The sequence below is a fragment of the Pseudomonas sp. 3-2 genome, from assembly GCF_019710535.1.
GTDB lineage: Bacteria > Pseudomonadota > Gammaproteobacteria > Pseudomonadales > Pseudomonadaceae > Aquipseudomonas > Aquipseudomonas pharyngis.
On record NZ_CP081200.1, the window covers coordinates 584725 to 700067 of the forward strand.

The window sequence follows — 115343 nt, forward strand, 5'->3', positions numbered from 1 at the left end:
ATTGTCCAACGGCGAGCGTTACAAGGCTGTCGAGACGTCTACCGGTCTGAAGTTCAAGGAAATGAAACTGCAAACGGCAAAGGTGTCAGTCACTGGAGCAGGGCGCTATGAAGTTCGATACAAGGATGGTCGGCGTGAGCTGCTAAAAGTCCTGGCTGGCACTCAAGTCGCTGTAGCGGAAAAAATAATCGCCGCGAACGGTGTAAGCATTTCGTTGAAGCACGAGTTGTTCAACCAGTACCCCAGGTTGAGCGAGGTCCGTGACGACAAACGATGCCTGTTGAGAATCACACGCAATGCTGGACAAGTCACATTGACCCGGCATCCCGATACCTCATCCAGTTCCGCCTACAAGTTGATTTTGAAGAACGCTCGGGTAACGGCGATCGAGCTTCCGGTCGGTAAAGGTTGGGAGCTGGAATATGAAGTTATCGATGAGGCCTGCTATTTGCACCGCGTCGTCAATCCATTGCGCGGCATCGAAATCATTCGCTACAAGCGCCACGGTCATAGCTTCGTGAATGGCGTGGAACAGACACTGCCGTTTGTTATCGCTCACGACACCTACCCTGGGCGCGATCAACCCAGACTCTGCAAAAGCTACACGTACTCCGATCACAACTTCCTTGGGCAGGGCCTCCTCCCGGCCAAGGATAATGATCTGGATCCGCTCTATCTGGCGCCCGGCAATTATGTCTACACCTCGGACGAGCAGTTGTTAGTAAACGGCAAAGTACATACTCGGATTAAACGCACTTACAACAAGTTTCATCTGTTGGTGGCTGAGGTTACAACCTGTGGCGACGCCCAGGTCACTATCGCCACGGAGTATCACTGTTCCGTCACCAGACCTTTCAATGAGCAGTTGGCTCAGTTCCGCATGCCGAAAATCCAAACGGTGACTCACCTCGATCGGCGCACCCAGCGGCAACGCGTTGAAACCACCGTCACCGAGTTCGATCACGAAGGCAACTTGCTCAAGTATGTTGAGCCAAGTGGCGTGATGACTTCGACGGAATTTTATCCGGTAAGCGGTGGAGATAATTGCCCGGAGGATCCGCTGGGTTTCTCCAGGTTCCCGAAAAAGAGGACGGTCAGCGCTGCCGCGGAGGGTGGCGCCTCGACAGTCACGTACTACGACCATGCCTTGCATCCCGCACTGGAAGGCGCGGAGTTGGCCTTCGTATTACCGGTTGGGGAGCGTTTTTTTGAAGTTGTGGATGGTGTTGAAGTCTTGCGTTCGAAAACTGAACGCAGTTATCTGAACTCGCCAAAGGACCCACTTAGGCACGGGGCCACAAAAGAGCAAAGTATCACCCTGAATGATAAAAAAACCTCGACCGAATTTTCCTATGAACTTGAGGGTGACAGGTTGCGGGTCAAGTCCAGCACACGCGGATTTGACGGCGCGGTGCAGACCCGTGAGAAAGTGCTCTCGACGTTGACCGGATTACAGACGTCTGAAGTCGGTGTCGATGGCGAGCACATCGAACATGAATACGACGCAATCGGCCGAGTCGTGTGCAAAACGGTTGCTTCCGGCACCCCTTATATGGCTGCTACCCGGTGGGTTTATCTTGCTGCCAGCAAGCAGCAGCCGGCCACCATGGTGACCACGGATCCTGTCGGAGGCGAGCAAAAAGTCTCCTGTGACGGTATGCAGCGGGTGATCACCGTTCAGGAAAAGGACTGTGACCATCCCGACAAGGATGGGCTTATCCCGACTCGCACGCTTTATTCTGCCCTGCACGATTCGGTCGGTCACAAGGTGCAAGTGACGCTGACCGACTGGCGTGATGGCAAGCCTTATCCGGTCAGCACCTGCTACGAATTCGATTCCTGGGGCCAGGTCAACAAGACGCTGCATGCTGATGGGCGTGTCGAACACAGCGAGATCGATCCGGTCCTTCGCCAGCAAACCAATTGGCTCCAGGGGATGGGCAAAACAATCACCCACGTCAATGACTTCGGTAAACCGCTCACCATCGAGAGCTTCAATCTGAAGAACAGGAGTCTTGGCAAAACCGTTTACACCTATGACGGGTTCGGGCGCACAACCAGCGAGACAGATCCTGTCGGCAATACCACTCGATATGAGTACGACGTTTTTGACCGGATAATTCGCACTGTCCTGCCAGACGCCAGTGTGGTGGTGGCCGATTACGCCGAACATAGCGATGAAGGGCTACCGATCAGCATCAAGGTCGGTGACAAAGTGCTGGGACAGAAAACTTATGATGGCCTGGATCGTTTGATACAAAGTACCGTCGGCGGACGAAAGTCCGAGGCGGGTTATGAAGCGGGCTTTACTCAGCCACAGTGGCACAAGAGTGCTGATGGCAAAAAAACCGAATTCACATATTTGCGCGATTTGGGCGGTTTGCTGACTGAGCGCAAGGCAGGGGAACTGGTCACGACCATGACTTATGACCCCAGTGGCAATCCCTTGACCTGTAACGAAAATGGCAAGGAGCGCAGTTTTAACTATTACCCCTCCGGACGCCTCAAGTCAGAAACAACGACCTTCGGCGCGATCACGAAAGCAACTTCCAGTACCTGGTCCCTGCAGGGGCGACCCATCGCCCATGTCGATGTACTCGGAGCCGAAAGCACATCCGAATACGATCAGTATGGCCGCCTGCTATCGACCTCGCAGGGCACGCTGAAAACCGAATTCCATTACGACACCCAGACGGGAATGCTGGACTGGACGAAAGCCGAAGAAACGTCGATCAAGCGGCAGTTGATCACCCGGTTTGCCTATGACGATATCGGTCGTGAAATCCGCCGTACATTCGAGATCAAGGGGCAGCCCGACCAGACGCTGGAATCGACTTATACGCTTGCCGGCAAACTGGCGCAGAAAGTGTCCAGGCGTGGCACGCAAATTTTGCGTGATGAACAATTTACCTACGATGTGCGCGGGCGTCTGATCCAGTACGACTGTGCCGGCACCCAAAAGCCTCGCGATCCGTATGGCAAGGAAATTCTCCAGCAGACGTTCACCTTCGATGCGCTGGATAACATTCTTACCGTACAGACCAAGTTCCCACTGGGCGTGAACCTGACCACCTTCAGTTATGACAATCCCGATCCTGTACAACTCAGCGCAGTCAAGCATTCTCATGCCGACTATCCGCCCGCAGTGACGCTGGAATACGACGCCAATGGCAGGATGATCAAGGACGACCAGGCGCGAACTCTGGCCTACGACGCATTCGGACGTCTTGAGCAGTTGTCCAGCGCAGGGGGATCAGTCATTCGCGGCTATCATTACGACGGTTTCGACGATCTGGTTGAACTGTCGCAACCCGATAAGGCAACTGCGCAGCGTTACTACCGCGCAGGCCGGGTCGCCAATGAGGTGAGTGGTGAAAACTCATCCAGTATCGTGCGTCACGGTGGAGCGCTTGTGGGGCAACTGCAGCTCGGTTTGAACGCCGGTACGCAGCTGTTCGGCACCGATCAGCAGCAAAGTGTGCTGGCAACGCTGGGCAAGGAACAGCTCACCGATTGCGCCTACAGCCCTTACGGGCGTCGTCCAGCCGAAGGTGGTTTGTTCAGTCTGGCGGGGTTCAACGGCGAGCAGCTGGATCCCGTTACCGGGCTGTATCTTCTGGGTAACGGTTACAGAGCCTATAGTCCGACACTGATGCGTTTTCTTGCCCCGGACAGCATGAGTCCGTTCGGCGCGGGCGGATTGAATGCCTACAGTTATTGCCTGGGCGATCCTGTCAATCGTGTCGACCCTACCGGGCATATATCCTGGCAATCGATCCTGGGCATCGGGCTCGGCGTTCTCGGAGTTGTTGCCAGCGTGCTGACGATGGGCGCGGCAACGCCATTGGCAGCGGCGGCATTGGGGCTGGCCGTTGCCTCAGGCTTGGCGGGTATTGCCAGTGAGGTGACCAATGAGGTGGCACCGGGTTCTCAAGCAGGTGAGATACTGGGCTGGATCAGTTTCGGTCTTGGGCTGGCTTCGCTCGGTGCAGGTCTGGCGGCTGGTGCAAGAGCTGCTTTGAATGCTGGCAATAAGTTGGTTTCAGCCTATAGCCAAGGACTCAGTAGCAAGGGGGCAGGCAACGCCGCGCAATATTTGAAGGCGGGTGGAAAAGGCGCCAAGGCAGCAGCCAAAAAAGCCAAGGCGCCCTCGGAGGAAGTGGCGGTTCAACCCTGGCAATTGCAGAAAGCCAAGAAAAGCTATATCTCCACTGATGCCAGGGAGGAAATGGCTGAAAGGTTCTACCAAAACGTGGAAAGCAATATGTCCGCCAGCCAGGCAGCCGCGGAGTCCGGGATGCTGTACGAGGAATTCGGACCCATCGGCAGTGGAAGAAAAGTGTCGCATGTTTTTTTTGCGAGTACGAAAGGACGTGGGGAGCGTATTTACTTTATAGAGGACAGTAAGCAGAGAGTTTGCAAAGTCTTGCAGGCGGGCGGCCATTTGTCCGACGGGCAGACCAACACGATGATGAAAACCGCTAAAACCATTGATACAACGCGCAGGTAAAACTTGGCTCATCCTTATGGGTCTGAAGGTCGGGAGTGCCGTTCCAGCGCCCACTCCACATGCTCCCGAACCAACGCTGACGGATAATCCCGTCGTGCCTTCAATGCTTCCAGCACCGGAATCGTTGAAGGCGCATTGCCCAGCCCCACCGCCAGATTCCTTAACCAGCGCTCATACCCGGCACGCCGCAAAGGCGATCCTTCAGTGCTGCTCAAAAACTTCTCTTCATCCCACAAAAACAGTTCTGCCAGTTCGGCATTGTCGAGGTTGTGCCGTGGCTTGAAATCGCTTTCGCCAGAGGGTTTGGCGAAGCGGTTCCACGGGCAGCAGATCTGGCAGTCGTCGCAGCCGAACACGCGGTTGCCGATCAGCGGGCGCAGGTCTTCGGGAATGGCAGTTTTCAACTCAATGGTCAGGTAGGAAATGCAACGTCGCGCGTCCAGCACGTAGGGGCCTACGAAAGCGTTGGTCGGGCAGATGTCGAGGCATGCGGTGCAGCGGCCGCAATGTTCGGTGCTGTGCGGTTCATCCACCGGCAACGGCAGATCGACGAACAGTTCGCTGAGAAAGAAATAACTGCCGGCCTTGCGATTGAGCACCAGAGTGTTCTTGCCGATCCAGCCCAGCCCCGCCTGCTCGGCGATGGCTTTTTCCAGCACCGGGGCGCTGTCGACGAAGGCTCGGAAACCGAACGGACCGATTTCGGATTGAATCCTGTCCGCCAGTTGTTGAACGCGCTTACGGATCAATTTGTGATAATCGCGGCCCAAGGCATAACGCGAAATGTAGGCTTTTTCCGGTTTGCCCAGCAATTGCGCCATTTGTGTGTCGCCCGGCAGGTAGTCCATGCGCAGCGACACCACGCGCAAGGTGCCCGGCACCAGCTCCTCAGGGTGCGAGCGTTTGCTGCCATGGGCGCCCATGTAATCCATTTCGCCGTGATAGCCGGCCTCGAGCCAGCGCTGCAGGTGCTGCTCATGCTCGGCCAGATCCAGACCGCTGATGCCCACTTGCTGGAAGCCCAGCTCGCGGCCCCAGTCCTTGATGGATCGGGCGAGGGCGGGAAGATCTGTGGTGATGGCGGACATGAGGCGAGAGAAACCGGAGCTGAGGTGCGTATAATTCTGCCAGACATCGGAGCCCGAAGACGCATGCCGCACACGAAAGATGAAATACCCGACGCGCTGTACCGCGCCACGCAGGTGCGGGCACTCGATGCGCGGCTGATCGCTGCCGGCACTCCGGGCTTCGAATTGATGCAGCGTGCGGCCCATGCCACATGGCGCGCGCTGGTTCGACATTGGCCATCTGCTAACGAATTGACGGTGCTGGCAGGGCACGGCAACAACGCGGGTGACGGCTACCTGGTGGCAGCGCTGGCGCGTCGGGCCGGTTGGCAGGTTCGGGTAGTGGCCGTGGGTGATCCGCAGCGATTGCAGGGTGATGCGGCCGTAGCGCATGCCGACGCCGTGGCCGAAGGCGTGGTGATAGCCCCCTGGTATCCTTCCTGCGAGTTGCGCGGAATCGTCGTTGACGGGTTGCTCGGCACCGGTCTGAGCGGTGAGGTGCGTGAGCCTTATGCCTCTGCGATTGCGGCGATCAATGCCAGCGGACTGCCAGTGGTGGCGGTCGATATCCCTTCCGGGTTGTACGCCGACACCGGTCATGCGTTAGGTCATGCGGTGCGCGCTGACCTCACCGTGACCTTCATCGGCCTGAAGCTCGGGCTGTTTACGGGCGCAGCGGCGGATCACGTCGGGGAACTGCTGTTTAACGATCTGCAGGCCTCTGCCGAAACCTTCAGTGACATTCCTGTCGCCGCTCGCCGACTGAACGTGACTAACCTTCCGCGTCTGGCTGCACGTGCGCCAGCTGCGCACAAGGGGCGTTTCGGTCATGTGTTGCTGATCGGCGGCGATCACGGTTTTGGCGGGGCGATCCTGTTGAGCACCGAAAGCGCGCTGCGCAGTGGCGCCGGGATGGTATCGCTGGCGACTCGCCCGGAACATGTACCATCGGCATTGAGCCGGGTGCCGGAAGCCATGGCGTTGGGCGCCTCTTCGGCCAATCAATTGATGGGGCTGCTGGAAAAGGTGTCGGTGCTGGTCGTCGGGCCGGGGCTGGGGCAGGCCGCTTGGGGGCGGGCACTGTTGTCGGCCGCCGCCAATGCAGCGCTGCCGCAGGTGTGGGACGCGGATGCGCTGAACCTGCTGGCCTCAGGTTTTGTCCGTTTGCCCAAGGATTGCGTGATCACGCCGCATCCGGGGGAAGCAGCGCGTTTATTGGGGATCAGTACCGCCGAAGTGCAGGCTGATCGTCCGGCGGCGGCGCTGGAATTGAGCAAAAAATACACAGCGGTGGTGGTGCTCAAGGGGGCGGGCACTTTGATTGCTCATCCCGATGGTCGTCTGGCGCTGTGTCATCAAGGCCATCCGGCGATGGCCACTGCCGGGCTCGGCGATGTGCTGGCGGGCCTGATCGGCGCGTTGCTGGCCCAGGGCATGGACGGTTTTGACGCCGCGAGTCTGGCAGTCTGGCTGCACGCCAACGCCGGTCTGCACCAAGGTAAATTCGGCCGTGGGCTGGCGGCCAGTGATCTGATTCCAGCCATTCGTCAGTTGTTGGAGGAGCATGCACCGTGTCTGAAGTAACCCTGTACCTGGCCGATGAACAGGCCATGAGCGACTTTGGCGCACGCATCGCCCGTATCACCCAGGGCCATGGCCTGATCTTTCTCGAAGGCAACCTCGGGATGGGCAAAACCACGCTGTCGCGGGGCATCATTCGCGGTCTGGGGCATGTGGGAGCGGTGAAAAGTCCGACCTTCACGCTGGTCGAGCCCTACGAGATCGGTGACGTTCGCGCTTTTCACTTCGACCTGTATCGTCTGGTCGATCCGGAGGAACTGGAGTTTCTCGGCATCCGCGACTATTTCGAAGACGACGCCCTGTGCCTGATCGAATGGCCCGATAAAGGTGCAGGCTTTTTGCCAAAGCCTGACCTGACCATTACCATTAGCCCGCAAGACAGCGGACGTTCGCTGACCATTTTATCCCAGGGCTCGCGCGGCGAGGCCTGGTGTGCCGCTTTGGCATTGGAAACCAATTGAATGATGGGGTTAGGTATGCGCTTTCGCGCGTTGGTGGCTGCCGTTGGACTGATGTTGATGGCAGTAACCGTCAACGCTGTGGCCGAGACGAAGGTCAACAGCGTGCGCCTGTGGCGGGCGCCGGACAACACGCGACTGGTGTTCGACCTGACAGGCCCGGTGCAACACAGCGTCTTCACGCTGACTGCGCCGGATCGCCTGGTGATCGATATCAACGGCGCCACCCTCGGCGCGCCGCTCAATGTGCAGACCGCCAATACGCCGATCACTGCGATGCGTTCGGCCCAGCGCACGCCGACCGACCTGCGGGTGGTCATCGACCTGAAAAAAGCGGTCACTCCGAAAAGCTTCTCGCTGGCGCCGAACGCCCAGTATGGCAACCGTCTGGTGGTCGATCTGTTCGACAACCCGGCAGACGCGGCACCACCGCCTGCGTCGACGCCGTCGGTCGCTACCGTACCGGCGGTGCCTGTCACGCCGGCTGAACCTGCGATCAAACTGCCACCGGCCCCGGCCGGCAAGCGCGACATCATCGTGGTCATCGATGCCGGTCACGGCGGTGAAGACCCGGGCGCATCGGGATCTCGCGGCCAGCGCGAAAAAGACGTGGTACTGCAGATCGCCCGCGAGTTGCAGCGTCAGGTCAACGGCATGAAAGGCTTCCGCGCCGAACTGACCCGTACCGGCGACTACTTCATCCCGCTGCGCGGCCGTACCGAGATTGCCCGCAAGAAGGGCGCCGATCTGTTTGTCTCGATCCACGCCGACGCCGCGCCTTCTGCGGCCGCGTTTGGTGCGTCGGTGTTCGCCCTGTCCGATCGTGGCGCCACCTCGGAAACCGCCCGTTGGCTGGCCGACAGCGAAAACCGTTCCGACCTGATCGGCGGTGCCGGCAACGTCAGCCTCGACGACAAGGACCGCATGCTGGCCGGCGTTCTGCTCGACCTGTCGATGACCGCCTCGCTGACCTCCAGCCTCAACGTGGGCCAGAAGGTTCTGACCAATATTGGCCGGGTCACCCCGCTGCACAAGCAGCGCGTGGAACAGGCCGGGTTCATGGTGCTGAAATCGCCGGACATCCCGTCGATCCTGGTGGAAACCGGCTTCATCTCCAACGCCAACGAAGCGAACAAACTCTCGGCAGCGAGCCACCAGCAGGCGCTGGCGCGTTCGATCAGCAGCGGCGTGCGTCAGTTCTTCCAGCAGAATCCGCCACCGGGCACTTACATCGCCTGGCTGCGTGATTCGGGCAAGATCGCTCAGGGGCCGCGTGATCACCGGGTAGGTCCGGGTGAGACCGTGGCGATGATTGCCGTGCGTTATCAGATTTCGCCGGCCACACTGCGTAGCGCCAATAATCTGAAAAGCGATGATCTGAAAGTCGGTCAGCACCTGACCATTCCCGGCACCGAACTGGCGTCCAAAGAATGAATCAGGTCCTGAACACTGCCCGCATTGAACTGCTCAGCCCGCGGCTGGCGAACCAGATCGCCGCCGGTGAGGTGGTCGAACGCCCGGCCTCGGTGATCAAGGAGCTGCTGGAAAACAGCCTCGACTCCGGCGCCAAGCGTATCGACGTCGATGTCGAGCAGGGCGGCGTCAAGCTGCTGCGAGTGCGCGACGACGGCAGCGGTATTTCCGCCGATGACCTGCCGCTGGCCCTGGCCCGTCACGCCACCAGCAAGATCCGTAACCTGGAAGACCTTGAACAGGTGATGAGCCTGGGTTTCCGGGGCGAGGCTTTGGCTTCGATCAGCTCCGTGGCGCGTCTGACCCTGACCTCGCGCACCCGCGACGCCGATCAGGCCTGGCAGGTCGAGACCGAAGGCCGCGACATGGCGCCCCGCGTGCAGCCGGCGGCGCACCCGGTCGGCACTTCGGTGGAAGTCCGTGACCTGTTCTTCAACACCCCGGCGCGACGCAAATTCCTCAAGACTGAAAAAACCGAATTCGATCACCTGCAGGAAGTGATCAAGCGTCTGGCACTGGCGCGTTTCGACGTGGCTTTCCATTTGCGCCACAACGGCAAGACCATCCTCAGCCTGCACGAAGCCCACGATGATGCGGCCCGCGCCCGGCGTGTGGCGGCGATCTGCGGTTCAGGCTTCCTTGAGCAGGCGCTGCCGATCGAGATCGAACGCAATGGCCTGCATTTGTGGGGCTGGGTCGGTCTGCCGACCTTCAACCGCAGTCAGGCGGACTTGCAGTATTTCTTCGTCAACGGCCGTGCGGTGCGCGACAAACTGGTGGCCCACGCGGTGCGCCAGGCTTATCGCGATGTGCTGTTCAACGGCCGGCATCCGACGTTCGCACTGTTTTTCGAGGTCGATCCGGCAGCGGTCGACGTCAACGTGCACCCGACCAAACACGAAGTGCGCTTCCGTGACGGGCGCATGGTGCATGACTTCCTGTATGGCACCTTGCACCGTGCCCTCGGCGATGTGCGGCCGGAAGATCAGCTTGCCGGTTCGGTCACCACCGCGATCGTCCGGCCGACCGGCCTTGAAGCTGGTGAATTCGGGCCGCAGGGCGAAATGCGTCTGGCGGCCAATGCGTTGCTGGAGCAACCGCAGGCGCAACCGGCGTTCAATACCTCGTCGGGCGCCAGCGCTGGCGGCGCTTATCAGTATCAATACACGCCACGTCCGCAATCGACCGTGCCGGTAGCCGAGGCCCAGGCCGCGTACCGCGAGTTTTTTGCGCCGCTGCCCGAGGCCAATGCCAATGCATTGCCAGCCGGTCAGGAAGACATTCCGCCGCTTGGCTACGCGCTGGCTCAGCTCAAGGGCATTTATATTCTGTCCGAGAACGCCCAAGGCCTGGTTTTGGTGGACATGCACGCCGCTCACGAGCGGATCATGTATGAGCGCCTGAAGATCGCCATGGCCAGCGAAGGCCTGAGCGGCCAGCCGCTGCTGGTGCCGGAATCGCTGGCGGTCAGTCAGCGCGAGGCCGATTGCGCCGAAGAACATGCGGCATGGTTCCAGCGCCTCGGTTTTGAATTGCAGCGCCTTGGCCCCGAAACCCTGGCCATCCGGCAGATTCCGGCCCTGCTCAAACAGGCCGAAGCCAACCGACTGGTGGGCGATGTGCTGTCGGACTTGATGGAATACGGCACCAGCGACCGGATTCAGGCGCATCTGAACGAACTGCTCGGCACCATGGCCTGCCACGGCGCGATCCGCGCCAACCGCCGCCTGGCCTTGCCGGAAATGAACGGCCTGCTGCGCGACATGGAAAATACCGAGCGCAGCGGTCAGTGCAACCATGGCCGACCGACCTGGACCCAACTGGGCCTGGACGATCTGGACAAACTGTTCCTGCGCGGTCGTTGATGAGCCAGCTTCCTCCAGCGATTTTCCTGATGGGCCCGACCGCTGCGGGTAAGACCGATCTGGCCATCGAGCTGACCAAGGTGCTGCCGTGCGAGCTGATCAGTGTCGATTCGGCGCTGGTTTATCGCGGCATGGACATCGGCACCGCCAAGCCTTCCAAAGAACTGCTGGCCGAATTCCCTCATCGACTGATCGACATTCTCGATCCGGCCGAAGCTTATTCGGCAGCGGATTTCCGTCGCGATGCGCTGGAGGCCATGGCCGAGATCACCGCACGTGGAAAAATTCCGCTGCTGGTGGGCGGCACGATGCTCTATTACAAGGCTTTGATCGAAGGTCTGGCGGACATGCCGGCGGCCGATCCCGAGGTTCGCGCGCAGATCGAAGAAGAGGCCGCGCGCCTTGGCTGGCAGGCCCTGCACGATCAACTGGCGGTCATCGATCCGGAGTCGGCGGCACGCATCCATCCGAACGATCCACAACGACTGAGTCGTGCGCTGGAAGTTTACCGGGTCAGCGGTCAGAGCATGACTGCGCTGCGCCTGCAACAATCTGCGCAAAGTGCTGAAGCGTCCGCATCGGGACTGCAACAATTGCCCTATACTGTCGCGAACCTGGCGATTGCTCCAACTAATCGGCAGGTATTGCACGAGCGCATTAAACAAAGATTCACAAATATGCTGGAACAGGGATTCATCGACGAGGTCGTAGCCCTGCGTAATAGAAGTGACCTGCATGCCGGGTTGCCGTCTATACGTGCGGTAGGCTACCGCCAGGTCTGGGACTACCTGGATGGCAAGCTGACGTCGGCCGAGATGCAGGAACGGGGCATCATCGCCACGCGCCAATTGGCCAAACGCCAGTTCACCTGGCTGCGCAGCTGGAAAGATTTACACTGGCTCGACAGTCTGGATTGCGACAATCTGCCACGCGCCTTGAAATACCTTGGGACGATCTCCATATTGAGCTGAGTCCTTGCAATTGCCGTCTATCCTTGGGGGTGTGGCGGCAAAAGCCATCTGTTTACCTATTTTTTATATTGAATCCTTAAAGGAGTGCGGCACATGTCAAAAGGGCATTCGCTACAAGACCCTTACTTGAATACTTTACGTAAAGAGAAAGTGGGGGTTTCCATCTACCTGGTGAACGGGATCAAACTGCAAGGCACGATCGAGTCGTTCGACCAGTTCGTTATCCTGCTGAAGAACACCGTCAGCCAGATGGTTTACAAACACGCTATCTCTACAGTCGTGCCGGTTCGTCCAATTCGTCTGCCAAGCGCAACCGAATCCGAAGCAGGTGACGCTGAGCCAGGTAACGCCTGATAGGAGTCTCCTTTGTTCTTTGAGCGCCACGGTGGTGGTGAACGAGTCATCCTCGTTCACTTGGATGGACAGGACCCTGAGGCGCGCGAAGATCCGCAGGAGTTTCAGGAACTGGCAAATTCGGCTGGCGCCGAGACCGTTGCGTTTTTTAACGTGCCGCGTCATCGGCCAACCGCCAAATACCTGATTGGCAGCGGCAAGGTCGAGGAACTGCGCGACCTGGTCCACGCCGAAGAAGCTGATCTGGTGATCTTCAATCACGTCCTCACGCCCAGTCAGGAACGTAACCTCGAACGTGTTTTCGAGTGTCGCGTGATCGACCGTACCGGTCTGATTCTCGATATTTTCGCCCAACGCGCCCGTACCCATGAGGGCAAGCTCCAGGTCGAACTGGCCCAGCTTGACCACATGAGCACCCGGCTGGTTCGCGGCTGGACTCACCTTGAGCGTCAGGGTGGCGGTATCGGCATGCGCGGCCCGGGTGAAACCCAGCTCGAAACCGACCGGCGACTGCTGCGGGTTCGCCTGCGTCAGATCAAGGGCCGGCTGGAGAAAGTGCGCAGCCAGCGCGAACAGTCGCGTCGCGGCCGCTCGCGTGCGGATATCCCTACCGTATCTCTGGTGGGATACACCAACGCCGGTAAATCCACGCTGTTCAATAACGTGACCAAGTCCGACGTGTACGCTGCTGACCAGCTGTTCGCCACGCTCGATCCGACCCTGCGCCGTCTGGATCTGGACGACCTGGGGCCGATTGTCCTGGCCGACACCGTGGGCTTCATCCGCCACTTGCCGCACAAACTGGTCGAGGCATTTCGGTCTACGCTCGAAGAGTCGAGCAACTCCGACCTGCTGTTGCACGTGATCGATGCGGCCGAACCGGATCGCATGTTGCAGATCGAGCAGGTGATGGTGGTGCTGGGCGAGATCGGTGCCCAGGACTTGCCGATCCTCGAGGTCTATAACAAACTCGATTTGCTTGAAGGCGTTGAGCCACAAATCCAGCGCGATGAAAACGGCAAGCCCCAGCGGGTCTGGCTGTCGGCGCGTGATGGCACCGGTCTGGAATTGCTCGAGCAGGCGATTGCCGAGTTGTTGGGCAGTGACCTGTTCGTGGGAACCCTGCGCCTGCCTCAGCGGTTCGCGCGTCTGCGTGCACAGTTCTTCGAGTTGGGCGCGGTACAGAAAGAAGAACACGACGAAGAAGGGGTCAGCTTGCTGGCCGTTCGATTGCCACGCTCGGAGCTCAATCGACTGGTCAGTCGTGAAGGCGTTGTGCCGACGGAGTTCATCGAGCAACACACTTTGCAATAAAAGCCTGGCAAAGCGGTTGTGCCGCAACGGCAGGCATTCTGTAGCATTGGTCGGCGCGCCGTGGGTGCGTCTTTGCTTTATCAGATGGAGAGCGCTATGGCTTGGAATGAGCCGGGTGGCAACTCGAACAATCAGGATCCTTGGGGTGGCAAGCGTCGCAACAACGGCGACCGCAAGGGGCCGCCGGATCTCGACGAGGCCTTCCGAAAGCTGCAGGAAAGCCTGAACGGGTTGTTCGGTGGTGGAAAAAAACGCGGTGATGACGGTGGTGGCTCGGGCAAGAGCGGCGGCTTCGGCGGCCTGCTCGGCATCGGCCTTGTCGTGCTGGCGGCCGTCTGGCTGTACAGCGCGGTGTACGTCGTGGACGAGCAGGAGCAGGCCGTGGTGCTGCGCTTCGGCAAGTACTACGAGACTGTCGGTCCCGGCCTGAACATCTACTTCCCGCCGATCGACAAGAAGTACATGGAGAACGTCACGCGTGAGCGTGCCTACACCAAGCAGGGCCAGATGCTGACCGAAGACGAGAACATCGTCGAAGTGCCGCTGACCGTGCAGTACAAGATCAGCAACCTGCAGGACTTCGTGCTGAACGTCGACCAGCCGGAAATCAGCCTGCAACATGCGACCGACAGTGCGCTGCGCCATGTGGTGGGTTCCACCGCGATGGACCAGGTGCTGACCGAAGGTCGTGAGCTGATGGCCAGCGAGATCAAGGAGCGTCTGCAACGTTTCCTCGATACCTATCGCACCGGTATCACCGTCACCCAGGTCAACGTACAGAGCGCAGCGGCACCGCGTGAAGTGCAGGAAGCCTTCGATGACGTGATCCGCGCCCGTGAAGACGAGCAGCGTTCGCGCAACCAGGCTGAAACCTACGCCAACGGCGTGGTGCCGGAAGCCCGTGGTCAGGCCCAGCGCATCCTTGAAGATGCCAACGGTTACCGTGACGAAACGGTCTCGCGCGCCAAGGGTGAGGCGGATCGCTTCACCAAGCTGGTCGCCGAGTATCGCAAGGCGCCCGAGGTCACTCGCCAGCGTCTGTACCTGGACACCATGCAGGAAGTCTTCAGCAGCACCAGCAAGGTTCTCGTGACCGGCAACAAGAACGGCCAGAGCAACCTGCTTTACCTGCCGCTGGACAAAATGATTCAGAACAGTTCGGGCAGCAATGCACCGGTCACCGGTTCGGCTGCCGCCAGCAACAACACGGACGTCACGCCGCATGTCACTGACGTGCCGCAGTCGCGTACAAGGGAGACCCGCTGATGAGCAATAAATCGCTGATCGCCCTGATCGTTGGCGTTGTCGTGGTACTGGTTGGCTGGAACTGTTTCTACATCGTGGCTCAGACCGAGCGTGCGGTGTTGCTGCAGTTCGGTCGCGTGGTTCAGGCTGATGTTCAGCCAGGTCTGCATGTGAAAGTGCCTTACGTTAACCAGGTGCGTAAATTCGACGCACGTCTGATGACGCTGGATGCACCGACACAGCGCTTCCTGACGCTGGAAAAGAAAGCCGTGATGGTCGATGCCTATGCCAAGTGGCGCGTGAAAGATGCCGAGCGCTTCTACACTGCAACCTCCGGCCTCAAGCAGATTGCCGACGAGCGTCTGTCCCGTCGACTGGAATCGGGTCTGCGTGACCAGTTCGGTAAGCGCACCCTGCACGAAGTCGTGTCCGGTGAGCGTGATGCGCTGATGGCTGACATCACCGCATCGCTGAACAAGATGGCGGAAAAGGAGCTGGGTATCGAAGTGGTCGATGTCCGGGTCAAGGCCATCGATCTGCCGAAAGAAGTGAACCGCAGTGTGTTCGAACGTATGAGCACCGAGCGTGAGCGTGAAGCTCGCGAGCACCGCGCCAAGGGTAACGAGCTGGCCGAAGGCATCCGTGCCGACGCCGATCGTCAACGCCGTGTGCTGCTGGCTGAAGCCTATCGTGAATCCGAAGAGATTCGCGGTGACGGTGATGCCCAGGCCGCTGCGATCTACTCCAAGGCCTACGGCCAGGATCAGGAGTTCTACGGTTTCTACCGTAGCCTGCGTGCCTACCGTGAAAGCTTCGCGAACAAATCCGACGTCCTGGTCCTCGACCCAAGCAGTGACTTCTTCCGTTATCTGGAAAAGTCCAAGCCTTGATACGACGTTGACCTGAATCATTCCGCCCGGCGGCTAATACCTCGGGCGGGGTGATCCTTTGGGAAAACGTGTGTATGATGCGGCAGCCGGGAAATTCCCGGCTTTTTTGCGTCTGCACGTTTGATTGCTGTTTTTGTTGCAGAAGATCGGGTTGAATGGCCCGACAGTTTTTCGAGGAAAGTGATGGGCGAAGCCGGTAACAGGCCTTTCGCCGCGTCGTTCATGCGCGTGCGTTTTGAACGGGCCGGTCATTTTCTGCTTCACTCAAGGCTCGCCCTCGGGCTGGCCGCCCGGATCTAAGGGGAATGGCGTAATGGCAACGGTAGACCGCTGGCTGCTGCCAGATGGCATCGAAGAAGTACTGCCACCGGAAGCGGCGCGCATTGAAGTCGCGCGTCGTCAGGTGTTGGATCTGTTCCAGAGCTGGGGTTACGAGTTTGTCGTGACTCCCCATATCGAGTACCTGGAATCCCTGCTGACCGGCGCGGGCCAGGACCTGGATCTGCGTACCTTCAAGGTCATCGACCCGCAATCGGGCCGGCAGATGGGTTTCCGTGCCGACATCACGCCGCAAGTGGCGCGCATCGATGCGCACACCCTGCGTCGCGAAGGCCCGAGCCGCCTGTGCTACGCCGGCAGCGTGCTGCATGCCCAGCCGCGTGCCTTGTCGTCCTCGCGCAGCCCGATCCAACTGGGCGCCGAGTTGTACGGCGATGCCAGCCCGAGCAGCGACGTTGAAGTCATCAGCCTGATGCTGGCCATGCTGCAACTGGCCGATGTGCCGGACGTGCACATGGACCTCGGGCATGTCGGCATCTACCGCGGTCTGGCCCAGGCGGCCGGTCTGTCGGGTGAAGTCGAGCAGCAGTTGTTCGATGCATTGCAACGCAAGGCCATCGACGAGGTCATTACCCTGACCGAAGGCCTGCCGGCCGATCTGTCCGGCATGTTGCGCGCGCTGGTCGACCTGTGCGGCGGCCGTGAAGTGCTGAGCGCTGCCCGCGAGCGTCTGGCCAATGCGCCGGCGCCGGTACTGGCGGCGCTGGAAGATTTGCTGGCGATCGCCGAGCGTCTGTCGGTGCGCTTCCCGGAGCTGCCGCTGTACTTCGATCTGGGCGAACTGCGCGGTTATCACTACCACACCGGTGTGGTGTTTGCGGTATTCGTGCCGGGTGTTGGCCAGTCCATCGCCCAGGGCGGTCGTTACGACGACATCGGCGCCGACTTCGGTCGCGCCCGTCCGGCCACCGGCTTCTCCACCGATTTGAAAACCCTGGTGACCCTGGGGCGTGCTGAGATCGAGCTACCGTCTGGCGGTATCTGGATGCCTGACAGTACGGATGCGGCACTCTGGCAGCAGGTTTGCCAGTTGCGCAGTGAGGGTCAGCGTGTCGTTCAGGCATTGCCTGGACAACCTTTGGCCGCCGCCCGTGATGCGGACTGCGACCGGCAATTGATCCAGCAGAACGGGCTTTGGCAAGTATCGCCACTGGCTTCTTGAGTTTTCCTGCCGGCTGACGCCGGCACCAAGTTTGCGCGAATGAGGACAAGTGTTATGGGTAAGAATGTCGTAGTCCTGGGCACCCAATGGGGTGATGAGGGCAAAGGCAAGATCGTTGATCTGCTGACCGAACATGCTGCCGCCGTAGTGCGCTACCAGGGTGGCCACAACGCCGGTCACACTCTGGTGATCGACGGTGAAAAAACCGTCTTGCACCTGATCCCTTCGGGCGTGCTGCGCGAAGGCGTGCAGTGCCTGATCGGCAACGGCGTGGTGGTTGCACCTGACGCCCTGCTGCGCGAGATCACCAAGCTGGAAGAGAAAGGCGTACCGGTGCGCGAGCGCCTGCGCATCAGCCCTTCCTGCCCGCTGATCCTGTCCTTCCACGTGGCGCTGGACCAGGCCCGTGAAAAGGCCCGCGGCGAGCTGAAGATCGGTACGACCGGTCGCGGCATCGGCCCGGCTTACGAAGACAAGGTTGCACGTCGCGGTTTGCGTGTTGGCGATCTGCTCAACATGCCGCGCTTTGAAGACAAGCTGCGTGAGCTGGTGGACTACCACAACTTCATGCTGGTCGGTTACTACAAAGAGCCTGCCATCGAGTACGAAAAGACTCTGGCCGAGTGCAAGGAATACGCCGAGCTGCTCAAGCCGCTGATGCTGGACGTGACTGCCGAGCTGCACGACCTGCGTCGCGCCGGCAAAGACATCATGTTCGAAGGCGCCCAGGGTTCGTTGCTCGACATCGACCACGGCACCTACCCGTACGTGACCAGCTCCAACACCACCGCGGGTGGCGTGGCGACCGGTTCGGGCGTTGGCCCGATGTTCCTGGACTACATCCTGGGCATCACCAAGGCTTACACCACTCGCGTAGGTTCGGGCCCATTCCCGACTGAGCTGTTCGACGAAGTCGGTGCGCACCTGGCCAAGCAAGGTCACGAGTTCGGCGCTACCACCGGCCGTGCCCGTCGTTGCGGCTGGTTCGACGCCGTTATCCTGCGTCGTGCTATTGATGTGAACAGCATCTCGGGCATCTGCCTGACCAAGCTGGACGTACTCGACGGCCTGGAAACCATCAACATCTGCACCGGTTACAAAGACGCGCAAGGCAATGCCGTTGCTCCGACTGACGCTGACAGCTACGTGGGCCTGCAGCCTGTGTACGAAGAAGTGCCAGGCTGGAGCGAATCGACCGTGGGCGCCAAGACCCTGGAAGAGCTGCCGGCTAACGCTCGTGCCTACATCAAACGCGTTGAAGAGTTGATCGGCGCGCCGATCGACATTATTTCGACGGGTCCGGACCGCAACGAAACCATCGTTCTGCGTCATCCGTTCGCTTGATAAGTCGTTGATGTAAAAACACAAAGGCCCCTTCATCGGGGCCTTTGTCGTTTATGCCTGTTGGACGGCATGACCTTTGCTGTGATTCTGTCTACAAGAGTGCCATCAAATTAATGGCGTCAGACGTAGAGGGATTCAAAGTGTCAGCCGTTCTCTCACTGTTACAAAGCCGTCTGTTGCGGCCCGTGTTCGTTACCCTTGGTATCGCTCTTTTGGTGCAAGTGCTGGTGGCCGTCGCCCTGACGCGGAGCACCGTCACCGCGCTGGAAGCCGATCTCGGCACTCGCCTGGGCGCCGACAGCCAGAAGTTGTCCGGTGAGCTGGAGCAGGCCGGGCGCGAAGTCACGTCGAGTCTCGACAACCTCTCCTCAAGTACCCGTCAGCGTCTCACCGCCGGTCTTTCCTCGCGTCTGAAGGAAGAGCAGGCGCAGCTGCGTGCGACGTTGGAAAAAGACCTGAAGGATTCGGCCAATGACATGGCCCAACTGCTGGCCTCCGTGGCGCCCCGTGCCATGTGGGACAGCGACGTGCCGACCCTGTCCGAATTCGCCCGCCGGGCCCAGCGTAATCCCAACGTGCTGTTCGTGGTGTATGACGACGCCACCGGCCAGCATCTGACCCGCTACCTTAATCGCGAAAACCCGATCAACAAGGCCCTTTTGGAGAAGGGCCAGGGCGAGCGGGCGCTGGACAAGGTGTTGGATGCGGCGAAGAACGATCCGTCGGTCTACTACCTCGAAGCCTCGATCAACCCCAATGGCGTGGAAATCGGCAAGGTGCTGATGGGTGTCTCGACCGCCTCGGTTGAAACCGATCTGGCGGCGCTCGATCAACGCTTCACGGCGTTGATTGCCAGCAGCGATCAACTGGTCGGTGACAGCCTCAAGGGCGCCGCTGCCGACAGCGCCACCGCCATGCAGGCTCGCCTGCAATCGGCGCAGTCCACAGCTGCCGAGATGAAAGCCAACACCACCAGTACCGTGCAGGATGCTGCTGCAACGCTGCGCTGGCGTATCGGCATGGGCCTGGCGCTGGTGGGGGCCGGGGTGCTGTTGCTGCTGGCGGTGGTGCTCGGTTATCGGGTCGTCAATCGCCTGAAAATGCTCAACGCCGCCATGGATGACCTGGCCGCAGGCGAGGGTGATCTGACCAAACGTGTGCAGATCAACAGCAAGGACGAAATCGGCGACATGGCCTCGGCGGTCAACCGCTTTGTGGACAAGTTGCAGCCGATCGTGCGCGAGGCCGGGGATGTGGCTCAGCGCACCGGTGTGGAAATCGGCGCCATGACCCTGCGCAACGCCGGGGCCGACGCAGCGGCCGGGATGCAGCGTGATGAAGTGGCCGAAAGCCTGCGAGCGCTGTCGCAAATGGCCGATGAGGCTCAGTCGGAAAGCCATGCGATGCAGGCGGCGTTGAAGCAGGTGGTGGATATTCGTCAGGCCACCGACGAGAACACTCGCACCTCGGCCAGGGTCGGCAGCTTGATCGAGGCGCTGGCGGGGCAGGTCGATACCGGGGCGAAAGTCATTGAGCGGCTGGCACAGCAGAGCGAGCAGATTGAAGTGGTGCTGACCGTGATTCACGGCATCGCCGAGCAAACCAACCTGCTGGCGCTCAACGCGGCCATCGAAGCGGCCCGTGCCGGCGAGACCGGTCGCGGGTTTGCAGTGGTGGCGGATGAAGTCCGGGCGCTGGCGAGCAAGACCCAAAGCTCCACCGGCGACATTCAGGCGCACATCGTGGCCCTGCAGCAGGGCGCCCGTGAGGCGGTCGAGGCGATTGGTCAGGCTGGGCGTCAAGCGAGCGAAGGTTTGCTGGTGCTGCGTGACAGCGCGCGACTGCAGCAGTCGGTGCAGGCGTCGGTCGAGCAGGTGCATGCGGCGATTGGCCTGGCGACTCAGGCAGCGGCGCATCAGGCGCAGGGCGCGCAGGCTGTGCGTGGGCGGGTCGAAACGATTCATGCCCAGGCCGAAAAAGCTGCACAGGCGGTGGTCGAGACCACGGCCAGCGGCAAGGTGCTGGATGGTCTGGCGGCGCAGCTCAAGGCCAGTCTGGGGCAGTTCCGGGCCTGATAGTGCGAGCAAAAAAAATCGCAGCTTCGGCTGCGATTTTTTTATCGGCTCAAATACATCCGGGTTGTCAGCAGGTAGACGGGCAATCCCGACACCACAATCAACAACGCCGCATAAGGCGCTGCGGCTGCGAACTCGACATTTGCGGTATGCGCCCAGACTTCAGTCGCCAATGTGTTGAGCCCGGTCGGACTCAGCAGCAATGTAGCCGTCAGTTCTTTCATGGCATCCAGAAACACCAGCGCAAAGGCTGCGCCCAGTGCCGGGAAGATGATCGGTAAAGTCACCCGACAGAACGCCGTGAACGAGGAGGCGCCGAGGGTGCGGGCGGCTTCTTCGAGTTGCGGCGCGGCCTTGTTCAACGCCGTGCGGATCGGCGCCTGAGCCAGCGGCAGAAACAGCAGTGCATACGCAATCAGCAATAACGCGGAGGTCTGGTACAGCGCCGGCACGTAATGCAGGGCGAAATACACCAGCGTCAACGCGATTACCAATCCCGGCAGGGCGTGCAGCAGATAGGGCAGGCGTTCGGCCCAGATCGCCAGTTGGCCTTTGTAGCGCACCACCAGCAATCCGACCGGCACTGCCAGCACCAGACACAATCCAGCGCCACCCAGCGATAGCGCCAATGAAGACAGCAAGGCTTCAGTGATCGCCGCAACCGGGAATGCCGCTGACGATCCCACGGCGAGCCAGTAGGCCAGCATGCCCAGCGGAATCCCGCTGCCGACAATCGCCAGCATCAGGCAATACAGCTGACCGGCGATCGCCCAAGGTCCCAGTCGCACTTGTTCAGCCCGACGCGCCGCACCTTGGCCGGTACGTACATGTCGTCCCTTGCCGCGCACCCGCAACTCCAGCCACAACAGCATCAGGCACAGCGCCAGCAATACCGCCGACAGCATCGCCGCGTTGGCATTGCTGAATTCCAGTTCGAATTGCTGATAGATCGCGGTGGTGAAAGTTTGCAGGCCGATGATCGACAGTGCGCCGAATTCCACCAGCATGTGCAGCGCAATCAGCAGCGAACCGGCCAGCAAGGAAGGCCAGAGCAGGGGCAGGGTGACGCGGAAAAACACGCCCCAGCGATTCTGTCCCAAGGTGCGAGCCGACTCTTCAAGGGATGGATCAAGATTGCGCAGCGTGGCGGCCACCGGCAGAAAGATCAGCGGATATTTCGACAGGCTCATTACCAGAATGGCCCCGCCGAGTCCTTCGAACTGCGCGCTGAGCGAAACCCAGGTGAAGCTGCTGACAAACGCCGGCACCGCGAACGGCAGGCAAAGAATCACGCCCCACAGCCGTCGGCCCGGCAGATTGCTGCGCTCCAGCAGCCACGCCAGCGACAGGCCGATCACGCCGCAAGTCACGGTCACGCCAACCATCAGCGCCAGCGTGTTGCGCAGCAGGCCGAACACATACGGGCGCCACAGCAAGTGCAGCGCCTCGGACCAGCCCGCCTGCCAGGCTTTGATCCCGACGTAGGCCAGCGGCAACAGGCTCATGATCACCAGCAGCAAAACCGGCAGCACCAGCCAGATCGACGGCCGTTTGCGCCGTGGTACGTAACCCCCGCGTGTAGCGGGGGCGGATAACGATGCGGTCATCAGTTCAGGCCAACTTCGCGTTCCAGCTCCAGCGCCTCTTCGGCATTACCCAGATCGGCCGGCGTGACATCCGGCGCTTCCAGTTCGCTGAACGGCTTGAGGCCGCGATCCGACTCCATGCCTTTGTGCAGCGGGTATTCGGCGGTGGTCTGGGTGATCACGCGCTGGCCTTCTTCGCTGGCCATGTAGGCGAGAAATTGCTGGGCTTCTTTTGGGTGTTTGCTGGATTTCAGCACGGCTGCGCTGGACACGGTGATCAGGCCACCCACATCGCCGCCGGTGAAGTAATGCAGTTTGGAATCAAGCTTGCCTTTCTCCCGCTGCAGGGCGAACCAGTAGTAGTTGTTCACCAGCACGGTGGCGACTTCGCCGTTTTCCACCGCCTTGAGGGCGACCATGTTATTGCTGTAGGTCTTGCCGAAGGCGCGCAGGCCGGTCAGCCATTCTTCGGCGGCTTCGCGACCGTGCTTTTTGATGATGGCCACGGCCTGTTCCTGGAACGCGCCGCTGGTCGGGACGAAGCCGACCTTGCCTTGCCACTGCGGATCGGCGAAGTCCAGCACCGATTTGGGCAGATCTTTTTCGTCGATCAGTTTCGGGTTGAAGGCCACCACGCGAACCCGGGCGGTGACGCCGATCCAGGTGCCGTTGCCGGCGACGTATTTTTTCGGCAGAACGGCCAGGGTCGCATCGTCAGCCTTGGCCAGCAGGCCTTGCTCGCCGAGGTTGTTCAGCGGCGGGGATTCTTCGGTGTAGATGACGTCGGCAGGTGAGCGGTCGCCTTCTTCGATGATCTGGCTGGCGAGCTGGTTGCTGCTACCCTTGCGCACATTGACGTGAATGCCGGTCTTGGCTTCGAAAGCTTTGGCGATCGCGTCGCCGACTTCCTTGTGTTGACCGTTGTAGAGCGTCAGGGAAACCGTGTCGGCAGCCTGGGCGAGGGGAGTGGCGAGGGCCAGGCCGAGCAGGGTGAAGGTCAAGCCGCGGCGTAGGGTATTTCGAAACATCATTCGCAGGGTTCCTCACTGTCGCATTGCAAAAACTTGCAACAATGATAAACGATATTGTTTCTCAAGTGCGCCTTGCAGGGGAGGGGTGGGTCTGATAGGCGTTGGGATTCAGGTTTTCCAAACCCCGGAAACGCAAAAACCCGCTTTCGCGGGTTTTTGTGAGATTCAAGATCGTGACCTTGAATTTGAATTGGTGCCCAGAAGAAGACTCGAACTTCCACGACCGTAAGGTCACCAGCACCTGAAGCTGGCGTGTCTACCAATTTCACCATCTGGGCTTCATCTTCAGCGTCGCCGCTGTTGATGTGGCGCACTATACGGAGCGCCTTTTGATCTGTAAACCCCTGATTTGATTTTAATAAATCAATTTCAGAAAAAGCGGGGCGCAGAATGCAAAAAACCCGCTTTCGCGGGTTTTTGTGTGAGTCTTGAAACTGATCTAGTCTCAAACTCGAAATTGGTGCCCAGGAGAAGACTCGAACTTCCACGACCGTAAGGTCACCAGCACCTGAAGCTGGCGTGTCTACCAATTTCACCACCTGGGCATCTCGTCAACGTGTGTACGTCGTCGATGGCGCGCACTATACGGAGCGACTTTTTAACTGTAAACCCCTGCCGGCAAAAAAAATGATTTTTTTTACCAGCGGTGTTCAAAACGGCTTTCGAACGTCGATAGAGGGCTTTAGAAAGGCCTTTATAGTCTGAAATTTCCCGTTTGATGGCGCCTATGCCAAACTAACCCGCATATAGACAAGGTGAAAACTCTCTAATGGCCGATTGGCAGTCCCTCGATCCCGAGGCCGCTCGTGAAGCGGAAAAATATGAAAACCCTATTCCCAGCCGCGAACTGATTCTTCAGCACCTTGCTGATCGAGGTTCGCCTGCTGCCCGCGAGCAACTGGTCGAAGAGTTTGGTCTGACCACAGAAGACCAGATCGAAGCCCTGCGCCGCCGCCTGCGCGCCATGGAGCGCGACGCTCAACTGATCTATACCCGCCGTGGCACGTATGCGCCGGTGGACAAGCTCGACTTGATCCTCGGTCGCATCAGCGGTCATCGCGACGGCTTCGGCTTCCTGGTGCCGGATGATGGCTCCGACGACCTGTTCATGAGCCCGGCGCAAATGCGTCTGGTGTTCGACGGCGACCGTGCCCTGGCCCGTGTCTCCGGCCTGGACCGTCGCGGTCGTCGCGAAGGCGTGATCGTCGAAGTGGTGTCCCGTGCCCACGAAAGCATCGTCGGCCGCTACTTCGAAGAAGGCGGTATCGGCTTCGTCGTCGCGGACAACCCGAAGATCCAGCAGGAAGTGCTGGTGACGCCGGGCCGTAACGCCAACGCCCAGATCGGTCAGTTCGTCGAGGTGAAAATCACTCACTGGCCGACGCCGCGCTTCCAGCCGCAAGGTGATGTGATCGAAGTGGTCGGCAACTACATGGCGCCGGGCATGGAAATCGATGTCGCCCTGCGCACCTACGACATTCCGCACGTCTGGCCTGAAGCCGTTCTGAAGGAAGCCGGCAAGCTCAAGCCGGAAGTCGAAGAAAAAGACAAAGAGAAGCGCGTCGACCTGCGCCATCTGCCGTTCGTCACCATCGACGGCGAAGATGCCCGCGACTTCGACGACGCGGTCTACTGCGAAGCCAAGCCGGGCAAACTGCGCCTGTTCTCCGGCGGCTGGAAGTTGTACGTGGCGATTGCCGACGTTTCCAGCTATGTGAAGATCGGTTCGGCTCTGGACAACGAAGCCCAGGTGCGCGGCAACTCGGTGTACTTCCCCGAGCGCGTGGTGCCGATGCTCCCGGAGCAGTTGTCCAACGGCCTGTGCTCGCTGAATCCGCATGTCGACCGTCTGGCCATGGTTTGCGAGATGACCATCTCCAAGTCCGGCGAAATGACCGACTACTGCTTCTATGAAGCAGTGATCCATTCCCACGCCCGTCTGACCTATAACAAGGTCAGCGCGATGCTGGAAACGCCGAAAGCGACAGAAGGGCGCAAGCTGCGCGGTGAATACACCGACGTCTTGCCGCACCTCAAGCAACTCTACGCGCTGTACAAGGTATTGCTGGCTGCCCGTCATGTACGTGGCGCGATCGATTTCGAAACGCAGGAAACCCGGATCATCTTCGGTTCCGAGCGCAAGATTGCCGAAATCCGTCCGACCACCCGTAACGACGCGCACAAGCTGATCGAGGAATGCATGCTGGCGGCCAACGTGGCCACCGCCGAATTCCTGAAGAAGCACGAGATCCCTGCGCTGTACCGTGTCCACGACGGCCCGCCTCCGGAGCGTCTGGAAAAACTGCGCGCGTTCTTGGGTGAACTCGGTCTGTCCCTGCACAAAGGCAAGGATGGCCCGTCGCCGAAGGACTATCAGGCCCTGTTGGCCAGCATCAAGGACCGTCCGGATTTCCACCTGATCCAGACCGTGATGCTGCGCTCCCTGAGCCAGGCGGTGTACAGCGCCCAGAACGAAGGCCACTTCGGCCTGAATTACGAAGCCTATACCCACTTCACCTCGCCGATCCGTCGTTACCCGGACCTGCTCACGCACCGGGCGATCCGCAGCGTGATCCATTCGAAACAGGACACCCCGCACGTTCGCCGTGCCGGTGCGATGACCATTCCGAAGGCGCGCATCTATCCGTACGACGAAGCAGCGCTGGAGCAACTCGGCGAGCAGTGCTCGATGAGCGAGCGCCGTGCCGACGAAGCGACCCGCGACGTGGTGAACTGGCTCAAGTGCGAGTTCATGAAAGACCGCGTGGGCGAATCGTTCCCGGGCGTGATCACTGCCGTGACCGGTTTCGGGCTGTTCGTCGAACTGACCGATATTTACGTCGAAGGTCTGGTGCACGTTACGGCGTTGCCGGGTGACTACTACCACTTCGACCCTGTGCACCACCGCCTGGCGGGTGAGCGCACCGGTCGCAGCTTCCGTCTTGGCGATACCGTTGAAGTGCGCGTCATGCGCGTCGATCTCGACGAGCGCAAGATCGACTTCGAGATGGCTGAAAAAACCATCAGCGCGCCGATCGGCCGCAAGAAGCGTGGCGCCGAGACGACCACTCCTGCAGCCAAGGTTGTGGAAGAAAAGGCTCCGGCAAAAACCGCCAGCCGTCGTCCGGCCAAGGAGAAGGCTGTCGAGGCCTATCGTCCGAGCGATGCCGTGGCGAAAAACGCCGAGCTGCGCAAAAGCCGTGAATTGAAGAAGGCCTTGCTGGCCGATGCCAAAAACGGTGGTAAAGCGGCGTCCGGGGGAAAGGCCGGACGGTCGGCGCCTGACAAGGCTTCCGGCGGCAAGCCAGCCAAACCGAGCAAACACCGTAAAGGCCCGCCGAAAGCGGGTTCCGCTCCAGCCAAAAGTGGCGGGGCGCGTAAACCGAAGGCGAAGTCATGAGTCAGTTGGAAAAAATCTACGGCGTTCACGCGGTAGAAGCGTTGCTGCGTCACCACCCTAAACGCGTCAAGCAGATCTGGCTGGCCGAGAGTCGCAACGATCCGCGCGTGCAAACGCTGATCGAGTTGGCCAACGAAAACCGGGTCCAGATCGGTCAGGCCGAGCGCCGCGAAATGGACGCCTGGGTTGAAGGCGTGCACCAGGGCGTGGTGGCGGACGTCAGTCCGAGCCAGGTCTGGGGCGAGGCGATGCTCGACGAGCTGCTCGATCGCACCGAAGGCGCGCCGCTGTTGCTGGTGCTCGACGGCGTGACCGACCCGCACAACCTCGGCGCCTGCCTGCGTTCGGCGGACGCTGCCGGTGCGCTGGCGGTCATCGTGCCGAAAGACAAGTCGGCCACCCTGACGCCTGTCGTACGTAAAGTGGCTTGCGGCGCGGCGGAAGTGATCCCGCTGGTAGCTGTCACCAACCTTGCGCGCACCCTGGAAAAACTCCAGCAGCGTGGGTTATGGATTGTTGGTACGGCGGGTGAGGCCGAAGTCAGCATCTATGACCAGGACCTGACCGGCCCAACCATCCTGATCATGGGTGCCGAAGGCAAAGGCATGCGCCGCCTGACCCGCGAGCATTGCGATTACCTGGTGCACTTGCCGATGGCCGGTAGCGTCAGCAGTCTCAATGTCTCGGTTGCGACCGGCGTGTGCCTGTTCGAAGCCCAGCGTCAGCGCGGTGCCAAGGCCAAGGCGGCTGCCAAAAAGGCTTAAGCCTCACGGCGTCATAAATGTGGGAGCGAGCCTGCTCGCGAAGCGGAGTTACATTCAGCATCATTGTTGGATGTTAAGCCGCCATCGCGAGCAGGCTCGCTCCCACAGTGTTTTCTGGTGTGGCAGAAAGTGTGACTGTTCAAATAATCACCAATTGCCTTGCACCTCTTCAGTCCCTTCTCTACAATTGCGCCCCTTGCTGTGGCGGCAGGCATGCATGTGCCCCGCGCCAGCAAGTCCATAAGTGTCATTCACTCCTTGTCTGACCGTTTTTGAGCGGCAGGCTACAACCCGTAAGGAGCATTCATGCGTCATTACGAAATCATCTTTCTGGTCCACCCTGACCAGAGCGAGCAAGTCGGCGGCATGGTTGAGCGTTACACCAAGCTGATCGAAGAAGACGGCGGCAAAATCCACCGTCTGGAAGACTGGGGCCGTCGTCAACTGGCCTACGCAATCAACAATGTTCACAAGGCTCACTACGTGATGCTGAACGTTGAGTGCACTGGCAAGGCCCTGGCCGAGCTGGAAGACAACTTCCGCTACAACGATGCTGTGATCCGTAACCTGGTCATCCGTCGCGACGAAGCCGTTACCGGCCAGTCCGAGATGCTCAAGGCTGAAGAAAACCGCAGTGAGCGCCGTGAGCGTCGCGAACGTCCTGAGCACGATGGCAGCGCCGATGGCGATGACAGCGATAGCGACAGCGACAACAGCGATAACGCTGACGAGTAATCCACGGACCTTTTAAGGAGCCTATCAAATGGCACGTTTCTTCCGTCGTCGTAAATTTTGCCGCTTCACCGCTGAAGACGTGAAGGAGATCGACTACAAAGATCTCAACACTCTGAAAGCCTACGTATCCGAGACCGGCAAAATCGTTCCAAGCCGCATCACCGGTACCAAAGCTCGTTATCAGCGTCAGCTGGCCACCGCTATCAAGCGCGCCCGCTTCCTGGCCCTGCTGGCCTACACCGACAGCCACGGCCGCTGAGACCGGGCAGTCGACAAGTAGCAAAGGATTGAATGCATGCGTGCCTTAGCTGAGTTCATCATGCGCGGCCGTATGCAGGCCACTCTCGTAGTGGCCGGGTGTGCAACATTGCCGTTGTTGTATTGGTTGGGTGCTGCCGCCGGGAGCCTTGTGCTTCTGCGGCGCGGATTGGCCGACGCCCTGGGCGTCGTGTCGCTGGGACTGCTGCCAGCATTGATCTGGTGGTTGTATGCCGATGACCCACGGGCACTTCTGGTGCTGCTGGGGTCTTCGGGGCTTGCGCTGGTATTGCGCGCAAGCGAGTCCTGGGTCCGTACGCTGCTGGTCAGCGTAGCAATGGGGCTGGTGTTTTCAGTGGTGCTCGGGGCGGTGTTCGCGCCCCAGATCGAGATGCTGGCGCAGGCCTTGGTAAAGGTCATGCCCGCGCTTCTCGGCGATGCCTACCAACAATTGTCGGTAGACGAGCAGGCGCGTTTCGCGTCGCTGATCGCACCGGTCCTGACCGGCCTGATTGCGGCCTTGTTGCAGATCGTCAGCGTGCTGAGCCTGATTGTCGGGCGTTATTGGCAGGCGTTGTTATACAACCCGGGTGGTTTTGGTCGCGAGTTTCGCGCCATCCGGATCCCGCTGGGACCGGCGATGTTGCTGCTGGCGTTGATGCTTCTGGGCCCGAATCTCGGTGCACAGATGGCCATGTTGACGCCGTTGTGCAGTGTGCCGCTGGTGTTCGCCGGGCTGGCCCTGATTCACGGGCTGGTGGCGCAAAGGCGACTGGCCGGTTTCTGGCTGGTGGGGTTGTACGTGACGCTGTTGCTGTTCATGCAGCTGATCTATCCGTTGCTCGTGGTTCTGGCCATTGTCGACAGCCTGATTGATTTTCGCGGTCGGGTGTCGAAAGACACCGATAACGCGAACGGTGAAGGTTAAAAGTTAAGAGGATTTCCACATGCAACTGATCCTTCTGGAAAAAATCGCCAACCTGGGCAACCTGGGCGACAAAGTAAACGTTAAGGCCGGTTACGGCCGTAACTACCTGCTGCCTTTCGGCAAAGCCACCGCTGCGACCGCTGCCAACCTGGCTGCGTTCGAAGAGCGTCGCGCTGAGCTGGAAAAAGCCGCCGCAGACCGTAAGGCATCGGCTGAAAGCCGTGCTGCCCAACTGGCCGAGCTGGAAGTGACCATCACTGCCACCGCTGGCGACGAAGGCAAGCTGTTCGGTTCGATCGGTACTCACGACATCGCTGACGCACTGACCGCCTCCGGCGTTGAAGTGGCGAAAAGCGAAGTTCGTCTGCCGAACGGCACCATCCGCAACGTGGGTGAATTCGACGTGGCTGTGCACCTGCACGCCGAAGTTGAAGCCACCGTGCGCGTTGTCGTGGTAGCAGCTTAAGCAACACCCTGATCGACTGGCGGCCTGTCCGTCAGACGGTTAACATCGGGCACGATCCTGTTTACAGGTCGTGCCCTTTGTCTTTCTGCACTCCCTGCTTTTCCTGATTAAAAAGTGGCCATGAACGAAATCTCCGCTCCCGAGCAATACGATCTGCAAACCGCTGCGCTGAAGGTGCCGCCGCATTCCATCGAGGCCGAACAGGCCGTGCTCGGTGGTCTGATGCTGGACAACAACGCCTGGGAACGCGTGCTCGATCAAGTCTCCGACGGCGATTTCTACCGACATGACCACCGTCTGATTTTCCGTGCGATCGCCAAACTGGCCGATCAGAACTTGCCGATCGACGTCGTGACCCTTGCCGAGCAACTGGACAAGGAAGGACAGACCTCGCAAGTCGGCGGCCTCGGTTACCTGGGCGAACTGGCGAAAAACACGCCGTCCGTCGCCAACATCAAGGCCTATGCGCAGATCGTCCGCCAGCGTGCGACGTTGCGTCAGTTGATCGGTATCAGCACGGAAATTGCCGACAGCGCCTTCAACCCTGAAGGTCGCACCGCCGAGGAAATCCTCGACGAAGCCGAGCGGCAGATCTTCGCGATTGCCGAAGCCCGGCCGAAAACCGGCGGCCCGGTGGGGGTGAATGACCTGTTGACCAAGGCCATCGACCGCATCGATACCCTGTTCAACACCGCCGACTCGATCACCGGCCTGTCCACCGGCTACACCGACCTCGACGAGAAAACCAGCGGACTGCAACCGGCCGACTTGATCATCGTCGCCGGCCGTCCTTCGATGGGTAAGACGACTTTCGCGATGAACCTGGTGGAAAACGCCGTGTTGCGCAGCGACAAGGTCGTGCTGGTGTACTCCCTCGAGATGCCAGGCGAATCGCTGATCATGCGTATGCTGTCGTCCCTCGGTCGTATCGACCAGACCAAGGTGCGTTCCGGCCAACTGGAAGACGACGACTGGCCGCGCCTGACCTCGGCGGTCAACCTGCTCAACGACCGCAAGCTGTTCATCGATGACACCGCCGGCATCAGCCCGTCGGAGATGCGTGCCCGAACCCGGCGTCTGGTGCGCGAGCACGGCGACATCGGCCTGATCATGATCGACTACCTGCAGCTGATGCAGATCCCGGGTTCCAGCGGCGACAACCGGACCAACGAGATTTCCGAGATCTCCCGATCCCTGAAAGCCCTGGCCAAGGAATTCAACTGCCCGGTAGTCGCCCTGTCGCAGCTCAACCGTTCCCTGGAACAGCGTCCCAACAAGCGTCCGGTGAACTCCGACTTGCGGGAATCCGGAGCGATCGAGCAGGACGCCGACGTGATCATGTTCGTGTACCGGGACGAGGTGTATCACCCGGAAACCGAACACAAGGGCATCGCCGAAATCATCATCGGCAAGCAGCGGAACGGCCCGATCGGCTTCATCCGCCTGGCCTTCATCGGCAAGTACACGCGTTTCGAAAACCTCGCGCCGGGCAGTTACAACTTCGACGACGACGAGTAACGCAACTGATCACGCCAGATGATCAAACAGTTTCTGGGCAACCCTTGGGCTGATGAGTTCTCGCCAGATCCGTTGGTGGGGCCGCCCAGCCTGTTCTTCGCGCTGTTGAAACGAGCTGCCGAGCAGGCGCTGCTCCAGCGTTTTCAGATGTGCACCCTTGACGGTGTAATCCAGCGCAGCGCGGTCTTGCCTGTCGTAATGAAAGTGGGCCTCCCACAATGGTGTGTTGTCCGAGCGGTCCATGATCGAATAGACGTCGAGAAATGACCTGTCTTTGCCCTTGCCAAGTTGCTTGCGCGCCACCGTTTTGACCACCTTGAGCTGGGCGTGATCGAGCAGGAAGCTCAGGCGCGGGACGTCCAGCACATCCTTGTTTTTATACATCCGTATCAGAATGTCCTGGCCTTCGGCGTCCATTGAGTCGCCGGCAGCTTTCAGACGCCCGATCAAACCTGTGGTTTCAGCGTCTACTGCCATTTGATCGAGGGTCTCGAGGCGTTTCGCCAGATCTGTGAGTCGATCCACCTCGGCCCCCAGGTATTCGACAATGGTGGTCGGGTTGTCCCTTCGGTTTTCCATCATCCTTGCCTGGGCAAGATGCGCCTCCACGTTGCCAAGGCGTGCTGTGGCTTCGTTCATCAGCTGAGGTTTGGGAACCGGTGCCGGGGCGGGGCGCACTGGCCGCCATTCACCCTCTCTCTTCTCGTACCGTTGAGGTGGATCGTTCGGTTTGAAGATGTCGGGAACATTGAGCGTGACACTGCCGTCCGCAGCGGTGTCCTGAACGCCCACCAGTACCCGGTAGGTGCCATGTTGACGGGTTCGGAACAACTTTCGCGGCGCTGCGATTTCGGCGGCTCCTGAAGGTTGCGCCGGGAGGAAGTCGAAGTCGATATCATGATCGTCGCCAGGCAGTTCGTTGTTGCTGCCAACCCGATCATAGATTTCATTCAGCCGGGTTTCGATTTTCGATTCGAAGGTATCCATCAGTGACAGTGCCTGATTGACGTACTCTGCCCTTGTAGGGGGTGTCGAAGTGATCAATGCCAACAATCCGGCCCTGTCGCTTTTGATGCTCTCGATCGCCAGTTGCAGCGCGAGAGGTTCGGGATATCCGGAAACTTCGTTCAGGTCATGTTTGAGCAAGTGCATCGACATGGCAGTGCGCATGCCATGATTTGACGGGTTTTGTGGATCGTCGGAAATCAGGCGCAGGAAAATGTTGTATTTACTGGTGTTGATCTGGTCAACAGTGGGGATTCCGCGATTCATGTCATCCAGCTCCCCTTGGGCGCTACGATCAGCTTTTAGAATCTGATCCATCACAGCCTGGCGATCGTCCATGATCTTCAGCTTTTTGTTGAGATGGACAAGGTTGCGCTTCAGCGACTCGACGGTAATCACATCCAGGGTTGGCAGAACCCTGCGATCCATGACCGCAATCAATTTGTTGAGGTAGTCGATTCTGTTGATCTGCTGAGCATGAAGCTCGGTTTTGTAGAGCCCGCCAGCCTTGAGCAGTAGCAACCAGTCCTTGTTATCGATCAGTGATTTGACGTAATCGGCCTGCATTCTTGTGTGTTTGATCACATGCACTTCGAGTTCGATCAGCGCGGCTTTCTCGGCGTCACTTCCCTCAGGCAGGTGTTCGGAGCTGGCCCAGAGTTCGCCATAGCGCCTGTTGGATGCGGCCAGGGCATCGAAGGCGTTCCTGATGGGTTCATGCCGTTGAAGCAGATAGGCTTTGCTGTCCTGAGCTTGCGCGTTGCGACGCATGCCACCCTTTAGTCCGTCGAGACTGAAACCCCAAAAACCGTCGGCGGTGCGGGCAATGGCCAGCGTTTCACCGCCCCGACTGGCGCGGTAGATGTTTTCGCTGTCAGTGGCGACAGGATCTTTCGGCTTGACCACCCGCCAGACCTTGTGTGCGGGAGAGGATGCATCGACGTCCTGCATTACTTGATAGGCCTGGCTGTCGATGATCACGTAGCGCTTACCTTCGAAGCTGTGCAGACCGTCACTGTCCGGCGCGACACCGACGAAATTCAGAGGCGTCCTGAACGCTTCCAGTCGACTGGAGGTCAACGCAATGGGTTCAGCCTCGAAATCATCCACCGGATGCCATCGCTTGTTTTGGGGATCCTGAACGAGAACAGGGCCCGAGGGATTCAATTCATTGCTCAGCCTTGCCCGGTAAAGTCGGCTGTCAGGGTCCAGGCCAACCTGCAGGACGCTGCCATCGTACGCATCGACGAACAGTCGCCCCTTGAAGTTTCTGAAGCCTTGCGCATCGGCCTCTGGCAGTTGCGACCAGAAACGGATGCGATAGGTATCAAACGAAGGACGTACCGGTGTTGCCCTCGGGGAGGAATGGATTTCGTCGAAGGTCACGGCTGGTGCGGGAGAGATCGTGTCCGGGTCTGCAAATGCCGGAGTCCTGTCCGGTGCAGGTTGAGAAGGGGGGCGGCGTACGACCGGGGGAATCAGAGGCGAAGCGGGGGTCTGTGGTGAACGGTTGGTCGCTGAAGTCGAAGGTGGATTGTGAACTTCGACGGTGGTGACGCCTCTGGAGGGTGGTTTTACAGGCATGTGTATTCATCCTTGAATAAGTCGTGAACCCATTTGTTGAACAAAGTGCTTGGCCGTGGACGAGGCTGAGAGAAACCGACCACAGTCGTCGGAATTGGTCAAAATTTGTGCTATATTCCGCGCCCGCGAATTCAATGAAAGCCAACACCGGTTATCGACATGCAAGCAGCCAAGCCGTTATTTGACTATCCAAAATATTGGGCCGAATGTTTCGGGCCAGCGCCGTTCCTGCCGATGAGCAGGGAGGAGATGGATCAGCTTGGCTGGGATTCCTGCGACATCATCATTGTCACGGGTGATGCCTACGTCGATCACCCGTCCTTCGGCATGGCGATCATCGGCCGGCTGCTGGAGTCCCAAGGCTTCCGCGTCGGGATCATTGCGCAGCCTAACTGGCAGTCCAAAGACGACTTCATGAAGCTCGGCGAGCCGAACCTGTTCTTCGGCGTCGCGGCCGGCAACATGGACTCGATGATCAACCGCTACACTGCCGACAAGAAAATCCGTTCCGACGATGCCTACACCCCGGGCGGAATGGCCGGCAAGCGTCCGGATCGCGCGAGCCTGGTCTACAGCCAGCGCTGCAAGGAAGCCTACAAGCACGTGCCGATCGTGCTCGGCGGTATCGAAGCCTCCCTGCGCCGCATCGCCCACTACGACTACTGGCAGGATCGCGTGCGCAACTCGATCCTGATCGATGCCAGCGCCGACATCCTGCTGTACGGCAACGCCGAGCGGGCGATTGTCGAAGTCGCCCAGCGTCTGTCCTACGGTCACAAGATCGAAGACATCACCGATGTGCGCGGCACCGCGTTCATCCGTCGCGACACTCCCGCGGGCTGGTACGAAGTCGACTCCACGCGCATCGACCGTCCGGGCAAGATCGACAAGATCATCAACCCGTATGTGAACACCCAGGACACTCAGGCTTGCGCGATCGAGCAGGAGAAGGGCCCGGTTGAAGACCCGGAAGAAGCCAAGGTCGTGCAGATCCTGGCCAGCCCGAAAATGACCCGCGACAAGACCGTGATCCGCCTGCCGTCGATGGAAAAGGTGCGTAACGACCCGGTTCTGTACGCCCACGCCAACCGCGTGCTGCACCTGGAAACCAACCCGGGCAACGCCCGTGCGCTGGTGCAGAAGCATGGCGAGATCGACGTCTGGTTCAACCCGCCGCCGATTCCGATGACCACTGAAGAAATGGACTACGTGTTCGGCATGCCTTACGCACGTGTTCCGCATCCTGCGTACGGCAAGGAAAAAATCCCGGCCTACGACATGATCCGCTTCTCGGTGAACATCATGCGTGGCTGCTTTGGCGGCTGCACCTTCTGCTCGATCACCGAGCACGAAGGCCGGATCATCCAGAACCGTTCCGAAGAGTCGATCATTCGCGAAATCGAAGAGATCCGCGACAAGGTGCCGGGCTTCACCGGCGTCATTTCCGACCTCGGCGGCCCGACCGCGAACATGTACCGCATTGCCTGCAAGAGCCCGGAAATCGAATCCGCGTGCCGCAAGCCGTCCTGCGTGTTCCCGGGCATCTGCCCGAACCTGAACACCGACCACTCGTCGCTGATTCAGCTGTACCGCAGCGCCCGTGCGTTGCCGGGTGTGAAGAAGATCCTGATCGCCTCCGGCCTGCGTTACGACCTCGCGGTCGAGTCGCCGGAATACGTCAAGGAGCTGGTGACCCACCACGTCGGCGGTTACCTGAAGATCGCCCCGGAACACACCGAGGAAGGTCCGCTCAACCAGATGATGAAACCGGGGATCGGCACCTACGATCGCTTCAAGCGCATGTTCGAGAAGTACACCAAGGAGGCGGGGAAAGAGCAGTACCTGATCCCGTACTTCATCGCCGCGCACCCGGGCACCACCGACGAAGACATGATGAACCTGGCCCTGTGGCTCAAGGGCAACGGCTTCCGCGCCGACCAGGTGCAGGCGTTCTATCCGTCGCCGATGGCTACCGCCACCGCGATGTACCACTCGGGCAAGAACCCGCTGCGCAAGGTCACCTACAAGAGCGACGGCGTGACCATCGTCAAGAGCGAAGAGCAGCGTCGTCTGCACAAGGCGTTCCTGCGTTATCACGACCCGAAAGGCTGGCCGATGCTGCGTGAAGCGCTGACCCGCATGGGCCGTGCCGACCTGATCGGGCCGGGCAAGAACCAGTTGATCCCGCTGCACCAGCCGGCCACCGACAGCTATCAGAGTGCCCGTCGCAAAAACTCGACGCCGGCCGGCAGCCACAAGGTCGCGAAAGAGAAGACCACCAAGATCCTCACGCAGCACACCGGTCTGCCTCCGCGCGCCAGTGACGGCGGCAATCCTTGGGACAAGCGTGAACAGGCCAAGGCCGCGGCATTCGCCCGCAACCAGCAGGCCGCCAAGGAGCGCAAGGAAGCGGCGAAAGGCAAAGGCCCGAAACCGGCACGCAAGCCGGTCGTACCGCGCTGAAACGCACTTGAGCTGAACAGAACGCCAACCTTCGGGTTGGCGTTTCGCGTTGTGCCTCGCAACATTTGCGTGCAACTGTGCCAAACCATTTCACCGCATCGCCCGATTTTGGTGCTGTACTGCCCTAAGCATTCCGGGAAAGCGCCCAAGCCTCTGCATGGCATAAGTCTTGCGCGCTTTCGAATACGCTTGGGCTCGCAGGAGGCACGCCGTGTCGATTCATGTCGCATTGCATCACGTCACGCATTACCGCTACGACCGCGCTGTCGAACTCGGCCCGCAGATCGTGCGTCTGCGCCCGGCTGCCCACAGCCGTACGCGGATTCTGTCCTATTCACTGAAAGTCTCGCCCGAGCAGCACTTCATCAACTGGCAGCAGGATCCTCAGGGCAACTACCTCGCCCGGCTGGTGTTCCCCGAGAAAACCGCCGAACTGCGGATCGAGGTCGATCTGCTGGCCGAGATGGCGGTGTTCAACCCGTTCGACTTTTTCCTCGAACCCTACGCCGAGAAAATCCCCTTCGCCTACGCCGCCGATGAGCGCAAGGAACTGGCGCCGTACCTCGAAACCCTGCCGCTGACGCCGACATTCAAGGCCTATCTGGACGCCATCGACCGCACGCCGTTGCCGGCCGTGGATTTCCTGGTGGCGCTCAACCAGCGTCTGAGCGAAGACATCAATTACCTGATTCGCATGGAACCGGGTGTGCAGACTCCGGAGCACACCCTCGAACATGCCTCCGGTTCCTGCCGTGATTCGGCGTGGTTGCTGGTGCAACTGCTGCGCAACCTCGGGCTGGCGGCGCGTTTCGTCTCCGGCTACCTGATTCAATTGACCGCCGACGTGAAAAGCCTCGACGGCCCGTCCGGCACCGAAGTGGACTTTACTGACCTGCACGCGTGGTGCGAGGTGTATCTCCCCGGCGCCGGCTGGATCGGCCTCGACGCCACCTCCGGACTGTTCGCCGGGGAAGGGCACATCCCGTTGGCCTGCAGTCCCGATCCGTCCTCGGCGGCGCCGATCAGTGGTCTGGTGGAGCCTTGCGAGTGCGAGTTCAGCCACGAAATGTCCGTAGAGCGGATCTGGGAAGCACCCCGGGTCACCAAGCCCTACACCGATGAGCAATGGCTGGCGATCCAGGCGCTGGGCCGGCAGATCGATGCCGATCTGCTGGAAGGCGATGTGCGCCTGACCATGGGCGGCGAACCCACCTTCGTATCGATCGACGACCCCGATGGCGCCGAATGGAACACTGCGGCGCTGGGCCCGGACAAGCGCCGGCTCTCCGCCGAACTGTTCCAGCGCATGCGCAAACATTACGCGCCCAAGGGGCTGGTGCATTTCGGTCAGGGCAAGTGGTATCCAGGCGAGCAACTGCCGCGCTGGTCACTGAATTGTTACTGGCGCCGCGACGGTGTGCCGATCTGGCACAACAACGCACTGATCGCCGATGAGCAGCAGGATTACGGCGCTACGGGTGAGCTGGCCGGGCGCTTTCTGGCGAGTGTCGCCGAGCGCCTGAAACTGCCGACACGCTTCGTGTTCCCGGCCTACGAAGACAACTTCTATTACCTCTGGCGCGAGGGCGCCTTGCCGAGCAACGTCAGCGCCGAAGACTCGCGTCTGGAGGAGCCGCTGGAACGTGCGCGACTGCGCAAGGTGTTCAGTCAGGGGCTGGACAAGATCATCGGCCAAGTGTTGCCGCTGGCGCGCACCGCCAAGGGCGATCAGTGGCAGAGCGGGCGCTGGTATCTGCGCGATGAGCATTGCCGGCTTGTGCCGGGGGATTCACCGCTCGGCTATCGCCTGCCGCTGGGCTCGCAGCCCTGGGTGAAGGCAGCGGAGTATCCGTTCATTCATCCGAACGACCCGAACCAGGATTTCCCCGAGCTGCCCGAAACATCGCAGCTCAACGACCACCGTGAGCCGGCTCCGGCAGACGAGCGTGTACCGAAGATCGATGAGTCCGCCGACTGGCTGACCCGCACCGCCTTGTGCGCCGAGGCCCGGGAAGGCCGGTTGTACCTGTTCATGCCGCCGCTGGAGCGGGTCGAGGATTATCTGGAACTGGTCGCGGCCATCGAAGCCACCGCCGAAGAGCTGCATTGTCCGGTGTTGCTGGAAGGCTACGAGCCGCCGAGCGATCCGCGCCTGAGCAATTTCCGCATCACCCCGGATCCCGGCGTGATTGAGGTCAACGTGCAGCCGTCCGCGACGTGGGACGAGTTGGTCGAACGCACCGAGTTTCTGTACGAAGAAGCGCGCCAGACCCGACTGTCCACCGAGAAATTCATGGTCGACGGGCGGCACACCGGCACCGGCGGTGGTAACCATTTCGTGCTCGGCGGCGCGACACCGGGCGACTCACCGTTTCTGCGTCGTCCGGACCTGCTGCGTAGCCTGATCAGTTACTGGCATAACCATCCTTCACTGTCGTACCTGTTTTCCGGTCTGTTCATCGGCCCGACCTCTCAGGCGCCGCGGGTCGACGAAGCGCGCAACGACGCGCTGTATGAACTGGAAATCGCTTTCGCACAAATGCCGGCGCCGGGAGAGGAATGCCCGCCGTGGCTGGTCGATCGCCTGTTGCGCAATTTGCTGATCGACGTCACCGGCAACACCCACCGCGCCGAGTTCTGCATCGACAAGCTGTATTCACCGGACGGCGCCACCGGGCGCCTCGGCTTGCTGGAGTTGCGTGGTTTCGAAATGCCACCCCATGCGCGCATGAGCCTGGCGCAGCAGCTGTTGTTGCGAGCGCTGGTGGCGCGGTTCTGGCGCGAGCCCTATGCGCCGCCGAAACTGGCGCGCTGGGGTACGGAGCTGCACGACCGCTTCATGTTGCCGCACTTCATCGAACAGGACTTCGCCGACGTCATCGTCGAACTCAACAATGCCGGTTACCCCCTGCGTGCGGAATGGTTTGCGGCGCATCTTGAGTTCCGTTTCCCCAAGGTCGGCGATTACGCCGTCAACGGTATCGAGCTGGAATTGCGCCAGGCTCTCGAACCCTGGCACGTGCTGGGCGAGGAGGGCGCGGCGGGCGGCACGGTGCGCTACGTCGATTCATCGCTGGAGCGTTTGCAGGTCAAGCTTACGGGGCTGCCGCCGCAGCGCTATCTGCTGACCTGCAATGGCATCCCGGTGCCGCTGCAACCGACCGGACGGGTTGGCGAGTTTGTCGCCGGCGTACGTTTTCGCGCGTGGCAACCGGCCAACTGTCTGCAACCGACGATCCCGGTGCATGCGCCGCTGGTGTTCGACTTGCTCGATACCTGGATGCAGCGTTCGCTGGGCGGCTGTCAGTACCACGTCGCCCATCCGGGCGGGCGCAATTACGAGACGCTGCCGGTCAACGCCAACGAAGCGGAGAGCCGGCGCATGGCGCGGTTCTTCCGCATCGGACACACGCCGGGGAAACTTCCTGTACCGAACCTGGCTATCTCCGACGAACTGCCGATGACTCTCGATTTACGACGTTTTTGATTCGTACACGACGCCCGGATTTTTCGTATATCCGGGCGTCATGTGCCTGCGTTAGTCTGACTGTTCCCTGCCGGCTGCCGAGCTTTCCATGCCTGACCTGCTTGACCGCTACCCGCTGACTGCGGGCACCTATCACGAACTGCTCGACGACAGCGGGGCGGTGCGCCCGCACTGGCGGCGACTGGTCGACCATTTGCAGCGCAGCACCACGGCGCACCTGGTGCAGCGTCAGGCATTGCTGACCCGGCAGATTCAGGAAAACGGCGTGACCTACAACGTCTATGCGGATCCGAAAGGCGCGGATCGTCCGTGGGAGCTGGATCTGCTGCCCCACGTGATCGCTGCTGACGAGTGGCAGCAACTGTCCGCCGGAATCGCCCAGCGCTCGCGGCTGCTCAATGCGGTGCTGGCGGATCTGTACGGCCCGCAGCGGCTGATCAGCGAAGGGCTGCTGCCGGCGGAGCTGGTGTTCGGCCACAACAACTTCCTCTGGCCCTGTCAGGGCATTGCGCCGCCGGACGGGGCCTTTCTGCACCTGTATGCCGTGGATCTGGCGCGCACGCCGGACGGACGCTGGTGGGTGACGGCGGATCGTACCCAGGCGCCATCCGGCGCCGGTTATGCGCTGGAAAACCGCACCATCGTGTCCCGCGCCTTCCCCGAGTTGTATCGGGATCTGAAAGTGCAGCATCTGGCCGGATTCTTCCGCACCCTGCAGGAAACCCTCGCCCGTCAGGCTCCCTGCGACGATGACGCGCCGCTGGTGGTGTTGCTGACACCGGGGCGCTTCAACGAGAGCTATTTCGAACATCTTTATCTTGCCCGCCAGCTCGGTTATCCGCTGGTGGAGGGCGGTGACCTGACGGTGCGTGATGCCACGGTCTACCTGAAAACCCTCAGTGGCCTGCGCCGGGTGCACGCGATCCTGCGCCGGCTCGACGATGACTTCTGCGATCCGCTGGAATTGCGCACCGATTCCGCGCTGGGCGTTCCCGGATTGCTGGACGCGGTGCGTCAGGGCCGGGTGCTGGTGGCCAATGCACTGGGCAGTGGCGTACTGGAGTCGCCGGGGCTGCTCGGTTTTCTGCCGAAGATCAATCAGTACCTGTTCGGCGAAGACCTGATCCTGCCTTCCATCGCCACGTGGTGGTGCGGCGAAGCGCCGGTGTTGGCCCAGGCCCTGGAGAAACTGCCGGAGCTGTTGATCAAACCGGCGTTCCCGTCGCAAAGCTTCCCTCCGGTTTTTGGCCGGGATCTGAGCGAAAAACAGCGTGAAAGTCTCGCCGCGCGCATGCAGGCCCGCCCTTATGCCTATGTCGCGCAAGAACTCGCGCAGCTGTCCCAGGCGCCGATCTGGCAGCCCGAGGACGGGCAACTGCAACCCCGGGCGATCGGCATGCGCATGTACGCGGTGGCCAGTCACGACGGTTATCGGGTGTTGCCCGGTGGCCTGACCCGGGTCGCGGCCGAAGCCGATGCCGAAGTGGTGTCGATGCAGCGCGGTGGTGCGAGCAAGGACACCTGGGTGCTGGGGGATCGGCCGCCAAGCGGGGAACAGTGGAAAGCCCAGCGCAACATCGGCGTGCCTGATCTGGTGCGCCGTGATCCGTACCTGCCGTCGCGGGTGGTGGAAAACCTGTTCTGGTTCGGCCGTTACTGCGAGCGCTGCGACGACAGCGCGCGGCTGCTGCGGATCATGCTCGCGCGCTACGTCGACGGCGATGACCCGCAAGCCTTGCAGGCCGCTGTGGATCTGGGCGAGCGACTGATGCTGCTGCCGGACGAAGGTGAACTGCCGGAACGCTTGCTTGCGGCGCTGCTCGGCGAGGACTGGTCGTTCAGCCTGCGCTCCAACCTGCAGCGCTTGCAGTGGGCGGCATCGCAAGTGCGCGGCAAGTTGTCCCGGGAAAACTGGCAGGCGCTGGTGGAGCTGCAACGCGAGGCTTCGGAGCTGGACACCGACGAACCGGATTTCGGCGAGCTGCTGGATTTTCTCAACCGGTTGGTGATGTCGCTCGCGGCGCTGTCCGGGTTTGCCCTCGACGACATGACCCGTGACGAAGGCTGGCGTTTCCTGATGATCGGCCGGCGGATCGAGCGCCTGCAATTTCTCAGCAGCAGCCTCGCGGGCTTCCTGCGCGGCGCGGGCGCGTTCGATCAGGCCGGGCTTGAGTGGTTGCTGGAGCTGGGCAACAGCAGCATCACTTACCGCTCGCGTTATCTGGCGGTGGCGCAGTTGATTCCGGTGCTCGACCTGTTGCTGCTGGACGAGCAGAACCCCCATGCAGTGCTGTTCCAGTTGAAACTGGTGACCCGCACCCTGAAGCGTCTGAATGATGATTTTGGTGTGCCGAGGGAGGCTGGGTTGCCGCCGCTGGTCGAGCGTCTGGCGCGCTTCGACCTGAGCTGTCTGGAAAATCCCCTGTTCGGCGAATCCAGCGTGCGCGCGGCCCTCGATGGTCTGGCGGATCTGTTGCAGGAGATCGCCGACGCCAGCAGTCAGGTGTCGGACCGTCTGGCCCTGCGCCATTTCGCCCATGTCGATGATGTCAGCCAGCGCACGGTGTCCGTCTGATGAGCGCCCATTACCAGATCTTTCACGACACCTGCTATCGCTACGACAGCCCGGTGTCCCTGGCCCAGCAACTGGCGCATCTGTGGCCGCGCGAGTGCGACTGGCAGCGCTGCACCGAGCAGCAATTGCTGATCAGCCCGGAGCCGACCACCCGCCGTGACGAGCAGGATGTGTTCGGCAATCCGCTGACCCGCCTGGCCTTCGAACGGCCCCACGATGAATTGCAGGTCAACGCACGGCTGACGGTCGAAGTGCTGGCGCGCCCCGTGGTGGATTTCCAGCAGTCGCCGGCCTGGGAACTGACCCGCAACGCGCTGACCTACAGCAGCCAGCCGCTGTCCGCTTCGTTGCTGGAAGTCTGTCGCTATCGATTTCAGTCGCCCTACGTGCATCTCAAACGCAGCTTCGTCGAGTTTTCGGAGAGCTGTTTCCCGGCCGGCAGACCGTTGATGCTGGGTGTGCAGGCCCTGATGCAGAAGATCTTCAGCGAATTCACCTTCGATGCCGAAGCGACGCAAGTCGCCACTCCACTGGTGGAGGTGCTGGAGCGGCGGCGCGGGGTCTGTCAGGACTTCGCGCACCTGATGCTCGCCTGTGTGCGATCACGCGGGCTGGCGGCGCGTTACGTCAGCGGCTACCTGCTGACCCAGCCGCCGCCGGGGCAGCCACGGTTGATCGGCGCCGATGCGTCCCATGCCTGGGTCTCGGTGTTTTGCCCGGTGCTGGGCTGGGTGGATTTTGATCCGACAAACAATGTGCAGCCGGCACTGGAGCACATCACCCTGGCTTGGGGCCGGGATTTCTCCGATGTGTCGCCGTTGCGCGGGGTGATTCTGGGCGGTGGCAATCACGACCCGGAAGTCCGCGTCACCGTGTTGCCACTGGAGGAGTGAAGATCAAATGTGGGAGCGGGCTTGCTCGCGAAAGCAATTTTTCAGTCACATCCATAGTGAATGTCACGACGCTTTCGCGAGCATGCCCGCTCCCACAGGGATTGTGTTCAAGGTTTCAGCAACTTGCTCAGGCGTCGGGCGCCGGGTCTTTCGGTGTCTCAACATCATCATCTTCAGTCGCCACTTCCCCGTCAGGGTTCAGTGCCGCTTCTTCAGCCATCTGTTTCTTGCGCTGAAGCTTTTCCTCTTTCTTCTGTTCCTTGGCCAGGTCACGTTGACGTTTGGCGAAGGAGTAATTGGGTTTGGCCATGGGCGATCCTCTGGGGTCGAAGGTGAGGTTGAGCGGCGCGTATTCTGCCCTGTATCGGTGCCCGGCGGTTAATCGGGTTTCTGGTCGACCCACTTGGGCGTGACGGTGGGCTTCCAGTGGTCGAGAGCCTCGAGCAGCGTTTGCGGCGATTCACTCACTTGCAGCATGTCACGGTGCGGCGCACGAACGAAGCCTTCGCCGACGATGTGATCGAGAAATGCAGTGAGTTTGCTGTAGAAACCGTTCACTTCCAGCAGGCCCAGCGGCTTGTCGTGGTAGCCGAGCTGGCCCCAGGTCCAGACTTCGAACAACTCTTCCAGGGTGCCGAGGCCACCGGGCAGGGCGATGAACGCATCGCTGAGTTCGGCCATTCGCGCCTTGCGGGCGTGCATGCCGTCGACCACTTCCAGGCGCGTCAGGCTCTTGTGACCGATTTCCTTGTCCATCAGGCTCTGCGGGATGATGCCGATCACTTCGCCGCCGGCCGCCAGTGCGGCGTCGGCGACAATCCCCATCAGGCCGACGGCGCCACCGCCGTAGACCAGCGTCAGCTTACGCTCGGCGAGAGCTGTGCCGAGGGCGATGGCGGCTTCGGTGTACGCCGGAGTGGTGCCGGCGTTGGCACCGCAAAATACACAAACGGATGTGAGAGACATGCCTTCCTCCTGGGTCAATCGGTCACAGGGTAATGGCTGGCACGCCTTGATCCAAGGGCTAGACTTCGCGTTTCGGGGTTTCATAGGTGCCGCTGGCGCCACAGGCGTAAGCAGCGAGCAGACTGCACAACAGGCTGTTGAAGGACATGACGGATGCTCCAGATGAGTGTCGAGCCCTGAAGATACGGCCCGGCCAAACGTCTGGCTGTTAGATTGTTTCGATGAGTGTCATAGCCTGAAAGTTGTATACAATTTTTGACTCAAGTCATAGGAACTTGCGAAGATTTCAGGCAGTCTTCCAACCATTCGTGTTTTGTTAACCCTGCCTTGGAGATTCACCATGTTTTCCAAAGTTGTTGCGGTATCCCTGCTGACGCTGGCCAGCAGCCAATTGATGGCTGCCGAGTGCAAAACCACCGTTGACTCCACCGACCAGATGTCCTTCAACACCAAGGCCATCGAAATCGACAAGAGCTGCAAGACCTTCACCGTCGAGCTGACCCACTCCGGCAGCCTGCCGAAGAACGTCATGGGCCATAACCTGGTGATCAGCAAAGAAGCCGACATGCAGCCGATCGCCACCGACGGCCTGGCCGCCGGCATCGACAAGAACTACCTGAAGGACGGTGACGAGCGCGTCATCGCTCACACCAAGATCATCGGCGCCAAGGAAACCGACTCGGTGACCTTCGACGTGTCCAAGCTCAAGGCTGACGAGAAGTACGGCTTCTTCTGCTCGTTCCCGGGCCACATCTCGATGATGAAAGGCACCGTGACCCTGAAGTAAGCAACACACGGTCAAAAAAAGCGTCCCGAAGGACGCTTTTTTTATGCCCTGGATTCATGGCGCAAACGGCATCACGCGTTTGTGATGAGTCTTTTTGTAGGTGTTGACGATGATGTCGAACGCTTCCTGACGCACCGGCTCGCCGTGCAGGAAAGCGTCGATTTCGGCGTAGGTCACGCCGTGGGAGGCTTCATCCGGCTTGCCCGGCGACAGGTCTTCCAGATCCGCCGTCGGCACTTTTTCCACCAGCGATTCCGGTGCGCCAAAGCTGCGGGCGATGGCCCGGACCTGGTTTTTCACCAGACCGCTGAGCGGGGCCAGGTCGCAGGCGCCGTCACCGAACTTGGTGAAGAAACCCATCACCGCTTCCGCCGCGTGGTCGGTACCGATCACCAGGCCATGGGCCGCGCCGGCGATGGTGTACTGGGCGACCATGCGCATCCGCGCCTTGGTGTTGCCGAGCACGAAATCCACCGACACCGCGTGCTTGCCTTCGAAGGCAGCGACTTCGCTGGCCAGGGACTTCACTGCCGGGCCGATGTTGACGGTGTGGCGCTCGTCCGGGGCGATGAAGTCCACCGAAGCCTGGGCGTCGTGTTCGTCGAACTGCACGTCGTACGGCAGGCGCACGGCGATGAACTTGTAGGCCTCGTCGCCGGTGCGCTCGCGCAGTTCACGCATGGCGCGCTGGGCCAGCAGGCCTGCGGTCAGCGAATCCACCCCGCCGCTGATGCCCAGCACCAGGGTCTTGAGTCCGGAATTGGTCAGGCAATCCTGGATGAAGGTGATGCGGCGGGCGACTTCCGCTTCGAGGGCCTGGTAATCGGCGAACGGCGGCTGAACGTTGAGCTGTTCAGCAATCTCACGCTGTACGGCTTGCATGAATTCACTCCTTGCTGGAAAGGCTGGAAACGGCAGGAACCTGGAAAACGTGTCGCAAGTAGGCGACGAAATTCGGGTCTTTGCAGTGTGTCTTGCCCGGCTCGTCGGAGATCTTCGCCACCGGTTGGCCGTTGCAGGCGGTCATTTTAAGCACGATGCTCATCGGTTCGACACCCGGAATGTCACAGGTCAGGTTGGTGCCGATGCCGAAGCTGACGTTGATCCGGCCGCGCAGGGCCCGGAAGATCTCCAGCGACTTGGGCAGGGTCAGGCTGTCGGAGAACACCAACGTCTTGCTCATCGGGTCGATGCCGAGCTTGTGATAGTGGGCGATGCATTTTTCGCCCCACAGCACCGGGTCCCCGGAGTCGTGGCGCAGACCGTCGAACAGCTTGGCGAAGAACAGATCGAAATCGCCGAGGAAGGCATCGGTAGTGATGCAGTCCGTGAGGGCGATTCCCAGCAAACCGCGATATTCCCGGACCCAGCAATCGAGGGCGGCGATCTGGCTGTCGATCAATCGCGGGCCGAGTTGCTGGTGGGCCATGATCCACTCGTGGGCCATGGTGCCCAACGGTTTCATGTCCAGTTCGCGGGACAGGTGCACGTTGCTGGTGCCGACAAAACGCCCGGGAAAATCGTGCTTGAGCACGTTCACCACTTCTTCCTGCACGCGGTAGGAAAATCTGCGACGTGTGCCGAAATCGGCGACCTGCAACTGCGACAGTTCTTCGGCCGAAGCATTGGCGGTCAGCCAGTCGAACTTGCGGTAGAGCTGTTCGCGGGCCTGTTCCAGCACCGTTTCACGGTAGCGATAGCGGTTGCGCACTTCGCTGACGATCGCCAGCAGCGGCACTTCAAACAGAATCACGTGCAGCCACGGCCCGCGCAGACGGATGAACAACTCGCCGTTCTCGATGCCGGTGTGCAGGTAGCGCAGGTTGAAACGGAACAGACCGAGGAACCGCAGGAAATCCGGCTTGAGGAACGAGATGCGCTCGAGAAAACTCAACTGATCGGCGCTCAGGCTCAACTCGGCCAGACGCTCGACCTGGAAGCGGATCTCCGCCAGATAAGGGCGCAGATCCTCACTGTTACGGCAACGGAACTCCCATTCGACTTCGACGTTGGGGTAGTTGTGCAGCACCGCCTGCATCATCGTCAGTTTGTAGAAGTCGGTGTCGAGCAGGTTCTGCACGATGCGATCGGCAAACACACTCTCGCTCATAAAGGGGTCTCCAGGCGGACCGCGCGTTGGCGCGGTATCAATCAATGGCGCTAGTGGCGCATATCCGGGGTGGGGATTGCCAGCGATTTTTTGACCGCCACAGGGACTGAATACAACTTCAAACCGGACTGTCGATCTGCTCCAGCATCCACTTCACGAAATCCCGCACCTTGGGCACTTCTGCCGCGTGTTCCGGGTAGGCCAGGTAATAGGCGTCGGTGCTGGGCATCGCATGCTGCCAGGGAATGACCAGTTTGCCGTCGGCCAATTCCTCTTCCACCAGAAACCTCGGCAGCAGGGCGACGCCGCAGCCGACCTGGGCGGCGCGGATGCACATATAAAAGGTTTCGAAGCGCGGGCCGTGGTAGCTGTGTTCGGTCTGGTAACCCTGGCTGTCGAACCAGTCGTGCCACGCTTGCGGGCGCGAAGCATTCTGCAGCAGGACCAGATCGGTGAGTTGCGTTGGATCAGTCAACGGAGTGTCCGGCAGGCTGCTCGGCGCGCAGACGGGCACAAGCTCTTCGCCGAACAGCTTCAGGCACTCGGTGCCGGGGCGCGAACCCTGGCCGAAATAGAACGCCAGGTCGCTGCGCCCTTGCAGCAGATCATCCGCTTCTTGCTCGTTGCACAGGTCCAGATGAATAGACGGATGACGCAGGCGCCAGCCCTTGAGGCGTGGCACCAGCCAGCGAGCGCCGAAGGTCGAGGGCGTAGAGACGCGCAGGACTTCGGTTTCGCCGCCGTAGGAACGCAGGTAATGGGTCGACATCTCGACCTGGGTCAGGATTTTTCTGACTTCCACCAGGTACAGATCGCCGGCCGGGGTCATCTGCAAACGGCGGCGTACGCGACGGAACAACAAGTGCTGCAGCAATTCCTCGAGCTGCGCCACCTGCTTGCTGACAGCGCTCTGGGTCAGGTTCAGTTCCTCGGCGGCCCGGGTGAAACTCAGGTGCCGGGTCACAGCCTCGAAGCACTGCAACGCGGTGATCGACGGCAAGTGGCGTTTGTTCAGCATGGGCGATCCTTTTCTTGTCTTTCTGCGCAGCATGAATAAACGGAATGATATCTCGCGTAAAGGTCGTTTGTTGCACAGCCTTCCTGACGCTACAACTAAAGGTCTGCCCGGTCGTGAAAACGCGTCCGCACACATTCAGTTTTTTGCTTGAGGAGTGACCCATGGTTGCCGCATTGCTTGATCGTCTAGGTGTGAACCCGGCCCTGTACCAGAACGGCAAAGTGCCGGTGCATTCGCCCATCGACGGCAGCCGCATCGGCGCCGTGAACTGGGAAGGCCCGGCCGAAGTCGAGCAGCACATCAGTCGCGCAGATCATGCGTTCGAACATTGGCGCAAGGTGCCGGCCCCGCGTCGTGGCGAACTGGTGCGTCAGTTCGGCGAAGTGCTGCGGGAATACAAGACCGAGCTCGGCGAACTGGTGTCCTGGGAAGCGGGCAAGATCACCCAGGAAGGCCTTGGTGAAGTGCAGGAGATGATCGACATCTGTGACTTCGCCGTCGGCCTGTCCCGCCAGTTGTACGGCTTGACCATCGCCTCCGAGCGTCCGGGCCACCACATGCGTGAAACCTGGCACCCGCTGGGCGTGGTCGGCGTGATCAGTGCGTTCAACTTCCCGGTCGCGGTGTGGGCGTGGAATACCACGCTGGCGCTGGTCTGCGGCAACCCGGTGGTGTGGAAACCATCGGAGAAAACCCCGCTGACCGCGCTGGCCTGTCAGGCGCTGTTCGAGCGCGTACTGAAGAACTTCAGCGATGCCCCGGCGCACCTGAGCCAGGTGATCATCGGCGGCCGCGATGCCGGCGAAGCGCTGGTGGATGACCCGCGTGTTGCGCTGATCAGCGCTACCGGCAGCACCCGCATGGGCCGCGAAGTGGCGCCGAAAGTCGCCGCGCGTTTCGCCCGCAGCATTCTCGAACTGGGCGGCAACAACGCGATGATCCTCGGCCCGAGCGCCGATCTGGACATGGCCGTGCGCGCCATTCTGTTCAGCGCCGTCGGCACCGCCGGTCAGCGTTGCACCACGTTGCGGCGCCTGATCGCCCATGAATCGGTGAAAGAAGAAATTGTCACCCGCCTCAAAGCCGCGTACTCCAAAGTCCGCATCGGCCACCCGCTGGAAGGCAACCTGATCGGCCCGCTGATCGACAAGCACAGCTTCGAAAACATGCAGGACGCGCTGGAGCAGGCGTTGAGCGAGGGCGGTCGGGTGTTCGGCGGCAAGCGCCAGCTCGAAGATCAATTCCCGAATGCCTACTACGTGTCGCCGGCCATCGTTGAAATGCCGGAGCAGAGCGACGTGGTGTGCAGCGAGACCTTCGCGCCGATCCTGTACGTGGTCGGTTACACCGATTTCGAAGAGGCGCTGCGCCTGAACAATGCCGTGCCGCAAGGGTTGTCGTCGTGCATCTTCACCACCGATGTGCGCGAGGCCGAGAAATTCATGTCGGCGGTCGGCAGCGACTGTGGCATCGCCAACGTCAACATCGGCCCGAGCGGCGCGGAAATCGGCGGCGCGTTTGGTGGCGAGAAAGAGACGGGCGGTGGTCGTGAGTCGGGCTCGGATGCATGGCGCGCGTACATGCGCCGGCAGACCAATACCGTGAACTACTCGCTGGAGTTGCCGCTGGCGCAGGGCATTACGTTCGATTGACAGAGTAATCGATGCGACGAAGAAACCTGTGGGAGCGGGCTTGCCCGCGATAGCAATCTTTCAGCCAACTAACCCCTGACTGGACTGACGCAATCGCGGGCAAGCCCGCTCCCACAGGGTATGCAGTGTTTGTTAGGTTTCTGTTGGAGTCTGGCAATGCCGTTACGCGAAGAATGTCTGTGGGAAAAACTCACGCCGCAACGACCGGATAACACGGCGCTCAGGGGCGAGGTCAAAGTCGATGTCTGCGTGATCGGCGCCGGGTTCACCGGACTGTCGGCGGCGCTGCATCTGTTGGAAAAGGGCAAGAGCGTCTGTGTGCTCGAAGCCCATCGCGCGGGGCATGGCGGCTCCGGGCGCAACGTCGGGCTGGTCAACGCCGGGATGTGGATTCCGCCGGACGAGATCGAGGCCGGGTTCGGCGAGGCGGTCGGCAGTCAGCTCAACCGCATGCTCGGTGCGGCGCCGGCGCTGGTGTTCAGCCTTGTGGATAAATACAACATCGATTGCCAGTTGCGCCGCGAGGGCACCCTGCACATGGCGCACAACGCCAAAGGGGAAGCGGATCTGCGCAGTCGCGAGGAACAGTGGAAGCGCCGCGGTGCGCCGGTCGAACTGCTGACCGGCAAGGCCTGTGAACAGGCGACCGGCACGCAGAAGATTGCCGCCGCGTTGCTAGACCGGCGCGCCGGTACGCTCAATCCGATGGCCTACGTTACCGGCCTGGCCAACGCTGTCATCAGCCTTGGCGGGCAGATGTTCGATCACTCCCCGGTCGCGCGTCTTGAACGGCAAGGGCAGAAATGGTCGGTGCAGACCGAGCAGGGTTCGGTGCTGGCCGAACAAGTGGTGATCGCCTCCAACGCCTACACCGAAGGCGACTGGACCGAACTCAAGCGCAATTTCTTCCCCGGTTACTACTATCAGGTCGCTTCGGTGCCGCTCACCGAAGACGCCGCCCAGGAAATCCTGCCGGGCGGGCAGGGCTCGTGGGATACCCGTCAGGTGCTGAGCAGCATCCGCCGCGACAAGGACGGGCGTTTGTTGCTGGGCAGCCTCGGCAACGGCAATCAGAAACCGACATGGTTCCTCAAGGCCTGGGCCGACCGGGTGCAGCAGCATTACTTCCCCAATCTGAAACCCGTGGAGTGGGAATGCACCTGGACCGGGCGCATCGCGTTCACCCCTGATCATTTGATGCGCCTGTTCGAACCGGCGCCGGGACTGGTGGCCGTCACCGGTTACAACGGCCGGGGCGTGACTACCGGCACCGTGGTCGGCAAGGCCTTCGCCGATTACCTGTGTAACGGAAATCCTCAGGCATTGCCGATTCCCTTCGCCCCGATGCAGCCGCTGGCGGGAGTTGGCTTGCGCAGTTGTCTGTACGAGGCCGGGTTCTCGCTGTATCACGCGGGCCAGTGCCTGCGGATCGTCATCTGAGTGTTGAAATATGTTGCCGGAAGCGGCGCTTTTCGATGTAGCGACTAGCCTGTAATGGTGCGGGTTGTAGCAGTCCCGCACCAGCAGTGTGCAGTTCGGTGACGCGGGCTGTTACAGGCTGGTTGCACGTCGTTTGGCGCCGCGGTTGCAATGATGGCGCGTGCGGGTTGCGCCTGAAAAAATAAATGGTTTCACCTTCCGCGGTTTAGACGGTTGCACGCCCAATGAAAATGGGAACGAAACAGTCGAAATAACAAGAAAGCAGCGACTTTTTGAAGAATAAAAAACCGATGGCACGGCCCTTGCTCTGAGCATTCAAGTGAAGTCGCAGTGCCAACTAAAAAAAACCTTGGAGCACCACCTCATGTCCCAGACGTTTTACAAGAAAGGCTTTCTGGCCCTCGCAGTGGCTACTGCGCTGGGTGTTTCTGCGTTTGCACAAGCTGATGTGAAAATCGGTGTGGCGGGTCCGATGACGGGCGCCAACGCGGCATTTGGCGAGCAATACATGAAAGGGGCACAAGCGGCGGCCGACGCGGTCAACGCGGCGGGCGGCGTCAACGGGGAGAAGATCGTCCTGGTCAAGGGCGATGACGCTTGCGAGCCGAAACAGGCGGTGACGGTCGCCAAGGACCTCACCAACCAGAAAGTCGCCGGTGTGGTCGGTCACTTCTGCTCGTCCTCCACCATTCCTGCGTCCGAGATCTACGACGAAGCCGGGATCATCGCCATCACGCCGGGTTCCACCAACCCGCAAGTGACCGAGCGCGGCCTGAGCGCCATGTTCCGTATGTGCGGCCGTGACGACCAGCAAGGCATCGTCGCCGGCGATTACATCGTCGACGTGCTCAAGGGCAAGAAAGTCGTCGTGCTGCACGACAAGGACACCTACGGTCAAGGCCTGGCCGACGCGACCAAGGCTCAGCTGGAAAAACGCGGCGTGAAGCCAGTGCTGTACGAAGGCCTGACCCGTGGCGAAAAAGATTTCAGCACCATCGTCACCAAGATCCGTGGCGCCGGTGCCGATGTCGTCTACTTCGGCGGCCTGCACCCGGAAGCCGGCCCGCTGGTTCGCCAACTGCGTGAACAAGGCCTGAAAGACGTCAAGTTCATGTCCGACGACGGCATCGTGACCGACGAACTGGTGACCACCGCCGGTGGCCCGCAGTTCGTCGACGGCGTGCTGATGACCTTCGGTGCCGACCCACGCCTGCTGCCAGACAGCAAGACCGTGGTAGATGCATTCCGCAAGGCTGGCACCGAGCCTGAAGGCTACACCCTGTACGCCTATGCATCGGTTCAGACCCTGGCCGCCGCCTTCAACGGCGCCAAGTCGAACAAGGGCGAGGAGGCCGCTGCCTGGCTGAAGAAAAACCCGGTCAAGACCGTCATGGGCGAGAAGACCTGGGATTCCAAAGGCGACCTTAAGGTCTCCGACTACGTGGTCTACCAGTGGGACAAGGACGGCAAATATCACCAGCTGGAAAAACAGAAATAACGGCACCTGATCAACCGGGCGCCACATTCCCTGTGGGAGCGGGCTTGCCCGCGATGACGGCCTGACAGTCGACAACTTTGTTGAATGTTCTAACGCTATCGCTGGCAAGCCAGCTCCCACAAGGGGGCTGCGGTTTCCTGTCTGACATTGCTCCGACGTAAATCTGTATTTTTCCTAGAAGAACCGCGCGCCTCAGGGTGTGCAGGTTCTCACTGCGTGAGATTGCGTTATGGATGGTATTTTCCTGCAGCAACTGGTCAACGGCCTGACCCTCGGGTCGGTCTATGGCCTGATCGCCATCGGCTACACAATGGTCTACGGCATCATCGGCATGATCAACTTCGCCCACGGCGAGGTTTACATGATTTCTGCTTACCTGGCGGCAATCAGTCTGGCTCTGCTGGCTTACTTCGGTATTGAATCCTTCCCGCTGCTGATGCTCGGCACCCTGGTATTCACCATCGTGATCACGGCGGTGTATGGCTGGGTCATCGAGCGAGTCGCTTACAAACCCCTGCGCAACTCCACCCGACTGGCACCGTTGATCAGCGCCATCGGCATCTCCCTGATCCTGCAGAACTACGCACAGATCGCCCAAGGCGCCAAACAACAGGGCGTTCCCACCCTGCTGACCGGTGCATGGCGAGTCGAAGTCGGTACCGGCTTCGTGCAGCTGACCTACACCAAAGTCTTCATCCTGGTGGCCGCATTCGTCGGCATGGGACTGCTGACCTATGTCATCAAGTACACCAAGCTCGGGCGCATGTGCCGTGCGACCCAGCAGGACCGCAAAATGGCTTCGATCCTCGGCATCAACACCGACCGAGTGATTTCCTACGTGTTCATCATCGGTGCGGCCATGGCGGCGTTGGCCGGCGTGCTGATCACCATGAACTACGGCACCTTCGACTTCTATGCCGGCTTCATCATCGGCATCAAGGCATTTACCGCGGCAGTACTGGGCGGGATCGGTTCGCTGCCTGGCGCCATGCTCGGCGGGATCATCCTCGGGATCTCCGAGTCGCTGTTCTCGGGCCTGGTCAACTCCGACTACAAAGACGTGTTCAGCTTCTCGCTGCTCGTACTTGTTCTGGTCTTCCGGCCTCAGGGCCTGCTGGGCCGTCCTCTTGTGTCGAAGGTGTAAGCGATGTCTTCAACCACTGCAAAATCCATTGATGTCAAAAAAAGCCTGGTTGAGGCGATTCTCGCCGGTCTGATCGCCCTGATCGTGTTCGGGCCGATCGTCGGCGTCGTACTCGACGGCTACAGCTTCAACCTCGAACCGACCCGCGTGGCGTGGATCATTGCCATCGTCATGGCCGGCCGGTTTGCCCTCAGTCTGTTCCTGCAAACCCCGAAGGGCCTGCGCATTCTCGACGGATTCGAGAGCACCGGTTCCGGCGTACATGTGCTGGCCCCGGACTACAAATCGCGCCTGCGCTGGATCATCCCGCTGATGATCGCCATCGCCGTGGCGTTGCCGTTCTTCTCCAACTCCTACCTGCTGGGCGTGGTCATCCTCGGTTTGATCTACGTGCTGCTGGGGCTGGGACTGAACATCGTGGTAGGCCTGGCCGGCCTGCTCGACCTGGGTTACGTGGCGTTCTACGCCATCGGCGCCTATGGTCTGGCGCTCGGGTATCAGTACCTCGGCCTGGGCTTCTGGACCGTGCTGCCACTGGCGGCGATCACCGCTGGCCTTGCCGGTTGCATCCTCGGTTTCCCGGTACTGCGCCTGCACGGCGACTACCTGGCGATCGTGACCCTGGGCTTCGGTGAAATCATCCGTCTGGTGCTCAACAACTGGCTGTCCCTGACCGGCGGCCCGAACGGCATGCCGGCGCCACTGCCGACCTTCTTCGGTCTGGAATTCGGCAAGCGGGCGAAGGATGGCGGGGTGCCGTTCCACGAGTTCTTCGGCATCGCCTACAACCCGGACGTGAAGTACTACTTCATTTATGCGGTGCTGTTCCTGGTGGTGCTGGCCGTGCTGTATATCAAGCATCGTCTGGTGAAAATGCCGGTCGGCCGCGCCTGGGAAGCCTTGCGTGAAGACGAGATCGCCTGCCGCTCGATGGGCCTCAACCACGTGCTGGTCAAGCTCTCGGCGTTCACCATCGGTGCATCCACCGCCGGTCTGGCGGGTGTGTTCTTCGCCACCTATCAAGGCTTTGTCAACCCGACCTCGTTCACCTTCTTCGAATCGGCGCTGATCCTCGCCATCGTGGTGCTCGGCGGCATGGGCTCGACCATCGGTGTGGTGATCGCAGCGTTCGTGCTGACCGTCGCCCCGGAACTGCTGCGCGGCTTCGCCGAATACCGCGTGCTGCTGTTCGGGATCCTGATGGTGTTGATGATGATCTGGCGACCTCGCGGGCTGATCCGCATCAGCCGTACCGGGGTCACTCCACGCAAAGGTGCCATTCACTATGAGAGGACTGCGCCATGAGTGAAGTCGTACTCTCTGTTGAAAAACTGATGATGCATTTCGGTGGCATCAAGGCCTTGAGCGATGTCAGCCTGAAGGTCAAACGCAACTCGATCTTTGCCCTGATCGGCCCCAACGGCGCCGGCAAGACCACGGTGTTCAACTGCCTGACCGGGTTCTACAAGGCCTCCGGCGGCAAGATCGAACTCAACGTGCGCGGCCAGCAGACCAACGTCATCCAGCTGCTGGGCGAATCGTTCAAGCCGACTGACTTCGTCTCGCCGAAAAACTTCGCCAGTCGCCTGTACTACAAGATGTTCGGCGGCACCCACCTGGTGAACCGCGCGGGCCTGGCCCGGACGTTCCAGAACATTCGCCTGTTCAAGGAAATGTCGGTGCTGGAGAACCTGCTGGTGGCCCAGCACATGTGGGTCAACCGCAACATGCTGGCCGGCATCCTCAACACCAAGGGCTATCGCAAGGCCGAAAGCGACGCGCTGGACTGCGCGTTCTACTGGCTGGAAGTGGTGGATCTGGTGGACTGCGCCAACCGTCTGGCCGGTGAGCTTTCCTACGGCCAGCAACGGCGTCTGGAGATCGCCCGGGCCATGTGCACGCGGCCGCAGATCATCTGCCTCGACGAACCGGCCGCCGGCCTCAACCCTCAGGAAACCGAAGCGCTGAGCGCGATGATCCGACTGCTGCGCGACGAGCACGATCTGACCGTGGTGCTGATCGAACACGACATGGGCATGGTAATGAGCATTTCCGATCACATCGTGGTGCTGGACCACGGCATCGTCATCGCCGAGGGCGGACCGGATGCCATTCGTAACGATCCGAAAGTGATCGCCGCTTACCTGGGCGCCGACGAAGAGGAAGTCGTATGACGCAACCCATCCTCGAACTCAAGGATCTGGACGTGTTCTACGGCCCGATCCAGGCCCTCAAAGGTGTTTCGCTGCAGATCAACGAAGGGGAAACCGTCAGCCTGATCGGCTCCAACGGTGCCGGCAAATCCACGCTGCTGATGTCGATTTTCGGCCAGCCAAGGGCAGCGGGCGGGCAGATCCTCTATCAAGGCGTGGACATTACCCACAAGTCATCGCACTACATCGCCTCAAACGGCATCGCGCAGTCGCCGGAAGGGCGGCGGGTGTTCCCCGACATGACCGTCGAGGAAAACCTGCTGATGGGCACCATTCCGATCGGCGACAAGTACGCCAAGGAAGACATGCAGCGCATGTTCGAGCTGTTCCCGCGGCTCGAGGAGCGCCGTAATCAGCGGGCCATGACCATGTCCGGCGGCGAGCAGCAGATGCTCGCGATCGCCCGGGCGTTGATGAGCCGGCCCAAGCTGTTGCTGCTGGACGAGCCGAGCCTGGGACTGGCGCCGATCGTGGTCAAACAGATCTTCGCCACCCTGCGGGAACTGGCGAAAACCGGCATGACCATTTTCCTCGTCGAGCAGAACGCCAATCATGCGTTGAAGCTGTCCGACCGGGCATACGTGATGGTCAACGGCGAGATCCGCCTGACGGGAACCGGCCAGGAACTGCTGGTGAACGAGGAGGTGCGTAACGCTTACCTCGGCGGTCACTGATCGGTTGAAGTTGTCCACAAGCCTCGATGCGAAAGTGTCGGGGCTTTTTTGCGCCTGCCTGTTCACCGAAGACAGACACGTTCGGGAAATTGTGGAAAACAAAATTGCCAACCTGCCAAAGCGCGACATATAGACGCTGCAAATGGCTGTTTTTCCATAGTTTTGACTTGTCCCCGTTTGCTGTGGAGCTGGCTGTGAATAACGTGGGTGTAGCTCGCTGAACGCCTTGTAAACCGAGGCTTGCAGGGGTGTGGTTGTTTTTTGATCAGTGTGTTTTTGCTGAAGGGCAGGCCTGTTTGTCAACCTTTTTTATAGGGTACAAAAAGGTGCAGATCGTTGTGGTCAATCCTGTGGATAAGTCTGTGATTAAACTCTGGAAAGACTCGGCTGAGGGCCGTAATTGCTGGCCTCGCGCAATCATGGGCATGACCGGCCGGTCGTGCAAAATGCCCTGCCCGGCACAACTGGTTGTTCAGGGTCAAGAAAAAAACTTTCCAGATCACCCGCAAAGCCTTGTGGGGCGCGGCTTTGCGCTTTTCCACTTGCCCCCGGAAACTGTGGAAGGGCTTGTGGATAACGTGCGTGCACATGGCTACAGGCCACGGCGCGTATGGCGTAGCGGCCGTTGATCAATTAATGAGCAGGATTCGATGGTTGCCGGTTAAAGCGGGGCCGGGCATGCTGCCCGCTGATTTTCTATTCCAATGGCCGCCCCGGCGGCCGAAGCAAGGAGAACACGATGTCCAACACCCTGTTTATCACCGGCGCGACCTCCGGTTTTGGTGAAGCCTGTGCCCGTCGTTTTGCCGAGGCCGGCTGGAAACTGGTGCTGACCGGTCGTCGTGAAGAACGCCTCAATGCGCTGTGCGCCGAGCTGTCGAAACAAACCGAAGTACATGGCCTGGTGCTGGACGTGCGTGATCGCAAGGCGATGGAGGAGGCGATTGCCAATCTGCCGCCATCGTTCGCCAAGCTGCGCGGCCTGATCAACAACGCCGGCCTGGCGCTGGGCGTGGACCCTGCACCGAAGTGCGACCTCGACGATTGGGACACCATGGTCGACACCAACGTCAAAGGTCTGATGTACAGCACTCGCCTGTTGCTGCCTCGGCTGATCGCCCACGGTCGTGGCGCCGGCATCATCAACCTCGGTTCCATCGCCGGTAACTACCCGTACCCGGGCAGCCACGTTTACGGCGCGACCAAGGCCTTCGTCAAACAGTTCTCGCTGAACCTGCGCTGCGACCTGCAGGGCACCGGCGTGCGCGTCAGCAACATCGAGCCGGGCCTGTGCGAGAGCGAGTTCTCGCTGGTGCGTTTCGCCGGCGATCAGGCGCGTTACGACGCCACCTACGCCGGTGCCGAGCCGATCCAGCCGCAGGACATCGCCGAGACCATCTTCTGGGTGCTGAACGCGCCAGCGCACATCAACATCAACAGCCTGGAACTGATGCCGGTGAGTCAGACCTGGGCCGGTTTTGCCATCGAGCGTAACAAGGCCTGATACGGTGTTGCCCTCTTCGCCAATCTGTTGGCGAAGAGGGCAAATCGGCCAAATTCTGGCAGTAAGGTAGACTCACTCCTCAACAACCCCACCGCACCCTGCGGTTTTCAAGGTTTTTCGAGGAGTCAAAGTGAGTAACCGAGGTGAGCAGTCGCTGCTCAAACAATCCACCCTTCTAATGTTGGCCGTGTCGGTCGCCGGGATCGTCACCGGTTTTGTTTCGGGTTCCCAGTCCATCCTGTTCGATGGCTTTTTTTCGCTGATCGCCACCTTCATCAAAGTCCTGATGCTGATCACCGCGAAGCTGATCGCCAAGCAAAGCAACCAGCGTTTCCAGTTCGGTTTCTGGCACCTGGAGCCGATGGTGCTGCTGATCGAGGGCAGTTTCCTGCTGCTGATCGCCATTTACGCGTTTCTCAACGGTGTGTTCGGCATCATCAATGGCGGTCGTGAAATCGAACTGGGCCTGGTGATCATCTACGCGGCGGTGTTCACCGTTGTCGAGTTCGCCTACTTCTTCTACGTGCGCCACCGCAATCGCACGCTCAAGTCGAGCCTGATCCAGTTCGACAACATCAGTTGGCTGGTGGACGCGATGCTGTCGGTGGGCCTGCTGATCAGTTTCCTCGCGGCGCTGTTGCTCCAGTCCCAGGGTTACGGCGAGTGGGCGAAATTTGTCGACCCGCTGATCCTGATCGTGCTGGCCCTGACCATGCTGCCGCCGGCCTTCAAGATCCTCGGCCCGGCGTTGCGGGACGTGCTCGGCATTGCGCCGGACACGCTGGACGATCAGGTGCGCCAAGTGATGGACGCGGCCAAGGTCGAGCATGGTTTCGACGACTACGTGTCCTACGTGCAGAAGCACGGGCGGGCGCGGTTCATCGAGATTCATGTGGTGTTGCCAGCGGACTACCGGCTGCAGAGCGTCGGGCAGTTGGATGTGCTGCGTGAAGAGATTTCCGCGAAGCTGGGCAAACCGGATGCGGCGCGCTGGCTGACCATCAGCTTCACTGGCGACAGGAAGTGGATTGCTTGACTTGTGCGGGCGCGCGGGCTCGCCACGACGTCAGCTCAGATAGTCGGCGATGCCGCCATAGCAGGTCGCCAAATGATACGGCGTGGTCGACGGCATGTCCTTGCGGCTGACCTCGCCCTGATCGTCACGGCACTCGTGCCAGCCGCCGGCATGCAGAAAGCGCTGTTGCAACGCCTGCAACTGGCGCCGCACCGCGCTCTCGCTGTTCGGGCGCAAGGTCAGGGCGCGCAGGTATTCGGCCTGGGCCCAGATGCGCTGGGTCGAATCCTTCCCGTGTCCTTGCGGATCAAGCATGGCCAGCACCGCACCGGTGTCGGCCTCGACGCCCTGTTGTTCGGTGAAGGCAAACGCACGATCCAGTGCCGCGTGCAGCTTCGAGCCGCGTAGCAGCGGTGAGGATTCGAGCAGGAAATACCATTCGAACTGATGCCCCGGTTCAAACCAGTTATCCACAGCCCCCAGCGGCTTTTCCATCAACACGCCCTGTTGCGGTTCGATGAAGCGCTTGTGCATGGCTGTGCATAACTCGCTCAGCGCCTGCCGGGTCTGCGGATCTTCGCGCACCGCCAAGGTGGCCAGGAAGGCTTCGGCCAGGTGCATCAGCGGATTTTGCAGCGGGCCGGTTTCCAGCGTGATCCAGTCGCGATCAAGGCAGGCTTCGTAGAGGCCGTCGCCCGTTGCGAAGCGCCGGCCGATCACTTCCAGCGCAGCGTTGAGCGTCGATTCCACCAAGGGCTCGCGGGATTTTTCCCAGTAATGCGCGCAAGCGAACAGGATGAAGGCGTGGGTGTAGAGATCCTTGCGCTGATCCAGCGGTTTGCCCTGCGGATCGATGCTGTAGAACCAGCCGCCGTGCTCGGCATCGTGGAAGTGCCGTTGCAGGGAGCGGAACAGTGCAGCCGCGCGGATTTCGGCGTTATCCACAACCCCGATCAGGCTGGAAAACAGGTACAGCTGCCGAGCGCAGGCCATGGCTCGATAGCGCTGCGGTGGCAGCGGCTGATGTGCGGCGTCCAGCGCCTCGTAAGGCAACGCCATGTCGGCGTTCCAGCCCGGTCCTTGCCAGAGGGGCACGATCACGTTCAGAAAGTGCTGTTGCACTTCGCCGAACAGGGCGGTCAGTTCAGGCAGGGAGGTGGAGCGGGAAGCGTGGGGCATGGGCGGACGTCGTCACGGCAGGGGCGATTGCGCGACATGGTAGCAGAGAGACCGGCCTTAGAGACGCGGTGTCTGTCAGGCCGCTTTCGTCGCAGCGCTGCCCGGACCAAGCCCGCTCCCACGATGGTCACGCCGAACACAATACTTGTGAACAACACAGAACAACTGTGGGAGCGGGCTTGCTCGCGAAGAGGCCTGATCAGGCGATAGAGTTCAACCGGCCAACAACCACGCGCCCGTCACCGCCGAAGCGGCACCGGCCAGTCGAACCAGTGGCGCGGCCGCCTGAGGCAGAAAACGCACGACCGCATAACCCGCTGCGTGCAGCGCCGCGGTCGCGACCACGAAACCGGCGGCATACGCCCAAGGGCTCGACATGTCCGGCAACTCGAGGCCGTGAGCCACGCCGTGGAACAGCGCAAACAGCGCCGTCGCCGCCACCGCCATCATCAGTGGCGGACGCACCGCCAGCGCCACCAGCAGACCCAGCGCCAGCACCGAGGCGGCAATCCCGCTTTCCAGCGCCGGCAATTCCAGCCCTTCAAAGCCGAGCAGGCCACCGATCAGCATGGTGCCGACAAAGGTGCATGGCAGCGCCCAGCGTGCGGCGCCTTGCTGCTGCGCGGCCCACAGGCCGACGGCCAGCATTGCCAGCAAATGGTCGAGACCGCCGATCGGGTGGCTGATGCCGGCCACCAGGCCAGAGTCGCCGTGGCCAGGGTGGGCGAAGGCCAGGGCCGGAGTCAGCAGCAGCGCGACGGCGCCGAGAATACGTTTGAGTGTCATGGATAAGCTTCCTTGTTGAGCAGTGAATCAGGCTGCAGTCAGCAGGCCCTGGCGTTCGATGAAGGCGATGATGTCTTCCAGGCCCTGACCGGTTTTCTGGTTGCTGAACACGAACGGCTTGCCGTTGCGCATGCGTTGGGTGTCGCTGTTCATCATCTCCAGCGAGGCGCCGACCAGCGGCGCAAGGTCGATCTTGTTGATCACCAGCAGGTCGGATTTGCAAATGCCGGGCCCGCCCTTGCGCGGCAGCTTGTCGCCGGCCGACACGTCGATCACGTAGATGGTCAGGTCGGACAGTTCCGGGCTGAAGGTTGCGGAAAGGTTGTCGCCGCCGGACTCCACCAGAATCAGGTCCAGCCCCGGAAAACGTCGGTTCAGTTGATCCACCGCTTCGAGGTTGATCGAGGCGTCCTCGCGGATCGCCGTGTGCGGGCAGCCGCCGGTTTCCACGCCGATGATGCGTTCCGGCGCCAGGGCTTCGTTGCGCACCAGAAAGTCGGCGTCTTCGCGGGTATAGATGTCGTTCGTGACTACAGCCAGGTTGTAGCGCTCGCGCAGGGCCAGGCACAGGGCCAGGGTCAACGCGGTCTTGCCGGAACCGACCGGGCCGCCGATGCCGACGCGCAGGGGTTGTGTGTTCATGTGCTTCTCCAGATAAAAGGCCCTAGGAACGGAACAGGCGGCTGTACTGGCGCTCATGGGCCATGCACGCCAGGGACAGACCGAACGCGGCGCTGCCGAGGTGTTCGGGATTGATTCGGGTGGCGTCCTGCTGGGCCTGTTGCAGCAGCGGCAGCAGTTCGCTGGTCAGGCGCTGGGCGGCTTGCTGGCCCAGCGGCAGGGTTTTCATCAGCACCGCGAGCTGGTTTTCCAGCCAGCTCCACAGCCACGCGGCGAGGGCGTCCTGCGGGCTGATCTGCCAGGCGCGCGCGGCCAGAGTCCAGCACAGGGCCAGATGCGGTTCGGTGCAGTGTTCAAGGAAGTCCCGCGCGGCCTGATCGAGTTCGGGCAAACCGTTGAGCAATTGCTGCAACGAGTAGCCCATCTGCCGGCTCTCCAGATGCAGTTCGCGGGTTTCGCGGCTGGCGCGATGGCTTTCGCAGAGCTTGCGCAATTCTTCCCAGTGTTCGTCCGCGGCGGCCTGGCAATGGGCGAGCAGCATGGGTGCCTCGAACCGCGCGAGGTTGAGCAGCAATTGATCGCTGATCCAGCGGCGGGCGCTGTCCGGGCTGTCGACGCGGCCGTTATCCACAGCCATTTCCAGGCCCTGGGAATAGCTGTAGCCGCCAATCGGCAATTGCGGACTGGCCAGGCGCAGCAGCGCCCAGGCCGGGTTCACAAACGGACGCCGAACTGATGGAGTTTCGGCGCGTAGTTGAAGTCTTCGTCACCGTGCCGCGAATGATGATGGCCGCCACCGTAGGCGCCGTGCTCGGGCTGAAAGGGTGCTTCGATCGATTCGACCTGCGCGCCCAGTTGTTCAAGCATCGCCTTGAGCACGTAATCGTCGAGTAGCCGCAGCCAGCCGTCACCGACTTGCAGCGCCACATGGCGATTGCCCAGGTGATAGGCGGCGCGGGTCAGTTCGAAAGCATTGGCGCAGGTGACGTGCAGCAATTGTTCGGGGCGGGCGCAGACCCGGACGATCCGGCCATCTTCGGCTTGCAGGCACTCACCGTCATACAGCGGCGGCTGACCGCGCTCCAGAAACAGTCCGACGTCCTCGCCTTCGGCACTGAAACAGCGCAAGCGGCTTTTGCTCCTGGCTTCGAAGGTCAGGTGCAACTCGGCGGCCCAGACGGGTTGGGGGTCGATTCTGCGGTGAATCACCAGCATCGGAAAGCTTCCAGCAGTGGACAATGCTCAGGCTAGAGCAAGGGGCTTGCCAATCGGACGAGATGTAGGAAAACCCTGTCGGAGCGTAGTGGATGTTTCAAGATGTTGCAGGATTGTGAGATGTTTTGGTGCATGAAGTTTTTTACATGCACCAAATGTGAGCTGTGACACAGGAGCCCGTGTGGGATCTGGAGGAGAACTATTCGGTACTGCCGAGCCCTTGCCAGTGCTTCAGCCCGATAAAGATAAAGCGCAACTGCTGGGTGATCTTCGCCTGGGGCGTCAGATGCTCCGGCAGAGCTTCGGCGGGCGGGTCGATGATGTCCGGCAGGGTGGCGAACACCGATTTGACGATCAGGTCGGCCATCACGCTCAGGCCATCGCGATTCAGATGCTGAAGCTTGGGCATCAGGGCCAGGTCCGCCGCCAGGTCGGAGCTGATGTCTTCACGCAAGCGGCCGATGGCCTGACGCACCGGCAACGATCCGCCGTACTGCTCGCGGGCCAGAAACAGGAATTGCGAACGGTTGGCGCTGACCACGTCGAGGAAGATCCGCACCGACGCATCGATGATGCCGCCCATGACAAATTCGTTGTGGCGCACCAGGCGGATGGTTTCGCGGAAGGTCTGGCCGACTTCACTGACCAGCACCAGGCCGAGTTCGTCCATGTCGGCGAAATGCCGGTAGAAACCGGTGGGCACGATGCCGGCGGTTTTCGTCACTTCACGCAGGCTCAGGCTGCCGAATCCTCGGCCGCTTTCCATCAAGTGGCGGGCAGCGTCCATCAGGGCGTTGCGGGTCTGTTGTTTCTGTTCGGCGCGGGGCAGCATCGCAAGGGTGTGTTCTTAGGCAAGACAAGCGCCGCACTCTAGCAAATCGGCTTTGTCGGCGTCGAACGGCAGCGGGGGAGATGGAGCAGGGAAATCGCGACTTCTTTATACAGGCTGCTGAAAAGTCAAAAGCCCAATCCGGGGATTGGGCTTTTTTTCCAGGCCACCATGGGCTTAGCTCAAAGCGCTGTTGCGTTCGATCACACGGTCACCACCGCCTTCGGCCAGGGTTTGACCTTGTGGGGTGCGATCACCACCGTCCGATGCCAGGGTCTGGCCTTGTGGGGTACGGTCGCCGCCGTCAGAAGCCAGGGTTTGACCTTGTGGAGTGCGATCCGAACCGTCTTGAACCAGACCTTTCTCTTCCAGACGATCGCGGCCGCCTTCAGCTACGGTTTGACCTTGTGGGGTTTTGTCATAGCCATCTTGAACCAGGCCTTTTTCTTCCAGACGGTTACGACCGTTTTCAGCCAGGGTCTGGCCTTGTGGAGTGCGGTCGGAGCCATCAGCAGCAACGGTCTGGCTGAACACCGAGTGGCTGGTTTTGACTTGCGGAGTCGCTTGATCGGCAGCTGGCAGAGCGAAAGCGGTGCTGGCCAGCATCGAGAGGGTAAGACTGAACAGAAGTTGGCGTTTCATGATGGGTTGCTCCTTGGGAGGGCGATAAAGTGGGTACGAAGCTAATGCTACTCTCGATAAGTCGATATAAAAGTTCATAAACACAATGGTAATAATCAACAGAATTGATTGTTCCATTGGGAGGCTCTAGCTCGGGCGTTTCAGGCGGGCGGTTTTGCACTGCGGTGGGTATTTTCCACCCACTTGCGCCCCGCAAATGTGCGGGGCGGTAACGCCAATTCGACCGATCGGTCAGAATGGCGACCGTTTTTTCCCCTCGCTGGGGCTTTGGATTAAACCTGCGGGCTGTTTGTCAGTCACAGATTTCATGAGGGCCATCATGGCCTGCCGTTTCAGCTGCGTCGTGCCAATGGATGCAGTCGTCTTCAGGAGCTTTGTGCATGACGCGCACCCGTAAAATCTTCGCCTGGACCTTCGCCACCCTTGTGCTGCTTCTGGCGGTGCTGGTGTTGGTCATCGTGTTTTTCGACTGGAACCGGATCAAGCCGCCGCTCAATGCCAAAGTCTCGGAAGAATTGCACCGACCGTTCGCCATCAACGGCAACCTGTCGGTGGTCTGGCGGCGCGAAATCGACGAGGGCGGCTGGCGCGCCTGGGTGCCGTGGCCGCATGTGGTGGCCGAAGACCTGACGCTGGGCAATCCGGACTGGTCGAAACAGCCGCAGATGGTCACCCTCAAACGGGTCGAGCTGCGCATCTCGCCACTGGCCTTGCTGGCGCAACGGGTGACGATCCCGCGGATCGACCTGACTGAGCCGAACGCACAATTGCAGCGCCTGGCCGACGGTCGCGCCAACTGGACCTTCAAGTTCGATCCCAAGGACCCGAACACCGAGCCCTCGAACTGGGTGGTCGACATCGGCGCCATCGGTTTCGACAAGGGCCACGTCACCCTGGATGACCAGACCCTCAGGACCAACCTCGACTTGCTGATCGATCCGCTGGGCAAGCCGATTCCGTTCAGCGACATCGTCGGCGACAAAGCCGCGAAAACCGCGCAGGACAAGGGCGGCGTACCTCAGGATTACGCCTTCGGCCTGAAAGTCACCGGCCAGTACCACGGCCAGAAACTCGCCGGCCAGGGCAAGATCGGCGGTCTGCTGGCGCTACAGGACGCGAGCAAACCGTTCCCGTTGCAGGCCCAGGCGAAGATCGGTGATACCAGCGTCGAACTCGCCGGCACCCTGACCGATCCGCTGAATCTCGGCGCCCTCGATCTGCGCCTGAAACTGGCCGGCGCCAGCCTCGGCAACCTGTATCCGCTGACTGGCGTAACCCTGCCGGACACCCCGCCTTATGCCACCGACGGCCATTTGATCGCCAAGCTGCATGAGCCGGGCGGCGCGCAGTTCCGCTATGAGCAGTTCAACGGCAAGATCGGCAGCAGCGACATCCATGGCGATCTTGCCTACGTCGCCAGCCAGCCACGGCCCAAGCTGAGTGGCGCGCTGCTGTCCAATCAATTGTTGTTTGCCGACCTCGCGCCGCTGATCGGTGCCGACTCCAATGCCAAGCAGAAGGCCCGTGGCGGCGAGAGCAAGCAGCCGGCGGACAAGGTGCTGCCGGTGGAAGAGTTCAAGACCGAGCGCTGGCGCGACATGGACGCCGACGTCGAATTCACCGGCAAGCGCATCGTCCACAGCGAAGAGCTGCCGTTCACCGACCTCTATACCCACCTGAAACTCAACGACGGCGAACTGAGCCTGGAGCCACTGCGCTTCGGTGTGGCCGGCGGCAATCTCGACGCGCAGATTCGCCTCAACGGTCGTACCGAGCCACTGGAAGGCCGGGCCAAATTGACCGCGCGCAAGTTCAAGCTCAAACAGCTGTTCCCGACCTTCGAACCGATGAAGACCAGTTTCGGCGAGCTTAACGGCGATGCCGACATCGCCGGTCGCGGCAACTCGGTGGCGAAGCTGCTGGGCGGCGCCAACGGCAACCTGAAGATGCTGATCAACGACGGCGCGATCAGTCGCGAGTTGATGGAGCTGGCAGGCCTGAACGTCGGCAACTACGTGGTCGGCAAGATCTTTGGCGACAAGGAAGTGAAGATCAACTGCGCGGCGGCGGACTTCGACATCAAGACCGGCCTGGCCAGTACGCGGCTGTTTGTGTTCGATACGGAGAACGCGATCATCTACATCGACGGCACGGCGAACATGGCCACCGAGCAACTGGATCTGACGGTGACGCCGGAGTCCAAGGGCTGGCGTTTGATTTCCCTGCGTTCGCCGTTGTATGTACGCGGCAAGTTCATCAAGCCGGATGCCGGGGTGAAAGCGGTGCCGTTGATGTTGCGCGGGGCGGGGATGGTGGCGCTGGGCGTGATCGCGGCCCCGGCGGCGGGGCTGCTGGCACTGGTGGCGCCGAGCGGCGGCGAGCCGAATCAGTGCGCGCCGTTGCTGGAGCAGATGAAGTCGGGCAAGGCACCCGTCACAGTGAAACCTACAAAATGATCGGTGATTGACAGGGCCTCTTCGTCGGATCGCCGCCCGGACCAAGCCCGCTCCCACAGCGTTTCACTGAACCTGTGGGAGCGGGCTTGCCCGCGATTGGATCTGGAGGAGTCAGAGGTCTTTCAGGATATCGGCCATGTCATCGGCATGCTCTTCTTCCTGAGCCAGGATGTCTTCGAAGATCCGGCGGGTGGTCGGGTCCTTTTCACCGATGTACTGGATGATCTCGCGGTAGCTGTCGATGGCAATCCGCTCGGCCACCAGGTCCTCGTAGACCATTTCCTTCAAGGTGTTGCCGGCCACGTATTGCGCGTGGGACATCTTCGACAGCAAGTCCGGGTTGAACTCGGGCTCGCCGCCCAGTTGCACGATGCGTTCAGCGAGACGGTCGGCGTGTTCGGCTTCCTGGGTGGCATGTTCCAGGAACTCGTTGGCGGCGACATTGGCTTTCAGGCCGTTGGCCATGAAGTAGTGGCGCTTGTAGCGCAAGACGCAGACCAGTTCAGTGGCCAGCGACTCGTTGAGCAGGCGCAGCACTTCTTCACGGTTGGCGCTGTAGCTTTCGGTCACCGCGCCATTTTCCACATGCAGTCGTGCGCGCTCGCGCAGGGTTTGAACATCAGACAAATGCAGGTCACTCATTTCAGTCTCCTGGAGGCTAATCCGATTGGCGTCACGTTCTGCTGACGTGATCGTTACCAGGTTGTGAGTGATGAACGCGGCAAAAAGTTTTGTCGGATTCAGCGCGGGGCATGTCCCGAAAGCAATGCCTCCTCGCGCAGCCAGGCAAAAAACGCCTTCACCGGCGGGTGCCGCTCGCGGCCCGGTACGCAAAGTGCGCTGTATCCGGCGCCGTCGACCTGGACCTCGCCCTTGTACGGCACCAACAGACCGCTGGCGACGCTCTGCGACACCAGAATGTTGCTCGCCAGCACCAGCCCCTGTCCGGCAATGGCCGCTTGCAGGGCGTAATGCTCTTCGTCGTACTCGCGGACGGCCGGTTGCTGATTCAACCAGTTCTCGCCCGACTGCGCGCACCAGGCCTCCCAGCCGTGGGCGTAGAGCTTCGAATTGTGCCAATGCACGCTGATCAGCGCCGGGGTGCGGCGGGGTGCGGCGGGCGGCCAGCGCCACCTGTTCCGGCGAGCCGTACACGCCGAACGATTCATCGAACAGGCACAACCCATAGAGGTTCGGGTAATCGTCGAGGCTGTAGCGCAGCACCAGATCGACGCTGGCGTCCTGATGCAGGTCGATCACTTCGCAATGCGTATCCAGGCGCACATTGATGTTCGGATGCTTCGCATAAAACCGCCCCAGTCGCGGCACCAGCCATAGCGCAGCAAACGCGGCGGTGGTCGATAGTGTCAGGCTGCTGCCGCTGCGTTGCGGGCGCAGGGTGTCGACGCTTTGCGCCACTTCCAGAAACGCGCCGTGCAGGCTGCGGAACAGCCGCTCGCCGCCCTCGGTCAGGCGCACCTGACGCGGCAGGCGTTCGAACAGCGCCACGCCGAGCCAGTCCTCCAGCGAGCGGATCTGATGGGAAATCGCCGTGGGCGTCACCGCCAGTTCTTCGGCGGCCGCCTTGAAACTCAACAGGCGTGAGGCGGATTCGAACGCGCGCAGGGCGGTCAGGGGCAAGGCTGCGAACATGAAAACTCCACGGATGAGATCAATTCATCCCGACTGATTTTTGCTCATTTGAGACGATGAGGTGATACCTGCAATCTGGCGCCACATAGTCACTCAAGTCTAGACCTCAAGGAGATTCAGATGAGCAAGATTCTTGCGATCCATGCCAGCCCACGCGGTGAGCGTTCTCATTCGCGGCGTCTGGCAGAAACCTTTCTCAGCGCCTGGCAAGTCCGTCATCCACAGGCGCAGGTCACCCGCCGTGAGGTGGGGAGGGCGTTGATTCCGGCGGTCAACGAGGCGTTTGTCGCGGCGGCGTTTTACCCGGAGCCCGAGGCTCGACCGCTGACCATGCAAGCCGATCTGGCGCTCAGCGATCAACTGGTGGGCGAGCTGTTCGATCACGACCTGCTGCTGATTTCCACGCCGATGTACAACTTCAACGTGCCCAGCGGCCTCAAGGCCTGGGTCGATCAGATCGTCCGGTTGGGCCTGACGTTTGATCACACCCTCGACAACGGCATCGCCCAGTACACGCCGTTGTTGCACGGCAAGAAGGCGCTGATCGTCACCAGTCGCGGCGGTTTCGGATTCGGCCCGGGTGGCGAGCTGGAGGCGCTGAACCACGCCGATCCATGGCTGCGCACGGCATTGGGTTTCATCGGTATCAACGACGTCACGGTGGTCGCCGCCGAGGGCGAGGAATCCGCCGAGCGCACCTTCGCGGTGTCGGTGGCCGAGGCCGAGCAGCGCTTGCTCGACCTGGCCCGGGAGTTCTAGGTGGCCTGGCTGTTTCTGCTGATCGCGGCCGGGTTTGAGGTCACTTTCGCCATGGGCATGAAGTACGCCGAAGGTTTCACCCGGCTCTGGCCATCGCTGATCACTGTGGTCGCGGCGGTGGGCGGGGTGTACTTCCTGACCCTGGCGATGCGCGAGTTGCCGGTGAGCATCGCTTACCCGATCTGGACCGCCATCGGTTCATTGGGCACGGTGTTTCTCGGTTTCGCCCTGCTGGGCGAGAGCCTGACACTGGTGAAGTTGCTGTCGGTGGGGCTGATTGTGGCGGGGGTGGTGGGGCTGAAGTAGGCTGGTCGTGGAGTTGTCATCATCGAGAAGGATGCTTGGCGGGCGTTTTGCACGCCTTGCATCCACTCACCGACCACAAGGATGTTTGCCCATGTCGCAAGATTCGGCCACACGTTATCCACTGGTGCTGGTGCCGGGAATGCTCGGTTTCATCCGTCTGGTGCTGTACCCGTACTGGTACGGGATCATCAAAGCATTGCGCCGGGGGGGTGCAACGGTGATTGCGGTGCAGGTGTCGCCGCTCAATTCCACCGAAGTGCGCGGCGAGCAGTTGCTGGCGCGCATCGATGAAATCCTGCGTGAGACCGGCGCGGCCAAGGTCAATCTGTTCGGCCATAGCCAGGGCTCGCTGACGGCGCGTTACGCGGCGGCCAAGCGTCCGGACCTGGTGGCCTCGGTGACGTCGGTGGCCGGGCCCAATCACGGTTCGGAACTGGCCGACTACCTGGCCAAACACTATCCGGCGGACAGCGCCAAGGGTCGCATTCTTGAGGCGCTGTTACGCTTTGTCGGCTGGCTGATGGCACTGCTGGAAACCGGCTATCACGGGCCGAAACTACCGGTGGATATCCACGCCTCGCACCACTCGCTGACCACCGAAGGTGTGGCGCTGTTCAACCAGCGTTATCCACAGGGCCTGCCGCAAACCTGGGGCGGGCACGGGCCGGAAGAGGTCAACGGCGTGCGCTACTACTCGTGGTCCGGCACCTTGCAGCCGGGCAAGACCGATCGTGGTGGCAACCTGTTCGACGGCACCAACCGCAGTTGCCGGTTGTTCGCCAAAACCTTCGTGCGCGAGCCGGGGCAGTGCGACGGCATGGTCGGACGCTACAGCTCGCACCTGGGCACGGTCATCGGCGATGACTACCCGATGGATCACTTCGACATCGTCAACCAGTCGCTGGGACTGGTCGGCAAAGGCGCGGATCCGGTGCGGCTGTTTGTCGAGCATGCGGCACGGTTGAAAGCCGCCGGGGTTTAACCGTTAAACCGAGTTATCGTTCTTCGCGAGCAAGCCCGCTCCCACAGTGATTCAGGTGTGCACAAGATCTGTGCTCGACTCCAACCCTGTGGGAGCTGGCTTGCCAGCGAAGGCGCCCGATCAGGCGACGCGGAGTCTGCGGCCGAGGACGGTGGTCCAGCGCTCGGAAAGAATCACTCCGCCCAAGGTCAGCAAGCCACCGACCAGGTGGTACATCGCCAGTTGCTCCTTCAGCACCAGTGCTGCAATCAGCGCCGTGATCAGCGGCAGCAGGTTGAAGAACAGCGTGGTCCGGCTCGGGCCCAGACGCTGCACGGCCTGCATCCACGCCAGTGGCGCAAGCATCGAGGCCAGCAGGCACGCATACAGCACCAGCGGAATGTTCTGCAGGGTCAGGCCGGTTTTCGGCGACACGGCGTACAGCGGAAACAGCACCACCACCGCTACCAGCACCTGCAAATACAGCAACACCAGCGGCGGCAGGCGCAGCTGCCACTTTTTCAGCAGGGTGCTGTAGATCGCGTAGGCGAGGGTGGCGACCAGCATCATCGCGTCACCCAGGTTCACCCCGTGTTGCAGCAATGCGCCGAGGCTGCCGGACGACACCACCACCAGCACACCGGCGAACGACAGCAGCGCACCGACCAGCGCACCGGCCGTCAGGCGCTGGCCGAGGCTGATGATCGCCATGGCCAGCGACATCAACGGCATCAGCGACAGGATGATGCCCATGTTGGTGGCGCTGGTCAGGGTCGCGGCGAAGTAGGCCAGGCTCTGATAGACCGCCATGCCGAGCACGCCGAGGATGAAGATCTTGCCCAGGTTCGGGCGAATCTGCGGCCAGTGCGCGATCACCTTCTTGAGCATGAACGGGGTAAACAGCAGGCCGGCGAGCAGCCAGCGGTAAAAGCCGATCTCGGCGGGAAAGATCGCACCGACCGCGAGCTTGTTGATCACGGTGTTGCCGGCCCAGATGAAAATCGCCAGCAGGGGAAACGCGTATTGCATGGGAGGAGAAACCAGTACGTTGATGAACGGCGATTATCCCCTGTCTGGATGCAGGCCTATACTGCGAACCGGACAACCCGCCCCTGATTCCGGACAGCATGAACAGTAAACACATCGATCTGCTGGATTTCAGCGAACTGCCGTCGGCAGTGTATTTCCGCTATGCCGACTTCAACGCCCATGAATACGCCGCGCCGCATCGCCATCCGTGGGGCACGCTGGAATACGCGGCCCACGGCGTGCTGCACATGGATGTCGACGGCAGCCGTTTCATGTCGCCGCCGCAGTACGCGGTGTGGGTGCCGCCGCAGGTCGAGCACAGTTTCTACAGCCATCAGCCGGTCAATTATCGGGCGGTGTGCCTGGCGCCGGATGTGTGTTCCGATTTGCCGGCGCAGGCCTGCACTCTTGCGATCAGCGACATTCTCAAGGCGATCCTCAAGGACTTCGCCGCCCGCGATGTGAAGATTCCCGCGTTCGAAGCCGACCAGCGCCTGGCCCAGGTGTTGGTGGATCAATTGCGCCAGTCGCCGGTTCATCAATGCTATCTGCCCTACGCCAGCAGCCCCGGATTGCTGACCATCCTTGAAACCCTGCAGGCCGAGCCCGGCAACAACCAGCCGCTGGCGCACTGGGCGGCGCAGGTGCATGTCAGCGAGCGCACCCTGGCCCGGCAGTTCGTGCGGGAGCTGGGGATGAGTTTCGGCGAATGGCGTCAGCGGCTGCGCTATCTTGCGGCGATCGAGGCGCTGGAGAGTTCGCGCAGCGTGCAGGAAATCGCCTTCGATCTCGGCTACAGCAGCGGTTCGGCCTTCATCGCCATGTTTGCCCGGCAGGCCGGATGTACCCCGGAGCAGTATCGGCGCAGCCATCTTGAGGCTAGGAAGGTGTAACAAGCTTTGACTACACTCCAGCAGAGGCCACCTCCATCGAGGCGGCGCCAAGGAGAAAACTCCATGAAGATGTTGCGTGTCCCTTTGTTGATGATCGGTCTGCTGCTGTGCTCCCAGGGTTTCGCCGCCACGGCGCAACAGAACAAAATGACCACCTGCAACGCCGACGCTACGGCCAAGAGCCTCAAGGGCGACGAGCGCAAAGCCTTCATGAGCACCTGCCTCAAGGCAGCACCGGCGGCCAACGACGCCAAGGCCCTGACCCCGCAGCAACAGAAAATGAAGACCTGTAACGCCGACGCGGCCACCAAGGCCCTGACCGGCGATGCGCGCAAGACCTTCATGAGTGATTGCCTGAAGAAAAAATAAACCCCACAGCTTCGTGGTGAGTGTGCTGGCCCCGTCGTCGGATCGCCGCCCGGACCAAGCGCGCTCCCACAGGGAGTGAGGCTGTTCAAAATATTTGTGTTCGACACTTAACGTGTGGGAGCTGGCTTGCCAGCGATGAGGCCCGAAAGGGCTGCCCGCATATCCCTAGTGCTCCTCTCGGATCGCTGGCAGACTGCCAATCCTTTTACGCCGTTCGTTTTGAGGCTGTATGCCAACGTTTTCTGAGCGTCATGTTGTGTTCTGGGTCAGTTGCATCATCATTTTCGGCGGTCTGTTGCTGGTGTTGCCATTGCGTTTGCTGCCCAGCCTGCTGGCCGGGTTGCTGGTGTTCGAACTGGTCAACATGCTCACCCCGCAACTGCAACGGCTGATCGAAGGCCGGCGTGCGCGCTGGCTGGCGGTGGCGCTGCTTGGCACGCTGGTGGTGAGTGTGCTGGCGCTGATCTTTGCCGGGGCCATCAGTTTCCTGTTGCATGAAGCGGAAAACCCCGGCGCTTCCCTCGACAAATTCATGGGTGTGGTTGACCGCGCCCGCGGGCAACTGCCGCCGTTTATCGATAGCTACCTGCCGGCCAGTGCCGCCGAGTTCCGGGTGGCCATCGGTGAATGGGCGAGCAAGCATTTGTCGGAGCTGCAACTGGTGGGCAAGGACGCGGCGCACATGTTCGTGACGCTGCTGATCGGCATGGTGCTGGGCGCGATCATCGCCTTGCAGCGCGTGCCGGACGTCACCAAGCGCAAACCGCTGGCGGCCGCCCTGTTCGACCGTCTGCACCTGCTGGTTCAGGCGTTTCGCAACATCGTGTTCGCACAGATCAAGATTTCCCTGCTCAACACCTTCTTCACCGGGATCTTCCTGGCCGTGATCCTGCCGCTGTTCGGGATCAAGCTGCCGCTGACCAAGACCCTGATCGTGTTGACCTTCCTGCTCGGCCTGCTACCGGTGATCGGCAATCTGATGTCGAACACGCTGATTACCATCGTCGGCCTGTCGCTGTCGATCTGGGTGGCGATTGCGGCGCTGGGCTACCTGATCTTTATCCACAAGCTCGAATACTTTCTCAACGCGCGCATCGTCGGCGGGCAGATCAGTGCCAAGTCCTGGGAGTTGCTGCTGGCAATGCTGGTGTTCGAGGCCGCGTTCGGCCTGCCGGGGGTGGTGGCGGGGCCGATTTATTACGCGTATCTGAAGAGTGAGTTGAAGCTGGGCGGGATGGTTTGATCCAGACTTCCAGCGTCTGAACTGGCCCTTTCGCGAGCAAGCCCGCTCCCACAGGATCACACTGAACCTGTGGAGCGGGCTTGCTCGCGAAGGGCGCACCGCCGCTTTTGGATCAGTTCACCGAGCCGTAACGTTTCATGGCTTCAATCGCCAGACCGCTACCAATGCTGCCAAAGATGTTCCCTTCCACATGCCGCGCGTTCGGCAGCATCGCCGAGACGCTGTTGCGCAGTGCCGGGATGCCGCTGGAACCGCCGGTGAAGAACACCGTATCGACCTGACCCACCGCCACATTGGCGTCGGCCAACAATTGGGTGACGCTGCCGCGCACGCGCTCGAGCTGCGACTCGATGGCCGACTCGAACAATGCCCGGGTCAGTTCCACGCTCAGGCCCGACTCGATGCGATCCAGCGGCACATGGCGACTGTCGTTGTGGGTCAGGTGGATCTTGGTTTCTTCCACTTCCATCGCCAGCCAGTGCCCGGCGCGCTGTTCGATCAGCTTGAACAGACGGTCGATGCCGCCGGTGTCCTCGATGTCGTAGCGCATGCTGCCCAGGGCCAGGGTCGATTTCTGCGAGTACACCGAGTTGATGGTGTGCCAGGTCGCCAGGTTCATGTGGTGGCTGGTCGGCATGAACGCGCCGCTTTTCATGCGGCTGCCGTAGCCGAACAGCGGCATAAGGCCCTGCAGGCTCAGCTGTTTGTCGAAGTCGGTCCCGCCGATGTGCACGCCGCCGGTGGCGAGGATGTCGTCGTGGCGGTTATCCACACCACGACGTTCGGGCGACAGGCGCACCAGCGAGAAGTCCGAGGTACCACCGCCGATGTCGACGATCAGGACCAGCTCTTCCTTTTCGATGGTCGACTCGTAGTCGAAGGCCGCGGCAATCGGCTCGTACTGGAACGACACGTCCTTGAAGCCGAGCTTGCGTGCCACTTCCACCAGGGTGTCCTCGGCTTCCTGGTCGGCCAGCGGATCGTCGTCGACGAAGAACACCGGACGGCCCAGCACCACTTGCTCGAACTCACGACCGGCGGTCGCTTCGGCGCGGCTCTTGAGCTGGCCGATGAACAGCCCGAGCAAGTCCTTGAACGGCATCGCGGTGCCGAGGACGCTGGTGTCGTGCTTGATCAGCTTGGAACCCAGCAGGCTCTTGAGCGAGCGCATCAGCCGGCCTTCGTAGCCTTCCAGGTATTCGTGCAGCGCCAGACGGCCGTAAACCGGACGGCGCTCTTCGATGTTGAAAAAGACCACCGACGGCAGGGTGATCTTGTCGTCTTCCAGCGCGATCATCGTTTCCATGCCGGGGCGCAGCCAGCCGACGGTGGAGTTGGACGTGCCGAAGTCGATGCCGCAGGCACGGGCCGGAGAGGCGTCTTTCATGGTCTTTCGGTTCCGGTCAAAAAACGGCCGCGCAGTGTATGTCAGTGCGCGACAGATTCGAAGGCCGGTCATCTGCTATTTCACGACTAAGCTTGCTTGAAACTCGGCGCTTTGCCCCAAACTTGCTGGCATGGGCCGGCAGACATACCGGCGGTCGCAAGAACCGCCGTCCACTGCCGATAAACTTCTGCTGCGCCACCCGGTCACAACCTTGAGATCGGTCAACCCGGCACGTGCGAATCGGCGCATGCTGGCATCGGCGCGAAATCGATAACGGATGGTGATTCCTTCGATGGACTTCAAAGACTATTACAAGATACTCGGCGTGGAGCCGACGGCTGACGACAAGGCGATCAAGGCTGCCTATCGCAAGCTGGCGCGCAAATACCACCCCGATGTCAGCAAGGAAAAGGACGCCGAGGCCAAGTTCAAGGACGCCTCGGAAGCCTATGAAGCGCTGAAAAGCGCCGACAAGCGCGCCGAATACGACGAACTGCGTCGTTATGGCCAGCACGGTCAGCCGTTTCAGGGGCCGCCGGGCTGGCAGAGCCGTGGCGGCTTTGGTGGCGGCGGTGGCGACACCGGTGACTTCTCGGACTTCTTCAGTTCGATCTTCGGCAATCGCGGCCCCGGTTTCGGTGGCGGCGCTGGCCGGCAATCCCGCAGCGCCGGACGGCGAGGGCAAGACGTGGAACTGGAACTGCCGATCTTTCTGGAAGAGACGCTTTCGAACGAATCGAAAAAGATCAGCTTCCAGGTCCCGCAATACAACGGTTCGGGCCAGCATGTCAGCAACACCAGCAAGAGCCTGAACGTGAAGATCCCGGCCGGCGTGGCCGACGGCGAGCGTATCCGCCTCAAGGGCCAGGGCGCACCGGGCATCGGTGGCGGCGCCAATGGCGATCTGTACCTGACCATCCGTTTCGCGCCGCACCCGAAATTCGACGTTGAAGGCGAAAACCTGATCATCACCTTGCCGTTGGCACCGTGGGAGCTGGCGCTGGGCGCCGAAGTGGCCGTGCCGACCCTGACCGGCAAGATCAACCTCAAGGTGCCGGCCGGCAGCCAGAACGGCCAGCGCATGCGCGCCAAGGGCCACGGTCTGCAGAACAAGGCGGGCGAGCGCGGTTATCTGTTCGTCCAGCTCAAGGCCGTGATGCCCAAAGCCAACGGCGATGACGTCAAGGCGCTGTGGCAGGAACTGGCGAAGAAGGCCGCCTTCAACCCGCGAGAGAACTTCTGATACTGACGACGGAGTAGCCCATCATGAGCAGCCCCCTGATCGTTCAACTGGACATGGCAGAATTCTGTGAGGCGGCCGACCTGTCGGACGTCTACGTGATCGAAATCGTCGAGCACGGCATCCTCGAACCTCAGGGCGCGCAGCCCAGGGAATGGCGCTTCACCGACTACGAACTGACCCTGGCCAAACGCGCCGCCAAGCTGCGGCGCGACCTGGAGCTGGAATGGGAAGGCGTCGCCCTGGCGCTGGACCTGCTGGAAGAAGTGCAGGAGTTGCGATCCGAGAACCGCATGCTCCGTCAGCGTCTGGCGCGGCTGGTGGTCGAGTAGCGTTTCAAATCTGTCTGGGCAGCGTCACGCTGAACAGTGTTCCGTCGGCTTCGCTTGAACTGACTTCGATCGCCCCGCCGTGGGCGGTCACCACTTCCTTGATGATGAACAGGCCCAGACCGAGGCTGGTCGACGGCTGGCCGAGTTCTTCGTCGGCACTGCGCACCAATGGATCGAAAATCGTGCCGATGGCTTCTGCGGGAATGGGGTTGCCGCAGTTGTGCACGGTCAGCAGCACGTGCCTGGCTTCTCCCTTCAACGTCACGATCACTTCGCGCGGATCAGACCCATGCTGCAAGGCATTGCCGATCAGATTCTGCAGCAGTTGATCGATCCGTCCGGCGTCCCAGTTGCCACGGGTGTCACCCTCGGTTTTCAGTGTCGGATCACTTTCCGGATTACCGGCGCAGGCTTCGGCGATGGCCGCGCGGGCCGCGTCGGCCAGGTCCATCGGCGCCGGTTCGATCGGCAGGCTCTTGCCCAGGCGGCTGCGCACCAGTTCCAGCAGGTCGCTGACCATCGCCGCCATGTGCCGCGAACCCTGCTTGATGTTGAGGGCGCACTGAAGGGCATCGTCCTGTAACGCGGTCTTGCGCATCAGCAGTTCGATCGACATGGTCACCGCTTGCAAAGGCGCGCGCAGGTCATGGCCGAGGATCGCGAGAAAGATATCCCGTGAATGAGCAACCTGCTCGGCGTAGGCAGCCGTCGATTCGGCCAGGGCTTCATCGATGGCTTCGTTGAAACGGATCATGTCCTGAAAATACGCCATGTCGGGCGATTCCAGGCTGTCGACCCAGAGGCGGATCACACAGGCGCGCAAATGGCGGAACTCGGACGTCATCTGCACCAGGTCGAAGCCCACTGTATGCCGCAACTCACCGTGGCTGGCGCCGGCCTCGTCCAGGCTCGGGGTTTTTTCCGGGCCTTCGCCTTTGGCTTTGGCAATCTGCTCGCTGGCGGTCTGCGCGGTGTCCATATCGCGTGCGGCGGCCAACAGAATCTCTCTGGCATGATCGCGCAGCGCTGCCCTGTCCATGGTCTCGGCCGCCGGGGTGATGGTCCTGGCGAACTGTTCCCACTCCTCGACGATGCGATCTGCATGTTGCCGGATAAATTCGGATAAACGCATGTCCGGGTTCCTGGAAATTCAAGGCGGGGCGTTCGAATATTAGTCTCTTTGCGCGGGAATGAAAGCGCCGCTCGGGCTTGAAATTTCTGCTGACAGGATGTCGTGTTGCGAGACCTATGTACCACACTCGCAGAGCGTCGCCGTGGTCTGCTTTTGCTCCATTTCAAGGAGCGAAACCATGTTTGAATTGCCTGTCGCCCCACCTTCGCCGGACACCGCAGCAGCGCCGCGGGTGACGGTCGTGACGCAAAGTCTGCACGCTGATTTTCTTCAGCAGTCCAGCCCGCAGTGGTTGATCAATGCATCGCCAAACCAGCGCCAGGCCCTGAAAAATGCCGATTCCGCTACGCCGGACTGGTACCGGCGCGCATCACGCGATCAACGCAAGGCTGTAGGGGATGCCGTAACCGCCAGCCTCGCCGCCCAGGCATCTCTGGATAAGGCCATGTCGACCCTCCAGGACATCGACAGTTTCGCCGCGCCGTTGCTCATCAAGGCCCTCAAGGACCGGTTCAACGTGACGCTGGACGTCAACAAGACCTGGCTGGTACTGAACAAACCGGTGGAGGTGGGGATTTTTGCCATCGACATCGGCTTCTTCGAAGTCTTGAAACAGCCTTTGCTGCAAGCGGCGCTGCACAACTTCGAAAACCGTGAATGTAAAAGTGGCGCCTTCCATGAAACGTCGGGATTTCGCCGTGAAACCTCGACATCCGGCACGCTTGCGCCATTGAACACACCGCTGACGGTCGAGCAGTTCACTAGTCTGTGCCGTTCGCTGGACATCGGTGCGAAATATCAGGCTTACCTCAAGGATTTCCTGCACCACCGGGACGCGGTCGCCGAACAGGAACTGCGCGACAAATTCATCGACGCGCATAAAAGCGCTATGCATGCGGCGGCAGAACTGGCGTTGGTCAAAGGTGACATCGGACACGAGGACTACGCCTCGATTCGTTCGATCCTCAACGGCGAACTGGCACCGCGTCAGGGCCAGCGGCAGATCTGGTTCCGTGATCTGGGCCTGATGGGCCGGCGCATGACCGGCTGCGTGATGTTCACGATCTGCGAGAAATATCGTTCCAGTGACGACTCGATCCTGTACATCCCGGGGGATCCCTACCATCCGCTCAAACGCTACAAGGGGCGGGAAATCGCAGCGATGTTCAAGCAGCGGTTCACCGCGTCCGATGCGACTCAGGCTCATCCTGCAGAACCCAATAGCTACCAGCGGTTTTTCAGCCAGTTCGTCGCGTATGCCGACCGACCGCACTACTTCGGCCAGTTCACCGACGACACGCCGAACCGCACGTTTTCGCAAAGACTCGCTCCTTACGAGCCGCTGCTCAATGAGTTTTTCAAGGCACTCAATCCCATCAACGCGGCACTGACCGGCATTCACGAGTTGCCGCCTGCGCCGCCGGTCGAGCAGGTGCCGAACGCAGATCCGTATTTGAACCCGGTTGACCTGTCGCGCAAGGGCGGCGGGATCTGGTCGGAAAACATCGATCTGTGGGGTTACCAGTTCGAGCAGCATCGCGACCGTTTGATCGCCGATGCCCGCAGCCATGCCGTGTCCACAGCGGATGTCGACGCCAAAGTGCGCTCGGAGAAGCTCGCCACATTGTTGAACATCGGCAAGCTGGTGCTGATGGGCGTCTCGATGTTCGTGCCGGTATTGGGTGAAGTGATGATGGCGGTGATGGCCGCGCAACTGTTCGAAGAAACCCTTGAAGGCGCCATCGAGTGGAGTGAGGGTGATCGCAAGGCCGCCAAGGCGCATCTGATCGATGTCGCGCAGAATCTGGCGTTGATTGCCTTGATGGCGGGCGCCGGCAAAGGGCTCGCCCGGCTGACCGCCGCCCGATCGACACCGGTCATCGAGGACCTGCACCAGGTGGAAATGCCGGACGGCACGACTCGCTTGTGGAGGCCTGATCTGAGTGGCTACGAGAGTCCGGTCACACTGGACGAGAATGCTGTACTGAATGCGCTGGGGCAGTACGAGTCGGGAGAAAAAACCTGCATACGCCTCGATGGCAAGACTTATCAGCAGATTTACGACGAGTCGCTCAAAGCCTGGCGCATCCAGCATCCGAGCGATCCGCAGGCCTATCAGCCGCCCTTGACGCACAACGGCGCCGGCGCATGGCGGCATACTCTGGAGCGCCCGCAGGACTGGAACCGGTTGACGCTGTTGCGGCGTATCGGCCACAGCACTGACGCGTTTGCTGACGAGCAATTATTGACGATGGCCGATATCGCCGGTGTCAGTGACAACGCGTTGCGCAAGATGCACCTGGACCACGCCTTGCCGCCACCTGAACTGACGGATGCCATGCAACTGTTCAACGCCGAGCGCGATGCCGGATCGATCGTCGAGCAGGCAGCCGGTACTCAGGCAGTCGACAGTCGATTCATGCATCTGTTGCCGCTGCTTCCCGACATGCCACGCTGGCCGTTCGGGCGCCAGCTACAGATCTACGACAGTTCTGATTTCTCGGGGCGTACCATCCGTTACGGGACGCAGCGCGGCGGCAAGGCGCCGATCCGGGTCAGCCGGGCCGAAGTGCTGAGCGGTGCGTTGCCGACCCGAATACTCGCGACGCTGGATGAGGCGGAGACGGTTCACCTGCTGGGCGGCGAGCCTGCTCGTGTTCGGCAGACCCGGGCCCGAGAGTTCTCAAGACAGATTGCCGACTTCGCCAGCGCGCAACAGCCCGCGCTCTTCAGCAGCCTTCTCAAGGAGGGCGGACCTGTGGAGCCCAGGACTGCAAGGCTGCAACGCGCCGTACCCGGCCTGACCGAGCGTGCGGCCGTCGCCGCTCTGGAGCAGGCCGACGCCGCGGAGCTGGCGCGCCTGGAAAGCGCGGCAACGGTCCCGCTGCATTTGCAGGAGCTCGCCCGCTGGTATGGCGGGGAGGGGCGCCTGACCCGTGCTCTGGCCGGGTTGCGCAGTGAAACCATGGCTTCGCCCGACAGCCGCCATCTGGCCTTGCAGACGTTGCGCCGCTTGCCAGGCTGGTCCGATGACGTGCGTCTGGAAATACGTGAAGGCAGTATCGGCGGCCCGATGCTGGATGCCATCGGCAGCGAAACGGCCAGCACACGCAAGTATCTGGTCAAGTACGCAGATGCCTGGCAGGCCGCCAATGAGCGTGGCGAACCGCTCAACAGTATTCCCCATCGGGGCGACAACTTTTACGCCTCGCTGATGCATGCCTTGCCCGATCAGGCGCGTCATGCATTGGGGCTGCCGAATGTTGGGCAGAGCGTCGATCTGCAAGCTGCGATCATCGAACGGGCTTTCACCGAGCGCAGTGAATCGGCCCGGATTCTGCGTGCACGCAGCGCCGAACAACCATGGTTCAAACCCCCGCAACGCATTGCTCCCAGACTGCTTGGCTATCCCGCCAATGGTGATGGGCCAGGACCCAGTCCGGCGTTGACGGCTCATGTCCAGAGCGTCTACCCGCAGTTGACCGACGTGCAGGCTCGCGGCTTCATTCTTGAACAGTGGCGTCTGGGCAAGAGCGATCAGCAGATCTTTCATTTGCTCAACAACCGGTTGGGCGAGTGGCGAGAACTGGAAACAACCCTCGAGCAATGGCTGACGTCGCAAAACCTGCGCCTGCGCACGACCCCTGACGAGTTCGTCAGCGTGGTGCAGAACATCAAGGAGTGCTGGCGAAATGCGCCGTTGGCCGAACATGATCCGCTGGCGGCTCGCCTGACGCTGATCAGTGAAGTGCCGCTGCCGTCATTGACCGCAGACTTTACGCATGTCAGAGAGCTGACGCTGCAGGCGCCGGTGGTCAGCGATACGCTTTCGGCGTTTCCCAATGTCGAGAAACTGTCCCTGACCTCGAGCATTGCGGAGTTCGACAAAGTGCTCGCGACGTTGAAGACGCTGCGCCAGATGACACGCCTGAGACTCTCCACACCGATTACCGGACAGGTGGCGTCGCGACTTCGGGAGCTGACCCGGCTTGAAGAGCTGGAGCTGCGCTGTTCCTCCGGGGGCATGAGCCCGGTGGTGCCCATGACCCTCGACGTCGGCGGCATGCGCCAACTGCGCAGGCTGGAAATCGGCAGTCCGCAGATGCACCAATGGCCACACGGTGTTCTGGATTTGCCACGGCTGGAGCGCCTGAACCTGCGATCAACGGCAATCAACACCCTGCCGATGGAAATCTATGAGGGCCATCAGCGGCTGTTGTCCGGCCTGTCACTGGACTGGTCGAAGTTCCCGCGCCGGGTGTTCAAGCCGATCTACGAATTCGTTCGGAGTCAGCCTCGGCACCTTATCGATCTGGACGAAATGGTCGCAGACTATTGTCGCGGTGAGCTCAAGCGTTTTGTCGGCATGGAAAGGAGTCTTCCGGATGTCTTGAATACGGGGTTCAAGGCGCAATGGACGGATGTCGGCAGCCGGTTTGCCGCGATCGAAACCTTGAGCGAGCAGTTCAGTGAACTTGACCGGCTTGAGGAGTGGATCGGTTCCGATCCAACGGCCTCCAACGGTGGTGCTGCACGCGCGGCGGTGGCCGAGGCGCTGAAAGCCAGTTGGCGCAGCGGGTTGTTCCAGCGCTACGGCGCGCGTACCGAAAGCGTGTTCTACAACTTGTATGTCAGCCTGCCCAATGATGCCACGGTGCTGGATATTCCAGGCTCACCGCTGGACAGCCTGCCGACGCTCTCGGCTGACGGGTTCAACCATGTCAGAAGTCTGCAACTGCCCGGATTGCAGGCCCCGGTCGAGCAGTTGCGCCGTTTCATCTGTACCTTCTGCGGGGTCGATACCCTCGATCTGAGCGATTGTGGCCTGGCAGAACTGCCGCTCGATTCAAGCGATCTGCCGGCACTCGAAACCCTGAACCTGCATGGCAACCCGCTGAGCAGTATCGACGTGCGCGGCATGAATCGCCTGAAGGCTCTGGACCTGAGTGCAACGGCCCTGCGCGAATGGCCAGTGGGGGCGGAGTTGCTGCCGGAACTGACCTGGCTGGATCTCAGCGACAGCCGGTTGACCTCGCTGCCGCAGGTGTTGCTGGGGCGTGATGACTTGTTGCTCGATACCAGCCTCGCCGGGACCCCGCTGAATGCGCAGGCCAAAGTGGCGCTGGCAACCGCGCGCCAGCGCATCGAAGACGCCAGAGGCCTGTTGCCGGGGTCGTTGCAACGCTTTGCACTGGAAGAGCCGCGCCATCGTACGCCGCCCGCCGAAAGCGGCTCGGTGATCGCCCGGCGGTTACTGCCGCTTGCGCCGCGTCCGGCAGATTTGGGGCCTGGCGGGTGGGGCTCGCGCATCCAGCGCCTGTGCCCCTCGTTCGAAGAGGCGCAGGCGCAGCAGACGATTGAGCGGATGCGAGGCGCAGGGCTGACCGAGGTGCAGATCGGTGCACGGATCAATGCATGGGAGCAGGCATTCGAGGCGCTGACGCGGCGTCTGAACGATTGGCTGTTCACCCATGAAACCCGAGGCATGGATTGGGTCGTGTCGTCGCGCACCCGACAGCTCGCCGCCCGCCGCATCATGGAGTGCTGGCGTGAAAGTACCGTCGACTGGAATGGCATGTCTGACCGAGAACTCAACCTTGACGGTCTGCAGGTGGGCGACCTGCCCGCACTGGACCAAACATTCGCGGCGGTGCGCACCCTGAACCTCTCGGGAGTCAAGCTCACCACCAATGGCTCCAGTGCTTTCCTCCGTGCCTTCACGCAATTGCGCCGACTCAATCTGAGCGGCAATCACTTGCTGGCTATCCCTGAGCCTGTCGGGCACATGCTGCAACTGGAACGACTGGAACTGTCGCTCACCGGTCTCGTGGATTCCGAAGCGCTGGATCAAACGCTCGAGGGCCTGCCGCAACTGCGGTGGCTGGATCTCAGCCATAACGGCCTGCGTACCCTGCGCATCGACCGTCTGCAGCGACTGGAACGGCTGGACCTGCGTGACAACCTGCTCACTGTGTGGCCGGAGGGACTGCTGCGAGCCCCGCGTCTGCAGGCGGTCGACTTGAGCAGCAATGAAATAACCTCGATTCCGTCCGAGTTGTATGACGGCACCCATGCTGCACTGATTGCCGGCAGCAATCTGTCGGATAACTTCGAAATCTCGCAGCAAAGCCTGATCCGTCTGCGTGAATACGCCGATGCCCATGGACGTGACGATGTGCTGGGGCTGACGTATGCCGAGATCGACCGGATGATCGATGACATGGACAGCACCACCGAGAGCGGGGGTGAAGACACGGGGAGCGAAAGTGATGTGGAACCGGATGAAGTGGTGCCGACACTCGCCGAAAGTGTCCTCGAACTGCAAGCGACACCGTGGATTGAAAACCTTCCGCAAGAGGATGCCGTACGCTGTCGGGCCATGTGGCAGCGGCTGGCAGCGGAGCCTGATAACGGAGCGTTCTTCCATCTGCTTTCGCGGATGCCGGACACCGAGGAGTTCCGGGTGTTTCGCGCTGACCTGACACGCCGGGTGTGGGAGGTTGTCGAGGCGGCAAATAACAGTCAGGAACTGCGCGATACGCTGTTTTCCATGGCCACCACGCACACGACCTGCGTCGATGGACGCACCCTGGGGTTCAGTGAAATCGAGGTCAAGGTGTTCGAGTACAACGCCTTGCGCTACCTGCCTCCGGGCCTGGCGGTCAAGGGGCGTGCCTTGCTCGACCTGTCGCGTCAGCTGTTCCGCCTGGGCGAGGTGGAAAAACTGGCCGCGCGCAGCATGGGCCGTGATGCGGATCCTGCGGAAGTGCGCCTGCAGTATCGGATCGGCCTGACCTCCGGCTGGGAGGACGGCCTGCAATTGCCGGGGCAACCCGGCCATATGCGCTTCGCCCGACCGCTCAGAGGGGAGGCGCTGGCGACCGCGCGTGATGCGGTCGTGAAGGCGGAAAAAGGCGAGCGCTTCTATGAAGAACTGATCAGCCGCGATTACTGGGTGCAGTACTTGAACGAGAAGTATCCGGACGAACTCGGCGCGCTCAAGCGCAGCGCAGATGAAAAGCTGCAACGCCTTGAGGATCAATATGACGACGTGACCAGCACGGCTTACCAGGAGGCGGTACAGATGCTTGAAGTTGAACGCAGCATTGAGCGCAATCAGCAACTGATTGCCCTGTCGCGCCTGGAAACCGGTGAACCGGTGGTGGTCGCGCTCGACGACGAGCAGCCCGGCCCTTCGCGCTATTTGATGGACACCTCAACCCGCTGAGGCGCCGCCAGCCCCGGTCGTCGAACACTTCGACGACCGAGGCTTTGTCTCAGAACAGAAAGTAACGCTGCGCCATCGGCAGGGTTTCGGCCGGTTCACACCAGAGCAGCACGCCGTCGGCCTTGACCTGATAGGTCTGCGGGTCGACGTCGATGTTCGGCAGGTAATCGTTGTGGATCAGGTCGGTTTTCTGCACGTCGCGGCAGCCTTTGACCACGGCGATTTTCTTCTTCAGGCCCAACGCTTCGGGCAGTCCCGACGCCTGCGCCGCCTGGCTGATGAAGGTCAGGCTGGTGGCGTGCAGCGAGCCACCGTAGCTGGCGAACATCGGGCGGTAGTGCACCGGTTGCGGGGTCGGGATCGAGGCGTTGGCGTCGCCCATCAGGCTGGCGGCGATGGCGCCGCCCTTGAGGATCAGCGTCGGTTTCACGCCGAAGAACGCCGGGCGCCAGAGCACCAGGTCGGCCCACTTGCCGACTTCCACCGAACCCACTTCATGGCTGATGCCATGGGTAATCGCCGGGTTGATCGTGTACTTGGCGATGTAGCGTTTGGCGCGGAAGTTGTCGTTGCCTTCGCCGTCCTGCGCGAGCGGGCCGCGCTGCTTTTTCATCTTGTCGGCGGTCTGCCAGGTGCGCGTGATGACTTCGCCGACGCGGCCCATGGCCTGGCTGTCGGAGCTGATCATCGAGAACGCGCCGAGGTCATGCAGGATGTCTTCGGCGGCAATGGTTTCGCGGCGGATGCGACTCTCGGCGAACGCCACGTCTTCGGCAATGCTCGGGTCGAGGTGGTGGCAGACCATCAGCATGTCGAGGTGTTCGTCGATGGTGTTGCGGGTGAACGGCCGGGTCGGGTTGGTCGAGCTCGGCAGCACGTTGGCGAATCCGCAGGCCTTGATGATGTCCGGTGCGTGGCCGCCACCGGCCCCTTCGGTGTGGTAAGTGTGAATGGTGCGACCCTTGAACGCGCCGAGGGTGGTTTCGACGAAACCGGACTCGTTGAGGGTGTCGGTGTGGATCGCCACCTGCACGTCGTACTGGTCGGCGACGCTCAGGCAGTTGTCGATGCTCGCCGGGGTGGTACCCCAGTCTTCGTGCAGCTTGAGGCCGATGGCGCCGGCCTTGACCTGTTCGATCAGCGGTTCCGGCAGGCTGGCGTTGCCCTTGCCGGTGAGGCCGATGTTCATCGGGAACGCGTCCGCCGCCTGGAGCATCCGCGCCAGGTGCCACGGCCCCGAAGTGCAGGTCGTGGCATTGGTGCCGGTGGCCGGACCGGTGCCGCCGCCGATCATGGTGGTGACGCCGCTCATCAGCGCTTCTTCGATTTGCTGCGGGCAGATGAAGTGGATGTGGGTGTCGATGCCGCCGGCGGTGAGGATCATGCCTTCGCCGGCGATCACTTCGCTGCTGGCGCCGATGGCGATGGTCACGCCGGGCTGCACGTCCGGGTTGCCGGCCTTGCCGATGGCGGCGATGCGCCCGTCCTTGAGGCCGACGTCGGCCTTGACGATGCCCCAGTGGTCGATGATCAGCGCATTGGTGATGACGGTGTCGACCACTTCGGCCGCCAGCAACTGGCTCTGGCCCTGGCCGTCACGGATCACTTTGCCGCCGCCGAATTTCACTTCTTCGCCGTAGGTGGTGAAGTCCTGTTCGACTTCGATCCACAGCTCGGTGTCGGCCAGGCGCACCTTGTCGCCGACGGTGGGGCCGAACATGTCGGCGTAGGCTTGTCTCGAGATTTTCATGCGCATGCCTTGAGATTCAATTGTTTTTGAGACTGTTCGCTTCGCTCACAGATTCGCGAGCTAGCCCGCTCCCACATTTGATCGGGTTTCTTCAGTTGGAATGCAGGCTAATGTGGGAGCGGGCTTGGTCCGGGCGGCGATCCGACGAAGGGGCCCACGCAAACGGTATAAATTCAGAGGTCACCCATGACCCGCCCGGCAAACCCGAACACCCGCCGGTGCCCGGCGTAATCCACCAGTTCCACCTCGCGGCTCTGCCCCGGCTCGAAGCGCACGGCGGTGCCCGCCGGAATGTTCAGGCGCATGCCACGGCTGGCGTCGCGGTCGAAGGTCAGGGCGTCGTTGGTCTCGAAAAAATGGTAGTGCGAGCCGACCTGGATCGGCCGGTCGCCGCTGTTCGCCACTTTCAGGCTGACGGTGCGGCGACCGACATTGAGTTCGATATCGCCGGGCTGGATCCGGTATTCGCCGGGAATCATCAGTTCGCTCCTTGCAGGACTTTGTAATAGAGGGCCGTCGGGCGATAGGTGCCGTTCGGGTCGCAGGCGTAGTCGGGGATTTCCCCGGCGCGGGTGTAACCCAGGGCCTTGTAGAAATCTTCGGCGGGGGAGCCGGCCTCGGTGTCGAGGTAAAGCATGCCGCGCTTGTACTGACGCGCGGTCTGTTCCAGCGCTTGCATCAACTGCTGGCCGAGGCCGCGCCGCCGGGCGTGTTCACGCACCAGCAATTTCTGCACCTCGGCGCGGTTCAGGCCGTTGGCCTTCTGGCACAGGCTCAACTGGACGCTGGCCTGCACCTGTTCGTCCTTGACCACCACCCACAGCAACACGTTGCCCTTGTTCAGGTTGTCCTGCACGTCGTCGAAATAGGCGCGTGCCTGAGTGGCATCGAGGTCGGCCATGAAACCGACGCTGGCGCCATACCCCACGGCGTCGAGCAGCAGGTCGATCAGGCCCTGACGATAGTGCGCAAAACTTTCAGCATTGACGCGTCGCAGTTGGGCGGGGTTCATCGGTGTCACTCCTTGTGGGCGGGCGGCGGCTCCGCGCCAGGATTGAGGGTCAGTTGCATGAAAGTCAGGTCGAGCCAGCGGCCGAACTTGGTGCCGACTTGCGGCATCTGCCCGGTGGTGATGAAACCGGCGCGCTCGTGCAGGCGGATCGATGCGGCGTTGCCGCTCTCGATGGCGGCGACCATGACGTGTTTGTCGCAGGTTTTCGCGCGTTCGATCAGTGCGGTCATCAGTTGCGGGCCGAGACCGTTGCCGCGCTGGTCGCTGCGCACGTAGACCGAGTGCTCGACGGTGTGGCGGAAACCGTCGAACGGTCGCCAGTCACCGAACGAAGCGTAGCCGAGGGTGGTGTTGTCGGCGTCGACGATCACCAGGATCGGATAGCCTTGGGCCTGACGTGCGCTGAACCACGCCTGACGGTTGCCGAGGTCGACGGCGGATTCATTCCAGATCGCCGTGGTGTTGAGCACGGCGTCGTTGTAGATGTCGCGGATCGCCGGCAGGTCGGCGTGCAGGGCATCGCGGATGGTGTAGGTCATGGCGCGGCCTCAGACGATCGGTTGATGGACGGTGACCAGTTTGGTGCCGTCGGGAAACGTCGCTTCGACCTGGATCTCCGGGATCATTTCCGGGATGCCTTCCATCACCTGATCGCGGGTCAGCAGGGTGGTGCCGTAGTGCATCAGTTCGGCCACGGTCTGGCCGTCACGGGCGCCTTCGAGCAGCGCCGCCGAGATGTAGGCCATGGCTTCCGGGTAGTTGAGCTTCACGCCACGGGCCAGTCGCCGCTCGGCCACGAGGCCGGCGGTGAAGATCAGCAGCTTGTCTTTTTCGCGTGGGGTCAGGTCCATCGTTTGAAATCCATTGTCGGCAGTTGAAGAAAATCAGGTGTTCCAGATTCGGGGGGGCAGGGCTTCGCGGCCGAGCAGCGCAGGTCTGAGCAAACGCCACAGATCGATCAGCCAGGCTCGCGCCAGCAACGCTTCACTGGCCAGGCAACGTGCGACCAACAGACCGGGCAACTGCGTCAGATCCCCTCGCACTTCATGCCCCAGCGAGCGGCAGCGCTCCAGCAGTTCGGCATCGATTTCGCCGGTCACCAGCAACGTCGCAAACACCGGACTGCCATCGAGACCAATCGGCGAATCGAGCAAGCCGTCATCGCCAACGATGCGCTGGCGCTCATGCCACAACAACCGCCCATCACGGCGAATATCCAGATGCGCCTGGAAATGCCCGAGGTCAAAGCGCTCGCCACTGGCCGGACGACCCAGCGCTACCACGTCCCAGTAAAACAGTCGCGCATCGCCTTTAAGCTCAATCGAAGTCGTGAGTTCCGCCTGGGCGGCGCTGTAAACGATGGTTTCCTGGGGCAGCCATTCCAGTGTCGCGCCATCAGCGACATGCAGGTTCAGCGACTGATAGGCGGGCCCCGCCGCGCGATACCACTTGGCCGCGCCGGGGCTGGTGATCTGTGCCCAGGCGTCTTGCTCAACGCGGGCGCTGATGTCGAGCCGGTCGCCGCCGGCAATCCCGCCCGGCGGGTGGACGATGATGTGCTGACAGACCTCTGGGCCTTCGGCGTACAGATGCTTTTGCACCCGCAACGGGCCGAGGTGCCGGCGTCGGGTCGGCCGCGTGCAATCGCCGAAGCGGGCGTACGCCAGCTCCAGCTCGGCGTGCCAGCTCGGGGTAAACAGGGCAGTCGCAACAGGTAAGTTCATGTTTTCTGATTATCGTTAGGACGCTACAGATTAGACCGTAACCTCAAATAGTCACCAGCCCGCGTACGCCTTCGGCTTCCATATTTTCGCCACGGCCCTGCTGCACGATCTCGCCCCGGGACATCACCAGGTACTGATCGGCCAGTTCGGCGGCGAAATCGTAGAACTGCTCCACCAGCAGAATCGCCATGTCGCCACGGGCGGCGAGTTTTTTGATCACCGCGCCGATTTCCTTGATTACCGACGGCTGGATGCCTTCGGTGGGCTCGTCGAGGATCAGCAGACGCGGACGGCTGGCCAGTGCGCGGCCGATGGCGAGTTGTTGTTGCTGGCCACCGGACAAGTCACCACCGCGCCGCTGTTTCATTTGCAGCAGCACCGGGAACAGCTCGTAGATGAACGCCGGAACCTCTTTGGCTTCGCTGCCGGGGAAACGCGACAGACCCATCAGCAGGTTTTCTTCCACGGTCAGCCGGCCGAAAATCTCCCGTCCCTGCGGCACGTAGGCGATCCCCGCGTGCACCCGTTGATGCGGCTTGAACGTGGTGATCGGTTGGCCTTCCCAGTTCACCGCGCCTTCTTTGGCCGGCAACAGGCCCATCAGGCATTTGAGCAACGTGGTCTTGCCTACGCCGTTACGGCCGAGCAGGCAGGTCACTTCGCCGACCTTCACGTCAAAGCTCAGGCCGCGCAGGATGTGGCTACCGCCGTAGTACTGGTGCAGCTTGTCGACTTGCAGCATGTTCAAGTTCTCCTCAAATCCCCCTGTGGGAGCGGGCTTGCTCGCGAATGCGGTAGATCAGTCACCATCAACTTTGAATGACACACCGCATTCGCGAGCAAGCCCGCTCCCACATTGGAAAGGTGTTTGCAGTTTCAGCGGCCGAGATAGACTTCGATCACGCGCTCGTTGTCCTGCACCTGCTCCAGCGATCCCTCGGCCAGCACGCTGCCCTGATGCAACACCGTGACGTGGTCGGCAATCGAGCCGACGAAGCCCATGTCGTGTTCCACCACCATCAGCGAATGCTTGCCTGCCAGCGACTTGAACAGCTCGGCAGTGAACTCGGTTTCGGCGTCGGTCATGCCGGCCACCGGTTCATCGAGCAGCAGCAGTTGCGGGTCCTGCATCAGCAACATGCCGATTTCCAGAAACTGTTTCTGCCCGTGGGACAGCAGCCCTGCCGGACGATTGACCGAGGTGGTCAGGCGAATGGTGTCGAGCACTTCGCTGATCCGGTCTTTCTGCTCGCCGCTCAACTTTGCCCGCAGGCTGGCCCACACCGACTTGTCGGTTTTCTGTGCCAGCTCCAGGTTTTCGAACACGCTCAGTGCTTCGAACACCGTCGGTTTCTGGAACTTGCGCCCGATGCCGGCCTGGGCGATCTGCACTTCGCTCATCTGCGTCAGGTCGAGGGTTTCGCCGAACCACGCCTTGCCATGACTCGGGCGGGTCTTGCCGGTGATCACGTCCATCAGCGTGGTCTTGCCCGCGCCGTTGGGGCCGATGATGCAGCGCAGTTCGCCGACGCCGATGTACAGGTTCAGATTGTTCAGCGCGCGGAAGCCGTCGAAGCTGACGCTGATGTCTTCCAGCGTCAGGATCGTGCCGTGACGGGTATCGAGGCCCGGACCGACGCGTTGCCCGAGGCCGATCGAGTCGCGGCTGGTGCCTTCGTCCCTGTTCGGTTCCACCGGGAAAAAGGCCGGTTCCAGCATGAATTCAGCGCTCGCCGTGACTCTCATGATTCACCTCGTTTCTTCAGCAGACCGATCACGCCCTTGGGCAGGTACAACGTCACGACGATGAACAGCGCGCCGAGGAAGAACAGCCAGTATTCGGGGAACGCTACGGTGAACCAGCTCTTCATGCCGTTGACCACGCCGGCACCGAGCAGCGGGCCGATCAAGGTGCCGCGTCCGCCAAGGGCCACCCACACAGCGGCTTCGATCGAGTTGGTCGGCGACATTTCGCTCGGGTTGATGATCCCCACCTGCGGTACGTACAACGCACCGGCCAGACCACACAACACCGCACTCAACACCCAGACGAACAGCTTGAAGCCGCGCGGGTCGTAGCCGCAGAACATCAGGCGATTTTCCGCGTCACGCAACGCGGTCAGAACCCGGCCGAACTTGCTGCGCGCCAGCCGCCAGCCGATGAACAGGCTCGCCACCAACAACAGCACCGTCGCCAGAAACAGCACCGCGCGAGTGCCCGGTTCGGTGATACCGAAACCGAGGATCGTGCGGAAATTGGTGAAGCCGTTGTTGCCGCCGAAGCCGGTCTCGTTGCGGAAAAACAGCAGCATCCCGGCGAAGGTCAGGGCCTGGGTCATGATCGAGAAATACACGCCCTTGATCCTTGAGCGGAAGGCGAAAAAACCGAACACCAGCGCCAGCAACCCCGGCGCCAACACCACCAGGCACATCGCCCAGAGGAAGCTGCCGGTGCCGCTCCAGTACCACGGCAACTCGGTCCACGACAGGAAGGTCATGAACGCCGGCAAGCCATCGCCGGCAGCCTGGCGCATCAGGTACATGCCCATCGCATAACCGCCGAGGGCGAAGAACAGACCGTGGCCCAGCGACAGGAGACCGGCGTAACCCCAGACCAGATCCAGTGCCAGGGCGACGATGGCGTAGCAGAGAATCTTGCCCACCAGCGTCAGGGTGTAGGCCGAAACATGCAGCGAGCTGTCCGCCGGCAACAGCGACAGCAGAGGCAGGGCGATCAGCAAGGCGAGCACCACCGCGCCGATGGCGAGGGTGACTTTCGGGCCGGCCTTTTGTGTGGCCGTGACTAGTAGAGGCTGGTTCATCAGTCGATCACCCGTCCTTTCAGTGCGAAGAGGCCTTGCGGACGTTTCTGGATGAACAGAATGATCAGCGCGAGGATCAGGATCTTGCCGAGCACCGCACCGATCTGCGGTTCGAGAATCTTGTTGGCGATGCCCAGGCCGAACGCGGCGAACACGCTGCCGGCCAGTTGCCCGACGCCGCCGAGCACCACCACCAGGAACGAGTCGATGATGTAGCTCTGGCCGAGGTCCGGGCCGACGTTGCCGATCTGGCTCAGCGCCACGCCACCGAGCCCGGCGATGCCCGAGCCGAGGCCGAAGGCGAGCATGTCGACGCGCCCGGTGGGCACGCCGCAACAGGCGGCCATGTTGCGGTTCTGGGTGACGGCACGCACGTTCAGACCCAGGCGGGTCTTGTTCAGCAGCAGCCAGGTCAGCACCACCACGAACAACGCAAACGCGATGATCACGATGCGGTTGTACGGCAGCACCAGATTCGGCAACACCTGAATCCCGCCGGACAGCCACGCCGGGTTCGCCACTTCCACGTTCTGCGCACCGAACACCAGACGCACCAGCTGAATCAGCATCAGGCTGATGCCCCAGGTGGCGAGCAGGGTTTCCAGTGGTCGACCGTAGAGGTGACGGATCACCGTGCGTTCCAGGGCCATGCCGATGGCGGCGGTGACGAAGAACGCCACCGGCAGCGCAATCAGAGGATAGAACTCGATGGCCTGCGGCGCGTAGCGCTGGAACATCAACTGCACCACGTAGGTCGAGTAGGCGCCGAGCATCAGCATCTCGCCGTGGGCCATGTTGATCACGCCGAGCAGGCCGAAAGTGATCGCCAGACCCAGCGCCGCGAGCAACAGAATCGAACCGAGGGACATGCCGCTGAAGGCCTGGCCGAGCAGTTCGCCGATCAGCAGTTTGCGCTTGACCTGGGCGAGGCTGGTTTCGGCGGCGGTGCGCACATTGGCATCGGTTTCGACGCCAGGTTCGAGCAAACCTTCGAGGCGAGTACGGGCCAATGGGTCGCCGGTTTCACCGAGCAGACGCACGGCCGCCAGGCGCACCGCCGGGTCGGTGTCGACCAGTTGCAGGTTGGCCAGCGCCAGGCTCAGGGCGGCGTGGACGCTTTCGTCTTGTTCGCCAGCCAGTTGCCGGTCGAGGAATTTCAGCTGCGCCGGTTTGGCGCTTTTCTGCAATTGCTGCGCGGCGCTCAGACGGGTTTTGGCGTCGGCGGCGAGCAATTGGTGGCTGGCCAGTGCAGTGTCGATCAGACCCCGCAGGCGATTGTTCAGGCGCAGGGTCTTGGGTTGGCCGTCGACGGTCAGTTCGCCTTGTTGCAGGGCGTTGATCAGTTCGACACGCGCCGGATCGGGCTGCGCGGCCCAGGCTTCCAGCAGTCTGGCCTGTTGCGTCGGGTTGGCGGCGACGAAGTCTTCGGCGTCGCCTGCATGGGTGGCCATCGGCAGCAAAAGTGCGAGGGCCAGGATCAAGCGGTAAAGGGCAGTGGGCATAACGGGCGTTCCTGTATTGATCGTTCCCACGCTCCGCGTGGGAATGCAGCCCGGGACGCTCCGCGTCCCAAAAGCGGACGCAGAGCGTCCATTGAGGCATTCCCACGCAGACGGTTCGACGCCTCGACGTGGGAACGATCAGGTTGAGCGGGTTAACTCAGTTGCTCTTCACCGCATACTCCGGCTTCTTGTCATTACCCGGAATGAACGGGCTCCACGGCTGCGCACGGATCGGCCCTTCGGTCTGCCACACGACGTTGAACTGACCGTCGCTCTGGATCTCGCCGATCATCACCGGTTTGTGCAGGTGGTGATTGGTCTTGTCCATGGTCAGGGTGTAGCCCGACGGCGCGGCGAAGGTCTGGCCGCCGAGGGCTTCGCGGACCTTGTCGACGTCGGTGGATTTGGCTTTCTCCGCCGCCTGCGCCCACATGTGGATGCCGACGTAAGTGGCTTCCATCGGGTCGTTGGTCACGGCCTTGTCGGCGCCCGGCAGGTTGTGTTTCTTCGCGTAGGCTTTCCAGTCATCGACGAACTTCTTGTTCACCGGGTTCTCCACCGACTCGAAGTAGTTCCATGCCGCGAGGTTGCCCACCAGCGGCTTGGTGTCGATGCCGCGCAGTTCTTCTTCGCCCACCGAGAACGCCACCACCGGTACGTCGGTCGCCTTCAGGCCCTGGTTGGCCAGCTCTTTGTAGAACGGCACGTTGGAGTCGCCGTTGACGGTGGAGATCACAGCGGTCTTGCCGCCGGCCGAGAATTTTTTGATGTTGGCGACGATGGTTTGATAGTCGCTGTGGCCGAACGGGGTGTAGACCTCTTCGATGTCTTTATCCGCTACGCCTTTGGAGTGCAGGAACGAGCGCAGGATCTTGTTGGTGGTGCGCGGGTACACGTAATCGGTGCCAAGCAGGAAGTAGCGCTTGGCACTGCCGCCTTCTTCGCTCATCAGGTATTCAACCGCCGGGATCGCTTGCTGGTTCGGCGCGGCGCCGGTGTAGAACACGTTCGGCGACATCTCTTCACCTTCGTATTGCACCGGGTAGAACAGCAGGCCGTTGAGCTCTTCGAACACCGGCAGCACCGATTTGCGCGACACCGAGGTCCAGCAACCAAACACCACCGCGACCTTGTCCTGGGTCAGCAACTGGCGGCCCTTTTCCGCGAACAGCGGCCAGTTCGACGCCGGGTCGACCACCACCGGTTCAAGCATCTTGCCGTTCACCCCGCCCTTGGCGTTGATCTCGTCGATGGTCATCAACGCCATGTCCTTGAGCGACGTTTCGGAGATCGCCATGGTGCCGGACAACGAATGCAGAATCCCGACCTTGATGGTCTCGGCGGCCTGTACGGTCCAGGTCATGCCCATCGCGGCAATCGATGCCGTGAGTGTGAAAGCCTTGATCAAACTGCGACGCTTCATTGTGCGATCTCCATGAACGTTAAAGTTTTTTATGGTTGGCAGATGCGAACGACTGAAGGCTGTTTTGCAAGGGCTGTGCCCGGTCGGGTTTGGGCAGGGAAATGTCGGTTTAGAGCGGTCGCGCGTTGAGTCGGCGCACCATGAGGGGACGTGTTGCATGCAAAGGTGCAGCGGGGCGCGCCAAATTGGGGCGCGCCCCCAGGGTTCAGCGACGGCGCATCAGGCCGATGAAGAACAGCCCGCCGAGGGCTGCGGTGGCAACGCCGATGGGCAAGTCTTCGGGGGCGATCAACGTGCGGGCGGCGACGTCCACCCAGACGAGGAAAACGCTGCCGAGCAACACGCACACCGGCAGCAGACGCCGATGCTCGGCACCGATCAGGCGCCGGGCAATGTGCGGCACCATCAGCCCGACAAAACCGATGGAGCCACTGATCGACACCAGCACTCCGGTCATCAGCGAAGCGATCACGAACACCCGCAGGCGCACCGCCCGGGCATTCAGGCCGAGGGTGACGGCGGTCTGTTCGCCGGCCATCAAGGCGTTCAGCGGGCGGGCCATGCCGATCAGCAGAATCAGTCCGAGCAACACACTGAGCGCCGGCACCGCCAACAACTCCCAGCGCGCCAGACCCAGGCCGCCGAGCATCCAGAACATCACCGCCGAGCTGGCGCGATGATCGCCCATGAACAGCAGGAGGTTGGCGATCGCCATCATCACGAACGACACCGCCACGCCGCACAGCAGCAGACGATCACTGTCCAGCCGACCCTGGCGGTTGGCGATGCCCAGCACCAGAAACATGCTCAACAGCGCGCCGATGAACGCGGCGATCGGCAAGGTCAGCAGGCCGACGATTTCGCCGATGTGCAGCACCACGATCACTGCACCGAGCGTGGCACCGGAGGTGACGCCAAGCAGGTGTGGATCGGCCAGCGGATTGCGCGTCACCGCTTGCAGCACCGCGCCGATCAGCGCCAGCCCGGCACCGACCAATGCACCGAGCAGCATGCGCGGCACACGAATCAGCCAGACGATGTGTTCCTGGCCGGCGCTCCAGTCCGCCACACCGAGGCCGAACAGTTTGTGCAGTAGAATCCGCCACACCACGTCCACCGGCACCCGCGCCGGGCCGAAGCCCAGCGACACCACGCACGACACCAGCAGCACGGCACCGAGGGCGATCAGTAGCAGCGCATAGCGACGATCGATCATTCGCCGTGGAAACCTTTGGCCAGGGTTTCCACCGCCAGCACGTTGTCGATCCCCGGCGTGGCCTGCACGTAAGGGATGACGATGAAGCGCTGGTTCTTGATCGCGTCCACCGATTGCAGGGCCTTGTTCTTCAGCAGGAATTCAATCTTCTGCTCGGCGGTGATTTCACTGTAATCGACGATGACGATCACCTGCGGATTGCGCTCGACCACGGTTTCCCAGTTGACTCGGGTCCAGCTCGCTTCGACGTCATCGAGAACGTTGCGCCCGCCGGCGGCGTCGATCAGCGCCTGCGGCATGCCGAGGCGGCCGGAGGTCATGGCGCGGTCTTCGCCGCTGTCGTACAGGAACACCCGGGGTTTTTCCGCAGGCAGGTCTTTGCGGATGTCGGCGACCTGACTTTGCATGTCGGCGATCAGCGCGTTGGCGCGATCCTGCACGTCGAAAATCTTTCCGAGGTTGCGCAGGTCGTTGTAGGTGTCGTCCAGCGTGGCGGCCGGGCGCTTCATCACGAAGGCGCAGGACTCGGTCAGTTCATACACATGGATGCCCAGCGGTTGCAGGGTCTGCGGCGTGAGATCGCCACCGACGCGCATGCCGTAATCCCAGCCGGCGAAGAAGAAATCGACGTTGGCGTTGAGCAGGGTTTCCACCGAGGGGTACTTGGCCGCCAGCTCCGGCAAACCGTCGAGCAGCGACTGCATTTCAGGCGTTACCGATTTCCAGCCACTGACGCCGCTGTAGCCGGCCATCTTCGACTTGAGGCCGAGGGCGAGCATCATCTGGGTCATGTTGATGTCGTGGCTGACCGCATGCTTCGGCGCTTCCTTGAAGGTCACTTCACGGTTGCAGCTGTGGATCGTCAGCGGGTACTTCGTCGCCTCGGCGAAGGCGTGGGTGGTGCCCAGCAACAGGGCGAGGCAAAGCAGGGAGCGCACAGTCATGGTCGGGTTATCCAGGTGATTCGCGGGTAGCCGTGGAGGGGGTGGGAATCGATCAATGCTTCGACGCCGAATACGTCGCGCAGCAGTTCGACGGTGAGCACTTCTTGCGGCGTGCCGCTGGCGACGATCCGGCCGTGGTTGATCACATACAAACGGTCGCAGAACGCGGCGGCGAGGTTCAGATCGTGGATGCTCGCCAGGGTGCCGATCTGCAAACGCTTGACCAGTTGCAGCAGTTCAAGTTGATAACGCGGATCGAGGTGGTTGGTCGGCTCGTCGAGGATCAGCAGTTGCGGTTGCTGGGTCAGGGCCCGGGCGAGGATCACCCGCTGTTTTTCTCCACCGGACAGCGTGGCGAACGCGTGATCTTCGAAGCCGTCGAGGCCCACGGATTTGAGGGCCTGGGTGGCGAGGTGGCGGTCTTCCAGCGTGTCGCCGTCGAACAGGCCTTTGTGCGGTGTACGGCCCATGGCGACCACTTCCTCGACGGTCAGGCCGAAGGTGTCGGGGAATTCCTGCAGCACCACGGCGATGCGTTGCGCACACCAGCGCGAGGATTGCTTCCACACGTTGTAGTGATCGAGTCTGACCTCACCGTGTTCCGGCTGACTGAAGCGATAGGCGCAGCGCAACAGGCTGGTCTTGCCGCTGCCATTGGGCCCGATCAACCCGACGAACTCCCCGGCGGCCACTTGCAACGAGGCGTCACGCAGCTGGAACTGGTGATGGCAGTGGCCGTGGCCCAGGGGTGTCCAGGCGAGATGGGTGAGGGACAGTGAGGTCATTTCGTTCCTGTTCTAGAAGGTGTAGTCAGCGGTGACAAAGAACGAACGAGGCTCACCCAGAATCCACTGCTGGCCCTCATTGTATTGGCTTTGCGCATACGTCCGGTCAAACAGATTGTTCACCTGCAACCCCAGCGTGGTGTTGCGCAGGGCTTTCCATGACAACGTTGCATCGACCACGGTGTAGCTCGGCAGCTCGTTGCGGTTGGCCATATCGGCGTAGCGCGCATCGACATAACGCACGCCGGCGCCGGCTTTCAGGTCATCGGCCAGCGCTTTGCTCAGCCAAAGATTGGCGGTGCGTCGTGGCACGTCCACCGGGCGATTGCCGTTGCGCGACACCGGCACGCCGCCGACCACTTCTTCGAAATCGTCGTACTTGGCTTTGACGATGGCGGCGTTGGCCTGCAGTTGCCAGGCGTTCGGCAGTTGCAGATCGAGGCTCGCCTCCAGGCCGTTCGACGACTGCTGGCCGACCTGTTGCTTGAGCGTCGGGTTGCCCGGATCGTCGGTCAGCAGCTTCTTCTTCACGATGCGATACGCCGCCAGCGTGAACTCGCCACGCTGATCCCAGAACAGCTGCTTCAAGCCGATCTCGGTTTGCCGCGCGGTGGACAGGTCATATTGCTGCTGGCTCGGGCTCAGGGAAATCAAACCGCCGATGCCATCGGTGCTGGTGGCAACCTGGCCGTAGAACGAGGTGTCTTGCGTCAGCGCGAACACCAGGCCGGCCTTCCAGTTGTTGCCGGTCAGGGTCTTGTCGCTCTGACTGCCGTCGACCAGGTTGTTGCGATCCACATGCACGTAGTCGCGGCGTACACCGGTCACCAGCGACCAGCGCTCACTCAGTTGCGTGCGGTTTTCGGCGAACACCGACATCTGTTTTGTGGTGCTGTCGAACTGATCGCGATACGGATCGGCGCTCTCGAAATAGCCGGGTTGCGGGTGATACCGATCCAGCGGCTGGCCGTTCGGCAATACGTCGTTGAACGGCGAGTTGCTGTCGAGCTGGAAGCGGATGCGGTTGTAGTCGACGCCGGTCACGGTCTGGCTGTCGAGGCCGAATAGCGAGTGCTTGAAGGTGAAGGTCTGGCGGTCGCCGACCTGTTCCTGCTTGTGGCCGATGCCGAAGTAGCCGCTGCGGCTGAGCTGCTGACTGTCAGCGTCGAAGTTGTAGTTCTCGGCGTTCTGCCAGCGGCGTTGGGCCTTGAGGTAGTACAGCTCATTGCTGGCGCTGACTGCAGCGTTGATCTGCCAATCCGTGGTCAGGCGTGTCCATTGATCGTTGTAGTGCTGCTTGTCGTCGCGCACGTTGTAGTTCTTGTTGCGCAGGCTGTCCTTCAACTGGCCGTTGATCAGTGGCGTGCCGAAGTAGTTCTGCGGGCGCTGATCGCCGTAATCGTGGGCGAGGGTGAAGGTCAGATCGTCCGTGGCCTGCCAGCGCAGGGCGGCGCTGATGAAGTCGCTGGATGAATCACCGCGATCGACCCAGCCGTTGCTGCGCAGGCGGTTGAGGTTGAGTCGATAGCTGAGGGTGTCGCTCAGCGAGCCGCCGCTGTCGAACGCCTGCTGTTGGCGGTCGAACGAGCCGTAACCGACCCGCACATGGTTTTCGATTTCGCCTTCGAACGGCTTCTTCGGGATCACGTTGACCACCGCGCCGGTCGCGCCCTCGCCATACAACACCGAGGCCGGGCCGCGCAGCACGTCGACGCGCTCCACCGACCAAGTGTCGACCGGAAACGTCACGGTGCCCATGCCGGTGTACATGCGGTTGCCGTCATATAACTGCATCACCGAACTCTGCCCGGTAAAACCCCGGGCCTGCAACGAAGTGCCGCCGTCGCCCGGCGTGCCGGTGCGACTGATGCCGGTGCTGCGCGATACGGCGTCCTGCACGCTGCGGTCGCCACGGGCGCGGACCTGTTCGCCGCTCAGGCTTTCGACACTGGCCGGGGTTTCCATCGCACTGAGGTTCAGGCGCGAGCCGGCGCTGGTCGGCGTGGTCAGGCTGACGGTCGGGTCGTCATTGGCCAGAGCGGTGATGGTGCCGGTGGGCAGCGTCAGCGCGGCGTTGTCGGCGTGGGCGCTGCTGTTCAGGGCCAACAGACAGAGGCTGGACAAGAGGTACTTGTTCATCGGGGCGGTGAATCACTTCTTCAAAAGAAAAGCCCGCCGGCTCATGACAAGGCATGGCCGCGGGCAGAGCAGCAAATTTGCGTTATACAGTAACACTAAAAATTGCCGAAGTTTAAGCCCCGGCAGTTTAAAGATCTGTCTGGATCGCGCATCTCGCGTGATTCACGATGAAGTTGAGGCAGATTCAGTTTGCCGGCCCAGACGCGACAACAGCAGCCGATCCAGCAACCACACCACTACCAGCGAAGCCCCTACCAGCGGAAACACCACCGCCAGCACCAGCATGATCGCCACCCCGGTTTTCCATTTCGGCAGATCGTGGCGCAGCGGCGGCACGCCGAATTTGCCCTGGGGCCGACGCTTCCACCAGATCACCACACCGCTGACGGCGCTGAGCAGAATCATCAGGCAGATCAGCAACACGATGATCTGGTTGAAGGTGCCGAACATCTTGCCTTCGTGGAGCATCACGCCGATCTCGGTAGCGCGGGCAACAGCGCCGTATTGCTCGAAGCGCACATCGGCGAGAACCTTGCCGGTGTACTGATCGATGTGCAGGGTCGCGTCGTTGCGTGGGTCGTCGGCGAACACGGCGATGGTGAACACGCCGGTGGCGGTGGTCGGCATTGTGATGCTGTAGCCCGGCTCGACCTTGCGCTCGATGGCGATGTTCTGCACATCCTGCAGGCGGATGGTCGGTGCAGCGGGGCCGTGTTGCATGCCACCGTGGGCCATGTGTTCGGCGTGGTCGCCGGACATCGGCATCGGGGTGTTTTCCATCGCCCAGGGTACGGTCTGGCGCGCGGCGTTGTTGAGGCTGCCGGCCTCGACGTCGGAGGTTGGCACGTTGTCCCACATCGCCGCCGGGAACACGTTCCACACCTGGGCGTACTGCTTGCCCCAGAAGCCGGTCCAGGTCATGCCGCTGAGCAGCATCACCAGCAGCAATGCCGCGCCCCAGAATCCGGTCACGGCATGCAGGTCACGCCACAGCACGCGGCCGCGACTGCTCAGGCGTGGCCACAAAATCCCTGCTGCCTGACCTCGCGGCCACCACAGGAAAACCCCGGACACCACCAGCACCACGCCCCAGCCGGCGGCCATTTCGATCAACCGGTCACCGACGGTGCCGATCATCAATTCGCCGTGGATCGCCCGGGCGATGGCTTGCAGGTTCTGCCTGGCATCCTGCTCGCCGAGGATGTCGCCGTGGTACGGATCGACGAACACGTTCAGCTCATGGCCGGCATTGGCCACGACAAACTGCGCGCTGCGCTCGGCATTCACCGGCGGCAGGTACTGGGTGACCTGGCCCTGTGGATAAGCGCTTTTGACCTTTTGCAGCAGGTCGTCGGCCGGCACGGTGTGATGCCCGGCCGGGACGTTCAGCAGGCTGCTGTACATCAGCGAATCGAGTTGCGGCTTGAACAGGTAAATGATGCCGGTCAGGGCCAGCATCACCATGAACGGGGCGACGAACAATCCGGCATAAAAATGCCAACGCCAGGCCAGGTTGTAGAAATTCGGTTTGGGCTGTTTCATCACGTGTGCTCCGCTTGGCTTGGATCTTCTCGTTGTCTGTTGTCACTCGCTCCCTCAAGGGGAGCGAGTGCCCTTGAGGGTTAGAAACTCATGTCCACCTTGGTCCAGAGCGTGCGCCCCGGTTCATTGATCGCTTGCGGGTCGTTGGCCGGGTAGCCGAACCCGGCGTTGCCCGCCAGGTTCAGGTGTTCGGCGTAAGCCTTGCCGAACAGGTTGTCGACGCCGGTACTGACCTTCCAGTGTTTGTTGATCCGGTAGGCACCGTTGAGCGAGAACACGCCGAAGCCTGAACTCTTGTCGTAATCCTTGCCGACCACGTTGCCCTTGTTCTGGTCGATACGGTTTTGCGCGGCAACCACCCTCCACAGTGCGCCGGCGCTCCAGTTGTCTTCGGTATAAGTCAGGCCGAAACGGGCATCCAGCGGTGGCATCTGCGGCAGGGCCTTGCCGTCGGTGCTGTTCTTGCCCCAGGCGTAGGCCAGGGTCGCATCGGCTTTCCAGTTGTCGGTGAGTTTGTAAGCGGCACCGAGTTCACCGCCCATGATCCGCGCGTCGATGTTCTCGGCGCGGGAAGTGCTCATGCCCATCATCCCCGGGGTGTAATCGAACAGGATGTAATCGCGCACCTGGCCGATGTAACCCGAGGCCCAGGCTTCAAGCTCGGCGCTCTTATAGTTCACGCCAAAGTCGAGCTGGGTGGTCTTTTCCGGCTTGATCGAATCGAACGCATTGACCGAACCCGCCGGGCCGGACTTGGGCGAAAACAGCTCCCAGTAATCCGGGAACCGCTGGGCGTGGCCGAGGCCGGCGTAGAGCGTGGTCGGGCTGTCGGCCAGGTCATGCTCGTAACGGATGAAACCGCTCGGCAGGGTGGCGGCGCGGGTATCGCCAGCGGTCGGGTTCGGCCTGGACATCATTCCCGAACCGGTGCTCTGCCGATAATCCTTGGCCGAGGCACGGTCGACGCGGGCGCCGGTAATCAGCCGGTCGCGGTCGGCGGCGTACCAGGTCATTTCGCTGAATACGCCGTAGTTATGGAAGTCGGCGTCCTTGGTGAACGGCTGATCCTTGTAGGTATCGATGCCCATGCCGCTGCGCTGCCGGTGTTCGTTGGTTTGCGCGTCGAGGCCGGTGATCAGCTGGATGTCGGCCCAGCGCCAGGTGGCCTTGATCCGCGCGCCGAGGGTACGACGGTCGACGTTGGACGCCATCGGTCCCGCCATCATCCCGGTGCCGGACGGCGTGCGCAGGGTGTAGTTGTCCATCACGTGGTCGGCGTAGTTGTAGTAGACCTGCGCTTCGAGCTTCTCCAGCACCTCGGTGAGGTTGGATTTCTCGAAGCGCAGACCGAGGCTTTCGCGCAGGAATTGCGAGCCGTCCATGCCGCGTCCGGCGTAGCGCGCTTCGCCGTCGCCCTTGCCGGCGGTGAGTTCGATCAGGGTGTCGGCGTCCGGTGTCCAGCCCAGCGCCACGTCGCCGTTCCACTTGTCATAGCGCGAGGCAACGATGTCGTTGTTGCCGTCGCGGTAGTCGTCGGAGTGCGCGGTGTTGCCGATCACTCGCACGTAACCCAGCGAGCCGCCGGCCGCCGCATCGACGACCTTGTCGAAGCGCCCGTGGGAGCCGGCCAGCACGCTGGCGTTCACGCGGGTGCCGAGTTCGCCGAAGCTTTCCGGCTCGCGGTCGAACAGGATCGTGCCGGCCGAGGCGCCCGGTCCATAAAGCACGGTTTGCGGGCCTTTGATCACGGTGAGTTTGTCGTAGGTCTCGGGCGAAATGTACGAGGTCGGCGCGTCCATTCGGCCGGGGCAGGCGCCGAGCATCATGCTGCCGTTGGTGAGGATGTTCAGGCGCGAACCGAACATGCCGCGCAATACCGGATCACCGTTGGTGCCGCCGTTGCGCACCAGGGCGAAGCCGGGAATGGTCTTCAGGTAGTCGCCGCCGTCGCTGGCCGGCACCGGTTGGCGCGGGTCTTTCGGGTTGGTGACGATGGTCAGCGGTGAGCTCGGGGCGATGGCGGTGATCACCGTCGGGCTCAGTTCTTCAGCGTGGCCGGCGTGTTCGTCGGCGTGGACCAGCGGGGACAGCAGGACGCCGCAAAGGACGGCGGTCGCGTGTCTGAAGCGAACGCGGGATTCGTTCAGAGCAAAGGACGCCGGGGCAGAACCCGGGCGTGGGACAGCAGAAAACCTGGACATGACAATTTCCATCAAACAGTCGTAAACAACACGGCCGGCAGCCTGAAGCTGTCTTCTCAACCGTGTGCAATCAGAGGTGGGTGTTTACGCTGCGACGGGCGGGGCGCGGGTGCGGGCGCCGGGGAAAAAGGTCTGCCGGGCATGGCCCAGACGCGGGGAGGGTGGGGTGAAGGTGTTGACCAGTGGAATGCTGAAGGTGGCGAAGCTGCCACCGCCGGTCAGCGCCGGGCAGTTGAACAGCAGGCTGCAATAACCGCATTTTTCCCACAGTACGTGGTGCGAGGATTGTGGCGGGCAGTGTTCGGCCGAGGGTTTTGTTTCATGCGCGGAATGATCCATACCCGCCATGTCCATCGACATGTCCATGCTCATTGGCATGGTTGTCGAGGCGTGCTGATCCATCGGCATTGACTGGGAAATCAGCGGGCCGATGAAGATCATCAACATGGCGAACAGGGCGATCCAGCTGCCGCGGGTCAGGTGTTCAGTCTGACGGCGTTGCAGGGAGGGCCTGGCGCTCAGGGGGCGCATGGGCGGAGTCTGCCGGAACGGCTACTGGGCGTGCGCGTGGGCTTGCGTGGCTTGCGGCGGCTTCTTCTGCACGGCGACTTCGACGGTCACGTCACCGGCCTTTTCAAAGTGCATCGTCAGGGGAAAGCGCTTGCCGTCGGTCAGCAGACTGCGGTCGGTCGGATTCATCAGCATCACGTGATAGGCCATCGGCGCGAATGTCACGTTTTCACCGGCCGGGATCGCCACATTCGGCACCTGTTGCATCTTCATCAGATCGCCCTGCATCACGTGCTCGTGCAGTTCCGCTGTCGGGGCAATCGGCGAGTCGACGCTGAGCAGGCGGTCAGCCGTCTTGCCGGCGTTGTGAATGATGAAATACGCGGCAACGGTCGGCGCGTTCGGCGGCAGTTCCTGCGACCACGGGTGGGCGATTTCCAGCTCGCCGGCCTTGTATTCGTGGGCATGGACGAAGCACGCAGGCAGCAAAAGCGCAGCGATGACGATGAATTTGTTCAACATGGCAGTTCTCCAGAACGATTTGAAACGCAGGTCAAATGCGGGAACAAATCAGACCAGAGGAGAGGCGCGGGGATTGAGGCTCGGCCATTGCTGGCGCGGTGTCGGGGTTTGCAGCAAGGCGGGCGCCACACTGCGATTACTTTCGTACTGAGCGAAATACAGCTGCGGCGAATGCCCCGGCAACGCCACCACCGGCGCCGATCCGGAACAGCACCAGCAATGCTGCATGGTCGAATGATTGTCACCGCTTTGCGGCGCTTTTTGATCGAGGCTGCCGATGTCGATCGCCACCATCTTCGTCCCGCTGCCGGTGCAGAAACTGCTCCACAACAACTGCTCGGCCGGCGTCTGCGCCGCCTGCGCCATCGCTCCCGTCAACGGCATGGCGAGCATGTTGAACAGCACTGCAAAGCAGGCGATCCAGGCAAATGCGAGCCGGTGTCGGTTCATGGGACAGATCCGTGGGGTGGGCGATCAGGCGCGGCTATTTAGCCTGATCAGGGCCGATAAGTAAAAAAGCGTCGTGCGGTTTGGTGTCGCAGAGGATTCAGCCTGCTACGGCATGCAGCCGCAAACCCAGCGCCTTCATGACTTTCATGATAGTCGCGAATTCCGGATTTCCAGTGCTGCTCAGCGCTTTATAAAGGCTTTCACGACCCAGACCTGCATCCCGCGCAACCTGAGTCATGCCTTGGGCGCGGGCAATGTCATTAAGCGCTGCACGGATGAGAACGCCATCGCCAGCATCTTCGTCAAAACAGGCGTCCAGGTAAGCCGCCATTTCCTCCGGCGTTTTAAGAAACTCTGCAGCGTCGAAGCGGGTGAATTTTTCGGTCATGACTTACTCCTCATTACCGATGCTTTGCGCCATCCGGATGGCGCGTTTGATATCTCGTTTTTGTGTCGACTTGTCGCCCCCCAGCAGTAGCAGATAAATCACGTTACCTTTACGTGTGAAGTACATCCTGTAGCCGGGACCGTAATGAACGCGCATTTCATAAACGGCACTGCCAACGAACTCGCAATCACCCATATTTCCATGCTCTGCACCTCGAATTCTGGCGATGATGCGAGCTTTGCCGTTGGTGTCTTTCATCGAGTCGAGCCAATCGGCAAATGCAGGGGATCGTTCAAATTCGATCATGTCGAAATCGTATTCCTTGGGATACAGACTGACAAGCCGCATTTTTCTTGAAGGCAGCAGTGCGCTTCAAGAATTTGCTCGCTGCAAATCTGTGTGGATTAAAGGAATCGAAATCTTGGCGTGAGGTGGCAGGGGCGAACAGTCGGCTGGTTCCTGAAATTCTGCCGGTCAAATCAAGGATTAGCTCGAAATCAGGAATTATCTGACGTAGAGAGGGCTTCCAGGACTTCAGACGTACTCTTGAACTCCCGATCAACCCTCGCCAACACCGGCCGCTTCAACACCATCACCGGAACCCCAAGCTCCCGCGCCACTTCCAGTTTCGGCTCGGTTGCGGTGCTGCCGCTGTTCTTGCTGATCAGCACGTCGATCTGCCGGCGTTCGAACAGCGCCCGCTCATCTTCCAGTAGAAATGGCCCACGGGCGCCGATGACTTCGCAGCGTTCGTTGCCGGGATAAATGTCGAGGGCGCGCAGGGTCCAGAACTGGTGCGCGGGGATTTCGTCGAGGTGTTGCAGCGGTTCGCGGCCAAGGGTGAACAGGGGGCGGCGGAAGGGTTCGAGGGCGGTGATCAGTTCGGCCCAGTCGGCGACTTCGCGCCAGTCATCGCCGGGTTGCGGTTGCCACGCGGGGCGGCGCAGGGCCCAGCAGGGGATACCGGTGAGTTGCGCGGCGGTGGCGGCGTTCCGGCTGATTTGCGCGGCGTAGGGATGGGTCGCGTCGAACAGAAGATTGATGCCTTCATCGCGAATGAACTGCGCCAGGCCTTCGGCACCGCCGTAGCCGCCGACGCGCACCTGACACGTCAGATCGGTCGGCACCCGGCCGACACCGGCCAGGCTGTAAATGTGTTCCGGTCCCAACGTGCGTGCGATGGCGAGCGCTTCAGTCACGCCGCCGAGCAACAAGATTCGCTTCATTCAAAGGCACCCGCATGGCCAACAATGCCACCCTGACGATCAATCGCAAACACCTCGACCTGCACCTGAGCCGGCACCACGCTGCGGGCGAACTCCAGAGCATGGCGGCAAACTTCATCACCGAGGGCAACACCCGCCGCACGGGCCATCGCCAACGCCTGCTGGCTGGTGTTCGCCTCGCGAATGGCTTGCTGCAAGGTGTCGTCGGCGCCAATTGCCGCCGCCCAGTCGGCCAGTTGCGGCAGGTCGATGCTCGAATGACGCGAGTGCAGGTCCATGTGCCCGGCCGCCAGTTTGCTGATCTTGCCGAAGCCCCCGCACAGGCTGAGTTTATCCACAGGCACTTTGCGCAGGTGCTTGAGCACGGCGCCGACGAAGTCGCCCATTTCGATCAGGGCGATTTCCGGCAGGTTGTAGACCCGGCGCATGGTGTCTTCGCTGGCGTTGCCGGTGCAGGCGGCGATGTGCAGGTAGCCGTTGGTTTTTGCCACGTCGATGCCTTGATGGATCGAGGCAATGTACGCCGCGCAGGAAAACGGCCGGACGATGCCGCTGGTGCCGAGGATCGACAAGCCGCCGAGAATCCCCAGACGCGGGTTCATGGTTTTCAATGCCAAAGCTTCGCCGCCCTCGACATTGACCGTCACCTCGAAGCCGCCGCGATAGCCGGTTTCTTCGGCGAGCAGGGTCAGGTGATCGCTGATCATCTTGCGCGGCACCGGGTTGATCGCCGGTTCGCCGACGCCCAGCACCAGCCCCGGCCGGGTCACGGTGCCGACGCCCTTGCCGGCCATGAAGCGAATCCCCGGCTCGGCCATCAGCCGCACCCGCGAATAAAGCAGGGCGCCGTGAGTCACGTCCGGATCATCGCCGGCATCCTTGATCGTTCCGGCTTCGGCGCCGTCTTCGGTCAGCCGGCAGAACTCCAGACGCATCTGCACCTGCTTGCCCTTGGGCAACACGATCTGCACGGCGTCGGCCGATGAGCCACCGAGCAGCAGACGGGCAGCGGCGAGGCTGGTGGCCGTGGCGCAGCTGCCGGTGGTCAGGCCGCTGCGCAGGGGCGCGGGTTGTTCGGCGGTTTCGTCACGCATCAAGGGGTTTGACCAGATCGAGCAGGGAGATCGGCAAGGCCTGGCGCCAGGTGTCGAACTCGCCCAGCGGCTGTGCCTGGGCAATGTGGATGCGGGTCAACTCGCCACCGTGGCGTTCGCGCCAGGCCATCAAGGTCATTTCGCTTTGCAGCGTCACGGCGTTGGCCACCAGTCGGCCACCGGGTTTGAGGTGTTCCCAGCAGGTGTCGAGCACCCCTTCGCGGGTCACGCCGCCGCCGATGAAAATGGCGTCCGGACGCTCAAGACCGGCGAGGGCCTGAGGAGCACTGCCGCGAATCAGTTGCAGGCCAGGAACGCCCAAGGCATCACGGTTGTGTTCGATCAGTTGCTGGCGACCCTCGTCGGCCTCGATGGCCAGGGCGCGGCAGCTCGGGTGCGCGCGCATCCACTCGATGCCGATCGAGCCGCTGCCGGCGCCGACGTCCCACAACAGTTCGCCCGGGGTCGGGGCGAGGCGGGCGAGGGTGATGGCGCGTACGTCGCGCTTGGTCAGTTGGCCATCGTGCTCGAAGGCCGAGTCCGGCAGGCCGGCCAAGCGCGACAGGCGCGGTGTATGCGGATCGGCCATGCATTCGATGGCGATCACATTGAGGTGGGCAATAAGCGGATCGTTCCAGTGGTTGGCGGTGCTGTCGATTCGGCGTTCGGCGCTGCCGCCCAGATGCTCCAGGACGCTCAGACGACTGGCGCCGAATCCGCGTTCACGCAGCAACGTGGCAACCGCCGCCGGGCTCTGGCCGTCATTGCTCAGCAGCAACAGGCGCACGCCGCTGAACAGTTGCGCATTGAGGGCCGCAAGAGGGCGGGCCACCAGCGACAGCACATTGACGTCCTGCAGCGGCCAGCCCAGTCGGGAGGCCGCCAGCGAGCATGAGGATGGCGATGGCAGAACCAGCATTTCGGTTCCTGGCACCTGCCGCGCCAGACTTGCGCCAACGCCGTAGAACATCGGATCACCGCTGGCCAGCACGCACACCGCTTCGCCACGGCGTTCAAGAACCGGGGCCAGGGAGAACGGGCTCGGCCACAACTGGCGCTCGCCACCAATGCACGCCGGCAACAGGTCCAGTTGACGCTGGCCGCCGATGATCCGCGAGGCGCCCAGCACGGCGCGGCGGGCATTCTTGCCCAGGCCCTTGAAGCCGTCTTCACCGATTCCCACTACCGTCAGCCAGGGTGTCATGCCGTTCCTCAATCTCATGCGCCGTTCAAGCGGCGCATGATAGCGCGGCTTCTGTTGTCTGGCGCTGCTGCCTTGTTGCAGGCGAAGGCAGCGGTAGACATGTTATGTGGTTGAAAACCGATTGGCGGATCGAACGTCTTTGTTATTTTGGTTTTTGATCAAGTTGAACGTTACCCATAAAACGGGCTGGATCATCTTCTGAACGATTTTTAATTAACTAATGATTGAACGCCTTGCTGGCGTCCGGTGATAGGGATGTGAGGATAAACATGGATGACATAAAACATAATGCGACACTTGTCGGCGATATATTGCTGACCGGCAGTCGGGGGCAATCAAACGAGGATTATCAGTTCGCGTTGAACTGTACTTACCTGGCACAGCGCCAGGCGGATATGACTTATAACAGTGCGACCCAGCCTGGACGATGGACCGATTATTTTACCGATGTACTGTGGTCGCATGGCTGGAGCCGTGATTATCAACCGATCGAGCACGTTCAGACGCAGTTCAGGGGCAGCGTGCGCGAGGTCTGGTCACGACTGGCATCGCCGCTGCTGAGTGCTGAACAGGTGGCTGGCGTTGATCGAGGGCTGATGGCGCTTGAAGGCGACGTTGAACTGTTGAAAAAGGTCAAAGGCCTTAGTGGCAAGGTCTTCGATTTCAAAATCATGCCGATCAATTACAACGCCAATGGTGATATGGAATTGATCGTGACAAATACCCGGTTCATCAAGTCGAGCCTGAACACCGGGTATTTTTTCTGGAACGTTTCGCAAGTAATGACTCAGCTGGATGTTCTGGCTCGGAAGGTGGTGATCAGTCGCCGGGTCTTGGACGCTCGTCGAGCCAGTGTGATAAAGGCGCTGGAGGGGATCAAATTCAATTTCGAGGATTACCCGCTGTGACCGCCTCCCTCTGAGGCGATTTTCTTCCACGGGAATAGCCCGGCAACGCAGAATCCGACCGGCAGGCATTTTCATGCGCTCGGGCAAAGCAGGCATAATGGCGACCTTTCGCCCTCACGGTGCTGCCAGCCAGCCGGTCATCCCTTGAACGAACGCTCGATGTCAACAGCTCTACGCCCCTCGGCTTGTCCGGGGTTGCTGCGTATCGTCCAGGCGCTGGATGGCGGTATCTGCCGGATCAAACTCAATGGTGGTTCGATCAGCGCCGATCAGGCTGAGGTGGTGGCGCATGCCGCCGAGCGTTTCGCCAGTGGCGTGATCGAGGCCACCAACCGCGCCAACCTGCAGATTCGCGGGATCGATGAGCACGGCACCGCGCTGATCGACAGCCTGCTGGCCGCCGGCCTCGGGCCGCGAACCGCCGCCGGTGATGATGTGCGCAACCTGATGCTAAGCCCTGCTGCAGGGATCGACCCGCAGATGCGCCTGGATACCCGCACGCTCGCCGGGCAGATTCTCGATACCCTGCAAAGCCATCCGCGTTTCCACGAGTTGAGCGCCAAGTTCGCCGTGCAACTGGATGGCGGTGAAGCGCTGGCGATGCTCGAACATCCCCATGATCTGTGGTTGTCGGTATACGAAGAGCGCGGGGAAACGCTGTTGGCATTCGGCCTGGCGGGTTGCCCGACGGAGCGACCGCTGGCCGCCGTGGCGCTTGCGCACGGACATGCGCTGGTGGTGGCGGTGCTTGAGGTGTTCCTCGATCTGGCTCGACCGGAGCAGACGCGAATGCGTCATCTGCTGGATGAATGTCCGGCGCCGATGTTCCTGGCAACACTCGGGCGGCGGATCAGTCTGCAAAGCGTCGGCGACTGGCGGCGTGAATCGACGCCGGAAGGCTTGCACATCGGCATCCATCCTCAGCCATCGGCCGGTCAGGTGTATGTCGGTGCCGCACCGGCGTTTGGCCGCCTCGATCCGGACATGCTGCGTGGCGCCGCGCAACTGGCCAGAACTTTCGGCGACGGCACCCTGCGTTTCACCCCTTGGCAGAGTCTGTTGCTGCCCAATGTGCGGGAAACCGCTGCGGTTCAAGTGCTCGACGAATTGGGCAAGCTGAACCTGCTGACCCATGCCGAAAATCCTGTAGCGCACCTGATCGCCTGCACCGGCTCCAACGGTTGCGGCAAAGGCCTGGCCGACACCAAACACGATGCCCGCCTTTTGGCGACGCTGTTGCCCCACGCCGTGGATGTGCACCTGTCCGGCTGCCCGCGTTCCTGCGCCGCCGCCCACCGTGCTCCGGCAACGTTGCTGGCCGTCAGCCCCGGTCATTACGACCTCTACATTCGCGATGCAGCGGTGCCCGGTTTCGGCGCGCTGCACGCTCAAAACCTTACTATCGAAGCGGCCGCGACCCTGCTCGTCGCCCGCTCACGGAGCCCCTTGATGCTTGATTACATCCGCGACGGTCAGGAGATCTATCGCAACTCCTTCGCGATCATTCGCCGCGAGGCCAACCTCGCGCGCATCCCGGCCGACCTGGAAAAACTCGCCGTGCGGGTGATCCACGCCTGCGGCATGGTCGAGGCCATCGACGGGCTGCAATTCTCCGAAGGCGCCGGCAAGGCGGGGCGCGATGCGCTGGCTGCCGGTGCGCCGATCCTGTGCGATGCGCGGATGGTTTCCGAGGGCGTGACCCGTGCGCGCCTGCCGGCCAACAACGAAGTGATCTGCACCCTGCGCGACGACAGCGTGCCGGAGCTGGCGCGCGAGCTGGGCAACACCCGCTCGGCAGCGGCGCTGGAACTGTGGCGTCCGCATCTGGAGGGCAGCGTGGTGGTGATCGGCAACGCGCCGACCGCGCTGTTCTATCTGCTGGAAATGCTCGACGCCGGTGCCCCGAAACCGGCGCTGATCCTCGGCTTTCCGGTGGGCTTCGTCGGCGCTGCCGAATCCAAGGCCGAGCTGGCCGCCAACAGCCGTGGGGTGCCGTTCGTGATCATGCAGGGCCGCCTCGGCGGCAGCGCCATGGCCGCCGCGGCGGTCAATGCCCTCGCCACGGAGATCGAATGATGCAGGTTCAAGGACGTTTGATTGGCCTGGGCGTCGGCCCCGGTGATCCGGAACTGATTACCGTCAAGGCCCTGCGCCTGTTGCGCGAGTCGCCGGTGGTGGCGTACTTCGTGGCCAAGGGCAAAAAGGGTAACGCGTTCGGCATCATCGAAGCGCACCTGCAGGACGCGCAGAATCTGCTGCCGCTGGTGTACCCGGTGACCACCGAAGTGCTGCCGGCGCCGCTGTCCTACGAGCAGGTGATCAGCGATTTCTACGATGACGCCGCCGAGGAAGTGGCCGTGCATCTGGATGCCGGCCGCGATGTAGCGGTGATCTGCGAAGGTGACCCGTTCTTCTACGGTTCCTACATGTACCTGCATGACCGCCTGGCCAACCGTTATGAAGCCGAAGTGGTGCCGGGCGTCTGCTCGATGCTCGGCGGCGCGTCGGTGCTGGGCGCGCCGCTGGTGTATCGCAATCAGAGCCTGTCGGTGCTGTCCGGTGTGCTGCCTCACGAAGAGCTCAAACGTCGTCTGGCCGATGCCGACGCGGCGGTGATCATGAAGCTGGGGCGCAATTTCCCGAAAGTGCGCGATGTGTTGGCGGAACTGGGCCTGGCCGAGCGTGCGCTGTATGTCGAGCGCGCGACCATGGCCAACCAGAAGATCGTGCCGCTGGATGAGGTCGAGCCGATGTCGTCGCCGTACTTCTCGCTGATCATTGTGCCCGGCGAACGGTGGCAAGGCTGATGACTCATTCCACACCGGCCATCGTCATTCTCGGCCAGGGCGCGTTGGCCACGGCCCGTCGCCTGCAGCAGGTCTATCCAACTGCGCAGATTCATGGACTGAAAGGGCGCGTCGATGGCGCCGACCTGACTTACAGCGACTTCGGCGCGACCCTGCGCGAGCTGTATCAACAGGACACGCCGATCATTGCCCTGTGCGCGGCGGGCATTGTCATCCGCACGCTGGCGCCGCTGTTGCTGGAAAAAGGCGCCGAACCGCCGGTGCTCGCCGTGGCGGAAGACGGCAGCGCCGTGGTGCCGCTGCTCGGCGGCCTCGGCGGGGTGAACGTCATGGCCCGCGAGATCGCGGCTGCACTTGAAGTCGCAGCGGCGATCACCACCAGCGGCGAATTGCGTTTCGGCACTTGCCTGCTCAATCCACCCGGCGGTTACGCGCTCGGGGATCTGGAGCAGGGCAAGCGATTTGTCTCTGATCTGCTCGCCGGCCACAGCGTGCGCATCGACGGTGCCGCGCCGTGGCTTGCGCAGGCGCAACTGCCGGAAGATCCACAGGCGCAGCGCTCGATTCACGTGGGCAGCGATGCTCGCGCGGCGAGCGCCAGTGAGTTGTTGATTTATCCGCGCAGCGTGGCGGTGGCGGTCGGGGCCGATGTGGCCGATCTGCCGGATGCGATTCGCAATGCGTTGCAGCAGGCCGGTGTGGCGATTCAATCGCTGGCCTGTCTGGTGGCGGCGGACGTTCAGATGGCCAGCCCGGCGCTGCGTGAAGCAGCGCTCGAGCTGGGAGTGCCGCTGCGCTTTGTCGCGCCGGCGAGTGACATTGGTGAGCTGGCTCGCGATGCTGTCCCCGACGCTCGAATCATCAAAACATCCCGCGACCTTGCCATCGCAGTGGCAGAACAGCCACTGGATGTTTCGCAGATCGGTCGTCCGCGCGGACGTCTGGCCGTCATCGGCCTCGGCCCGGGCGCGGCAGAGCTGATGGTGCCGGCGGTAAAAGCCGAGCTGGCCCGTGCCACCGACGTATTGGGTTATGAAACCTACGTGCGCATGGCAGGTCCCTTCCGCGACGATCAGGTGCAGCATTGCACCGACAACCGCGAAGAAATGCAGCGTGCCCGCCACGCTTTCCGACTGGCCGCACAGGGCCGTTCGGTGATTGTGGTTTCGTCCGGCGATCCGGGGGTGTTCGCCATGGCGGCGGCGGTGCTCGAAGCGTTGCACGAGTCGACGGATCCGGCGTGGCACAGCGTCGATCTGGAAATCCTGCCGGGTGTGTCCGCCTCACTCGCTACCGCCGCTCAGGCCGGTGCACCGCTGGGACACGACTTTTGCGTGATGTCGCTGTCGGACAACCTCAAGCCGTGGTCGATCATTGAGAAGCGCCTGGACCTGGCCGCCGAGGCCGATCTGGCATTGGCGTTTTACAACCCGATCTCCCGCGCCCGTCCGTGGCAGTTGGGACGAGCCCTGGAAATCGTTGCCCAACATCGCACGCCGCAGACGCCGGTGGTGCTCGGTCGCGATATCGGCAGACCGGGACAGACTCTGCG

Annotated in this window: 93 protein-coding genes, 2 tRNA genes and 3 pseudogenes (2 of these 98 only partly in view); 49 read left to right on the top strand and 49 right to left on the bottom strand. The window is 61.5% G+C overall.

What is annotated here, in order from left to right; all coding sequences use genetic code 11:
- Positions 1-4510, top strand: the 3' portion of a protein-coding gene (locus tag K3819_RS02570; protein WP_221398573.1) for an RHS repeat domain-containing protein. 254 nt of this gene lie to the left of the window's left edge; the window shows 4510 of its 4764 coding nt (coding positions 255-4764); its start codon lies beyond the left edge, outside the window; the stop codon is at positions 4508-4510.
- 14 nt (positions 4511-4524) lie between these two features.
- Here K3819_RS02570 and queG read toward each other — a convergent pair whose 3' ends face one another.
- A complete protein-coding gene (gene queG / locus K3819_RS02575; protein WP_221398574.1) occupies positions 4525-5598 on the bottom strand; it encodes a tRNA epoxyqueuosine(34) reductase QueG in 1074 nt (357 codons plus the stop codon).
- 63 nt (positions 5599-5661) lie between these two features.
- Between queG and K3819_RS02580 the strand changes: the two genes are divergently transcribed.
- From K3819_RS02580 to K3819_RS02635, 12 genes are all read left to right on the top strand, one after another.
- Complete coding sequence (locus tag K3819_RS02580; RefSeq protein ID WP_221398575.1) at positions 5662-7161, top strand: NAD(P)H-hydrate dehydratase; 1500 nt, start codon at positions 5662-5664, stop codon at positions 7159-7161.
- Positions 7149-7619, top strand: a complete 471-nt coding sequence (tsaE, locus tag K3819_RS02585) for a tRNA (adenosine(37)-N6)-threonylcarbamoyltransferase complex ATPase subunit type 1 TsaE (RefSeq protein ID WP_007950729.1) — start codon at positions 7149-7151, stop codon at positions 7617-7619. The genes K3819_RS02580 and tsaE overlap by 13 nt, the downstream gene beginning before the upstream one ends.
- Positions 7620-9050 (top strand): N-acetylmuramoyl-L-alanine amidase, encoded by a 1431-nt coding sequence (locus tag K3819_RS02590; protein WP_311736305.1) that lies wholly within the window; start codon positions 7620-7622, stop codon positions 9048-9050.
- Entirely contained in the window at positions 9047-10954 is a 1908-nt protein-coding gene (gene mutL, locus K3819_RS02595) for a DNA mismatch repair endonuclease MutL (protein ID WP_221398576.1), read from the top strand. Before K3819_RS02590 ends, mutL begins: the two co-directional genes overlap by 4 nt.
- Positions 10954-11925, top strand: coding sequence for a tRNA (adenosine(37)-N6)-dimethylallyltransferase MiaA (gene miaA, locus K3819_RS02600; protein WP_085648069.1), 972 nt, complete (start codon positions 10954-10956; stop codon positions 11923-11925). Before mutL ends, miaA begins: the two co-directional genes overlap by 1 nt.
- Before the next feature lie 93 nt (positions 11926-12018).
- Positions 12019-12279 carry an RNA chaperone Hfq gene (gene hfq, locus K3819_RS02605; RefSeq protein ID WP_007902656.1) on the top strand — a complete coding sequence of 87 codons (261 nt, stop codon included), beginning with the start codon at positions 12019-12021 and terminating at the stop codon, positions 12277-12279.
- 12 nt (positions 12280-12291) lie between these two features.
- Complete coding sequence (gene hflX, locus K3819_RS02610) at positions 12292-13593, top strand: ribosome rescue GTPase HflX (RefSeq protein WP_007950725.1); 1302 nt, start codon at positions 12292-12294, stop codon at positions 13591-13593.
- Between the two features lie 96 nt (positions 13594-13689).
- Positions 13690-14859 carry an FtsH protease activity modulator HflK gene (gene hflK / locus K3819_RS02615; protein ID WP_039766653.1) on the top strand — a complete coding sequence of 390 codons (1170 nt, stop codon included), beginning with the start codon at positions 13690-13692 and terminating at the stop codon, positions 14857-14859.
- Positions 14859-15728 (top strand): protease modulator HflC, encoded by an 870-nt coding sequence (hflC, locus tag K3819_RS02620; protein ID WP_007950723.1) that lies wholly within the window; start codon positions 14859-14861, stop codon positions 15726-15728. Before hflK ends, hflC begins: the two co-directional genes overlap by 1 nt.
- Before the next feature lie 313 nt (positions 15729-16041).
- Complete coding sequence (locus K3819_RS02625) at positions 16042-17229, top strand: ATP phosphoribosyltransferase regulatory subunit (protein ID WP_011332186.1); 1188 nt, start codon at positions 16042-16044, stop codon at positions 17227-17229.
- A gap of 54 nt (positions 17230-17283) precedes the next feature.
- Complete coding sequence (locus K3819_RS02630) at positions 17284-18573, top strand: adenylosuccinate synthase (protein ID WP_064379102.1); 1290 nt, start codon at positions 17284-17286, stop codon at positions 18571-18573.
- Between the two features lie 140 nt (positions 18574-18713).
- Positions 18714-20648, top strand: a complete 1935-nt coding sequence (locus K3819_RS02635; RefSeq protein ID WP_221398577.1) for a methyl-accepting chemotaxis protein — start codon at positions 18714-18716, stop codon at positions 20646-20648.
- A 41-nt stretch (positions 20649-20689) separates the two neighbouring features.
- On the opposite strand, the gene K3819_RS02640 is transcribed toward K3819_RS02635, so the two are convergent.
- The 4 genes from K3819_RS02640 to K3819_RS02655 form a co-directional block, all read right to left on the bottom strand.
- Positions 20690-22255, bottom strand: a complete 1566-nt coding sequence (locus K3819_RS02640) for an iron ABC transporter permease (protein ID WP_221398578.1) — start codon at positions 22253-22255, stop codon at positions 20690-20692.
- Entirely contained in the window at positions 22255-23265 is a 1011-nt protein-coding gene (locus K3819_RS02645) for an extracellular solute-binding protein (protein ID WP_221398579.1), read from the bottom strand. The genes K3819_RS02640 and K3819_RS02645 overlap by 1 nt, the downstream gene beginning before the upstream one ends.
- Positions 23266-23456: 191 nt before the next feature.
- Positions 23457-23543, bottom strand: a tRNA-Leu gene (locus K3819_RS02650).
- Between the two features lie 180 nt (positions 23544-23723).
- Positions 23724-23810 (bottom strand) — tRNA-Leu (locus tag K3819_RS02655).
- 224 nt (positions 23811-24034) lie between these two features.
- On the opposite strand from K3819_RS02655, the gene rnr reads away from it, so the two are divergent.
- From rnr to dnaB, 7 genes are all read left to right on the top strand, one after another.
- Positions 24035-26665, top strand: coding sequence for a ribonuclease R (gene rnr / locus K3819_RS02660; RefSeq protein ID WP_064593109.1), 2631 nt, complete (start codon positions 24035-24037; stop codon positions 26663-26665).
- Positions 26662-27429, top strand: coding sequence for a 23S rRNA (guanosine(2251)-2'-O)-methyltransferase RlmB (rlmB, locus tag K3819_RS02665; protein ID WP_007950704.1), 768 nt, complete (start codon positions 26662-26664; stop codon positions 27427-27429). The genes rnr and rlmB overlap by 4 nt, the downstream gene beginning before the upstream one ends.
- Positions 27430-27735: 306 nt before the next feature.
- Complete coding sequence (rpsF, locus tag K3819_RS02670) at positions 27736-28164, top strand: 30S ribosomal protein S6 (RefSeq protein WP_007950702.1); 429 nt, start codon at positions 27736-27738, stop codon at positions 28162-28164.
- Between the two features lie 28 nt (positions 28165-28192).
- A complete protein-coding gene (rpsR, locus tag K3819_RS02675; RefSeq protein WP_002551829.1) occupies positions 28193-28423 on the top strand; it encodes a 30S ribosomal protein S18 in 231 nt (76 codons plus the stop codon).
- A 36-nt stretch (positions 28424-28459) separates the two neighbouring features.
- Positions 28460-29350, top strand: a complete 891-nt coding sequence (locus K3819_RS02680) for a hypothetical protein (protein ID WP_064593113.1) — start codon at positions 28460-28462, stop codon at positions 29348-29350.
- Between the two features lie 19 nt (positions 29351-29369).
- Positions 29370-29816 carry a 50S ribosomal protein L9 gene (gene rplI / locus K3819_RS02685; protein ID WP_003186385.1) on the top strand — a complete coding sequence of 149 codons (447 nt, stop codon included), beginning with the start codon at positions 29370-29372 and terminating at the stop codon, positions 29814-29816.
- A gap of 120 nt (positions 29817-29936) precedes the next feature.
- The gene (dnaB, locus tag K3819_RS02690; protein WP_011332193.1) at positions 29937-31334 is read left to right on the top strand and encodes a replicative DNA helicase; all 1398 of its coding nucleotides are present in this window, start codon (positions 29937-29939) and stop codon (positions 31332-31334) included.
- 9 nt (positions 31335-31343) lie between these two features.
- Here the strand turns inward: dnaB and K3819_RS02695 are convergent, their stop codons facing one another.
- A complete protein-coding gene (locus tag K3819_RS02695; protein WP_221398580.1) occupies positions 31344-33923 on the bottom strand; it encodes a hypothetical protein in 2580 nt (859 codons plus the stop codon).
- A 159-nt stretch (positions 33924-34082) separates the two neighbouring features.
- Between K3819_RS02695 and K3819_RS02700 the strand changes: the two genes are divergently transcribed.
- The 4 genes from K3819_RS02700 (at position 34083) to K3819_RS02715 (ending at position 43341) form a co-directional block, all read left to right on the top strand.
- On the top strand, positions 34083-36386 hold the full coding sequence (locus K3819_RS02700; RefSeq protein WP_007950699.1) for a YgiQ family radical SAM protein: 2304 nt from the start codon (positions 34083-34085) through the stop codon (positions 36384-36386).
- Positions 36387-36597: 211 nt separating this feature from the next.
- Entirely contained in the window at positions 36598-39873 is a 3276-nt protein-coding gene (locus K3819_RS02705) for a DUF2126 domain-containing protein (protein WP_221398581.1), read from the top strand.
- A gap of 88 nt (positions 39874-39961) precedes the next feature.
- Entirely contained in the window at positions 39962-42448 is a 2487-nt protein-coding gene (locus K3819_RS02710; protein WP_221398582.1) for a circularly permuted type 2 ATP-grasp protein, read from the top strand.
- A complete protein-coding gene (locus K3819_RS02715) occupies positions 42448-43341 on the top strand; it encodes a transglutaminase family protein (RefSeq protein ID WP_085611052.1) in 894 nt (297 codons plus the stop codon). Before K3819_RS02710 ends, K3819_RS02715 begins: the two co-directional genes overlap by 1 nt.
- A gap of 127 nt (positions 43342-43468) precedes the next feature.
- Here the strand turns inward: K3819_RS02715 and K3819_RS02720 are convergent, their stop codons facing one another.
- Together K3819_RS02720 and K3819_RS02725 are read right to left on the bottom strand one after the other, a co-directional pair.
- Positions 43469-43651 carry a hypothetical protein gene (locus tag K3819_RS02720; protein WP_064593122.1) on the bottom strand — a complete coding sequence of 61 codons (183 nt, stop codon included), beginning with the start codon at positions 43649-43651 and terminating at the stop codon, positions 43469-43471.
- A 68-nt stretch (positions 43652-43719) separates the two neighbouring features.
- Positions 43720-44307 (bottom strand): TIGR00730 family Rossman fold protein, encoded by a 588-nt coding sequence (locus tag K3819_RS02725; protein ID WP_221398583.1) that lies wholly within the window; start codon positions 44305-44307, stop codon positions 43720-43722.
- A gap of 340 nt (positions 44308-44647) precedes the next feature.
- Between K3819_RS02725 and azu the strand changes: the two genes are divergently transcribed.
- Complete coding sequence (azu, locus tag K3819_RS02730) at positions 44648-45094, top strand: azurin (RefSeq protein WP_221398584.1); 447 nt, start codon at positions 44648-44650, stop codon at positions 45092-45094.
- A 54-nt stretch (positions 45095-45148) separates the two neighbouring features.
- Here the strand turns inward: azu and nadE are convergent, their stop codons facing one another.
- From nadE to K3819_RS02745, 3 genes are all read right to left on the bottom strand, one after another.
- Positions 45149-45976: an ammonia-dependent NAD(+) synthetase gene (gene nadE / locus K3819_RS02735; RefSeq protein WP_085611050.1), complete on the bottom strand. Its 828-nt coding sequence runs from the start codon at positions 45974-45976 to the stop codon at positions 45149-45151.
- Positions 45977-45980: 4 nt separating this feature from the next.
- Entirely contained in the window at positions 45981-47204 is a 1224-nt protein-coding gene (gene pncB, locus K3819_RS02740) for a nicotinate phosphoribosyltransferase (protein WP_011332202.1), read from the bottom strand.
- Between the two features lie 118 nt (positions 47205-47322).
- Positions 47323-48222: a LysR family transcriptional regulator gene (locus K3819_RS02745; protein WP_064593129.1), complete on the bottom strand. Its 900-nt coding sequence runs from the start codon at positions 48220-48222 to the stop codon at positions 47323-47325.
- A gap of 161 nt (positions 48223-48383) precedes the next feature.
- On the opposite strand from K3819_RS02745, the gene K3819_RS02750 reads away from it, so the two are divergent.
- The 9 genes from K3819_RS02750 to K3819_RS02790 all read left to right on the top strand — a co-directional run bounded on the left by K3819_RS02750 (position 48384) and on the right by K3819_RS02790 (position 59383).
- The gene (locus K3819_RS02750) at positions 48384-49874 is read left to right on the top strand and encodes an aldehyde dehydrogenase family protein (protein ID WP_221398585.1); all 1491 of its coding nucleotides are present in this window, start codon (positions 48384-48386) and stop codon (positions 49872-49874) included.
- A gap of 156 nt (positions 49875-50030) precedes the next feature.
- Positions 50031-51314 (top strand): FAD-binding oxidoreductase, encoded by a 1284-nt coding sequence (locus K3819_RS02755; protein ID WP_039766701.1) that lies wholly within the window; start codon positions 50031-50033, stop codon positions 51312-51314.
- Positions 51315-51678: 364 nt separating this feature from the next.
- A complete protein-coding gene (locus K3819_RS02760; protein ID WP_039766703.1) occupies positions 51679-52812 on the top strand; it encodes an ABC transporter substrate-binding protein in 1134 nt (377 codons plus the stop codon).
- Positions 52813-53041: 229 nt separating this feature from the next.
- Positions 53042-53956 carry an ABC transporter permease subunit gene (locus K3819_RS02765; RefSeq protein WP_039766704.1) on the top strand — a complete coding sequence of 305 codons (915 nt, stop codon included), beginning with the start codon at positions 53042-53044 and terminating at the stop codon, positions 53954-53956.
- A 3-nt stretch (positions 53957-53959) separates the two neighbouring features.
- Positions 53960-55261, top strand: a complete 1302-nt coding sequence (livM, locus tag K3819_RS02770; RefSeq protein WP_064593135.1) for a high-affinity branched-chain amino acid ABC transporter permease LivM — start codon at positions 53960-53962, stop codon at positions 55259-55261.
- Complete coding sequence (locus K3819_RS02775; protein WP_007950657.1) at positions 55258-56130, top strand: ATP-binding cassette domain-containing protein; 873 nt, start codon at positions 55258-55260, stop codon at positions 56128-56130. The genes livM and K3819_RS02775 overlap by 4 nt, the downstream gene beginning before the upstream one ends.
- Positions 56127-56843: an ABC transporter ATP-binding protein gene (locus K3819_RS02780; protein WP_011332208.1), complete on the top strand. Its 717-nt coding sequence runs from the start codon at positions 56127-56129 to the stop codon at positions 56841-56843. The genes K3819_RS02775 and K3819_RS02780 overlap by 4 nt, the downstream gene beginning before the upstream one ends.
- A gap of 739 nt (positions 56844-57582) precedes the next feature.
- The gene (locus tag K3819_RS02785; protein WP_011332209.1) at positions 57583-58347 is read left to right on the top strand and encodes an SDR family oxidoreductase; all 765 of its coding nucleotides are present in this window, start codon (positions 57583-57585) and stop codon (positions 58345-58347) included.
- A 130-nt stretch (positions 58348-58477) separates the two neighbouring features.
- Entirely contained in the window at positions 58478-59383 is a 906-nt protein-coding gene (locus K3819_RS02790) for a cation diffusion facilitator family transporter (protein ID WP_064593138.1), read from the top strand.
- A gap of 30 nt (positions 59384-59413) precedes the next feature.
- Here the strand turns inward: K3819_RS02790 and K3819_RS02795 are convergent, their stop codons facing one another.
- From K3819_RS02795 to K3819_RS02825, 7 genes are all read right to left on the bottom strand, one after another.
- Entirely contained in the window at positions 59414-60541 is a 1128-nt protein-coding gene (locus K3819_RS02795) for an AGE family epimerase/isomerase (protein WP_221398586.1), read from the bottom strand.
- A gap of 213 nt (positions 60542-60754) precedes the next feature.
- On the bottom strand, positions 60755-61327 hold the full coding sequence (locus tag K3819_RS02800) for a HupE/UreJ family protein (RefSeq protein ID WP_221398587.1): 573 nt from the start codon (positions 61325-61327) through the stop codon (positions 60755-60757).
- A gap of 27 nt (positions 61328-61354) precedes the next feature.
- Entirely contained in the window at positions 61355-61969 is a 615-nt protein-coding gene (gene ureG, locus K3819_RS02805) for an urease accessory protein UreG (RefSeq protein WP_007950645.1), read from the bottom strand.
- Positions 61970-61991: 22 nt separating this feature from the next.
- Entirely contained in the window at positions 61992-62666 is a 675-nt protein-coding gene (locus K3819_RS02810) for an urease accessory protein UreF (protein ID WP_221398588.1), read from the bottom strand.
- Entirely contained in the window at positions 62663-63163 is a 501-nt protein-coding gene (ureE, locus tag K3819_RS02815) for an urease accessory protein UreE (RefSeq protein WP_011332214.1), read from the bottom strand. The genes K3819_RS02810 and ureE overlap by 4 nt, the downstream gene beginning before the upstream one ends.
- Before the next feature lie 199 nt (positions 63164-63362).
- Complete coding sequence (locus K3819_RS02820) at positions 63363-63995, bottom strand: TetR family transcriptional regulator (RefSeq protein WP_039766718.1); 633 nt, start codon at positions 63993-63995, stop codon at positions 63363-63365.
- A gap of 174 nt (positions 63996-64169) precedes the next feature.
- Positions 64170-64634: a hypothetical protein gene (locus K3819_RS02825; protein WP_064379127.1), complete on the bottom strand. Its 465-nt coding sequence runs from the start codon at positions 64632-64634 to the stop codon at positions 64170-64172.
- Positions 64635-65014: 380 nt separating this feature from the next.
- On the opposite strand from K3819_RS02825, the gene K3819_RS02830 reads away from it, so the two are divergent.
- Positions 65015-67090, top strand: a complete 2076-nt coding sequence (locus tag K3819_RS02830) for an AsmA family protein (protein WP_221398589.1) — start codon at positions 65015-65017, stop codon at positions 67088-67090.
- 111 nt (positions 67091-67201) lie between these two features.
- On the opposite strand, the gene K3819_RS02835 is transcribed toward K3819_RS02830, so the two are convergent.
- From K3819_RS02835 to K3819_RS29630, 3 genes and pseudogenes are all read right to left on the bottom strand, one after another.
- Positions 67202-67732: a bacterioferritin gene (locus K3819_RS02835; RefSeq protein WP_064593148.1), complete on the bottom strand. Its 531-nt coding sequence runs from the start codon at positions 67730-67732 to the stop codon at positions 67202-67204.
- A gap of 98 nt (positions 67733-67830) precedes the next feature.
- Positions 67831-68599: pseudogene (locus tag K3819_RS29625) on the bottom strand (LysR substrate-binding domain-containing protein).
- A 6-nt stretch (positions 68600-68605) separates the two neighbouring features.
- A pseudogene (locus K3819_RS29630) lies at positions 68606-68743 on the bottom strand (LysR family transcriptional regulator); the annotation flags it as partial.
- A 120-nt stretch (positions 68744-68863) separates the two neighbouring features.
- Between K3819_RS29630 and K3819_RS02845 the strand changes: the two are divergent.
- The 3 genes from K3819_RS02845 (at position 68864) to K3819_RS02855 (ending at position 70790) form a co-directional block, all read left to right on the top strand.
- Positions 68864-69502: an FMN-dependent NADH-azoreductase gene (locus K3819_RS02845; protein WP_103386766.1), complete on the top strand. Its 639-nt coding sequence runs from the start codon at positions 68864-68866 to the stop codon at positions 69500-69502.
- Positions 69503-69808, top strand: coding sequence for a multidrug efflux SMR transporter (locus tag K3819_RS02850; protein WP_011332220.1), 306 nt, complete (start codon positions 69503-69505; stop codon positions 69806-69808). It abuts the gene before it with no gap.
- Positions 69809-69899: 91 nt separating this feature from the next.
- Positions 69900-70790, top strand: a complete 891-nt coding sequence (locus tag K3819_RS02855; protein ID WP_207984881.1) for a triacylglycerol lipase — start codon at positions 69900-69902, stop codon at positions 70788-70790.
- A 120-nt stretch (positions 70791-70910) separates the two neighbouring features.
- On the opposite strand, the gene K3819_RS02860 is transcribed toward K3819_RS02855, so the two are convergent.
- Positions 70911-71798 (bottom strand): DMT family transporter, encoded by an 888-nt coding sequence (locus K3819_RS02860; protein WP_085611040.1) that lies wholly within the window; start codon positions 71796-71798, stop codon positions 70911-70913.
- Between the two features lie 98 nt (positions 71799-71896).
- Between K3819_RS02860 and K3819_RS02865 the strand changes: the two genes are divergently transcribed.
- The 3 genes from K3819_RS02865 (at position 71897) to K3819_RS02875 (ending at position 74303) form a co-directional block, all read left to right on the top strand.
- Positions 71897-72691 (top strand): helix-turn-helix transcriptional regulator, encoded by a 795-nt coding sequence (locus tag K3819_RS02865; protein ID WP_221398590.1) that lies wholly within the window; start codon positions 71897-71899, stop codon positions 72689-72691.
- 63 nt (positions 72692-72754) lie between these two features.
- Positions 72755-73060 carry a PsiF family protein gene (locus K3819_RS02870; protein WP_011332224.1) on the top strand — a complete coding sequence of 102 codons (306 nt, stop codon included), beginning with the start codon at positions 72755-72757 and terminating at the stop codon, positions 73058-73060.
- A gap of 229 nt (positions 73061-73289) precedes the next feature.
- Positions 73290-74303 (top strand): AI-2E family transporter, encoded by a 1014-nt coding sequence (locus tag K3819_RS02875; protein WP_064593159.1) that lies wholly within the window; start codon positions 73290-73292, stop codon positions 74301-74303.
- Positions 74304-74415: 112 nt separating this feature from the next.
- Here the strand turns inward: K3819_RS02875 and K3819_RS02880 are convergent, their stop codons facing one another.
- Entirely contained in the window at positions 74416-75690 is a 1275-nt protein-coding gene (locus K3819_RS02880; RefSeq protein ID WP_221398591.1) for an Hsp70 family protein, read from the bottom strand.
- 292 nt (positions 75691-75982) lie between these two features.
- Here K3819_RS02880 and K3819_RS02885 point away from each other — a divergent pair, with 292 nt between their 5' ends.
- Both K3819_RS02885 and K3819_RS02890 read left to right on the top strand, forming a co-directional pair.
- On the top strand, positions 75983-76933 hold the full coding sequence (locus K3819_RS02885) for a DnaJ C-terminal domain-containing protein (protein WP_064600657.1): 951 nt from the start codon (positions 75983-75985) through the stop codon (positions 76931-76933).
- A gap of 23 nt (positions 76934-76956) precedes the next feature.
- Positions 76957-77262, top strand: a complete 306-nt coding sequence (locus K3819_RS02890; protein WP_074689662.1) for a chaperone modulator CbpM — start codon at positions 76957-76959, stop codon at positions 77260-77262.
- Between the two features lie 4 nt (positions 77263-77266).
- On the opposite strand, the gene K3819_RS02895 is transcribed toward K3819_RS02890, so the two are convergent.
- Positions 77267-78394: a sensor histidine kinase gene (locus K3819_RS02895; RefSeq protein ID WP_221398592.1), complete on the bottom strand. Its 1128-nt coding sequence runs from the start codon at positions 78392-78394 to the stop codon at positions 77267-77269.
- Positions 78395-78572: 178 nt separating this feature from the next.
- Between K3819_RS02895 and K3819_RS02900 the strand changes: the two genes are divergently transcribed.
- Positions 78573-85622, top strand: a complete 7050-nt coding sequence (locus K3819_RS02900; RefSeq protein ID WP_221398593.1) for an NEL-type E3 ubiquitin ligase domain-containing protein — start codon at positions 78573-78575, stop codon at positions 85620-85622.
- Between the two features lie 49 nt (positions 85623-85671).
- On the opposite strand, the gene ureC is transcribed toward K3819_RS02900, so the two are convergent.
- The 25 genes from ureC to cbiE all read right to left on the bottom strand — a co-directional run bounded on the left by ureC (position 85672) and on the right by cbiE (position 110076).
- Positions 85672-87372 (bottom strand): urease subunit alpha, encoded by a 1701-nt coding sequence (ureC, locus tag K3819_RS02905; RefSeq protein ID WP_085685440.1) that lies wholly within the window; start codon positions 87370-87372, stop codon positions 85672-85674.
- A gap of 173 nt (positions 87373-87545) precedes the next feature.
- Positions 87546-87851: an urease subunit beta gene (locus K3819_RS02910; protein WP_085611034.1), complete on the bottom strand. Its 306-nt coding sequence runs from the start codon at positions 87849-87851 to the stop codon at positions 87546-87548.
- Entirely contained in the window at positions 87851-88384 is a 534-nt protein-coding gene (locus K3819_RS02915) for a GNAT family N-acetyltransferase (protein ID WP_039766745.1), read from the bottom strand. Before K3819_RS02915 ends, K3819_RS02910 begins: the two co-directional genes overlap by 1 nt.
- A 5-nt stretch (positions 88385-88389) precedes the next feature.
- The gene (locus K3819_RS02920; RefSeq protein ID WP_007950603.1) at positions 88390-88923 is read right to left on the bottom strand and encodes a GNAT family N-acetyltransferase; all 534 of its coding nucleotides are present in this window, start codon (positions 88921-88923) and stop codon (positions 88390-88392) included.
- A gap of 9 nt (positions 88924-88932) precedes the next feature.
- On the bottom strand, positions 88933-89235 hold the full coding sequence (ureA, locus tag K3819_RS02925) for an urease subunit gamma (RefSeq protein ID WP_039766748.1): 303 nt from the start codon (positions 89233-89235) through the stop codon (positions 88933-88935).
- Between the two features lie 33 nt (positions 89236-89268).
- Complete coding sequence (locus tag K3819_RS02930; RefSeq protein WP_221398594.1) at positions 89269-90108, bottom strand: urease accessory protein UreD; 840 nt, start codon at positions 90106-90108, stop codon at positions 89269-89271.
- A 43-nt stretch (positions 90109-90151) separates the two neighbouring features.
- Positions 90152-90850: an urea ABC transporter ATP-binding subunit UrtE gene (gene urtE, locus K3819_RS02935; protein ID WP_039766753.1), complete on the bottom strand. Its 699-nt coding sequence runs from the start codon at positions 90848-90850 to the stop codon at positions 90152-90154.
- A 134-nt stretch (positions 90851-90984) separates the two neighbouring features.
- Entirely contained in the window at positions 90985-91854 is an 870-nt protein-coding gene (urtD, locus tag K3819_RS02940; RefSeq protein ID WP_221398595.1) for an urea ABC transporter ATP-binding protein UrtD, read from the bottom strand.
- Positions 91851-92930, bottom strand: coding sequence for an urea ABC transporter permease subunit UrtC (urtC, locus tag K3819_RS02945; RefSeq protein ID WP_039766758.1), 1080 nt, complete (start codon positions 92928-92930; stop codon positions 91851-91853). The genes urtD and urtC overlap by 4 nt, the downstream gene beginning before the upstream one ends.
- The gene (gene urtB / locus K3819_RS02950) at positions 92930-94432 is read right to left on the bottom strand and encodes an urea ABC transporter permease subunit UrtB (protein ID WP_221398596.1); all 1503 of its coding nucleotides are present in this window, start codon (positions 94430-94432) and stop codon (positions 92930-92932) included. Before urtB ends, urtC begins: the two co-directional genes overlap by 1 nt.
- 157 nt (positions 94433-94589) lie before the next feature.
- A complete protein-coding gene (urtA, locus tag K3819_RS02955) occupies positions 94590-95855 on the bottom strand; it encodes an urea ABC transporter substrate-binding protein (RefSeq protein ID WP_011332239.1) in 1266 nt (421 codons plus the stop codon).
- 205 nt (positions 95856-96060) lie between these two features.
- The gene (locus K3819_RS02960) at positions 96061-97071 is read right to left on the bottom strand and encodes an iron ABC transporter permease (RefSeq protein ID WP_221398597.1); all 1011 of its coding nucleotides are present in this window, start codon (positions 97069-97071) and stop codon (positions 96061-96063) included.
- Entirely contained in the window at positions 97068-98015 is a 948-nt protein-coding gene (locus tag K3819_RS02965) for an ABC transporter substrate-binding protein (RefSeq protein ID WP_085611028.1), read from the bottom strand. The genes K3819_RS02960 and K3819_RS02965 overlap by 4 nt, the downstream gene beginning before the upstream one ends.
- On the bottom strand, positions 98012-98800 hold the full coding sequence (locus tag K3819_RS02970) for an ABC transporter ATP-binding protein (protein ID WP_221398598.1): 789 nt from the start codon (positions 98798-98800) through the stop codon (positions 98012-98014). The genes K3819_RS02965 and K3819_RS02970 overlap by 4 nt, the downstream gene beginning before the upstream one ends.
- Before the next feature lie 12 nt (positions 98801-98812).
- On the bottom strand, positions 98813-100939 hold the full coding sequence (locus K3819_RS02975) for a TonB-dependent siderophore receptor (RefSeq protein ID WP_221398599.1): 2127 nt from the start codon (positions 100937-100939) through the stop codon (positions 98813-98815).
- Positions 100940-101101: 162 nt separating this feature from the next.
- Complete coding sequence (locus K3819_RS02980) at positions 101102-102481, bottom strand: PepSY domain-containing protein (RefSeq protein ID WP_210709674.1); 1380 nt, start codon at positions 102479-102481, stop codon at positions 101102-101104.
- Between the two features lie 80 nt (positions 102482-102561).
- Positions 102562-104682 carry a TonB-dependent copper receptor gene (locus tag K3819_RS02985; RefSeq protein ID WP_221398600.1) on the bottom strand — a complete coding sequence of 707 codons (2121 nt, stop codon included), beginning with the start codon at positions 104680-104682 and terminating at the stop codon, positions 102562-102564.
- Positions 104683-104766: 84 nt separating this feature from the next.
- Positions 104767-105213, bottom strand: coding sequence for a DUF2946 domain-containing protein (locus K3819_RS02990; RefSeq protein WP_085611023.1), 447 nt, complete (start codon positions 105211-105213; stop codon positions 104767-104769).
- Positions 105214-105234: 21 nt separating this feature from the next.
- Positions 105235-105714: a copper chaperone PCu(A)C gene (locus K3819_RS02995; RefSeq protein ID WP_085611022.1), complete on the bottom strand. Its 480-nt coding sequence runs from the start codon at positions 105712-105714 to the stop codon at positions 105235-105237.
- Positions 105715-105762: 48 nt separating this feature from the next.
- Positions 105763-106164, bottom strand: coding sequence for a DUF2946 domain-containing protein (locus K3819_RS03000; RefSeq protein WP_039772017.1), 402 nt, complete (start codon positions 106162-106164; stop codon positions 105763-105765).
- A gap of 97 nt (positions 106165-106261) precedes the next feature.
- Positions 106262-106552, bottom strand: coding sequence for an addiction module antidote protein (locus tag K3819_RS03005; RefSeq protein WP_085609233.1), 291 nt, complete (start codon positions 106550-106552; stop codon positions 106262-106264).
- 3 nt (positions 106553-106555) lie between these two features.
- Positions 106556-106858: a type II toxin-antitoxin system RelE/ParE family toxin gene (locus K3819_RS03010; protein ID WP_085611238.1), complete on the bottom strand. Its 303-nt coding sequence runs from the start codon at positions 106856-106858 to the stop codon at positions 106556-106558.
- A 191-nt stretch (positions 106859-107049) separates the two neighbouring features.
- Positions 107050-107778, bottom strand: coding sequence for a cobalt-precorrin-6A reductase (locus K3819_RS03015; protein ID WP_221398601.1), 729 nt, complete (start codon positions 107776-107778; stop codon positions 107050-107052).
- A complete protein-coding gene (locus tag K3819_RS03020; protein WP_085611020.1) occupies positions 107775-108872 on the bottom strand; it encodes a cobalt-precorrin-5B (C(1))-methyltransferase in 1098 nt (365 codons plus the stop codon). The genes K3819_RS03015 and K3819_RS03020 overlap by 4 nt, the downstream gene beginning before the upstream one ends.
- Positions 108865-110076 (bottom strand): precorrin-6y C5,15-methyltransferase (decarboxylating) subunit CbiE, encoded by a 1212-nt coding sequence (cbiE, locus tag K3819_RS03025; protein ID WP_221398602.1) that lies wholly within the window; start codon positions 110074-110076, stop codon positions 108865-108867. Before cbiE ends, K3819_RS03020 begins: the two co-directional genes overlap by 8 nt.
- Positions 110077-110345: 269 nt before the next feature.
- Between cbiE and K3819_RS03030 the strand changes: the two genes are divergently transcribed.
- From K3819_RS03030 to cobJ, 5 genes and pseudogenes are all read left to right on the top strand, one after another.
- The gene (locus tag K3819_RS03030; RefSeq protein WP_221398603.1) at positions 110346-110984 is read left to right on the top strand and encodes a hypothetical protein; all 639 of its coding nucleotides are present in this window, start codon (positions 110346-110348) and stop codon (positions 110982-110984) included.
- Positions 110985-111143: 159 nt separating this feature from the next.
- Positions 111144-112433 (top strand): annotated as a pseudogene (gene cobG / locus K3819_RS03035) (precorrin-3B synthase); the annotation flags it as partial.
- Positions 112434-113060 carry a precorrin-8X methylmutase gene (locus tag K3819_RS03040; protein WP_085611016.1) on the top strand — a complete coding sequence of 209 codons (627 nt, stop codon included), beginning with the start codon at positions 112434-112436 and terminating at the stop codon, positions 113058-113060. It begins immediately after the preceding pseudogene.
- On the top strand, positions 113057-113791 hold the full coding sequence (locus K3819_RS03045) for a precorrin-2 C(20)-methyltransferase (protein ID WP_371857894.1): 735 nt from the start codon (positions 113057-113059) through the stop codon (positions 113789-113791). Before K3819_RS03040 ends, K3819_RS03045 begins: the two co-directional genes overlap by 4 nt.
- On the top strand, positions 113791-115343 hold the 5' portion of the coding sequence (cobJ, locus tag K3819_RS03050; protein ID WP_221398604.1) for a precorrin-3B C(17)-methyltransferase. Its footprint extends 151 nt past the window's final position; only the first 1553 of its 1704 coding nucleotides appear in the window; its start codon is at positions 113791-113793; its stop codon lies beyond the right edge, outside the window. Before K3819_RS03045 ends, cobJ begins: the two co-directional genes overlap by 1 nt.

Coding starts and splice junctions, on each gene's coding strand:
- urtC (WP_039766758.1), bottom strand. CDS start 92,930: ATGAACCAGCCTCTACTAGTCACGGCCACACAAAAGGCCGGCCCGAAA.
- K3819_RS02680 (WP_064593113.1), top strand. CDS start 28,460: ATGCGTGCCTTAGCTGAGTTCATCATGCGCGGCCGTATGCAGGCCACT.
- K3819_RS02760 (WP_039766703.1), top strand. CDS start 51,679: ATGTCCCAGACGTTTTACAAGAAAGGCTTTCTGGCCCTCGCAGTGGCT.
- K3819_RS02890 (WP_074689662.1), top strand. CDS start 76,957: ATGAGCAGCCCCCTGATCGTTCAACTGGACATGGCAGAATTCTGTGAG.
- K3819_RS02715 (WP_085611052.1), top strand. CDS start 42,448: ATGAGCGCCCATTACCAGATCTTTCACGACACCTGCTATCGCTACGAC.
- hfq (WP_007902656.1), top strand. CDS start 12,019: ATGTCAAAAGGGCATTCGCTACAAGACCCTTACTTGAATACTTTACGT.
- K3819_RS02720 (WP_064593122.1), bottom strand. CDS start 43,651: ATGGCCAAACCCAATTACTCCTTCGCCAAACGTCAACGTGACCTGGCC.
- K3819_RS02820 (WP_039766718.1), bottom strand. CDS start 63,995: ATGCTGCCCCGCGCCGAACAGAAACAACAGACCCGCAACGCCCTGATG.
- K3819_RS02970 (WP_221398598.1), bottom strand. CDS start 98,800: ATGACCTCACTGTCCCTCACCCATCTCGCCTGGACACCCCTGGGCCAC.
- K3819_RS02865 (WP_221398590.1), top strand. CDS start 71,897: ATGAACAGTAAACACATCGATCTGCTGGATTTCAGCGAACTGCCGTCG.
- K3819_RS02755 (WP_039766701.1), top strand. CDS start 50,031: ATGCCGTTACGCGAAGAATGTCTGTGGGAAAAACTCACGCCGCAACGA.
- K3819_RS02960 (WP_221398597.1), bottom strand. CDS start 97,071: ATGATCGATCGTCGCTATGCGCTGCTACTGATCGCCCTCGGTGCCGTG.
- K3819_RS02985 (WP_221398600.1), bottom strand. CDS start 104,682: ATGTCCAGGTTTTCTGCTGTCCCACGCCCGGGTTCTGCCCCGGCGTCC.
- rpsR (WP_002551829.1), top strand. CDS start 28,193: ATGGCACGTTTCTTCCGTCGTCGTAAATTTTGCCGCTTCACCGCTGAA.
- dnaB (WP_011332193.1), top strand. CDS start 29,937: ATGAACGAAATCTCCGCTCCCGAGCAATACGATCTGCAAACCGCTGCG.
- K3819_RS02835 (WP_064593148.1), bottom strand. CDS start 67,732: ATGAGTGACCTGCATTTGTCTGATGTTCAAACCCTGCGCGAGCGCGCA.
- K3819_RS03045 (WP_371857894.1), top strand. CDS start 113,057: ATGATGCAGGTTCAAGGACGTTTGATTGGCCTGGGCGTCGGCCCCGGT.
- K3819_RS02695 (WP_221398580.1), bottom strand. CDS start 33,923: ATGCCTGTAAAACCACCCTCCAGAGGCGTCACCACCGTCGAAGTTCAC.
- urtA (WP_011332239.1), bottom strand. CDS start 95,855: ATGAAGCGTCGCAGTTTGATCAAGGCTTTCACACTCACGGCATCGATT.
- K3819_RS03030 (WP_221398603.1), top strand. CDS start 110,346: ATGGATGACATAAAACATAATGCGACACTTGTCGGCGATATATTGCTG.
- queG (WP_221398574.1), bottom strand. CDS start 5,598: ATGTCCGCCATCACCACAGATCTTCCCGCCCTCGCCCGATCCATCAAG.
- urtD (WP_221398595.1), bottom strand. CDS start 91,854: ATGAGAGTCACGGCGAGCGCTGAATTCATGCTGGAACCGGCCTTTTTC.
- K3819_RS02995 (WP_085611022.1), bottom strand. CDS start 105,714: ATGTTGAACAAATTCATCGTCATCGCTGCGCTTTTGCTGCCTGCGTGC.
- K3819_RS02875 (WP_064593159.1), top strand. CDS start 73,290: ATGCCAACGTTTTCTGAGCGTCATGTTGTGTTCTGGGTCAGTTGCATC.
- K3819_RS02860 (WP_085611040.1), bottom strand. CDS start 71,798: ATGCAATACGCGTTTCCCCTGCTGGCGATTTTCATCTGGGCCGGCAAC.
- hflK (WP_039766653.1), top strand. CDS start 13,690: ATGGCTTGGAATGAGCCGGGTGGCAACTCGAACAATCAGGATCCTTGG.
- K3819_RS02785 (WP_011332209.1), top strand. CDS start 57,583: ATGTCCAACACCCTGTTTATCACCGGCGCGACCTCCGGTTTTGGTGAA.
- rplI (WP_003186385.1), top strand. CDS start 29,370: ATGCAACTGATCCTTCTGGAAAAAATCGCCAACCTGGGCAACCTGGGC.
- K3819_RS02885 (WP_064600657.1), top strand. CDS start 75,983: ATGGACTTCAAAGACTATTACAAGATACTCGGCGTGGAGCCGACGGCT.
- livM (WP_064593135.1), top strand. CDS start 53,960: ATGTCTTCAACCACTGCAAAATCCATTGATGTCAAAAAAAGCCTGGTT.
- K3819_RS02700 (WP_007950699.1), top strand. CDS start 34,083: ATGCAAGCAGCCAAGCCGTTATTTGACTATCCAAAATATTGGGCCGAA.
- rpsF (WP_007950702.1), top strand. CDS start 27,736: ATGCGTCATTACGAAATCATCTTTCTGGTCCACCCTGACCAGAGCGAG.
- K3819_RS02640 (WP_221398578.1), bottom strand. CDS start 22,255: ATGACCGCATCGTTATCCGCCCCCGCTACACGCGGGGGTTACGTACCA.
- K3819_RS02870 (WP_011332224.1), top strand. CDS start 72,755: ATGAAGATGTTGCGTGTCCCTTTGTTGATGATCGGTCTGCTGCTGTGC.
- K3819_RS02965 (WP_085611028.1), bottom strand. CDS start 98,015: ATGACTGTGCGCTCCCTGCTTTGCCTCGCCCTGTTGCTGGGCACCACC.
- K3819_RS03015 (WP_221398601.1), bottom strand. CDS start 107,778: ATGAAGCGAATCTTGTTGCTCGGCGGCGTGACTGAAGCGCTCGCCATC.
- K3819_RS02895 (WP_221398592.1), bottom strand. CDS start 78,394: ATGCGTTTATCCGAATTTATCCGGCAACATGCAGATCGCATCGTCGAG.
- K3819_RS02880 (WP_221398591.1), bottom strand. CDS start 75,690: ATGAAAGACGCCTCTCCGGCCCGTGCCTGCGGCATCGACTTCGGCACG.
- ureC (WP_085685440.1), bottom strand. CDS start 87,372: ATGAAAATCTCGAGACAAGCCTACGCCGACATGTTCGGCCCCACCGTC.
- K3819_RS02780 (WP_011332208.1), top strand. CDS start 56,127: ATGACGCAACCCATCCTCGAACTCAAGGATCTGGACGTGTTCTACGGC.
- K3819_RS02765 (WP_039766704.1), top strand. CDS start 53,042: ATGGATGGTATTTTCCTGCAGCAACTGGTCAACGGCCTGACCCTCGGG.
- ureE (WP_011332214.1), bottom strand. CDS start 63,163: ATGCTGGTGATTCACCGCAGAATCGACCCCCAACCCGTCTGGGCCGCC.
- urtE (WP_039766753.1), bottom strand. CDS start 90,850: ATGCTGCAAGTCGACAAGCTGCACCAGTACTACGGCGGTAGCCACATC.
- K3819_RS03005 (WP_085609233.1), bottom strand. CDS start 106,552: ATGACCGAAAAATTCACCCGCTTCGACGCTGCAGAGTTTCTTAAAACG.
- K3819_RS03040 (WP_085611016.1), top strand. CDS start 112,434: ATGCTTGATTACATCCGCGACGGTCAGGAGATCTATCGCAACTCCTTC.
- K3819_RS02830 (WP_221398589.1), top strand. CDS start 65,015: ATGACGCGCACCCGTAAAATCTTCGCCTGGACCTTCGCCACCCTTGTG.
- K3819_RS02975 (WP_221398599.1), bottom strand. CDS start 100,939: ATGAACAAGTACCTCTTGTCCAGCCTCTGTCTGTTGGCCCTGAACAGC.
- hflC (WP_007950723.1), top strand. CDS start 14,859: ATGAGCAATAAATCGCTGATCGCCCTGATCGTTGGCGTTGTCGTGGTA.
- K3819_RS02645 (WP_221398579.1), bottom strand. CDS start 23,265: ATGATGTTTCGAAATACCCTACGCCGCGGCTTGACCTTCACCCTGCTC.
- K3819_RS02980 (WP_210709674.1), bottom strand. CDS start 102,481: ATGAAACAGCCCAAACCGAATTTCTACAACCTGGCCTGGCGTTGGCAT.
- K3819_RS02915 (WP_039766745.1), bottom strand. CDS start 88,384: ATGAACCCCGCCCAACTGCGACGCGTCAATGCTGAAAGTTTTGCGCAC.
- K3819_RS02625 (WP_011332186.1), top strand. CDS start 16,042: ATGGCAACGGTAGACCGCTGGCTGCTGCCAGATGGCATCGAAGAAGTA.
- ureA (WP_039766748.1), bottom strand. CDS start 89,235: ATGGACCTGACCCCACGCGAAAAAGACAAGCTGCTGATCTTCACCGCC.
- cbiE (WP_221398602.1), bottom strand. CDS start 110,076: ATGACACCCTGGCTGACGGTAGTGGGAATCGGTGAAGACGGCTTCAAG.
- K3819_RS02930 (WP_221398594.1), bottom strand. CDS start 90,108: ATGAACTTACCTGTTGCGACTGCCCTGTTTACCCCGAGCTGGCACGCC.
- K3819_RS02845 (WP_103386766.1), top strand. CDS start 68,864: ATGAGCAAGATTCTTGCGATCCATGCCAGCCCACGCGGTGAGCGTTCT.
- K3819_RS02990 (WP_085611023.1), bottom strand. CDS start 105,213: ATGCGCCCCCTGAGCGCCAGGCCCTCCCTGCAACGCCGTCAGACTGAA.
- K3819_RS02775 (WP_007950657.1), top strand. CDS start 55,258: ATGAGTGAAGTCGTACTCTCTGTTGAAAAACTGATGATGCATTTCGGT.
- K3819_RS02745 (WP_064593129.1), bottom strand. CDS start 48,222: ATGCTGAACAAACGCCACTTGCCGTCGATCACCGCGTTGCAGTGCTTC.
- ureG (WP_007950645.1), bottom strand. CDS start 61,969: ATGAACACACAACCCCTGCGCGTCGGCATCGGCGGCCCGGTCGGTTCC.
- rnr (WP_064593109.1), top strand. CDS start 24,035: ATGGCCGATTGGCAGTCCCTCGATCCCGAGGCCGCTCGTGAAGCGGAA.
- K3819_RS02710 (WP_221398582.1), top strand. CDS start 39,962: ATGCCTGACCTGCTTGACCGCTACCCGCTGACTGCGGGCACCTATCAC.
- K3819_RS03010 (WP_085611238.1), bottom strand. CDS start 106,858: ATGATCGAATTTGAACGATCCCCTGCATTTGCCGATTGGCTCGACTCG.
- K3819_RS03000 (WP_039772017.1), bottom strand. CDS start 106,164: ATGAACCGACACCGGCTCGCATTTGCCTGGATCGCCTGCTTTGCAGTG.
- K3819_RS02900 (WP_221398593.1), top strand. CDS start 78,573: ATGTTTGAATTGCCTGTCGCCCCACCTTCGCCGGACACCGCAGCAGCG.
- K3819_RS02910 (WP_085611034.1), bottom strand. CDS start 87,851: ATGATTCCCGGCGAATACCGGATCCAGCCCGGCGATATCGAACTCAAT.
- K3819_RS02800 (WP_221398587.1), bottom strand. CDS start 61,327: ATGACACTCAAACGTATTCTCGGCGCCGTCGCGCTGCTGCTGACTCCG.
- K3819_RS02795 (WP_221398586.1), bottom strand. CDS start 60,541: ATGCCCCACGCTTCCCGCTCCACCTCCCTGCCTGAACTGACCGCCCTG.
- K3819_RS02920 (WP_007950603.1), bottom strand. CDS start 88,923: ATGACCTACACCATCCGCGATGCCCTGCACGCCGACCTGCCGGCGATC.
- K3819_RS02825 (WP_064379127.1), bottom strand. CDS start 64,634: ATGAAACGCCAACTTCTGTTCAGTCTTACCCTCTCGATGCTGGCCAGC.
- rlmB (WP_007950704.1), top strand. CDS start 26,662: ATGAGTCAGTTGGAAAAAATCTACGGCGTTCACGCGGTAGAAGCGTTG.
- K3819_RS02590 (WP_311736305.1), top strand. CDS start 7,620: ATGATGGGGTTAGGTATGCGCTTTCGCGCGTTGGTGGCTGCCGTTGGA.
- K3819_RS03020 (WP_085611020.1), bottom strand. CDS start 108,872: ATGCGTGACGAAACCGCCGAACAACCCGCGCCCCTGCGCAGCGGCCTG.
- K3819_RS02855 (WP_207984881.1), top strand. CDS start 69,900: ATGTCGCAAGATTCGGCCACACGTTATCCACTGGTGCTGGTGCCGGGA.
- K3819_RS02725 (WP_221398583.1), bottom strand. CDS start 44,307: ATGTCTCTCACATCCGTTTGTGTATTTTGCGGTGCCAACGCCGGCACC.
- mutL (WP_221398576.1), top strand. CDS start 9,047: ATGAATCAGGTCCTGAACACTGCCCGCATTGAACTGCTCAGCCCGCGG.
- K3819_RS02630 (WP_064379102.1), top strand. CDS start 17,284: ATGGGTAAGAATGTCGTAGTCCTGGGCACCCAATGGGGTGATGAGGGC.
- pncB (WP_011332202.1), bottom strand. CDS start 47,204: ATGAGCGAGAGTGTGTTTGCCGATCGCATCGTGCAGAACCTGCTCGAC.
- K3819_RS02580 (WP_221398575.1), top strand. CDS start 5,662: ATGCCGCACACGAAAGATGAAATACCCGACGCGCTGTACCGCGCCACG.
- nadE (WP_085611050.1), bottom strand. CDS start 45,976: ATGCAAGCCGTACAGCGTGAGATTGCTGAACAGCTCAACGTTCAGCCG.
- azu (WP_221398584.1), top strand. CDS start 44,648: ATGTTTTCCAAAGTTGTTGCGGTATCCCTGCTGACGCTGGCCAGCAGC.
- K3819_RS02750 (WP_221398585.1), top strand. CDS start 48,384: ATGGTTGCCGCATTGCTTGATCGTCTAGGTGTGAACCCGGCCCTGTAC.
- urtB (WP_221398596.1), bottom strand. CDS start 94,432: ATGCCCACTGCCCTTTACCGCTTGATCCTGGCCCTCGCACTTTTGCTG.
- miaA (WP_085648069.1), top strand. CDS start 10,954: ATGAGCCAGCTTCCTCCAGCGATTTTCCTGATGGGCCCGACCGCTGCG.